We start from the raw sequence: 110,818 nt of genomic DNA, 5'->3' as shown, positions 1-110,818 counted from the left end.
CAGCACGCTGGACGCGCGGGTGCGCGAGCTCGCCACCTGCGTCGCGGCGCGGCACGTGGGCAACCAGTTCGAGTGGCAGATGCATGCGCCGCTGGCGGTCCAGGCCGGCGTGCAGCCCGACGCGATCGAGGCGTTGCGCCAGGGCGCCCGGCCGGTGTCCCTGGCCGAGGACGAAGCGCTGGCGCTGGACTTCTGCCTGGAGCTGCTGCACACCCACGGCACCAGCGATGTCACCTACGAGCGCGTCGTCGCGCGCTTCGGCGAGCAGGCGCTGGTCGAGATGGCGGCGCTGGTGGGCTACTTCGTGATGGTGTCGTGGCTGATGAACGTGGCGCACACGCCGGCGCAGCGGGCGAGCGGCCCGGCGCTCCCGGCCTGGCCCTGGTGACCGTTCAGAGCGGCAGGCGCAGCACGAAGCAGGCGCCGCCGCCCTCGCGGCCTTCGCAGTGCACCGTGCCCTGGTGGCGCTGCGCGATCGACCGCACCAGCGCCAGCCCCAGGCCGACGCCGCCCTCGCGCTCGCTGGCGCCGGGCAGCCGGTAGAACGGCTCGAAGATGCGCTCGCGCTGCGCGGGCGGCACGCCGGGCCCGTGATCGCACACCCGCAGCTCCGCCTGGCCGGCTTCGCGCCGGATCTCCACCTCGATCGCGCCCGTGCTGTAGCGGCGCGCGTTCTCCAGCAGGTTGCGGATCGCGCGGCGCAGCAGCTTGGAAACGCCGTGCACCACCAGCTCGGCGCCGCCCGGGGCCGACAACTCGGCGTCGGCACGCGCGCATTCCTCGGCGGCCAGCCCGGTGAGGTCGACCGGCTCGAAGGTGCCGACGTCGGTCTCGCGCGCATCGAGCCGGCTGGCCAGCAGGATCTCGTCGATCAGCTGGTCGAGCTCGCCGATGTTGCGCAGCATCTCGTCCTTCTGCCGAGGGGTGGGCGGGCCGTCCATCAGTTCCAGGCCCATGCGGATGCGCGCCAGCGGCGAACGCAGCTCGTGCGATGCGTTCGCCAGCAGCGACTTGTGGCTCTGGAGCAGCGACTCGACCCGCTGCGCCGCGTGGTTGAAGCGGCGCGCCAGCGAGGCCACCTCGTCGCCGCCCGACTCGGCCACCCGCACCGACAGGTCTCCCTCGCCCCATCGTTCGACCCCGACACGCAGGTCCTCCAGCCGCTGGGTGAGGCGGCGGATGATCGGGTAGGTGGCCACGGCGACCGCCAGCGCCACGATCGCGAGCATCCACAGGAACGGCGTGGCGCCCCGGCCCCAGGACCGCGGCGGCGGCGGGCCTTCGCCGGGCGCGCGGGAACGCCGCGGCAGCTGCACCACCACCGAGCTGCCGTCGTTCATGGCGACCTGGAACTCGACGCCCTGGCCCGGCACGCGGATCGGCCGGGTGCGGGCCTGGCCCAGCACGTCGCCGGCCTCGTTGCGGATGATCACGTCGCGCTCGGGCGACTGCTCCGCGGTGCGGCTGAGCAGCCAGCCGGACGCCAGCGTGAGCACGGCGACGCCGGCCACCACCGCCAGCCAGATGCGCAGGTAGAGCGGAAAACGCAGGGTCACGGGCCGGGTCAGTCCTGCTGCTTGGCGAACACGTAGCCGACGCCACGTACGGTGAGGATGCGCTTGGGGTTCTTGACGTCGGCCTCGATGGCGGCGCGGATGCGGCCCATGTGGACGTCGATCGAGCGGTCGAAGGCCTCGAGCTCGCGACCGCGCACCGCCTCCATGATCTGGTCGCGCGTGAGCACGCGCCCGGCGCGCTCGGCCAGCGCCACCAGCAGGTCGAACTGGTACGAGGTGAGCTCGCGCAGCTCGCCGCCCACCGTGATGGTGCGCGCGTCGCGGTCGATCTCGAGCGAGCCGAAGCGCATCTGCTTGGCCGGCGCGGGCGTGCCCTCGCCGCGGCGGCGCAGCACCGCGCGGATGCGCGCCAGCAGCTCGCGCGGCTCGAACGGCTTGGGCAGGTAGTCGTCGGCGCCGATCTCCAGGCCGACGATGCGGTCCATCGGATCGCCCTTGGCGGTGAGCATCAGCACCGGCACCCGGCCGCCCTCGCCGGGCATGGCGCGGATGCGGCGGCACACCTCCAGCCCGTCGAGGTCGGGGAGCATCAGGTCCAGCACCACCAGGTCGGGCAGGCGGCCGCCCGGCGGGTCCTGCAACAGCGTGAGACCGGCGCTCGCGTCCACCGCGTGGGTGACGCCGAAGCCGGAGCGCTCGAGGTACTCGCCCACCATCCGGGCCAGTCGCGCGTCGTCTTCGATCATCAGGAGTTGCTGCATGGGCGGATGGTAATCAGGCCCGGGATGGCCCGGGCTGCCAGCATGCGCAGGGGCGCGCAAAGCCGCTTGTCGCGGCGGTAAAGTTAGGTAAATGACGGTGGCGCGGCCCGCGTCTCAGGCCGCCTGCGGCGCGCGAGCCGCGACCGGCTGCACGCGCGAGGCCAGCCACACCAGCAGCAGCACCGGCACGCCCAGGCAGGCGGTGGCGGTGAAGAAGTGGCCATACCCGAACGCGTCGACGTACCTGCCGGAGAAGCCCGCGATCCACTTGGGCAGCAGCAGCATGATCGAGCTGAAGAGGGCGTACTGGGTCGCCGAGTAGTTCACGTTGGTCAGGCTGGACAGGTAGGCGATGAAGGCCGCCGACGCGATCCCGGACGACAGGTTGTCCGCCGCGATCACGAAGATCAGCGAACCCACGTCGTGGCCACGCGTGCCCAGCCACGCGAACAGCAGGTTGCTCACCGCGCTGAGCACCGCGCCCAGCATCAGCACCCGCATCACCCCCAGGCGCAGCGCCAGCACGCCGCCGACGAACGCGCCGGCCAGGGTCATGACGACACCGTACACCTTGGTCACCGCCGCCACTTCGTCCTTGGTGTAGCCCATGTCGACGTAGAACGGGTTGGCCATGATGCCCATCACGACGTCGCTGATGCGGTAGACGGCGATCAGCGCCAGGATCAGGCCGGCCTGCCAGCCGTAGCGGCCGAGGAAATCGGCGAACGGATCGACCAGGGCGCCGCGTAGCCACTCGCCGGCCGATTTCGCCGGCGGCAGTTCACGCCGCGCGGGCTCGGCCGAGAACAGCACCGTGAGCACGCCCACCGCCATCGAGCCGGCCATCGCCAGGTAGGCGGTGCGCCAGGCGCCGTGCTGGTAGGCCACGCCGCCGGGCACCTCGGCGCGCGCGGCGATCCACAGCACGCCGGCGCCGGCCCAGATCATGGCCAGCCGGTACCCGGTCTGGTAGGCCGCCGCCAAGGCGGCCTGGTGCCGCGCATCCGCCGATTCGATGCGGAACGCGTCCAGCGCGATGTCCTGGGTGGCCGAGCCGAAGGCCACCACCAGCGCGCAGACGACCACCGCCTGCAGCGAGGCCTTGGGATCGTGCGTCGCCATGCCGACCAGGCCCGCGATGACCGCCGCCTGCGCCAGCAGCAACCAGCTGCGGCGCCGACCGAGCCAGCGGGTGAGCAGCGGCAGCGGCAGCCGGTCGACCAGCGGCGCCCACGCCCACTTGAAGCCGTAGGCCAGGCCCACCCAGGAGAGGTAGCCGATGGTGGTGCGGTCGACCCCGGCCTCGCGCAGCCAGAAGCTGAGCGTGCCCAGCACCAGCAGCAGCGGCAGCCCGGCCGAGAAGCCGAGCGACAGCATGCGCAGGCTCGCCGGCTCCAGGTAAACCTTGAAGCTGTCGATCCAGCCGGGGGGGCGCTCGGTCTGAGCCTGCGTGGGGTTGTTGTCTGACATCTGCTCGGCTGACTCCTTTTATTATTGCCCCATGTGCCAGCTCTGCTACGCCCGAACCAGCGCCTGGATGCCGCGCCGGGGTTTCCTCGCGCTCGCCGGCGCCGCGGCGGCCACCCCGGCCCTGGCGCAGGTGGACGTCGGCGCGCCCTCGCGCATGCGCGGGCTGGTGCCGGCCGACGAGATCGAGGCCGCGTCCACGCAGCAGTACGCCGAGATGATGGCCGAAGCGCGCAAGCAGGGCGCCCTGGCACCGGAAGGCCACGCGCAGCTGCAGCGGCTGCGAGCCATCGCCAACCGGCTGATTCCGCAGAGCACGCGCTGGAACGACCGCGCCAAGAGCTGGAAGTGGGAAGTCAACCTGGTGGGCAGCAAGCAGGTCAACGCCTTCTGCATGCCCGGCGGCAAGATCGCCTTCTACACCGGCCTGCTCGACCAGCTGCAGCTCGCCGACGACGAAGCCGCGATGGTGATGGGCCACGAGATGGCGCACGCGCTGCGCGAGCACGCGCGTGCCCGCATCGCCAAGACCCAGGGCACCGGCGCGCTGCTGTCCATCGGGGCACAGCTGTTCGGGCTGGGGCAGCTGGGTGACGTGGCTGCCAACGTCGGCACCCAGCTGATCTCGCTGCGGTTCTCGCGCGAGGACGAGATCGAGGCCGACCTGGTCGGCCTGGAGCTCGGCGCACGCGGCGGCTACGTGCCGGACGCTGCGGTCAGCCTGTGGGAGAAGATGGGCAAGGCGTCGGGCGGCAATGCCGGGCCGGCGTTCCTCTCCACCCACCCGACCGGCCCCGACCGGCTGCAGCGGCTGCGCGAGAACGTGCCCAAGGTGCGCGGCCTGTACCAGCAGGCGACCGCACGGCGCTGACGCGCGCCCTCAGGTCCGCACCGGGCGCACCGGCCACAGCACCGACGCGATCGACACCACCATCAGCACCACGGCGAGCTGGTCCTGCCAGTGGACCGCTTCGCCCAGCCACACGGCGCCGGAGAACACGCCCACCACCGGGATGAGCATGACGCTCAGCGTCGAGGCCAGCGGCGGCAGCGCCCGCGCCAGCGAGAACCAGACGGCGTGCGCGAAGCCGAAGATCAGCACCGCGTTGAACAGGATCGCGAACCAGGCGACGGCATTGGGCGCGTGCCAGCGCGAGGCTTCGGTGAAGGCCAGCCCGGTCATCACGACGGCGGTCAGGGCCGTCATCCAGAACGAGATCGTCAGCGTCGGCCGCTCGATGGCGGTGCGGCGCAGCAGCTGCGTGCCCAGCGCCCAGGTGGCGGCGGCCACCAGCGCCAGCAGCACGCCCCCGGGGCGCCCGGCCAGCTGGGTGAGCTCGTGCCACAGCAGCAGCCCGACGCCGAGCGAGGCGGCGCCGACACCCAGCCAGCCGCGGCGGGGCAGGGCGATCGAGAAGACCACGGCGCCGATCACGGCCGAGAAGATCGGCATGGTGTAGCCGAGGATCGCGGCGCGTCCGCTGGACAGCGAGCGCACCGCCAGGATGATGCAGGCGTGCCAGACGAACATGTTGGTGGCGGCCAGCCAGAGCAGCTCGGGCCAGTGCCGGCGCGGCAGCGAGAACGGCACCTTCAGCACCAGCAGCGCCGCCGCCAACACCGGCAGGCCCAGCCAGATCGACAGCGCCCGGAAGGTCAGCGGCGGATAGGCGCCCACGCCCAGCTTGAGCACCGGCCAGTTGATCCCCCACACGAGGGTCAGGAGCACGAGGAGGGTGAGCTGCCGGCGGCTGAGTCGGTGCATGGCGGGCGATTGTGGCCCCTCCCTACAATCGCCCCATGACTTTCCTGGAGATGCTGCAGGACGCGCAGCAGCGCAACGCCTCGATGCTGTGCGTCGGCCTCGACCCGGAGCCCAAGCGCCTTCCCGGCGCCATGCGGGGCGACCCCTCGCGCATCTTCGAGTTCTGCGCCCGCATCGTCGAGGCCACCGCCGACCTGGCGATGGCCTTCAAGCCGCAGATCGCCTACTTCGCCGCCCACCGCGCCGAGGCGCAGCTGGAACAGCTGATGGCCCACATCCGCCGCGTTGCCCCGCACGTGCCGGTGATCCTGGACGCCAAGCGCGGCGACATCGGGTCGACCGCGGAACAGTACGCCGTCGAGGCCTTCGAGCGGTATGGCGCCGATGCGGTGACGCTCTCGCCGTTCATGGGCTTCGATTCGGTGCAGCCGTACCTGCGCTACCAGGGCAAGGGCGCGTTCCTGCTGTGCCGCACCTCCAATCCGGGCGGCGACGACCTGCAGAACCAGCGACTGGCCTCCGTCGAGGGCGCGCCCCTGCTGTACGAGCACGTGGCACGGCTCGCGCAGGGGCCCTGGAACCTGAACGGCCAGCTGGGCCTGGTGGTGGGCGCGACCTACCCGGCCGAGATCGAGCGGGTGCGCGCCATCGCGCCCACGCTGCCGCTGCTGATCCCCGGGGTGGGCGCGCAGGGCGGGGACGCCGCCGCCACGGTGCGCGCCGGCTGGCGGCCGCAGGGGCCGGTGGTGGTGAATTCCTCCCGCGCGATCCTCTATGCCTCGGGCGGCGACGACTATGCGGCCGCCGCGCGTGCCGAGGCCGAGAAGACGCGGGCCCAGTTGCAGGCCGCGCGGCCCTGAGGGCCGGCCGGCGTCAGGCGCCGCCGAGTTCCTTCACGCGGTCCGAGTTGGTGGTGCTGCGCGCGCCCTTGAGGTGCATCTCGACGTCGGCCGCCTTGTTGCCGACCGCGGTCACGGCTTCGCGCAGCTGAGCCTCGGTGGCGTCGAGCTTGCGGGCCCAGTGGGCGCAGGCCTGCGGGTCGTCGATGGCAATGCGGTCGGGGTCGATGCCGGGCTGTTGGGATGCGGTCACGGGATGCTCCTGATGGGACGGTTCCCGCCACCGTAGCGTGGCCGGCGAACGCCCGGTGTAGGCGCGCGCCGCGGTCGACGCTAGAGCAGCTTGCGCAGGTAGTGGCCGGTGTGGCTGGCCGGATTGGCTGCCACGTCCTCGGGCGTGCCGGCCGCGAGCACCGTGCCGCCGCCGGCGCCACCCTCGGGCCCCATGTCGATCACCCAGTCGGCCGTCTTGATGACGTCCAGGTTGTGCTCGATGATCACGATGGTGTTGCCCGCATCGCGCAGCTGGTGCAACACCTTCAGCAGCAGGTCGGTGTCGGCGAAGTGCAGGCCGGTGGTCGGCTCGTCCAGGATGTACAGCGTGCGCCCGGTGTCGCGCTTGGACAGCTCCAGCGCCAGCTTGACCCGCTGCGCCTCGCCGCCCGACAGGGTGGTGGCGGCCTGGCCGAGCTTCACGTACGACAGGCCCACGTCCAGCAGTGTCTGCAGCTTGCGCGCGATCGCCGGCACCGGCTTGAGGAACTCGTGGGCGTCCTCGACCGTCAGGTCCAGGATCTGCGCGATGTTGCGCCCCTTCCACTGGACCTCCAGCGTTTCGCGGTTGTAGCGCTGGCCCCGGCACACGTCGCAGGGCACGTAGACGTCGGGCAGGAAATGCATCTCCACCTTCACCACGCCGTCGCCCTGGCAGGCCTCGCAGCGCCCGCCCGCGACGTTGAAGGAGAAGCGGCCGGGTCCGTACCCGCGCTCCTTGGCCGTCGCCGTCTCGGCCATCAGCTCGCGGATCGGCGTGAACAGGCCGGTGTAGGTGGCCGGGTTGCTGCGCGGCGTGCGGCCGATCGGCGACTGGTCGACGTTGATCACCTTGTCGAAGTGCTCGATGCCCTCGATCTCGTCGTGCGGCGCGGGCTCGTCATGGGCGCGGTACAGCACCTTGGCCACCGCGGCGTAGAGCGTGTCGTTGACCAGCGTCGACTTGCCCGAGCCGGACACGCCGGTCACGCAGGTGAGCAGGCCGACCGGGATGTCGACCGTCACCTCCCGCAGGTTGTTGCCGCGGGCGCCGGTGATGCGCAGGCGCTGCAGCTCGCCCGGCTTGCCGCCCTGCACGGGCAGCCAGGGGTGGCGCGCCTTGGGCACCGCGATCGCCAGCCTTCCCGAGAGATAGCGGCCGGTGAGCGACGCCTCGCTGGCCTGGACGTCGGCCGGCGTGCCCTGGGCCATCACCTGGCCGCCGTGGATGCCGGCGCCCGGGCCCATGTCGACCACGTGGTCGGCGGCGCGGATCATGTCCTCGTCGTGCTCGACCACCAGCACGCTGTTGCCGATGTCGCGCAGGTGCTTCAGGGTGCCGATCAGGCGGTCGTTGTCGCGCTGGTGCAGCCCGATGCTCGGCTCGTCCAGCACGTACATCACGCCGGTCAACCCCGAGCCGATCTGGCTGGCCAGGCGGATGCGCTGCGCCTCCCCGCCCGACAGCGTCTCGGCGCTGCGCTCCAGGCTGAGGTAGTTGAGCCCGACGTCGTTCAGGAACTTCAGCCGCGCCGCGATCTCGCGCACCACCTTGTCGGCGATCTCCGCCTTGGAGCCGGCCAGCTGCAGGGCGCCGAAGTAGGCCAGGCTCTCGCGCAGCGTGGCGCGCCCGATCTCGTGGATGGTGCGCGCCTGCGGCCCTTCGCCCAGCCGCACGTGGCGGGCTTCGGCGCGCAGCCGCGTGCCCCGGCATTCGGGGCAGGGCTGCAGGCTGCGGTAGCGGCCCAGCTCCTCGCGCACGGCGGCCGAGTCGGTCTCGCGGTAGCGCCGCACCATGTTCGGGATGATGCCCTCGAAGGGGTGCTTCTTGGTGAGCTTCTTGCCCGCGAAGTTGCCGGACTCCATCACGTACTGGAAGCGGATCTCCTCCTCGCCCGAGCCGTGCAGGATCACCTGCCGCACGGGGGCCTCGAGCGACTCGAACGGATCGTCGACGCTGAACTTGTAGTGCCTGGCCAGGCTCTCGATCAGGCTGAAGTAGTAGCCGTTGCGGCGGTCCCAGCCCTTGATGGCGCCCGATGCGAGCGACAGCGACGGGAAGCCGACCACCCGCTGCGGGTCGAAGTACTCCATCTGCCCGAGGCCGTCGCAGGTCGGGCAGGCCCCCACCGGCGAGTTGAAGGAGAACAGGCGCGGCTCCAGCTCGCTGATCGCGTAGTGGCAGACCGGGCACGAGAACTTGGCATTGAACAGGTGCTCGCGGCCGCCGTCCATCTCCAGCGCCACCGCACGCCCATCGGCCAGGCGCAGGGCGGCCTCGAAGCTTTCGGCCAGGCGCTGCTGCACGTCGGGGCGCACCTTCAGGCGGTCGATCACCACGTCGACGTCGTGCTTCTCGTTCTTCTTCAGCTTGGGCAGCTGCTCGGCCTCGAACGGCTCGCCGTCGATGCGGAAGCGCACGTAGCCCTGGGCCTGCATCTGCGCGAACAGGTCCTCGAACTCACCCTTGCGGCCGCGCGCCACCGGCGCCAGCACCATCAGCCGGGTGTCGGCCGGCAGCGCCAGCACGGTGTCCACCATCTGCGAGACGGTCTGCGACGTCAGTGCGATGTCGTGCAGCGGGCAGTAGGGCGTGCCGGCACGCGCGAACAGCAGGCGCAGGTAGTCGTGGATCTCGGTGACCGTGCCCACGGTCGAGCGGGGGTTGTGGCTGGTGGCCTTCTGCTCGATCGAGATCGCGGGCGACAGCCCCTCGATCAGGTCGACGTCCGGCTTGTCCATCAGCTGCAGGAACTGCCGGGCATAGGCGGACAGGCTCTCGACGTAGCGCCGCTGGCCTTCGGCATACAACGTGTCGAAGGCCAGCGAGGACTTGCCCGAGCCCGACAGGCCGGTGATCACGACCAGCCGGTTGCGTGGCAGGTCGAGATCGATGTTCTTGAGGTTGTGGGTCCTTGCGCCGCGGATGCTGATGCGCTGGGCCAGGACCTCTTGCAGGGACTTGCCGTGGATGCTGTCGTTCAAGGTGGGCCGGGCGAGCGAAACCCGACATGATAGGGCTGCGGCGGCGCTGCGCGTCCGTGCCCGCGCCCGCCCGCCCGCTGTAAGGGCGTGAGTCAGTTGTATCCCGCGGCCCCGGCCTCCCGGCGCAGGCCGCCGCGCGCTTCCACGACAATCGACGTTTTGCCGGGCGATGCGCCCGACCTGCCGCCGACCGATTCGTGAACCCGTCCCCCGCCCCTGCCGCGACCACCCGCATGACCGCGTTGGAGCGCCGCGCCAGCGCCTCCCTCGCCACCGTCTTCGCCTCCCGCATGCTCGGGCTGTTCCTGGTGCTGCCGGTGTTCGCCATCGAGGCTGCGCGCTACCCCGGCGGCGCCGATGCCGCCCTGGTCGGCCTGGCGATGGGCATCTACGGGCTGACCCAGGGGGTGCTGCAGATCCCGTTCGGGCTGGCCTCGGACCGGTTCGGCCGCAAGCGGGTGATCGTGGCGGGGCTGGCCGTGTTCGCGCTGGGCAGCTTCCTGGCCGCGGCGGCCGCGAGCCTGCCCTGGCTGGTCGCCGGCCGGGCCCTGCAGGGTGCCGGGGCGGTCTCGGCCGCGGTCACCGCCCTGCTGGCCGACCAGACCCGCGACGAGGTGCGGACCAAGGCGATGGCGCTGGTGGGCGCCAGCATCGGCCTGATGTTCGCGCTGTCGCTGGTGGTGGCGCCCGCGGCGGCGGCGGCCATCGGGCTGTCCGGCCTGTTCGCCGTGACCGGCGCGCTGGCGATGGCCTGCATGGGCGTGGTGCTGTGGTGGGCACCGCCGGAGCCGGCCGTCCGCAAGAACGTGCCGCGCGGGCGGCTGGCCGACGTGCTGCGGCATCCCGCCCTGGTCCGGCTGAACGTCGGCGTCTTCATCCTGCATGCGGTGCAGCTGGCGATGTGGGTGGCGCTGCCGGCGCTACTCGTGCAGGCCGGCCTGGCCAAGGACCGGCACTGGACCGTGTACCTGCCGGCGGTGCTGGCGTCGTTCGTCGTGATGGCCTTCACGCTGTTCCCGCTGGAGCGGCGCGGCTACCTGCGGGCGGTGTTCCTGGCGGCGATCGCGCTGATCGCCGTGGTGCAGCTGGTGCTGCTGGGCGTGGCCGGCCGGCCCGGGATCCTGGCGTTGGGGCTGGTGCTGTTCCTGTTCTTCTGCGGCTTCAACATCCTGGAGGCGACCCAGCCCAGCCTGGCCTCGCGCGTGGCGCCTCCCCAGGCACGGGGTGCGGCGCTGGGCGTGTACAACACCCTCCAATCGCTGGGCTTCTTTGCGGGCGGCGCGGTCGGCGGCTGGCTGATCCAGCACGTTGGAGTGCAGGGGCTGTTCGCGGCCTGCGCCGGCCTGATGGTGCTGTGGCTGGTGGTGGCCTGGCCGATGCGGGCGCCGGCCCGCCAGCCCTCGGCCGAAGAAGTGCTGGCCGAAGAAGCCCAGGCGACATAATCCGAACCGACCCTCCCGGAGGAACGAACACCATGGCATCCGTCAACAAAGTCATCATCGTCGGCAATCTCGGCCGCGACCCCGAAATGCGCACCTTCCCGAGCGGCGACCGGGTGGCCAACGTCACCATCGCCACCACCGACCGCTGGAAGGACAAGCAGAGCGGCGAGATGAAGGAGGCCACCGAGTGGCACCGCGTGGTGTTCAACGGCCGCCTGGCCGAGATCGCCGGCGAGTACCTGCGCAAGGGCTCCCAGGTCTATGTCGAGGGCAGCCTGCGCACCCGCAAGTGGACCGACCAGCAGGGCGTCGAGAAATTCACCACCGAGATCCGGGCCGACCAGATGCAGATGCTCGGCTCGCGCCAGGGCATGGGCGGTGGCGGTGGTGGCGGTGGTGGTGGCGGCTCCTCGATGGGCGACGACGACGGCGGCTACGACAGCGCCCCGCGCCGCTCGGCGCCGCCGGCCCGCGCCCCCGCCCCCGCGGCCCAGCGCCCGGCCGCCGGCAAGCCGTCGTCGGGCTTCGACGACATGGACGACGACATTCCGTTCTGAGCCGCGCCCGCGCACACCGGGAGCCACGGGTCCCGGCGCCCGCCAGGGGCCGTGGCCGTGGGACGGCCGTGCGTGCCTGGCGCGCCCGGCCTGAGCTCCCGCAGGGTGCCACCCCATGCTCGCCCTGATCCCCCTCACCATCCGCCGCGCCCGCGAGGAACGCCTGGCGCAGGTGGCCGGCAGCCTGACCTTCACCACGGTGCTGTCGATCGTGCCGCTGCTGGCGGTCAGCTTCGCGCTGTTCGCCCGCTTCCCGGCCATCCGGGGCGTCGGGACGGCGCTGCAGGAGCACCTGCTCAAGGGCCTGCTGCCGGCCGACATTGCCCGCACGGTGCTCAAGCACCTGGGCCAGTTCACCGCCAACACCGGCAGCCTGACGCCGGTCGGCACGCTGTTCCTGGTGGCCACGGCCCTGGCGACGGCGTTCACGGTCGAGAAGGTCCTCAACCGCATCTGGCAGGTCCGCAAGGAGCGCACCGTGCTGCGGCGCCTGGGCCTGTACCTGCTCATGCTGGCGGTCGCACCGACGCTGCTGGGTGCCAGCCTCTGGGCGACCTCGTACCTGCAGGCCGCCTCGAGCGGCCTGCTCAGGACGCTGCCGCCGGCGGCCGCCTTCGTGCTGAACCTCGGCCCGCTGGTGCTGGGCGTGGTCGGCTTCGCCGGGCTGTTCCACGTGGTGCCCAACGCCAAGGTGCGCCGGCGCGAAGCGATCGCCGGCGGCCTGCTGGCGGCTGTCGCGTTCGAACTCGGCAAGCGCGGGTTCGCGCTGTACCTGCTCAAGGTGCCCACCTACCGCACCGTGTACGGGGCGTTCGCTCCGCTGCTGGCTTTCCTGCTGTGGGTGTACTTCTCCTGGCTGGTCACCCTGGCAGCAGCCCTGGTCACCGCCGGCCTGGGGCGCGCCGGCCGGGCGCCGGCGCGGCGGCCGGCGCGGGCCTAGCAGCGCCAGGCGCGGCGCCACGGCGGGCCGCCGTCGTCAAGGGCCGTGCGTCGACGTCGCTCCCGGGCGGTCCAGGCCGCCCCGCGGTGAACCGGACGCAGGGGGACGACAAGTCGCGCGGTGGGCGGTGCCCCGGTCGCTTGGTGGACCAGGCCGCCGGCGTCAGCTGCCCGCCGCCGTCCCGATCACCCCGCCGCCCAGGCACACCTCGCCGTCGTACAGCACGGCCGACTGGCCCGGCGTCACCGCCCATTGCGGGTCGCTGAAATCCAGGTGGAAGGCCCCGTTGGCGCCGCCGGCCAGGGTGCAGGGGGCGTCGGCCTGGCGGTAGCGGGTCTTGGCGCCGTAAGCGCCGGGATCCGGCGGCGTGCCGGCCGTCCAGCTCGCGTCGCCGGCATCGAGCGCCAGCGACTGCAGCCAGGGATGGTCGTGGCCCTGCACCACCCACAGCGTGTTGTGCTCCAGGTCCTTGCGCGCGACGAACCAGGGCGCGTGCTCGCCGCCACCCCGCTGCGCGCCCCTGGCCTTGACCCCGCCGATGCCCAGGCCCTGCCGCTGGCCCAGCGTGTAGAACGACAGGCCCTGGTGCTGGCCGATCACGCGGCCGCGCTCGTCGCGGATCGGGCCGGGCTCCTTCTGGATGTAGCGGTTGAGGAACTCGCGGAACGGCCGCTCGCCGATGAAGCAGATGCCGGTCGAATCCTTCTTCTTCGCGTTGGGCAGGCCGATCTCCGCCGCGATGCGGCGCACCTCGGTCTTGCACAGCTCGCCCACGGGAAACAGCGTGCGGGCCAGCTGGGCCTGCGTCAGCCGGTGCAGGAAGTAGCTCTGATCCTTGGTCTCGTCCAGGCCCTTGAGCAGCTCGACGCGGCCGTCGCGCTCGCGCACGCGGGCGTAGTGGCCGGTGGCGATCTTCTCGGCGCCCAGCCGCATCGCGTGGTCGAGGAAGGCCTTGAACTTGATCTCGGCGTTGCACAGCACGTCGGGGTTGGGCGTGCGGCCGGCCTGGTACTCGCGCAGGAACTCGGCGAAGACCCGGTCGCGGTACTCGGCCGCGAAGTTCACGTGCTCGATCTCGATGCCGATCACGTCGGCCACGCTGGCGGCATCCAGGAAGTCCTGGCGCGACGAGCAGTACGCGTCCTCGTCATCGTCCTCCCAGTTCTTCATGAAGATGCCGACCACGTCGTGGCCCTGCTGCTTGAGCAGCCAGGCGCTGACCGCGGAGTCCACGCCCCCGCTCAGCCCGACCACCACGCGCTTGCTCCCGCTCATGGGCCGGATTATCCCCAGTGGGGCGTTCCCGCTGCAGGGCTGCGGGTTCCGCCCGCCCGGCGTCGCGCCACAAGCGCGCCGCGGCCGGCCCGGGCGCGGTGCGCGAGGCCTGCACGCAGTGCCGGCCATCCCGCGGGCACGGGGTCGGCAAGCCCGGACGGCGGACCCGCTAGAGTCGGCGCCTGCCATGGAACTGCGCCAGCTGCGTTACTTCGTCCGCATCGTCGAGCTCGGCAGCATCAGCCGCGCCGCGCTCGACCTGCAGCTGGTGCAGTCCGCCCTCAGCCAGCAGATGGCGCGGCTGGAAGGCGAACTCGCCACCCGCCTCCTGCAGCGCACCAGCAAGGGCGTGACGCCCACCGAAGCTGGGCTCGCGTTCTTCCGCGAGGCGCAGCTGGCCCTGCGCCACGCCGATCAGGCCACCCGCGCGGCCCACGAGGCCCGGCTGAGCGGCAGCGTCAGCGTGGGGTTGGCGCCGACCACGGCCTCGGTGCTGGGCGTGCCGCTGATGGTGGCGATGCGCGCGCGCTATCCGGACGTCCGGCTGCACATGGTCGAGGGCCTGTCCGGCCACCTGTCCCAGATGCTCAACGCGCGCCAGCTCGACCTGGCCGTGCTGTTCGACACCGATCCGGCCCGCCGCTGGAGCGTCACGCCGCTGCTGCAGGAGAAGCTGTTCCTGATCGGCAGCCGCCGGGGCGACGCGCCGGCCGGGGCGACGCGCATCCGCATGGCCGCCCTGAAGGGCGTGCCGCTGATCCTGCCGACCGGCCCGCACGGGCTGCGCAGCACGGTCGACGCGGCGTTCGCCCGGGTCCGGCTGCGGCCGACGCTGTCCGCCGAGATCGACTCGCTCGCCATGCTGATGGACGCGGTGGACCACGGGCTGGGCAGCACGGTGCAGCCGTGGGCGGCGATCGGCCGCTACCCGGACGGCGCCCAGCGGTTCCAGCTGGCCGAGATCGCCGATCCGCAGGTGCGGCGCATCAACTCGCTGTGCAGCCTGTCGGACGACGAGCTCTCGCCGGCGGCGCTGGCCGCCCGGGTGGTGCTGGCCGATTGCGCCCGCGAGCTGGTCGGCGGCGGCCGCTGGCACGGCGCGCGCCTGAGCCATCACGATCGCTGATACCGCCCTGCGCGGCGATGGCTACCCGCGCGCCGGGTCGGCGACTACAGTGCGGCGATGGTCGACGTGCTCGTGATCGGCGGCGGCAACGCCGCGCTCTGTGCCGCGCTGATGGCGCGCGAGGCGGGCGCCAGCGTGCTCCTGCTGGAGGCCTCGCCGCGCGAATGGCGGGGCGGCAATTCCCAGCACACGCGCAACCTGCGCTGCATGCACGACGCCCCGCAGGACGTCCTGGTCGACGCCTATCCCGAGGAGGAGTTCTGGCAGGACCTGCTCAAGGTCACCGGCGGCGCCACCGACGAGGCGCTGGCCCGGCTGGTGATCCGCGCCTCGGGCACCTGCCGCGACTGGATGCGCCGCCACGGCGTGCGCTTCCAGCCCTCGCTGGCCGGCACGCTGCACCTGTCGCGCACCAACGCGTTCTTCATGGGCGGCGGCAAGGCGCTGGTCAACGCCTACTACCGCAGCGCCGAGCAGCTGGGCGTGCGCATCCGCTACGACGCGCCGGTCGATGCGCTGGAGATCGAGGGCGGCCGCTTCGTCGCCGCCCGCATCGGCGGCGAGCGCATCGCGGCGCGCGCCTGCGTGCTGGCCTGCGGCGGCTTCGAGTCCAACCGCGAATGGCTGCGCGAGGCCTGGGGCCGCAACGAGCGTGGCGAATGGCCTGCCGACAACTTCCTGATCCGCGGCACCCGCTTCAACCAGGGCGTCCTGCTGCGCCACATGATCGGGCAGGGCGCGGACACCGTCGGCGATCCGTCGCAGGGCCATTGCGTGGCGATCGACGCCCGCGCGCCGCTGTATGACGGCGGCATCGTCACGCGCGTCGACTGCGTCTCCCTGGGCGTCATGCTCAATCGCGATGCCGAGCGGTTCTACGACGAGGGCGAGGATTTCTGGCCCAAGCGCTACGCGATCTGGGGCCGCCTGGTCGCGCAGCAGCCCGGGCAGATCGGCTACTGCGTGATCGACAGCAAGGCGATCGGCCGCTTCATGCCGCCGGTCTTCCCCGGCACGCTGGCCGACAGCCTGCCGGCGCTGGCGGCCAGGCTCGGCCTCGATCCCGGCCGCTTCATGCAAACGCTCGACGTCTACAACGCGGCCTGCCGGGAGGGCCGCTTCGACCACACCGTGCTGGACGACTGCCACACCGAAGGGCTGCAGCCGCCCAAGACGCACTGGGCCCGCCGCATCGACACCCCGCCGTTCTATGGATACGCGCTGCGGCCGGGCATCACCTTCACCTACCTGGGCCTGAAGACCGACGCCAGGGCCCGCGTGCACTTCGGCGGCCAGGCGAGCGACAACCTGTTCGTGGCCGGCGAGATGATGGCCGGCAACGTGCTGGGCAAGGGCTACACCGCCGGCGTCGGCATGAGCATCGGCACGGCGTTCGGACGCATCGCCGGTGCACAGGCCGCCGTCGCCGCCCGGGAGGTCGCCGATGCAGTCGCTTGACGCGCTCACCCAGGAGGCGATCCGCCTGGCGACCGGCGACACGCCCGCCGAGGCCGAGGTCGCGCGCCAGCTGCAGATCTGCAATGCCTGCCGCTACTGCGAGAGCTTCTGCGCGGTGTTCCCGGCCATGACGCGCCGGCTGTCGTTCGACAAGGCGGACGTCCACTACCTGGCCAACCTGTGCCACAACTGCGGTGCCTGCCTGCATGCCTGCCAGTACGCGCCCCCGCACGAGTTCGCGGTCGCGGTGCCGCAGGCGATGGCGACGGTGCGGCGGCAGACCTATGCCGAGTACGCCTGGCCCGCGCCGCTGGGGCGGCTGTACGCGCGCAACGGGCTGGTGGTGGCCCTGGCCACCGCCCTGGGCCTGGCCTTGTTCCTGGTGCTCGCGCTGGCCCTGAACGGCACGCTGCGCCAGGGCCCGCTGGCCGGCAACTTCTACGCCGTGTTCCCGCACAACCTGATGGCCGGCCTGTTCGGGGCCGTCTTCCTCTACGTGCTGCTGGCGCTCGCGATGGGCGGCTCGCGCTTCTGGCGCGACGTGCGGCCGGCCTCGGGTGCGCCGGGCGCGGCGGCGGAGGCGACGCACCACGCGATGGCGCTCACCTACCTGGGCGGCGGCCACGGCGACGGCTGCAACGAGCACGACGACCGCTTCACGCTGCTGCGGCGGCGGTTCCACCACGCGACCTTCTACGGCTTCCTGCTGTGCTTTGCGGCGACCTGCGTGGCCACGGTGTACCACTACGCCCTCGGCTGGGCGGCGCCCTATCCGCTGACCAGCCTGCCGGTGGTGCTGGGCACGGTGGGCGGCATCGGGCTGCTGGTCGGCCCGGCCGGGCTCCTGTGGCTGAACCTGCGTCGGCATCCGCTGGCCGGCGACGTGGCGCAGCGCCCGATGGACCGGGGCTTCATCGCGCTGCTGTTCCTCACCAGCGCCACCGGCCTGGCGCTGCTGGCCTGGCGCGACAGCGCCGCGATGGCCACGCTGCTGGCGGTGCACCTGGGCGTGGTGATGGCGCTGTTCCTCACCTTGCCGTACGGCAAGTTCGCGCACGCGGTCTACCGCTGCGCGGCGCTGATGAAGTATTCGATCGAGAAACGCCTGCCCAGCGGCATCGCCGTCGGGGCCGACTGACAAGGAGCGAGCATGCGATCCGGCGTCCTGCAGATCCCCTCGATGAAAGGCCGCTGCTCGCAAGCCGAGTGGGAGGCCCGCGTCGACCTGGCGGCGTGCTACCGGCTGGTGGACCTGTACGGCATGTCCGACATGATGGCCAACCACATCTCGTCGCACGTGCCCGGCGAGCCCGGCGCCTTCCTGATCAACCCGTACGGGATGATGTACGAGGAGGTCACGGCCTCCAGCCTGATCAAGGTCGACCTGGAGGGCCGCATCCTGTCGAAGCCGGATTTCGGCGCGCTCGACTACGGCATCAACAAGGCCGGCTACGTGATTCACAGCGCGATCCACCGCGCCCGCGCCGACGTCGGCTGCATCATCCACACGCACAGCTGGGCGTCGATGGCGGTCTCGGCGCTCGACTGCGGCCTGCTGCCCCTCACGCAGACCGCGATGCGCTTCCTCAAGATCGGCTACCACGAGTACCAGGGCGTGGTGCTCGACACCGCCGAGCAGGCCTCGCTGATCGAGGACCTGGGCCGGGGCGAGGCGCTGATCCTGCGCAACCACGGCGCGGTGGTGGTGGGCCGCACCGTGGGCGAGGCGTTCAACTGGACCCACCGGCTGGAGCTGGCCTGCCGTTCGCAGCTGGCCGCGATGGCCTGCAACAGCCCGCTGCGCAGCGTGCCGGCGCCGGTGCTGGAGGAGACCTGGAACAACTACCAGCCCGGCACCCGCCGGCCCTACGGGCTGATGGAGTGGCCGGCACTGCTGCGCAAGCTGGACCGCACCGACCCCGGCTTTCGCGATTGAAGGGCCGACGGCTTCGCGATCCACGACAACGACAGGAGACAACGCATGCCGATCCACCCCACCGCCCGCCTGCTGCGGGCCGCCAGCGGATGGCTGGCCGGTGCCACCCTGGCCGCGGCCGCCGCCGCCCAGGGCGCGGACTGGCCGACGCGCCCGGTGCGCGTCGTCGTCGCCTTCAGCGCCGGCGGCACCACCGACATCCTGGCCCGCTCGGTGAGCCAGAAGCTGGCCGAACGTTTCAAGCAGAGCTTCGTCGTCGACAACAAGCCCGGCGGCGGCGGCAACATCGGCACCGAGATGGCCGCGCGGGCGGCCCCCGACGGCCACACCCTGATCGTCAACTCGGTCGGCCCGATGGCGGTGAACGCGACGCTGTACCGCAAGCTCAACATCGATCCGCTGACCGACCTGGTGCCGGTGGTGCAGATCGCCGACGTGCCCAACGTGCTGGTCGTCCATCCGTCGGTGCCGGCGGCGACGCTGGAGGAGTTCATCGCGCACGCCAAGGCCAACCCGGGCAGGCTCAACTACGGCTCCACCGGCGTGGGCACCTCGTCGCACCTGTCGGGCTACATGCTCAGCCAGCGGTCGGGGGTGCAGACCACCCACGTGCCGTACCGCGGCGCCGACGCGCTGAACGACCTGCTGGCCGGGCGCGTCCAGTTCATGTTCGCCACCATTCCCTCGGTGATCCAGCACATCCAGGCCGGCAAGCTGCGCGCGCTGGCGGTCAGCAGCGCCCAGCGCTCCCGTTCGCTGCCCGACGTGCCGACCGTGGCCGACCGGGGCTTTCCCGGGTTCGAGGCCGGCTCGTGGTTCGGCTTCTTCGCCCCCAGGGGCACGCCCGAGACGGTGGTCGCGCAGCTCAATCGCGCCGTGAACGACGTGCTGCCGGGGCTGCAGGCGCAGATGGTGCGCGAAGGGGCCGATCCGGTCGGCGGCTCGCCCGAGCAGTTCCGGCAGTTCGTGCGGAAGGAGCACGACAAGTGGAAGGTCATCGTGCGCGAGTCCGGCGCGACGGCCGACTGAGAGCGGACCTGCGGTGCGCATCCGCCTGCTGATGTCGGAGCATGCGCGGGCGCGGCTGGCCGCGCCGGTCGCCGACGCGCTCGGAGGCGTCCCGCACGCGATCGTCACGCCGCAGGATGGTGGCGACGTCGACGCGGCGTTCGTCTCGCGCGACGTCACCGGCCGCTCCACCAAGCACGAGCTGCAGCCGCAGACGCAGCGGTTCTACGACGCCCTGCGCGCCGCGCCCGGCCTGCGCTGGGTGCACACCCATTCGGCCGGCGCCGACCGGCCCATCTTCGGCGAGCTGCAGGCGCGCGGCGTGCGCGTCACGACCTCGTCCGGCGCCAATGCCCGAGTCGTCGCGCAGTCGGCCCTGGCCGGGCTGCTGGCGCTGGCGCGGCGCCTGCCGATGCTGGCGCAGGCACAGCGCGAGCGTCGCTGGGCGCCGTTGTTCGGCGCCGACCTGCCGCCCGACCTGGACGGCCAGACCGCGGTGCTGGTCGGGTGGGGGCCGATCGGCCAGGCACTGGCGCCGCTGCTGCAGGCGCTGGGCTTGCAGGTGGTGGTGGTGCGCCACTCGGCCGCCGACGCCGGCCCGGCACTGCGGACCGTGACGTACGACGGCCTGGGCGAGGTCTTGCCGCGGGCCGACTGGCTGCTGCTGGCCTGCCCGCTCACCGGGCGCACCCGCGGCCTGGTCGGCGCCGGCGAGTTCGCACGGCTCCCCGCCGGCGCGCACCTGGTGAACGTGGCCCGCGGCGAGGTGGTGGACGAAGCCGCGCTCGTCGCGGCGCTGCAGACCGGCCGCCTGGCCGGCGCGTACCTCGACGTCTTCGCGCACGAGCCGCTGCCCGCGGCGTCGCCGCTGTGGGCGCTGCCGAACGTGCTCGTCACCCCGCACACCGCGGGCTTTTCCTCTGGCAACGAGGCCCGCGTCGCGGGCATGTTCCTCACCGAGCTGCGGCGCTGGCATGCGTCGCGGATGACCTGAACCCCAAGAAGGAGACATTCCATGAACAAGCGCCACCTGCTGGCCGTGCTGGCTGCGTTCGCGGCCGGCCTGGCCGGCGCCCAGGACTTCCCGCCCAAGAAGCCGGTCACGCTGCTGGTCGGCTTCGCGCCGGGCGGGGCTGCCGACGGCGCCGCCCGCATGATCGCCAAGCGGCTGGGCGAGAACATCGGCCAGTCGGTGGTGGTGGAGAACAAGGCCGGTGCCGGCGGCAACATCGCCCACCAGCAGGTGGCCCAGGGCCCGGCCGACGGCAGCCTGCTGCTGCTCGGGTCGATCGGCCCGCTGACGATCGCGCCGCACATGATGAAGCTGCCGTACGACGCGCTGAAGGATCTGGCGCCGGTGTCCGGCGGGGTCTACTTCCCGAGTGTGCTGGTGGTCAACGCCGCCACCGGGCCGAAGACGCTGGCCGAGTTCGTCGCGCTGGCCAGGAAGCAGCCGGGCAGCGTGAGCTATGCCTCCACCGGGCCCGGCTCCGCCTCGCACCTGACCGGCGAGCTGTTCGCCCAGCGCATCGGCGCCGACATGGTCCACGTGCCGTACCGCGGCGGATCGCAGGCCATGCCGGACCTGCTGGCCGGGCGCTTCACCGGCTACTTCGCGGCGCCCCCGACCGCGCTGCCGCACATCGAGACCGGCAAGGTGCTGGCGCTGGCCACCACCGGCCCGACGCGTCCGCCACACCTGCCCAACGTGCCCACGGTGGCCGAGTCCGGCTATCCCGGCTTCCAGGCGCTGAACTGGTACGCGTTCGTCGCGCCGGCCAAGGTGCCGGCGCCCGTGCTCGATCGCTGGAACCAGGAGATCGTCAAGGTGCTCAGGGAGCCCGAGATGCGCGAGTACCTCACCAAGCACGGCCTGGCGCCGCATCCGACCACGCGGGCCGAGCTGGGCGAGTTCATCCGCAAGGAGTCCGCGCAGTGGGGCGCGATCGTGCGCGAGCGCAAGATCGTCGGCGAGTGAGGCGCGCATGGATCTCCAGCTGTCGGGCAAGACCGCGCTCGTGACGGGTGCCAGCGTGGGCATCGGCCGCGCGATCGCCGCGGCCCTCGCGGCCGAGGGCGTGCGGGTGGCGGTCGCCGCACGCCGGGTCGAGAAGCTGCAGGAACTGGCCGGCGAGATCACCGCGGCCGGCGGCCCGCCGCCGGTGCTGCTCGCCTGCGACCTGTACGAGGAGGACGCCTGCGCCAGGCTCGCCGGCGCCGCGGTGCAGGCGCTCGGCCGCGTCGACATCCTCGTCAACAACGCCGGCGGCTCGCGCAGCTTCCAGGCGCTGCACGTCAGCGAGGACGCCTGGCAGGAGGCGATGACGCTGAACTTCCACCGGCCGCGGCAGCTGGCCGATGCGCTGGTCGACCAGATGATCGCCAACCGCTGGGGCCGCATCATCAACATCACCGGCAAGAGCGAGCCCGAGCACATCAACGGCGCGTTCTGCGCCAAGGCCGGCATCCACAGCTGGGCCAAGGGCCTCTCGCGCATGGTCGGGCAGCACGGGATCACGGTGAACTGCATCCCGCCGGGGCGCATCCTGTCCGAGCAGATCCTGCGCAACTACACGCCCGAGTACCGGGCCTGGCAGTCCGAGCACGAGATCCCGGTCGGCCGCTACGGCGAGCCGGGCGAGCTGGCCGACCTGGTCGCGTTCCTGGCCTCGCCGCGCGCGAGCTACATCACCGGCGCGGTGATCCCGGTGGATGGGGGTTTGCGCCGGTACCAGTTCTGAACGCACCTGCCTAAGCTCGGGCGAGGAGACATCCCATGACCCTGAGCAACCCCTGGCCCCGGCGCCGCTTCGTCGCCGGCGCCGCCGCGCTGCTGGCGGCGCCGGCCCTGCGCGCGCAGGCCACCTGGCCGTCCAAGCCGATCCGCTTCCTGGTGCCGTTCGCGCCGGGCGGCACCTCGGAGATCGTCGCCCGCTCGGTCGCGGCGGAACTGACCCGGCAGCTGGGGCAGAACGTCTACGTCGAGAACAAGCCGGGCGGGGCCGGCGTGGTGGCGATGGTGGAGGCGGCCAAGGCGCCGCCGGACGGCTCGACGATCATCCTCGGGCACGTCGGCACGCTGGCGGTCAACCCGTACATGCTGGCCAACCAGCCGTACGACGTGAACCGCGACTTCGTGCCCGTCACGCTGCTGGCCAAGGTGCCCAACGTGTTCGTCATCCATCCGGACGTGCCGGCGAAGAACTTCCGCGAGTTCGTCGCGTACGCCAAGGCCAACCCGGGCAAGCTCAGCTACGGCTCGGCCGGCAACGCCAGCGCCGGCCACCTCGCGATGGAGTACCTGAAGCTGGTGACGGGCCTGTTCATGACCCACATCCCGTACCGCGGCACGGGGCCGCAGCTGACCGACCTGCTGGCCGGGCGCACCCAGGCGGCCTCGGCCGGCATGCCGGCGCTGGGCGCGCACATCCGCGGCGGCAAGCTGCGGGCCATCGCGGTCGGCACGCAGGAGCGCATCGCCGCGCTGCCCGAGGTGCCGACCGTGCAGGAGATGGGGCACCGGAACTTCGAGACCTCCCAGTGGTACGGCATCCTGGCGCCGGCGGGCACGCCGCCCGACGTGGTCAAGCGCCTCCAGGAGGAGTCGTACAAGGCGCTGCGGTCCAGCGCCGTGACCGAGCGCTTCGCCACCGACAACGCGGTCGGCGGGGGCGGGCCGGCGTCCGAATTCGCCGCCTTCATCGGCCGCGAGCAGACGATCTGGCGCGACATCGTCCGCCGCGCCCAGATCAAGGCCGATTGATCAGCCGCCGGTGAACACGCTGGGGTCGGTGGTCACGACGGCCAGCGGATGCCGGATGCCGGCCAGGTAGTCCTCCACGCAGCGCAGCAGCAGCGGGCTGCGATGGCGGTCGCGGCTGTCGCGGATCTCCTGCGGGGTCATCCACAGCGTGCGCACGATGCCGGTGTCCAGCGGGCGCCCCGGCTCGCGCTCGCCCAGCACGCCACAGAAGGCCAAGCGCAGGTAGGTGACGTCCTCGCCGGTGGCGGGGCGCTGCGCGCGTGACAGGTAGACGCCGACCAGCGCCGTGGGCTCGAAGCGGTGCGCAGTCTCCTCCAGCGTCTCGCGGGCGCAGCCCTGCGCCGGCGACTCCCCCGGGTCCAGGTGGCCGGCAGGGTTGTTCAGCTTCAGGCCGTCGCTGGTCTCTTCCTCGACCAGCAGGAACCGGCCGTCGCGCTCGATGACGGCGGCGACGGTCACGCTCGGTTTCCAACGGATGCTCATGGCCGCGGATTATGGTGGCGCCGGAACGCGCCGTGGGCCGACGCCGGGCGCCCCGGCGCGGCGGCAGAATCCGCCCACCATGGCCGATGCGGCACGCCTGATCCTCGTGTACGCGGTGTTCCCCGTGTGGGTCGCCGTGGGCCTGGCCGACTGGGCCTGCCACAAGGCGACCTCGATCGCCACCACCAGCGGCCTGCGCGAGAACCTGCTGCACCAGCTGATGTTCGCGCAGGTGGGATGCGCCATCGTGGCGATGGCGCTGCTCGAGATCAACGCGGCGGTGCTGCTCATCGTGGCCAGCGCCTTCGTGCTGCACGAGCTCACGGTCTGGGCCGACCTGCGCTGGTCGCTGCCCCGGCGGCGCGTCACCGCGTTCGAGCAGATGGTGCACAGCTTCCAGGAGATCCTGCCGCTGCTCGCGCTGGCCCTGCTGGCCACGATGCGCTGGGACCAGGCCCTGGCGCTGCTGGGGCTGGGCGACGCACGCCCGGACTGGCGGCTGCGGTGGAAGGAGCAGCCGCTGCCGCCGCCGGTGCTGCTGGCCGGCTTCGCGGCGGCCGCCGTGTTCAATGCACTGCCGCTGGCCGAGGAAACCTGGTCCTGCCTGAAGGCGCGCACGGCGCGCCGGCCCTGATCAGGCGTCGTATTCCTCGGCGCCCTGCACCCAGATGAAGGACTGCACGTCGATCATGTCGCGTGCCCGGAAGCCCGGCCGTCGGTCGAGGTCGCGGCGGATGATGGCGCCAAAGGTCAGCAGGCCCTGGTAGACCGCCCAGGAGGGGTCGGGCTGGTAGCCGAAGTCGAAGCCGTAGGCGCGCGCGGCCTTGCGCGTCACGCGCGGCTTGAGGAACAGGTGGCGGTCGGGGCGGGCGATGAAGCCGAACACCGTGACCACCGGCCACGTGAGCAGCCGTGCCCGCGGCTGCGGCAGGTCGGCGACCGCCTGCACCCAGTCCTCGAACTTGCGTTGCGCCGACCCGCGCCCGTGCAGGAAGGCGTAGAGCTCGTGGGCGAAGAGGCGCGCCCCGGCGGGCGTCCTGAGCGCATCGCGCAGCGCCATCTTCTCGAAGGAGAACAGCAGGTTGGTGCGGGACTCGATCCGGATCGCGATGTCGGCGATCTGCCGGAACTCGCCACGCGCCAGCAGCTTGCGGAACTCGGCCGGCCCGAGTTCGGCCTGCCACTCCAGGTGCGCGCGTTCCTTGTAGGCCCGCTCGGCGATCAGGTAGGTCTCGTCCTGGAAGCCGTCCGGGTAGTAAAGCTCGAACTTGCGTCGCGCACGCGCGGCGCCGAGGTAGCAGACGCCATTGGCGCGGGCGCCCGTGAGGGGAGAGGAGAGAAATGCTGGGCGTGGCATCCGGGCAGTTTTCGATTTGCGCCCAGCTCATCCGCGTGGGACGCGGACCCGCGTCCTTGTAGGACTCCCACCAGCACAGCCTAGGCGGGAACCAGCCTCAACCGTGTGATCTCGGAGGGGGCGCCCAGCCGCTTGGGCGGGCCCCAGTAACCTGTTCCGCGGCTGACGTAGACCCAGAGCCGACCCATCCGGTGCAGCCCGGCCGTGAACGGCTGCTGGAAGCGCACGAAGAACACCCAGGGCAGGAACTGGCCGCCGTGCGTGTGGCCGGAAATCTGCAGGTCGAAGCCCGCCTGCTCCGCCGCTGTCGCGCTGCGCGGCTGGTGGGCCAGCAGCACGCGCGCCCCGGCATCGGGCGGCGCACCGGCGAGGGCCGCCGCGGGGTCGCTCTGGTGCGAGGCGTCGAAGTGGTGGGCGGTGAAATCCGGCACGCCGGCCAGCACCAGGCGGGCGCCCCCCTGCTCGATGACGACATGCTCGTTGAGCAGCACGCGGATGCCCAGCCGCCGCACCTCCGCCAGCCAGGGTCCGGCGCCGGCGTAGTACTCGTGGTTGCCGGTCACGAAGAAGGTGCCGTGGCGCGAGCGCAGGCCCGACAGCGGCGCCACGTGCGGGCCGAGCTCCGACACCGGACCGTCCACGATGTCGCCGGTGATCGCCACGGCATCGGCCTGCAGCTGGTTGACCCGGTCGACGATGCGCTGGATGTAGCGGCCCCGGATGGTCGGCCCGACGTGCAGGTCGGTGATCTGCGCGATGGTGAAGCCATGCAGCGCCTGCGGCAGGTTCGCGATCGGGATGTCGACGCGCTTGACCCGGGCAGTGCGCCGGGTGTTGAGCAGTCCGAGCAGGGTGAGCGCAAGCGCAAGGAGCGGCACGACCCGGGCGCTGAGGGCCGCCAGGGTCGACGGCCCGGTGTGCAGCAGCGCGGCGCCGGCCAGCAGCAGCTCCCGGCCGAGGGTGAGCACGAACAGCGAGGAGAACAGCCCCAGCGAGAACAGGCCGGCGACGGCCAGCCGGTCGGCCGCCGGCTGGCGCGCGAAGCGTCGGGCCATTAGACCCATCGGCACCAGCACGGCCGAGGCGAGCAGCCAGGTGCCCAGCGTCAGGCCCGCAGGCAGCGGCAGAAAGGGGATCAGCCGCAACCCGATGAGCAGGTGCAACACGGCGGACAGGACGAAGAGGCGCACGGAAGAAGGAGAGCGGCGGGCCGGGATCGGTTCCCCCGACATGGGGCCGGAGCACGCGATTTCCATTCGGGATCCGCTGAGTTCATGTAAGCTTCAAGTAACCATTCCAAATCGCGCCCAGCGAGGAGACAGCCCATGCAGATTGGTGTGCCTGCCGAAACCACGGCGGGCGAAACCCGTGTCGCCGTCACGCCCGAGACGGCCAAGAAGCTCACTGCGCAGGGGCACCAGGTGCGCGTCGCCTCGGCCGCGGGGCTGGCCGCCAGCGCCACCGATGCAGCGTATGTCGCGGCCGGCGCCGAGATCACCGACCAGGCCGGCGCGCTCGGGTGCGACCTGGTGCTCAAGGTGCGCGCCCCGCAGGAGAACGAGCTGGCCGCGATGAAGCCGGGGGCCGCGCTCGTGGGCATGCTCAATCCATTCGACACGCCGGGCCTGCAGCGGCTGGCGGCGGCGGGCCTCACGTCCTTCGCGCTCGAAGCCGCCCCGCGCACCACCCGCGCGCAGAGCATGGACGTGCTGTCCTCGCAAGCCAACATCGCGGGCTACAAGGCCGTGATGATCGCGGCCGACCGCTACCAGCGGTTCTTCCCGATGCTGATGACCGCTGCCGGGACCGTGAAGGCGGCCCGCGTCGTCATCCTGGGTGTCGGCGTCGCCGGGCTGCAGGCCATCGCGACGGCCAAGCGCCTGGGGGCCGTCATCGAGGCGTCGGACGTGCGGCCCTCGGTGAAGGAGCAGGTCGAATCGCTGGGCGCGAAGTTCATCGACGTGCCCTACGAGACGCAGGACGAGAAGGACGCGGCCGAGGGCGTCGGCGGCTACGCCCGTCCGATGCCCCAGAGCTGGCTCGACCGCCAGAAGGCCGAGGTCGCCAAGCGCGTCGCCCAGGCCGACATCGTGATCACCACGGCTCTGATCCCCGGCCGTGCGGCGCCGGTCCTGGTCACGCAGGAGATGGTGCAGTCGATGAAGCCGGGCTCGGTCATCGTCGACCTGGCGGCGCCCCAGGGCGGCAACTGCCCGCTGACCGAACCCGGGCGCACGGTGGTGAAGAACGGCGTGACGCTGGTCGGCGAGACCAACCTGCCGGCGCTGGTGGCGGCCGATGCCTCGGCGCTCTACGCGCGCAACGTGCTCGACTTCCTGAAGCTGGTCCTCGGCAAGGAAGGCCCGCTGCAGATCGATCCCGCGGACGACATCGTCGCGGCCTGCCTGATGACCCAGAACGGCGAAGTGAAGCGGAAGGCCTGACATGGAAGTCTCACACACCATCACCAACCTGATCATCTTCGTGCTGGCGATCTACGTCGGCTACCACGTGGTCTGGACCGTCACGCCCGCGCTGCACACGCCGCTGATGGCCGTGACCAATGCCATCTCGGCGATCGTGATCGTCGGCGCGATGCTGGCGGCGGCGCAGACCGAGACCTGGGCCGGCCGTTCGCTGGGCGTGCTGGCGGTGGCGCTGGCCGCGGTGAACATCTTCGGCGGCTTCCTGGTCACGCGCCGGATGCTGGAGATGTTCCGCAAGAAGGAGCGCAAGGCGGCGCCCACCAGGGAGGGCGGGCAATGAGCATGAATCTCGTCACGCTGCTGTACCTGGCGGCGTCGGTCTGCTTCATCCAGGCGCTCAAGGGCCTGTCGCACCCCACCACCTCGATCCGCGGCAACCTGTTCGGCATGGCCGGGATGGGCATCGCGGTGCTCACCACCGCCGCGCTGATCGTGGAGCTGTCGGGCGGCGCCGGCCGTGGCCTGGTGTGGGTCCTGATCGGCCTGGTGGTCGGCGGCGGCTACGGCGCCTACCGCGCCCGCACGGTCGAGATGACCAAGATGCCGGAGCTGGTGGCGTTCTTCCACAGCATGATCGGCCTGGCCGCGGTGTTCATCGCCGTGGCCGCCGTGCTGGAGCCGTCGGCGCTGCTGCAGAACCTGCCCAAGGGCGCCCCCATCCCGACCGGCAACCGGCTGGAGCTGTTCCTCGGGGCGGCCATCGGCGCGATCACCTTCAGCGGCTCGGTCATCGCCTTCGGCAAGCTCTCGGGCACCTACAAGTTCCGGCTGTTCAAGGGAGCGCCAGTGGTGTTCCCGGGCCAGCACCCGCTGAACCTGGTGCTGGGGCTGGTCACCGTTGCCCTGGGCCTGGTGTTCACGTTCACCGAGAACCACGCCGCCTTCTACGCGATGCTGGCCTTGGCCTTCGTCATGGGCGTGCTCATCATCATTCCGATCGGCGGCGCCGACATGCCGGTGGTGGTGTCGATGCTGAACTCGTATTCGGGCTGGGCCGCCGCGGGCATCGGCTTCTCGCTGAACAACAGCATGCTGATCATCGCCGGCTCGCTGGTGGGCAGCTCGGGCGCGATCCTGAGCTACATCATGTGCAAGGCGATGAACCGCTCGTTCTTCAACGTGATCCTGGGCGGCTTCGGCGGCGAGGCGGGCCAGGCCGCGGCCGGCGACTCGGTGCAACGCACCGTCAAGAGCGGCAGCGCCGACGACGCGGCCTTCGTGCTCTCGAACGCCGAGACCGTGGTCATCGTGCCGGGCTACGGCCTGGCCGTGGCGCGTGCCCAGCATGCGGTCAAGGAGCTCGCGCAGAAGCTCACCGAGAAGGGCGTCACGGTCAAGTACGCCATCCACCCGGTCGCCGGCCGCATGCCGGGCCACATGAACGTGCTGCTGGCCGAGGCCGAGGTGCCGTACGACCAGGTGTTCGAGATGGAGGACATCAACGGCGAGTTCGGCCAGGCCGACGTGGCCATCGTGCTGGGTGCCAACGACGTGGTGAACCCGGCGGCGCTGCAGAAGGGCAGCCCGATCTACGGCATGCCGATCCTGGAGGCCTACAAGGCCAAGACGGTGATCGTCAACAAGCGCTCGATGGCCGCCGGCTACGCCGGCCTGGACAACGAGCTGTTCTACATGGACAAGACCATGATGGTCTTCGGCGACGCCAAGAAGGTGGTCGAGGAGATGGTCAAGGCCGTCGAGTGAACCGGCCGCGGGCGCGAGGCCCGCGGCGGCGGCACATGAAGCACAGCGGCCAGCCGGTGGCGACAATCCTGGTGGCCGCACGACATTCGCATCGCAGACAGCACAGCTGACAAGACGAGGAGACCCATGGACATGAGCCAGCCCCCCAACACCGCCCGCCCCTGGCTGAGCGCCTACCCGCCCGGCGTGGCCACCGAGATCGACCCGTCGCAGTATGGCTCCCTGGCGCAGCTGATGGACGAGAGCTTCCGCAAGAACGCCTCGCGCACGGCCTACAGCTTCATGGGCAAGGACATCACCTACGGCCAGACCGACGCGCTGAGCCGGGCCTTCGCGACGTACCTGCAGGGCCTGGGCCTGGCCAAGGGCGAGCGGGTAGCGATCATGATGCCCAACGTGCCGCAGTACCCGGTGGCGGTGGCCGCCATCCTGCGCGCCGGGCTGGTGGTGGTGAACGTGAACCCGCTCTACACGGCCCGCGAGCTGGAGCACCAGCTGAAGGACTCGGGCGCCAAGGCCATCATCATCGTCGAGAACTTCGCCCACACGCTGCAGCAATGCATCGCGGCGACGCCGGTGCAGCACGTGGTGCTGGCCTCGATGGGCGACCAGCTGGGCCTGCTCAAGGGCGCGCTGGTGAACTACGTGGTGCGCAACATCAAGAAGATGGTGCCGCCCTTCCAGCTGCCCGGCGCCGTGCGCTTCAACGACGCCATCGCCAAAGGCGAGCGCGGCACGCTGCGCGCGGTCGACCTGCGGCCCGACGACGTGGCCGTGCTGCAGTACACCGGCGGCACCACCGGCGTGTCCAAGGGCGCCGTGCTGCTGCACCGCAACGTCATCGCCAACGTGCTGCAGTCCGAGACCTGGAACTCGCCGGTCATGGGCAAGGTACCGGCCAACGAGCAGCCCACCGGGGTGTGCGCGCTGCCGCTGTACCACATCTTCGCGTTCACGGTGGGCATGATGCTGAGCCTGCGCACGGGCGGCAAGCTGATCCTGATCCCGAATCCGCGCGACCTGGCCGGCACGCTCAAGGAGCTGTCGCGGCACACCTTCCACAGCTTCCCGGCGGTCAACACGCTGTTCAACGGACTGGCCAACCACCCGGACTTCCACAAGGTGAACTGGAGCAACCTGAAGGTCTCGGTCGGTGGCGGCATGGCGGTGCAGGGCGCCGTCGCCAAGCTGTGGCTGCAGAAGACCGGCTGCCCGATCTGCGAGGGCTATGGCCTGTCGGAGACCTCGCCGTCGGCCAGCTGCAACCCGGTGACCAGCACCGAATTCACCGGCACGATCGGTGTTCCGCTGCCGTCCACCGACATGAAGCTGCTGGACGACGAAGGCCGCGACGTGCCGGTCGGCCAGCCGGGCGAGATCGCCATCAAGGGCCCGCAGGTGATGGCCGGCTACTGGCAGCGGCCGGACGAGACGGCCAAGGTCATGACGCCCGACGGCTTCTTCAAGAGCGGCGACATCGGCGTGATGGACGAACGCGGATTCTTCCGCATCGTCGACCGCAAGAAGGACATGGTGCTGGTCTCCGGCTTCAACGTGTACCCGAACGAGGTCGAGGACGTGGTGGCGCAGCTCGAGGGCGTGCTCGAATGCGCGGTGGTCGGCGTGCCGGACGAGAAGACCGGCGAGGCCGTCAAGCTGGTCATCGTCAGGAAGGACCCGGCGCTCACCGAGGAGAAGGTGCGCGAGTTCTGCCACGACAACCTCACCGGCTACAAGCGGCCGCGGGTGATCGAGTTCCGCACCGACTTGCCCAAGACTCCCGTCGGCAAGATCCTGCGCCGGGAGCTGCGGGACCGCAGGTGAGGCTGCACTCGCGCCAACCTTCGAAAGGCGGCCCGGGCCGCCTTTTTCTCTGGCGCTGCCGCACGGCCGCCCCGGGTGTCGCATGACCCTGGCCATCGTCTCGGCGATGCACGAGGAACTGGCCGCCGTGCTGGCGCTGCTGCCGCACGAGAGCCGCCAGCAGGTGGCCGGCCGCGAGTTCTGGCGCGGCCGCCTCCACGGCCAGGAGGTGGTGGCCGTGCTCTCGCGCATCGGCAAGGTGGCGGCGGCCACGACCGCCACCCTCCTGGTCGAGCGCTTCGCCGCCGACCGCATTGTGTTCACCGGGGTGGCCGGCGGGCTGGGGCCGGGCGTCGAGGTCGGCCACGTGGTGGTGGCCGACGGCTTCCTGCAGCACGATCTGGACGCCTCGCCGCTGTTCCCGCGCCACGAGGTGCCGCTGTACGGCATCAGCCGTTTCCCGACCGATCCGGCGTTGACCGCCCGCCTGGCGGCCGCCGCCGCCCGCGCCCTGCCAGGAACGCCGGTCCACCGCGGCCTGGTGGTCAGCGGCGACCGCTTCGTCGCCACCGGTGCCGAGAGCCGGGCGCTGCAGGCCGCATTGCCCGACGCGCTCGCCGTGGAGATGGAAGGGGCCGCCATCGCCCAGGTCTGCCACGACTGCGGGGTCGCCTTCGCGGCGGTGCGCACCGTCTCCGACCGCGCCGACGATCAGGCGCATGTGGACTTCAGCCGTTTCGTGCGCGAGGTCGCCAGCCGGCATTCGGCCGCCATCGTGCGCGAACTCCTAGCCTGAAGGCCTGGGGCGCCGCGCTGCACTGAAGCCCTTCGACGCGCCGGTGCGGCGGCCGAGCCGTACGCGCTTGTACGCACCCGGAGGGTCAGCCGCAGGTCAGCCGGCCGCCGCGATAAACGGCGCATGAGAGTTCTGGGATTGGCGCTGGCGGCCTGCCTGTGGCTGCCGGCATCGGGCTGGGCGCAGGCCGCGCCGGCAGCGCCGACCGTCACGCTGGCCGAGGCGCTGCAGGCTGCCCGCGACAGCGTGGACGTGTCGCTCGCGCGCCGGACCCTGGCGGCGGCCCGGGCCGATGTCGTCGCAGCCGACCACGCACCCGCGCCGGTGCTCACCACCAAGGCCACGTCGATCGATCTGGAGAACGGCGTCGGCCCCGGCAACGCGCTGCGGGACAAGCGCATCGACAAGTCGGTGGGGCTGGACTGGACCTGGGAGCGCGGCAACAAGCGCGAGCTGCGCACGCGGGTGGCCGAGCGGACCGCCGAGGCGGCCCAGCTCGACGTCGCCGAGGTCGCGGTGCAGCAGCAGGTGCTGGTGGCGTCGGCCTTCTACGAGCTGCTGGCCGCGCAGGAGCGGGTGGGGCAGGTCGCGGCGATCGAGAAGAGCGCCGCCGACCTGACCGCCGCCGCGCAGCGCCGCCAGCGCGCGGGCGACATCTCGCAGCAGGAAAGCCTGCGCACCGAGATCGAGGCACGGCGCGCGCAGGCCGACCTGCGGGCCGCGCAGGCCGAGCGCGTCCGCGCGATGCTGGCGCTCGGGCAGCTGATCGGGCGTCGGGGCGAGTTCGAGGCCGAGGCCGCCTGGCCGCCGCTGACCGCCGAGGTGACCGCGGCGCCGGCGGATGTCGAGCAGCGTGCCGACCTCCAGGCCGCCCAGCAACGGGTGCTGGCCGCGCGCGCCGCCCTGGACCACGCACAGGCGCTGCGCCGCAACGACGTGACCGTCGGCACCTCCCTCGACCACTACCCCGGCACATCCCGCCGGCTGCTCGAACTGCGCCTGCAGGTGCCGCTGGCCGGCGTGTTCGGCACCTATGGGCAGGAAGGCGAGATCGACCGGGCCCGCGCCGCGCTCGAGCAGGCACAGGACCAGCTGGAGAAGACCCGGCGCGCGGCCCTGGCCGATGCCGGCCGGCTCGCCGAGGACCTGCGCGCCGCCGCCGATCGTGCCACCGCGTTCGACCGGGCGATCGTGCCGCGTGCGCGCCAGGTCGCGTCGATGGCCGAGCTGGCCTATTCCCGCGGCGCGCTGCCATTGGTCGACCTGGTGGACGCGCGGCGCACGCTGCGCAGCGTGCTCCTCGACGACATCGCCGCCCGTGCCGAGTACGCGCGCGCCCGCACCGCCTGGCAGCTGCGCCAGGCCCCTGCGACCCCCTGACCTCCTGGACCGACCGTGATCCGCCTTCCACTCTGCCTCCTGGCCGCCACGCTGGCGCTGGCCGCCTGCCGCCCTGCACCCGCCGAATCCGCCGCCGCCCCGGCCGCACCCGCCGCACCCGTGCTCGAAGGCCGTCAGCTGCGCTTCCCGCCCGGGCACCCCCAGCTGGCGCAGCTGCCCACGGTGGCCGCAGCGCCAGCCCGCAGCGTGCCGGTCGAGCTGCCGGCGCGCCTGGTGTGGAACGAGGACCGGACCCAGCGCCTGTTCCCCGCCTTCGCCGGGCGGGTGGTGCGCATCGGCGCCGACGTCGGCCAGCCGGTGCGCCGCGGGGCCGTGCTGGCGGAGCTGGCCTCGCCGGATTTCGGCATCGCCCAGGCCGACACCGCGAAGGCCCAGGTCGATGCGCGGCTGGCGCAGAAGACGCTGGCGCGGCAACGCGAGCTGTTCGAGGCCGGCGTCATCGCGCGCAAGGACCTCGAGCAGGCCGAGGCCGAGGCGGCGCGGTCGCAGGCCGACCTGCAGCGCGCCGAGGCCCGCACGCGCCTGTATGGCGGTGGCGCCGCGGCCGCCGTCGACCAGCGCCTGTCCCTCGTGGCGGGCATCGCCGGCGTGGTGGTGGAGCGCAACCTCACGCCCGGCCAGGAGCTGCGTCCCGAGCAGTCGGGGCCGGGCGTGCCGCCGCTGTTCGTGCTCAGCGACCCGACCTCGCTGTGGGTCCAGATCGACGCGCGCGAAACCGAGGCCGGCGTGCTGCAGCCGGGCGCCGCATTCGAGCTGGTCGTGCCGTCGTTGCCCGGCGAGAAGTTCCAGGGCCAGGTGCTCGCCGCCGCCGACGCCATCGACCCGAACACCCGCACCATCAAGATCCGCGGCCTGGTGGCCAATCCCGGACGCAAGCTGAAGGCCGAGATGCTGGCCACCGCGCGCATCGACCGCCCGGCCGGCGCCGGCGTGGTGGTGCCGGCGCAGGCCGTGACCCTGCGCGGCAGCCAGCACGCGGTCATGGTGCAGGTGCAGCCCGGCGTCTTCGAGCCGCGCGAGGTGGTCCTGGGCTGGCAGGGCCCGACCGAGGTCGTGGTGCGGCAGGGGCTCGCGCCGGGCGAGCAGGTGGTCAGCGACAACCTGCTGCTGCTCACGCGCCAGTACCGCACGTCGCAGGAGGACGTGCGGTCGGCGGCGACCGCCGGCGCCGGCCGTGCGGAGTCCACCGCGGCCGCGGACCGTGCGGCGACCGCCCGATGAAGCGCCTGATCCACTTCGCCCTGCACCAGCCCCTGTTCGTGGTGCTGGGCACGCTGCTGTTCGCGCTGGCGGGCATCGTGGCGTTCAGCAACCTGTCGGTGGAGGCGTTCCCCGACGTGACGGACACCCAGGTGACGGTGATCGCGCTCTATCCCGGGCGTGCCGCCGAGGAGGTCGAGAAACAGGTCACCCTGCCGATCGAGGTGGCGCTGTCGGGCCTGCCCAACGCGATCCGCGTGTTCTCCCACACCCAGTTCGGCCTGTCGTTCACCGTCGTCACCTACGACGACAAGGCCGACGTGATGGCCGTGCGCGCGCAGGTCAACGAGCGGCTGCGCGCGGTCGACCTGCCGCCCGGCGTCGAGGCCAACATCGCTCCCAACGCCACGCCCGTGGGCGAGATCATGCGGTACCGCGTCAGGGGGGATGGCCACGACACGACCGAGCTGCGCACGATCGAGGACTGGGTCGTCGAGCGCGCCCTGCGGCAGGTGCCCGGCGTGGCCGACGTGGTGGCGATGGGCGGCTTCATCAAGCAGTACGAGGTCCAGCCCGACCTGGACAAGCTGCGTGCCACGCGGCTGACCTTCCAGAACCTGCTCGATGCGCTCGGCCGCAGCAACTCGAACGCCGGCGGCAGCTACGTGGCGCAGGGCGCGCAGCAGTACGCGATCCGCGGCATCGGCCTGCTGCGCACGCCCGACGACATCGGCCGCATCGTGGTCGCCAGCCGCAACAGCACACCGATCCTGGTGCGCGACGTCGCCCAGGTGAAGGTCGGCGCCGTGCCGCGCCTGGGCACCGTGGGGCAGGACCTGGACGACGACGTCGTGACCGGCATCGTGGTCATGCGCAAGGGCGAGAACCCCAGCGTGGTGCTCAAGGCGGTGAAGGAGAAGATCGCCCAGCTGAACGAGCGGGCGCTGCCCAGGGGCGTGCAGGTGGTGCCGTACTACGACCGCACCTGGCTGATGGGCAAGACCCTGTCCACCGTGTTCCGCAATCTGGTCGAGGGGGCGCTGCTGGTGTCGCTGGTGCTCTACCTGTTCCTGGGGAACCTGCGCGCGAGCCTCGCGGTGGTGGTCGTGATCCCGCTGGCGCTGCTGGCCACCTTCCTCGGGTTGAAGGTGATGGGCGTGCCGGCCAACCTGCTGTCCCTGGGCGCCATGGACTTCGGCATCATCGTCGACGGCGCCGTGATCGTGATCGAAAACATCATGCACCGGCTGGCGCTGGCCCGGGAGGACATGAGTGAGCACGCGCGGCGCGATGCCATCGTCGAGGCCGCCAACGAGGTCGGGCGCCCGACGCTGTTCTCGATGCTGATCATCATCGCGGCCCACATCCCCATCTTCGCGCTGCAGCGCCACGAGGGCCGGATCTTCCAGCCGATGGCCCTGTCGGTCACGACCGCGCTGGTCGGCTCGCTGCTGTTCTCGCTGACGCTGGTGCCGCTGCTGGCCTACTGGATGCTGCGCCGCAAGCTGCCGCACCACGACAACCGCGTGGTGGCCGCCTGCAAGAGCGTCTACGAACCGCTGCTGGCCTGGGCGCTGGCGCGCCGCCGCACGGTCATCGTGATCGCGCTGGCCACCTTCGCGCTGGCCCTCGTGGCCGCCTCGCGCCTGGGCTCGGAGTTCCTGCCCGAACTGAACGAGGGCACGATCTGGGTCAACCTGCGGCTGCCCTCGAGCATCTCCAACGAGGAAGCCACGCGCGTGCTGCGCAACGTGCGCAAGGCGCTGCTGACCGTGCCGGAGGTGCGCACCGCGGTGTCCAAGGCGGGGCAGCCCGAGGACGGCACCGACCCCAAGACGATCAGCATGGCCGAGGTGTTCGTCGACATCAAGCCGGCCGAGGCCTGGCGGCCGGGGCTCACGCACGAGCAGCTGCTCGACCAGATGGAGCGGGCGGTGTCGGCCGTGCCGGGCATGCAGCCGACGTTGTCGCAGCCGATCCGCGACAACGTGCTGGAGTCGATCTCGCAGATCGACGGCCAGATCGTGATCAAGGTCGCCGGCGACGACCTGGTCGAGTTGCGCCGCGTCACCGAGTCGATCGAGCGCGAGATCCGCCAGGTCCAGGGCGTCTACCGCGCCGAGATCGACCGGCTGGGCGAGCTGCCGCAGCTGGTGATCGACATCGACCGTGACCGCGCGGCGCGGCTCGGCCTGAACGTGCAGGACGTGCAGGACGTGGTCGAGGCGGCGCTGGCCGGCAAGGCGGCCACCCAGATCTGGGAGGGCGAGCGGAAGTTCTCGGTCGCGGTGCGCCTGCCGGAGGACCGCCGGATGCTGGCCGCGCTGCCGCAGACCCTCATTCCCACGCCCGACGGCGGCTACGCCCAGCTGGGCGCGGTGGCTGAGATCCGGCAGATGGCCGGTGCGATGAACATCGCCCGCGAAAGCGGGCGGCGCACCATGGCCATCGGCATCTTCATCAAGGACCGCGATATGGGGTCGGTGGTCCGGGACATGCAGGCCCGGGTGAACGCCAACATCCGGCTGCCCGACAGCTACACCGTCTCGTGGTCGGGCGAGTTCGAGAACCAGGAGCGGGCGATGAAGCGGCTGTCGGTGGTGGTGCCGATCTCGCTCCTGCTGATCTTCGTGCTGCTGTTCGATGCCTTCAAGTCGGTGCAGCTGGCCACCCTGATCCTGGTCAACGTGCCACTGGCGCTGGTCGGCGGCTTCATCGCACTGTGGATCTTCGACATCCCGCTGTCGGTCTCGGCGGCGATCGGCTTCATCGCCTTGTCGGGCCAAGCCGTGCTGAATGGCGTGGTGATGCTGTCGGTGTTCCAGCAACTGCGTGCGCAGGGCGCCGACGTGCTCACCGCGGCCCGCGAGGGCTCGATGCAGCGGCTGCGCACGGTGCTGATGACGGCCATGCTCGCGGCGCTGGGCCTGCTGCCGATGGCGCTGTCGCACGACATCGGCTCGGAGACCCAGCGGCCGCTGGCCATCGTGGTGATCGGCGGGCTGATCACGGCGACGCTGCTGACCCTGGTCGTGCTGCCGGTGCTCTACGTCGCCTGGTTCGGGCGCCAGCGCCAGTCCCGGGCCGTGGCCGGGGCACGGCCGGCCGCCTCAGGCTCCTGACCAGGCCTGCCACAGGGTGGATGCCGCCATCGCCATCAGCAGCAGGCCGACGGCGCGGCCGATCGCCTGCTGGCTGGCCGGCGAGCGCAGCCAGCCGCGCCGGGACCAGTCGGCGCCGGCGGCCACGCTGCCGTAGATGACGCACTGGACTGCGGCGGTGATGGCGCCGAGCGCGAGCGCCCGGAGCGCCAGCGGCACGTCGCCCGGCCCGAGGAACTGCGGGAACACCGCGAACGTGAAGAGATAGGCCTTGGGGTTGAGCAGGCAGGTGGCCAGTGCGCGCAGGAACGTCGCGCGCCACGAACGCGCAGTGTCGCCCGGCGTCGCCGAGAGCACCGCGGGCGTGCGCCACAGCTGCCAGCCGATCCAGCCGACGTACAGAGCGCCGGCGGTGAGCAGCGCGGTGGACGCCGCCGGGAACTGCTGCAGGACGAGGCCCACCCCGACTGTCGCCAGCGCAGCATGGGCCACCCCGCCGGCCATGAGGCCGGCCACCGCGGCGAAGCCGGCACGCCGGCCACCGACCAGGGCGCTGGACAGGACGAACGCCATGTCCATGCCGGGCACGGCGATGATCCCCGCCACCAGCAAGGCGTAGAGCCAGAGCGCTTCCATGCTCAGCTCCCCAGCGACGAACGTGTCGTCGGGGCCAACCGCAGCCGTTGCACCGGCCCGGCGATCCACCGGGAGGGCACCCCGGCCCAGGGATCCGCGCCGGGCGGCGGTGCGGCGTCGAACAGCGCCACGCCCACCAGCACGTGGGTGTCGGCCCGCACCGGCAGCCGGGGAAAGGTGTTGGGGGCCGACTCGCTCACGTACCAGCCGCTGGCGCGCGCGCCAAGGCTGGCCAGATGCCGGCCGGCCGCGTCGCGCACGGCCAGCAGCAGGGCCTCGGGCGCCGGGCCCTGCAGCGGGAACACCGCGATCCGCACCCGGCCCGGTGCCACGCGGCCGGTGTCGACCGCCGCGAGCGGGGCCCGCGGGCCGCCCGGCGGCAGACCGCTGCCGGTCCACGCGGGGCGCAGCAGCAGCACGTCGTCCGAGTCCACCATGGTGGCATTCGCCGCGTCGCGGTGGGCGGCCCAGACCGGGCCGTCGTAGAACGCATGCAGCGCGTCGCGGCGGCCGTCCATGTCGCGGAAGCCGCGCAGCCAGACGAAGCGGTCCGGCGCGTCCTCGTCGCGGAACTGGCCGAGCACCTGCATGCCGGCCGCTTCCTGCGGCTCGACGAATTCGCGCTCGAACAGGGCGATCAGGCGCTCGCGCTGGCCCGGGTGCAGCGTGTACTGGCGCAGCTCGACGACACCCGGCGCGGTGGCTGGGGCTGGGCGGGCGTGGAGCGGGTGGTCGGCTGGCATGGTGGTCTCCTGAAATGGGAGGCCGAGTCTGTGGGGCAATTCCTGACAGGGCATGGCAGGTTTGCGCCGCCCGCTACGACCTCCATCACCACCACCTCCACAACCGTCATGGCACGAGAACTATTGCGCGGCTGCGGCGGCTTCGCCGACGGCCCGGCGGGATCGCGTGGAGGCGGCGGCAACCTCGCCGAGAATGCAGAGCCATTGCCCGTTGGACAGCATGAACACGCCCGAGATCGCTCCCATCCAGACCAAGCAGGCCGGCGCCGGCAACGAGCCGGCCATCGTCACGTTCGCCGTCAATGACCCCGAGGTGCTCCTGGCGTTGTCCGAGTACCCGGAGGGCCCGGCACGCACGAACTTCCTCGTCACCGCGCTGAAGGTGGGCGTGCTGTCCCTGAAGGCCGCGCGCGGCACCCTGGACAGCGACACGGTCCGCCGGGAGAGCGACCGGCTGGTGGAGATGCTGGCCGGCCGCCTCAACGAGTGGGGCGGCAAGTTCCGGGAGAAGGTGGCGGGTTCGCTCTCGCACTACTTCGATCCGCAGCAGGGGGTCTTCGTGGAGCGGGTCGACCGCCTCACCAAGGCCGACGGCGACCTGGCCAGCGTGGTGCGTCTGCAGGTGCGGGACGCCGAGCAGAGCCTGTCCAAGGTGTTCGAGCAGTTCGTGGGCGAGAACAGCCAGTTGCTCAAGGTCCTGGACCCCTCCGGCGACAACCAGCTCGTGGCCACGCTGCAGCGCACGCTCGCCGACGTCGTGCAGGCGCAGAACGCCCAGATCGCCAACCAGTTCTCGCTGGACAACAAGGAGGGCGCGCTGGTGCGCTTCCTGGGGGAGCTGACGGCCAAGCACGGCGACCTGAACAAGGCGCTGTCGCGCGACATGGAGGCGGTGGTCGCCGAGTTCAGCCTCGACAAGCCGGACTCGGCGCTCTCCCGCCTGGTCGGCCGCGTCGAGACCGCCCAGCGCAGCCTCACCAGCGAACTGTCGCTGGACAACGAGAACTCCGCGATCCGCCGCATGTACAAGCTGCTGCAGGAGCACCAGGCGACGATGCTGGAGAACCAGCAGCGGCTGGCCTCGACGCTGGATGCGGCCGTGCAGGCGCTGCAGGCCCGCCGGGACGAAGCGGCCAAGAGCACGCGCCACGGGCTCGCGTTCGAAGCGGCCCTGGGCGATCACCTGCGCAGCCTGGCGATGGCTGCCGGCGACCTGGTGCAGGACACCGGCGCCACGACCGGCCTCATTCCCAACTGCAAGGTCGGCGACCACGTCATCACCATCGGCCCGGAAAAGGTGGCGGCGGGTGCCCGGATCGTCGTGGAGGCCAAGGAAAGCGCCTCCTACGACCTGGGCAAGACCATCGAGGAGGCGGACGTCGCGCGTCGCAACCGCAGCGCCGGCGTGTGCGTCTTCGTCCACTCCACCAAGACGGCCGGGCCCAGCATCCCCGCGTTCGCCCGCTATGGGCACGACATCGTGGTGCGGTGGGACGCCGAGGACGCGACCGGCGACGCCTGGCTCCAGGCCGCGCTGATGGTGGCCACGGCGCTGTCCGTGAAGGCGGTCGTGCACGGCAAGCAGGACGCCGCCAGCTTCGCCAAGGTGGACAAGGCGATCGAGCGGATCCGCAAGCACATCGAGGGCTTCGAGGAGATCAGCACGACGGCCAACACGGTCTGCCGTTCGGCCGAGAAGATCCTCAAGCGCGCCAAGTTGATGGAGGACGGGCTCTCGGAGCAGGTGGTCGCGATCGCCGAGGAGTTCCTCAAGCTCAAGGAGAGTGCGCAGGACGGCGACTGACCCGGCGCGCCACGGACGGCGGTGGCGCAGGGCACCTACACTGCGCCGCATGCGTGCGAGCCGCCTGCTCTCCATCCAGATGCTGCTGCAGACCCGCGGCCGCATGACGGCGCAGGCGCTGTCCGAGGCGCTCGAGGTGTCCGAGCGGACGCTGTACCGCGACATCGACGAACTCACCGCCGCCGGCGTGCCGGTGTACGCCGAGCGCGGCCGCTCCGGCGGCTTCCAGCTGCTGCCCGGATGGAAGACCACGCTGACGGGCCTCACGCCGGCGGAGGCCGAAGCGGTGTTCCTCAGCGGACTGGCCGGGCCGGCGCGCGAGCTGGGCCTGGGTGGCGACGTGGAACGCGCGCAGCTGAAGCTGCTGGCGGCGCTTCCCGAGCAGTGGCGCGAACGCGCACGCCGGCTCAGTTCGCGGCTGCACCTCGACCCGGTCGACTGGTACCGCGAGGCCGACGACCTGCCGCAACTGCAGGCCGTGTCGGCGGCGGTGCTCGAGGAGCGGCCGCTCGAGATGGTGTACGAGAGCTGGACGCGCACCGTGCGCCAGGTCGTGCATCCGCTCGGCCTGGTCCTGAAGTCGGGGACCTGGTACCTGGTGGCCGGCCGCGAGCAGAAGGTGCGCACCTTCCGCGTGGCAGCCATCGTCGAGCCGCGCGTGCTCGAGGGACGCGCGTGGCGGCCGCGCCGCTTCGACCTGGCGGAGCACTGGCGCGACGCGGTCCGCCGCTTCGAGCGCGAACTGCACACCGGGCAGGCCGAGGTCGCCGCCACGGCCCGCGGGCTGGCGGCGCTGCGCGCCCTGGGGGCGGCGCAGGCGCGGGCCCTGCGCGGGACGCCGCTGCCGGCCGAGGACACGCGCGTGCGGGTGCGGGTGCCCACCGAATCACCGGAGCAGGCGGCCGGCCAGCTGCTGCGCCTGGCCGACGAGGTCGAGGTGCTGGGGCCGCCACGACTGCTGGAGGCGATCCGCCAGCGGCTGGCGCGCGCCTGCGCGGTCTACGGAGTGCCGGCCTGACGTTCTCCGGCCCGCGTCCGGGCGGCCTTCGCTGCCTCGGCCGCGGGCGGTAAAGTCGCGCCATGCAAGGGCTGCACCTGATGGCCGATCTGCGCGACTGCCGTTGCGACCCGGTCTGGCTCACCGATGCCGACCGCCTGGGCGCCTGGTGCGAAGAGGCGGTGCTGCGCGTCGGCCTGCATCCGGTCGGGCGGCTGTTCCACGCCTTCCCCGCGACGGGCCAGGGCCCCGGCGGGGTGACGGCCACCGTGCTGCTGGCCGAGTCGCACCTGTGCCTTCACACCTGGCCCGAGCTGCAGGCGGTCACCGCCGACGTCTACGTCTGCAACTTCGGGTCCGACCACTCGGACCAGGCGCGCGCCTTGATGGACGCGATCGTGGCCCTGTTCGCCCCCGAGGCCGTCGCCCTCCATCCGGTGCGGCGCGGCTGACTGCCGCCCCGGTGGCCACGGGTATCATCGCCCGACCCTGCAAGGAGGATCCGCCATGGCCCTGATGGACTTCATCAGAAAGCAATTCATCGACGTCCTGCAATGGACGGAGAGCGACGACGGCACGCTGGCGTGGCGCTTCCCCATGGAGGACATGGAGATCCAGTACGGCGCCTCGCTCACCGTGCGCGAGTCGCAGATGGCGGTGTTCGTCAACGAGGGCAAGGTGGCCGACGTGTTCGGCCCCGGGATGTACAAGCTGACCACGCAGACCATCCCGGTGCTCACGTACCTGCGCAACTGGGACAAGCTGTTCCAGTCGCCGTTCAAGAGCGACCTGTACTTCTTCAGCACCCGCCAGCAGGTCGACCAGCGCTGGGGCACGCCGCAGCCGATCACGATCCGGGACCAGGACTTCGGCGCGGTGCGCCTGCGCGCCTTCGGGAACTACAGCTACCGCGTGGCCGACCCGCGCCTGTTCCACACCGAGATCTCGGGCACGCGCGATGCCTACACGGTGGCCGACCTGGACGGGCAGCTGCGCGGGCTGATCCTGCAGCACATCTCCAACGCCATCGCGGCCAGCGGCAAGCCGTTCCTGGACCTCGCCGCCAGCCAGGTGGCCTTTGCGCAGGCACTGACCACCGAGCTGGCGCCCGCGTTCGCCGCGATCGGGCTGAAGCTGGACCTGATGACGGTGCAGAACGTGTCGCTGCCGGAGGAGCTGCAGAAGATCCTCGACCAGCGCATCGGCATGGGCATGGTGGGCAACGACATGGGCCGCTTCGTGCAGTACCAGACGGGGCAGGCAATCCCCGAGCTCGCCAAGGGCGCCGGCGGCGGCGGCAGCGTTGCCGGCGATGCGATCGGGCTGGGAGCGGGCGTCGCGCTGGGGCAGGTGCTCGCGCAGAACCTGCAGCAGGGGCTGCAGGGCACCGGGAGCGCGCCGCAGCCGCAACCGGCCGCCGGCGTGCGCCCTGACGAGGTGATGGCGACGCTGGAGAAGCTGGGCGAGCTCAAGGCCAAGGGCATCCTCACGCAGGAGGAGTTCGACGCCAAGAAGGCCGAACTGCTCAAGAAGCTCGTCTGAACCAGCTCCCGCGCGGGGCCGGAGGGGGCCCCGTCCTGCATTGGCGACCACCGACAACACTCCGCAACGCAGTTACCGGGCTCCATGCCCCGGATGCGGCGCGCCGGTCGAATTCCGCAGCGCGCAGTCGACCCATGCCGTCTGCTCGTTCTGCCGCAGCACGGTGGTGCGATCGGGCGAGAAGCTGCAGCGCCTGGGCCGCATGGCCGAGGTCTTCGAGGACTACAGCCCGCTGCAGCTCATGGCCGCGGGGCGCCACGAAGGCCGTGGCTTCACCCTGGTCGGGCGGCTGCAGTACCGTGGCAGCAGTGGCGCCTGGACCGAGTGGCAGGCGCTGTTCGAGGGCGGCGACACCGGCACCTTGTCCGAGGACAACGGCTCCTATGTGTTCTCGAGGCCGGCGCGGATGCAGCGCGAGGTCCCGGCGGCCGACCGGTTCCGGCTGGGGGCGACCACCGCGGTCGGCGGCAAGTCGTTCACCGTCGCCACGCAGGACCAGGCGACCCTGGTGTCCGCGCAGGGCGAGCTGCCGCGGCTGCCACCGCTGGGCCAGCCGTTCCCGGTGGTGGAGCTGCGAAGCGCCGACGGCGAGGTGCTGTCGATCGAGTACGGCAGCACGCCTGCGCAAGTGTCGCGCGGGGTGCAGGTGCAGCTCGACGGCCTGCAGCTCACCGGGCTGCGCACGGAAGCGGGCCAGCAGGAGACGGCCCGCCAGTTCGCCTGCCCCCAGTGCGGGGCGCCGGTCGAGCTGCGGCTGCAGGGGACGCGCAGCATCACGTGCGCCAGTTGCCACAGCCTGATCGACGTCTCGCAAGGCATCGGCGGCGAACTGCGGCATGCGATCCAGGACGAGCCGGTGCAGCCGCTGGTGCTGCTCGGAACGGTGGGCCAGCTGCACGGGGCGGCCTGGCAGGTGGTGGGATTCCAGCACCGGATGGGGCGCGAGCCGGGCGACCCGGACGAGCAGTTCGGCTGGAGCGAGTACCTCCTCTACAACGCCCGGCGCGGGTTCCAGTTCCTGGTCGATTCCGAGGACGGCTGGAGCCTGGTCCAGCCGATGACCGGTGCGCCGGCGCTGTCCTCCGACGGCGGCACCGCCACCCACCAGGGCCAGCGGTACCGGCTCAAGGACAGCTACGAGGCCGAGACCACCTACGTGGCCGGCGAGTTCTACTGGCCGGTGGAGCGCGGCCAGAAGACCTTCAACCGGGACTTCACCAGCGGCAGGCAGCTGCTGTCCATGGAGCAGTCGCCGCGCGAGGTGACCTGGTCGGCCGGGCGCATCCTCGCCGGCGCGACGGTGTCCCAGGCCTTCCGACTTGACCAGGGAGGCGGCGATTTCCGCCGCGGCGATGCCGGCCCGACCAGCGGCCAGAGCGGCCTGGGCTGTGGTTGCCTGCTGCTGATCCTCCTGGGCATCCTGGTGCTGGTCCTGCTCGTCATCCTGCTGCGCGACGACGACAATGCCGGCGGCTCGGGCGCCTACCGCAGCGGCGGCGGATCCTACGGCGGCTATTCCAGCGGCGGCGGCCACAAGTGACCCGCGCGCCATCCACTCATTCGCAACGGAGGTGTCCATGGGCATCGAATGGTTGAAACCCGCGGCCGTTTTCGGCTCCATCGTGTACGCGCTGATCGGCGTGCTGCTGTTCTGGGGCAGCTTCCTCGTGATCGACAAGCTCACGCCGTACGACCTGTGGAAGGAACTGGTCGAGGAGCGCAACCTCGCGCTGGCCCTGGTGGTCGCTGCCATGTGCCTGGGCATCTCGATCATCGTCGCCGCAGCGATCCACTGAGCCTGCCGTGAAGGTCCTGCAGGACGGCGCCGCGCGGCCACGCGCGCGCGGCGCCGACGTCGCGCTGCTCGCGTCGGTGTTCGTGGTGGCGGCGTGCGGCCTCGTGTACGAGCTGGCCGCCGGTGCGCTGGCCTCCTACGTGCTGGGCGACTCGGTGCTGCAGTTCTCGACCGTCATCGGCAGCTACCTGTTCGCCATGGGCATCGGCTCGTGGCTGTCCAAGTTCTTCGAGCGGCAGCTGCCCGCCCATTTCCTGCGCATCGAGCTGCTGGTGGCCCTGATCGGGGGCGCCATGCCGGCGGTGCTGTTCCTGGTGCACGGCTGGCTGCCCAGCGCGTTTCGACCGCTGCTCTACGGCCTGGTGCTGGCGGTGGGAACCCTGGTCGGGCTGGAGATCCCGCTGGTCATGCGGATCCTCAAGCGGCATGTGGCGCTCAAGGATCTCGTCTCACAGGTGCTCACGTTCGACTACCTCGGCGCGCTGGCGGTGTCCGTGGCCTTTCCGCTGGTGTTCGTTCCGCAGCTCGGGCTGGTGCGCACCGGCTTCTTCTTCGGCCTGCTCAATGCCGGCGTGGCGGTGTGGGCGCTGTGGCTGTTCCGGCACGAGCTGCGCCGGTTTGCCGGCCACGCGGTGGCCTGCGCGCTCACCGGTGCGGCGCTCGTCGCCGGGCTGGCGGCCGCCGGTGCGATCACGACGCTGGCAGAGGACCGGCTGTACCAGGCGCCGATCCTGGTGGCCGAGAGCTCCGCCTGGCAGCGGATCGTCGTGACGGCCGGGCGCTCCGGCCATCGCCTCTTCCTCAACGGCAACCTGCAGTTCGCCGAGCGCGACGAGTACCGCTACCACGAGGCCCTGGTGCACCCGGTGATGGCCGCGCACGGCGCCCCGCGCAAGGTGGCCATCCTGGGCGGCGGCGACGGCATGGCCGTGCGGGAGGTCCTGCGCTATCCCGGCGTGGAGAGCGTCACGCTGGTGGAGCTCGACCCGCACATGACCCGGCTGTTCACCGACCACCCGGCGCTGGCGCGGCTCAATGGCGGTTCGCTCTCCTCGCCCAAGCTGCGCATCGTCAACGCCGACGCGTTCGGCTGGCTGGAGCGCACCGACGAGACCTTCGACGTCGTGATCGTCGACTTCCCCGATCCGACCAACTTCGCCATCGGCAAGCTCTACACCGACACCTTCTATGCGCTGCTCGACCGCCGCCTGGCGGCCAGCGGCTACGCGGTGGTGCAGACCACCTCGCCACTCGTGGCCCGGCAGAGCTTCTGGACGGTGGCCGCCACCATCGAGGCGGCCGGCCTGCGCGCCACGCCCTACCACGCGCATGTGCCGAGCTTCGGCGAATGGGGCTTCATCGTCGCCAGCCGCCGCCCCTGGCGGCTGCCCGAGGCCCTGCCGGCCGACCTGCGCTTCCTCACGCCCGGCACGCTGCCGTTGCTGTTCGATTTCCCGCGCGACATGCAACGGGTGCCGGCGCAGGTGAACCGGCTGTCGAACCAGACGCTGGTCACGACGTACGAGCGCGAATGGGGACGGGTGGTGCCGTGAGCGGCCTGGACCGGCGCCGATGGCTGGCGGCCGCGGCTGCCTGGCCGCTGTGGGGCTGCGACGCGGCGCCGGGCCTGCAGGGTGCCCTGACCGGCACCCATCCCGAACGCGGGCACCGCCTGCGCGGCGGCGCGGACCTGCGGGCCGCCCAGCCGGTCCCGCGCCGGACCGGCGTGGTGATCGCCGGGGCGGGGATCGCCGGGCTGGCGGCCGCGCGGGCACTGCGCCAGGCCGGCATCGACGATGTCGTCCTGCTGGACCTGGAGGACGAAGCCGGCGGGAACAGCCGCGGCGGCGCGGTGGGCGGGCTGAGCTGCCCGCTCGGGGCGCACTACCTGCCCGTGCCCGGCGACGCCGCGCACCACGTGCAGGATCTGCTGGAGGAGTTCGGGCTGCGCCGCCGCATCGCCGGCCGCTGGACGTATGACGAGCGCCACCTGTGCCACAGCCCGCAGGAGCGGCTGTTCTTCCAGGGCCAGTGGCAGGAGGGGCTGCTGCCGGCGCAAGGCGTGGCGGCCGCCACCCTCGAGGCGTACCGGCGGCTCGCGCGGCGCATCGATGCGCTCGCCCGAGACGCGCGCTACACCGTGCCCACGTCCGCCGGGCCGGTCGCGCCCGCCCACCTCCGGCTCGATGCGACCACCTTTAGCGCCTGGCTGGCAGCCGAGGGCTTCTCCGATGCGCTCCTGCTCTGGTACCTGGACTATTGCTGCCGCGACGAGTACGGCGCCGGCATCGCCACTGTCTCGGCCTGGGCCGGCGTGCACTACTTCGCCAGCCGGCATGGCTTCCATCCGCCGGGCGAGGAGGGTGACCGCGATGCGGTGCTGACCTGGCCGGAAGGCAATGCCTGGCTGGCGCGGCGCCTGGCCGCCCCCCTGGGCGACCGGGTGCGCCCGCGGCGGCTGGTCACGCGCATCGCCACGACCCGCGGCGGCGTCGAGGTGGACGCGACCGATCCGGACAGCGGCGCGGCCGAGCGCTGGCAGGCCGCCCACGCCGTGGTCGCGCTCCCCGCGTTCGTCGCGGCGCGCGTGCTGGCGTCCCCACCAGCCTTCGTGGCCGAGGCGGGCCGGCAGGCGCGCTATGCGCCCTGGATCGTGGCCAATCTCCATCTGCATTCGCCGCTGGCGGACCGCCCGGGCGCCGCGCCGGCCTGGGACAACGTGATCCATGGCAGCCGCGGCCTGGGCTATGTCGACGCGAGGCACCAGGCGCTGGACCCCCGGCCGGGGCCCACGGTGCTCACCTGGTACCTGGCGCCGGGCGAGGAGGCCCGCCGGCAGGTGCTCGAGGCGCCCTGGACGCACTGGCGCGACCGGCTGCTGGCCGACCTGCTGCCCGCGCACCCGGATCTTGGCGCCAGGGCCACGCGCCTGGAGGTCACGCGGTATGGGCATGCGATGCGGATCCCGGTGCCCGGTACGCGCGAGCGCTTGCGCGGGCTGCCGCTGCACGGCACGCGCCTGTCGTTCGCGCACGCCGACTGGGCGGGCTACTCGGTCTTCGAGGAGGCGTTCACGCAGGGGCACCTGGCGGGCGTCGCCGCCGCGCGTGCCCTGGCAGGGTACCGCCCGTCCGGGTCGGCCTAGTCGCGCCAGGCGCTAGCGCAGCCAGCCGCGCTTGCGGAAGTACCACATCGGGCCGAGTGCGCTGAACACCATCAGCGCCAGCGCCCACGGATAGCCCAGGTGCCAGTCCAGCTCGGGCATGAACTTGAAGTTCATGCCGTACAGGCTGGCGATCAGCGTCGGCGGCAGCAGCGCCACGCTGGCCACCGAGAAGATCTTGATGATCTTGTTCTGGTTGATGTTGATGAAGCCGACCGTGGCATCCATCAGGAAGTTGATCTTGTCGAACAGGAATGCCGTGTGGTTGTCGAGCGACTCGATGTCCCGCAGGATCTGGCGCGACTCCTCGAACTGGCTGGCCGACAGCATGCGGCTGCGCATCATGAAGCTGACGGCGCGCCGGGTGTCCATCACGTTGCGGCGGATGCGGCCGTTCAGGTCCTCCTGCCGCGCGATCTCGCCGAGCACCTCGCCGGCCAGGGTGTCGGTCACCTCGCCGGCCAGCACCTGCTTGCTCACCTTCTCCAGCTCGTCGTAGATGCCCTCCAGAGCATCGGCCGAATACTCGGCGTCGGCGTCGAACAGCTTGAGCAGCACGTCCTTCGCATCCTCGATCAGGCCGGGCGCGCGCCGTGCACGCAGCCGCAGCAGCCGGAACACCGGCACGTCCTCGTCGTGGATGGAGAACAGCACGCCCCGGCTGCGCAGGGTGTCGTTCATCTGGTTCAGGATGAAGGCGACCCGCACGTTGCGCGGCTCCTCGTCGTCGGCGATCAGGAAGTCGCTGCGGATGTGCAGTTCGCCGTTGTCTTCCTCGTAGAAGCGCGCGGACTCCTCGATGTCCTCGTCCATCGCGTCTTCCGGGATCGACAGCCCGTAGTACTGCTTGACCCAGCGCTTTTCCTCGAGCGTCGGCGACTCCAGGTCGACCCAGATCGGCTGGAAGCGGGAGAGCTCCTCGAGCGACTCGATTTCCTCCTGGAAGAGCCGCCCGTTCGCGAGCGTGAAGATGTTGAGCATGGAGTCCCTGACGTGTGCGTGGCGCGTTCGGCGTTGGTGGCGAGGAGGCTTTCAACGCCGGTCAGGGGGCGCTGAAAGCTACCGACTGGGGTGGCTTTCCAAGATGGTGCTCACGAGGGTGCTGCAACGGGCTGCGATTATGCCGCGGCGTCTGTGACGAGTGCCAGCAGCTCCTCCTTGCGCGCGAACGCGTCCTGCTCGCCCAGCGTGATCAGCTCGCGCACGAAGCCCGGCTCGAACAGCAGGTAGCTGGCGAGCGGGCCGGCACCGCGCGCCGCGCCCAGGCCGCCCAGCGCCCGGCGCACCGCCCTGGGCAGCGCCTGCGCGTGCGCCTGGGCGATCGCATCCACCGACTGCGACGGCTGCATCGCCACCACCTCCACGCTGCGGTAGGGAAGCAGCGCGCCCACTTCGCGCGGCAGCTGCCGCAACGTGCGCGTGACCCGCTGCGCCTGCTCGACGTCGGCCTGCAGCGTGTCGTGGAAGACGCTCGCCATCGCATGACCGGCGATCGAGCCCAGCGTCGGGGCGCCGGTTCCCGCGGTACCTGCGAACCCGGCCCGCTCGGGTTGCCCGCAGCCGACCACCAGCACGCGGCGGGCCCCCAGGTGCAGCGCCGGCGCGAGCGGCGACACCTGGCGCATGGAGCCGTCGCCGAAGAACTCGCGCCGGCCGTCCACCCACAGCGGCGTGGCCGGAAACAGGAAGGGGATGGCGCTGGACGCCATCAGGTGTTCGATCGTGAGCGGCTGGAACTCGGCGCGGCGGCCCGGGCGCCGCCATGGCTGGTGCCGCCCGTCCTGCGCCGTGTGGCAGAACGTCCAGTGCACGCCGCTGCTGTAGCTGGAGGCGGTGACCGCCAGCGCCTCGATCGCGCCGGCCGACAGGGACGCCTGGATGCCGTCCAGCGCGATGGCCCGGTGCAGCGTGTCCACCAGCGGCATGGTCTCCAGGATCGATCCCTCGCGCCGGGCGCGTCCCCACAGCGTGACGGCGGCGAGCAGGCGCGAGAAGCGCACCCACGGCGACACGCGCAGCGTGTACACGTCGCTGCTGCGCAGCCCGGCCCAGAAGGCGGCGAGCCGGTCGAAGGCGTCCAGGCCCGCGGACGCGGCGCTGGCCAAGTAGGCGGCGTTCAGCGCGCCGGCGGACGTGCCCACCAGCAGCTGGAACGGAAAGGTGGGCGGCCGACCGGGCTGCAGCCGCAGCATCGAGGCCAGCGCGCCCAGCACGCCCACCTGGTAGGCGGTGCGTGCTCCGCCGCCCATGAGCACCAGCGCACAGGCTGGGCGGGCGTCCACGCCGGCGCCGTCGGAATTCGGTCCCAGGCTCATCCTGGGCATGGTAGAGCAGGGCCGACCGGGGCTTGCGGATCAGCCGATTGCCGGCTCGCCTGCGGTGGACGGACGGACGTCGCACTTGAGCACGCTGCCCATGTAGGCCAGCGCGGCGGCCTTGGCCTCCTTGGTTTCCGCCGCGGTGCAGTCGGCGGGCACCCAGACCTTGAACTCGCGCAGGAACGCATCGGCGGCGGTCATCTGCACGCACATGTCGGTGGCCAGTCCGCAGATCACCAGCTCGCGCGCCTCCATCTCGGTCAGCAGCAGCTCGAGGGCCGAGGCGTAGAAGGCCGAATGGCGTGGCTTGAGGATGGTGATGTCGTCCGCCTGCGGGTACAGCACGCGCGCGATCTGCCCGGCTTCGCCTTCCAGGCCCAGGCAGGTGGAGACCAGGCTGTGGAAGTCGGACTGCCAGACGCCGTAGTTGTCGTTGGCGTAGATGGCCGGGACCTGCTCGGCCTGCAGGCGCTGCTTCAGGGCGGCGGTCGCCCGTGCTGCCACCAGCGCAGGCGCCGCGAGCTTTTCGGCGCCCGGGAAGTCCAGCGAGGTGATGAAATCGACGATGAGAAGTACGCGCTGACTCTTGGGGAGGCGGCAAGGGCGCAGGCCGGTGCCACGGGAGGTCTGGGGCATGCCTGGATTGTCACGGCGCCCCGGCGCCGATCGCGCCGTCCGGCCGCTGCCCCATCCGCAGGAGGCGTCCTACAGAGCTGGGCCGACCTGTCCGACAGCGCCGATGAGGTCATCCCCCTACATTGGCTCTTCCCCTCGGAGCGGCTCGCCGCCCCGTTTCCCGCAAGGAGCAGCAACGATGATCCAGCTAGCGAACGACCCGAACGCCAGCCGCATGAGCTGGCGTCGCACCGGCGAAGGCGAGAAGCCTGAAGCGGCCGACCAGCCGCGCCGTCGCGGCAGTCACGCCTGGCCTTTCATCAGCCGGCAAGCGCAGCGGCCGGAGCGTCCGTCCGGCGCGCAGAACCCGAGCAACGACAGCGGCAGCTGAGACCGCACCATTCCTTCAAGGCCCCGCATGTTGACCGAATCCAAGAACCCCAACAAATTCACCGATGCCCCGCGCGAGAAGCCGCAGGGCGACCGCGTCGAGCACGCGAACCTCGAGCGCCCGGGCGCCCAGGCGCATCCGCGGGCCCGCGCCGGCGGCGACTGGAGCCGCTACCTGAAGGCAGCCCCGGCCTGGCGCGTGAGCTGATCGACCTGACCTGAACCGTCCCGGGTAGCCGGCGCATGGCGCGCCGGTCCTTGGCGCCAAAGCGGCCCTGCGGGGCCGCTTTTGCTTTGCATCGGCGCCGGCATGCGCGCTCGCACGGGCGCGAAGCCGCCGCCGGCGACGCCTGCGCTCGGTTCCTCGCCAACGCTGAGCTGCTCGCCCGCCTGCGGCCCGCCGGCGCATCCACCTGCCCGCATGGACCGGTTGTCACGCCTTGCATTTGTGTCGGCTTGCGCCACCGCATTGCGTTCCGGGATGCTGCCGGGCATAGTGGGCCGCAACAGTTCACGCTTTCCCCCTCGCCCGCCGGCCCCGGCGGACTTTCAACCCGAGTGCACCAGGAGGCTCATTCATGAACTTGACGATCAGCGGTCACCATCTCGAAGTCACCCCCGCGCTGCGCAGCTACGTGACCACCAAGCTCGATCGGATCACCCGCCACTTCGACCAGGTGGTGGACATCAAGGTTCTCCTCGTCATTGACAACCTGCGGGAAAAGGAACGACGACAGCGGGCGGAATGCCGCATCCACGTCAAGGGCAACGACATGTTCGCCGAGAGCGCCCACGAGGACCTGTACGCCGCCCTCGACCAGCTGGTGGACAAGCTCGACCGCCAGGTCGGGCGCCACAAGACCCGGCTGCAGGACCACCACCACGCCGCGCCCAAGCGCCTGATGTGAGCTGGCGTTCGCCACTGGAAGGCCCCTTCGCGGGGCCTTTTTGACGCCGGTGCGGCGGGGTTGCCACGGTCGCAGCCCGACGCTGAGTCGGCCGACCCGGCGGGCGGACCGGGGTGCATAATCGCCATCCCCGACCATGAACCGTCTCGCTGCCATCCTGCCAGCCGCTCAGGTCCTCGTGAGCGTCGACGCCACCAGCAAGAAGCGCGCGTTCGAAGAGGCGGGCCTGCTGTTCGAGAACCTGCACGGCCTGTCACGGGCCCTGATCACCGACAGCCTGTTCGCTCGCGAGCGCCTGGGCTCCACCGGCCTGGGCCACGGCGTGGCCATTCCGCACGGACGCATCAAGGGCCTGAAGGCCCCGATGGCGGCCCTGTTCCAGCTCGCCAACCCGATCGGGTTCGATGCGCCGGACGAGCAACCGGTCAACCTGCTCATCTTCCTGCTGGTGCCCGAGGCGGCGACGCAGAAGCACCTGGAAATCCTCTCCGAGATCGCCGAGTTGCTCTCCGACGCGCCGCTGCGTGAAAAGATCAAGGCCAGCGCCGACGCTGCCGAGCTGCACCGGCTGATCGCCACCTGGCAGTCGGCGCAGCCGGCGTGAAACCCACCGTCGTCAGCGCCGACGTCCTCTTCGAGGACCACCGCGCGCAGCTCAAGTGGGAATGGGTCGCCGGGCTGGGCGCTTCGGAACGCCGCTTCGACGAGGTCGCCGTGCGTGCCGCCCGCTCCGGCGCCGACCTGGTCGGCTACCTCAATTACATCCACCCGTACCGGGTCCAGATCCTGGGCGAGCGCGAAGTCGCCTACCTCACCAATGCGACCGCCGACGACTGCGCCCGGCGGATCTCGCGCATCGTGACGCTGGAGCCGCCGGTGCTGGTGCTGACCGACGGCCAGAGCGCCCCCGAGTCCCTGCTGTCGATGTGCGAGCGGGCGCAGATCCCGATGTTCGCCACCGAGGAGCCGTCGGCCTTCGTCATCGACGTGCTGCGCGCCTACCTGTCCAAGCACTTCGCCGAGCGCACCTCGATGCACGGCGTGTTCATGGACATCCTCGGCCTGGGCGTGCTGATCACCGGCGAGTCGGGCCTGGGCAAGAGCGAACTCGGCCTGGAACTGATCACCCGCGGCAACGGCCTGGTGGCCGACGATGCCGTCGACCTGTACCGGGTCAACCAGACCACCATCGAGGGTCGCTGCCCGGAACTGCTGCAGAACCTGCTGGAAGTGCGCGGCATCGGCCTGCTGGACATCCGGGCCATCTTCGGCGAGACCGCCGTGCGCCGGAAGATGCGGCTGCGCCTGATCGTCCACCTGGTGCGGCGCGAGACCCTGGAGCGCGACTACGAGCGCCTGCCCTACGAGCCGCTGGTGCAGGACGTGCTGGGCGTGCCGGTGCGCAAGGCGGTCATCCAGGTGGTGGCGGGCCGCAACATCGCCGTGCTGGTGGAGGCGGCGGTGCGCAACACCATCCTGCAGCTGCGCGGCGTCGACACCTACCAGGAGTTCGTGGAGCGGCATCGCCGCGCCATGGAAAAGGGCGCCTGAGGAGAAGGCGCCGGGGGCTCAGCTACCGCGCCGCTTGGGGCGGTGCGGACAATCGTCCTTGGTGCAGTGCGCGTAGAGCGACAGGGCGTGATCGGCGATGGCGAAGCCCTTGGCCTGCGCCACCGCGTGCTGGCGCTTCTCGATCTCGGCGTCGTAGAACTCCTCGACCCGGCCGCAGTCGAGGCACACCATGTGGTCGTGGTGCGTTCCCTCGTTCAGCTCGTACACCGCCTTGCCGCTCTCGAAGTGGCTGCGCGAGAGGATGCCGGCCTGCTCGAACTGGGTCAGCACGCGGTAGACGGTGGCCAGCCCGATGTCGGAACGCTCCTCGAGCAGCACCCGGAAGACGTCCTCGGCCGTCATGTGGCGCTGCGAACCCTTCTGGAACACGTCCAGGATCTTCAGGCGGGGCAGGGTCGCCTTCAGGCCGGTGTTTTTGAGTTCGTCGATGTTCGCCATGGCGGGTCGGGCGGCAGGGGCCGCGGGGGGCTGCCGCTACAATCGTTCGATCATATCGCCTGCTTCCGCCACCATGCCGTTGTCCCTCCTGCGTTCCCTGCAGCCCGGTCTCGCGCTCGGGCTTTGCGCAGCCGTGGCGGGCTGCGGCACCGTCGACGGCGCCAGCCGGCGGATCGCCGACGCGATCACGCCGTACAAGGTCGAGATCGTCCAGGGCAACTTCATCTCGCGCGAGCAGGTGGAGCTGCTCAAGCCCGGCATGGGCCGCCAGCAGGTGCGCGAGATCCTGGGCACACCACTGGTCACCAGCGTGTTCCACGCCGACCGCTGGGACTACGTGTTCACGCTGCGACGGCAGGGCGTCGAGCCGCAGGCCCGGCGGCTCACCGTGTTCTTCCGCGGCGAGACACTCGACCGCGTCGAGGGCGACACGATGCCCAGCGAGTCCGAGTTCGTCGCCACCATCAACAAGCGCCGCGCCGGCAAGGTGCCGCCGCTGCAGGCGACCGAGGAGCAGCTGCAGCGCAATGCCGGCAAGGCGCCGCAGCCGCAGCCGCCCGCGCCCGCGCCCGCCACCGCGTCCTATCCTCCGCTCGAGCCCTCCGTGGCTCGCTGATCCCGCGATGCCACCGACGACCGCGGCGCCCGCCGCCTTGCACCAGATCGCCGTTGCCGGCGCCACCGGCCGCATGGGCCAGATGCTGATCGAGGCGATCCGCGCCTCCGGCGACTGCCAGCTCGCCGGCGCGATGGACCGGCCCTCCAGCCCCGCCATCGGCAACGACGCCGCGGCGTTCCTGGGCACCGCCAGCGGCGTTCCGGTGGTCGCCGACGTGCGCACGGGGCTCGCGCGCGCCAAGGTCCTGATCGACTTCACCCGGCCGGAGGGCACGATGGCCCACCTGGAGGCCTGCCGCGAGCGCGGCGTGCAGGCCGTGATCGGCACCACCGGCTTCAGCGACGACCAGAAGGCCCGCATCGCCGACTACGCCAGGGACATCGCCATCGTCATGGCACCCAACATGAGCGTCGGCGTGAACGTCACGCTGCGCCTGCTGGAGATGGCGGCCAAGGCCCTGTCGACCGGCTACGACATCGAGATCGTCGAGGCGCACCACCGCCACAAGGTCGACGCGCCCTCGGGCACCGCCCTCAAGATGGGCGAAGTGGTCGCGGCGGCCCTCGGCCGCGACCTGAAGGACTGCGCGGTGTACGGCCGCGAAGGCGTCACCGGCGAGCGCGACCCGTCCACCATCGGCTTCGCCACCATCCGCGGCGGCGACATCGTGGGCGACCACACCGTGCTGTTCGCCGGCACCGGCGAGCGCATCGAGATCACGCACAAGTCGTCCAGCCGCGCCACCTATGCGCAGGGCAGCCTGCGCGCCGTCCGCTTCCTGGCGGACAAGCGCAACGGCCTGTACGACATGTTCGACGTCCTCGGTCTGAGGTAGGCGCGGCGCCGCGCAGGCGCGTTGTGGCGAGGAAGGGAAGACTCACGATGGATGTCCTGCAGCTGTTCGGCCAGGCCGACGCGATCGGCCGCGCGGTGGCGTTGCTGCTGCTGCTCATGTCGGTGGCCAGCTGGGTCGTGATCCTCTGGAAGGCGTGGCTGCTGCGCCGGGCCGGGGCCGACGTCGCCCGTGCCACCGCCGCCTTCTGGCAGGCACCTTCCGTCGTCGATGCCCGCGAGCGGGTGGCCGGCGTCGACCGGGACGCGCTGGTGCTGCCGCTGGTGGACGCCACGCAGGCCCAGCCGGCCGGCTCGCTGGCCGCCGCCGGCGACCGCAGCCAGCAGCTCACGCGCGTGCTGCGCGATGCCCTGCATGCGGTTCTCGACAAGCTGCAGTTCGGCCAGGTGCTGCTGGCCACGGTCGGCTCCACCGCCCCCTTCGTCGGCCTGCTGGGCACCGTCTGGGGCATCTACCACGCGCTGGCGGGCATTGCCACGGCCGGGCAGATCAGCATCGACAAGATCGCCGGCCCCGTCGGTGAGGCCCTGATCATGACGGCGGCCGGGCTGGCGGTGGCCATCCCCGCCGTGCTGGGCTACAACATCTTCGGACGGCGCATCGGCCGCATCGAAGCCGACCTCGAGGGCTTCGCCCGCGACCTGCGCGAGCTGGTGGTGCACCACGCCGATGCGACGGGGTTCGCCGCGCCCGGGTCGCCGGCCGCTGGAGCCGCCTGATGGCGTTCGGCCGGCTCGAGCGCACCGAGGGCGCGCGTCCGATCAGCGACATCAACGTCACGCCGCTGGTGGACGTGATGCTGGTGCTGGTCGTGATCCTCCTCGTCACCGCGCCGCTGATGGCCAGTTCGCTGCGCCTGGATCTCCCGCAGGCCGAAGGCGCCCAGCCGTCGGACACTCCGCGGTTCGTGACCGTCGGCCTCGACGCGGCCGGCCGGACGTTCTTCAACGACCAGCCGGTCACGCCCGAGCAGCTGGCGCAGCGGCTGGCCGAAGCGGCCCGGCAGGGCGCGGACACCGAGGTCCAGCTGCGGGCCGACCAGGCCGTGCCCTATGGCCGCGTCGTCGCCGTGATGGGGGCCGCCCAGAAGGCTGGCCTCAACCGCATCGGCTTCGTGGCCGAGCCCGGCAGCCGCTGACACGCCCGCGGCCGCGCCGCCGGGCCACCCCGGCGGGCGCCGCCTAGAATTCCTGCCATGCAAGACAAGTACAACCACCTCGAGGTCGAGCGGGCCGCGCAGGCGCAGTGGCGCGCCCGGGACGCCTACCGCGTGGTCGAGGACGCACGCAAGAAGAAGTTCTACGCCTGCTCGATGCTGCCGTATCCCAGCGGCAAGCTGCACATGGGCCACGTGCGCAACTACACCATCAACGACATGTTGACCCGGTACCTGCGCATGAACGGCTACAACGTGCTGATGCCCATGGGCTGGGACGCGTTCGGCCTGCCGGCGGAGAACGCGGCGCTCAAGAACGGCGTGCCGCCGGCCAAGTGGACGTACGACAACATCGCCTACATGAAGGGCCAGATGCAGTCGATGGGACTGGCCATCGACTGGTCGCGCGAGGTCGCCACCTGCGATCCCAGCTACTACAAGTGGAACCAGTGGCTGTTCCTGAAGATGCTGGAGAAGGGCATCGCGTACCGCAAGACGCAGGTCGTCAACTGGGACCCGGTCGACCAGACCGTGCTGGCCAACGAGCAGGTGATCGACGGCAAGGGCTGGCGCACCGGCGCGGTGGTGGAAAAGCGCGAGATCCCCGGCTACTACCTGAAGATCACCGACTACGCGGCCGAGCTGCTGGAGCACGTGCAGCACAAGCTGCCCGGCTGGCCGGAGCGGGTGCGGCTGATGCAGGAGAACTGGATCGGCCGCAGCGAAGGCGTGCGCTTCGCGTTCCCGCACGACATCCGCGACGCCACGGGCCAGCTGATCGGCGAGGGGCGGCTGTACGTGTTCACCACCCGTGCCGACACGATCATGGGCGTCACGTTCTGTGCCGTGGCACCGGAGCATCCGCTGGCCACGCACGCGGCCCGCGCCAACCCGAAGCTCGCTGCCTTCATCGAGGACTGCAAGAAGGGCGGCACCACCGAGGCCGAGCTCGCGCTGCGCGAGAAGGAAGGCATGCCGACCGGCCTGGTCGTCACCCATCCGCTGACCGGCGAGCCGGTCGACGTCTGGGTGGGCAACTACGTGCTCATGGGGTACGGTGACGGCGCCGTCATGGGCGTGCCGGGGCACGACGAGCGCGACTTCGCGTTCGCGCTCAAGTACGACCTGCCGATCATGCAGGTCGTGCACGTCGACGGCGAGACCTACGACTACAAGCACTGGCAGGAGTGGTACGCCGACAAGGAGCACGGCGTCACCATCAACTCGGACGTGTACAGCGGCTTCGGCTACCAGGACGCCGTCAACGCGGTCGCCCATGCGCTCGAACAAAAGGGCCTGGGCGAGAAGAAGACCACCTGGCGGCTGCGTGACTGGGGCGTGAGCCGGCAGCGCTACTGGGGCACGCCGATCCCGATCATCCATTGCGAGCAGCACGGCGCCGTGCCGGTGCCCGAGAAGGACCTGCCCGTGGTCCTGCCGCAGGACTGCGTCCCGGACGGCAGCGGCAATCCGCTGAACAAGCGCGAGGACTTCCTGGCATGCAGCTGCCCGGTGTGCGGCAAGCCCGCCCGCCGCGAGACCGACACCATGGACACCTTCGTGGATTCGTCCTGGTACTTCATGCGCTACTGCGACCCGAAGAACGAGCAGCGCATGGTCGGCGACGGAACGCAGTACTGGATGCCGATGGACCAGTACATCGGCGGCATCGAGCACGCCATCCTGCACCTGCTGTACGCGCGCTTCTGGACCAAGGTCATGCGCGATCTGGGCCTGGTCACGATCGACGAACCCTTCACCAAGCTGCTCACACAGGGCATGGTGCTCAACGAGGCGTTCTCGCGCACCACCACTGGCAAGCAGTACTTCTGGACCCACGAGCTGGACATCGTGCGCGACGAGCACGCCAAGGTGCTGTCCGCCACCAGCAAGGCCGACGGCCAGCCGGTCACGTACGAGGGCTGGACGACGATGTCCAAGTCCAAGAACAACGGCGTCGACCCGCAGGACCTGATCGAGAAGTACGGCGCCGACACCGCCCGCCTGTACACGATGTTCACTGCGCCGCCGGAGGCCACGCTGGAGTGGAACGATGCGGCCCTGGAGGGCAGCTACCGCTTCCTGCGCCGGGTCTGGAACTTCGGCCACAAGCTCTCGGCGGCGGCGGCACTGGCCGGTGCGGCGGCCCCCGGCAAGCAGGTGCAGGCGCTGCGCCGCGACATCCACACCGTGCTGCGGCAGGTCGACTACGACTACCAGCGCATGCAGTACAACACCGTGGTGTCCGGCGCGATGAAGATGCTCAACGCGCTGGAGGACTTCAAGGGCGAGGCCGACCCCGGCGCCGACGCCGCGCTGCGGGAAGGCTTCGGCATCCTGCTGCGCGTGCTCTACCCGGTCACGCCGCACATCGCCGACGCGCTCTGGCAGGCGCTGGGTTACGCCGGCGTGCTGGGCGACCTGCTCGATGCGCCCTGGCCCCGGGTCGACGAGGGCGCACTGCAGCTCGACGAGATCGAGCTGGTGCTGCAGGTGAACGGCAAGCACCGCGGATCGGTCGCCGTCCCCGCCACCGCCAGCCGCGAGGAGATCGAGCGGCTGGCACTGGCCAGCGAGGCCTTCACCAAGTTCGCCGCCGGCGCGACCCCGAAGAAGGTCATCGTCGTCCCCGGCCGGCTGGTCAACGTGGTGGTCTGACCGATGTCCGGCCCGCGCACCACGCCCCTTCCGGCCACCGGAGCTCCAGCGGCCTGCCGGCTGCCGCGCCGGGGGCTGCTGCTCGCCGCCAGCGCCGCCGCGCTGCTGGCCGGCTGCGGCTTCGCGCTGCGCAAGGCGCCGGATTTCGCCTTCGACACCATCGCGATCCCGTCCACGGGCCCGATCGGCAACGAGCTGCGCCGGATGCTCAATTCGACGGGCACGGTGCAGGTCATGCCGCTGTCCACGCCGCCCGACAAGACCGAGGTCATCCTGGACATCCTGTCGGAGCCGCGCGAGAAGGTCGTCGTCGGCCTGAACGCCTCGGGCCAGGTGCGCGAGTTCCAGCTTCGGCTGCGGGTGCGCTTCCGGCTGCGCACGCCGCAGGGGCGCGAGCTGATTCCCGACACCGAGCTGCTGCAGCAGCGCGACGTCAGCTTCAACGAATCGGCGGTGCTCGCCAAGGAGGCCGAGGAGGCGCTCCTGTACCGCGACATGCAGAACGATCTGGTCCAGCAGCTGATGCGGCGCCTGGCGGCCGTCAAGTCCCTCTCGGGCTAGCCGGACGGGGTGTCCGCTGACGCGCAGCGCGGCCACTGCTGCGTAGAGTGGCAGCAGGGGTGCGTGCCCCGGGGAGAGCCGCAATGGACAGCCAGCCGAGGCCGGGCAGCCAGCACTTCGTCGCCCTGGAAGAGCGCTACGGCGCGCGCAACTACCTTCCCGTGCCGGTGGTCGTCGAGCGTGCCCGCGACTGCCTGGTCTGGGACGTCGAAGGGCGCGAGTACATCGACATGATGGGTGCGTACTCGGCCGTGAGCCACGGCCACCTGCACCCGCGCCTGGTCGCCGCCGCCACCCGGCAGCTGGAGAAGGTGGCGGTCACCTCCCGCGCCTACCACGGCAGCACCCTGGGGCCGTTCCTGCAGAAGCTGTGCGCGCTCGCCGGCTTCGAACGCGCGCTGCCGATGAACACCGGGGCCGAGGCCGTCGAGACCGCCATCAAGTGCGCGCGCCGCTGGGGCTACCGCGTCAAGGGCATCCCGGACGGCCAGGCCGAGATCCTGGTGGCGCGCGGCAACTTCCACGGGCGCACCTCCACCATCGTCGGCTTTTCCAGCGAGCCGGAGTACCGGGCCGGCTTCGGGCCGTTCGCGCCCGGGTTCCGGCATTTCGACTTCGGCGACCTGGCCAGCATCGAGGCGGCGGCGGGGCCCCACACGTGCGCCGTGCTGATCGAGCCGATCCAGGGCGAGGCCGGCGTGGTGCTGCCCCCGCCCGGGTTCTTCCGCGCGCTGCGGGACTGGTGCACCCGGGAGCGCGTGCTGCTGATCGACGACGAGGTGCAGGCCGGGCTGGGGCGCACGGGCCGCTGGTTCGCGTTCGAGCACGAGGGCATCCGCCCCGATGCACTGATCCTCGGCAAGGCGCTGGGCGGCGGCCTGCTGCCCGTCAGTGCCTTCCTGGCCGATGCCGCCGTGATGGACGTCTTCGAACCGGGCAGCCACGGCTCCACTTTCGGCGGCAATGCGCTGGCGGCGGCCGTCGCGCTGGAAGGACTGTGCGTGCTCGAGGAGGAGCAGCTGGTCGAACGCGCGGCCCGGCATGGTCCCTTGCTGATGGAGCGGCTGCACGAGGTGCGCCGGGCGGCCGCCCCTCTCATCCGGGACGTGCGCGGCCGCGGGCTGTGGGTCGGGGTGGACATCGATCCCGCGCACGGCAGCGCGCGCCGCCTGGTCGAGCGGCTGGCGGCACGTGGCGTGCTGTCCAAGGAGACGCACGAGACGGTGATCCGCTTCGCGCCGCCCCTGACCATCACGCCGGTGCTGATCGAGAAGGCCTGCGCCGTCTTCCGCGAGGTGGCGACGACGCGGGAGGCGGGGCCGCCCGACTAAACTCGCGGCATGCAGCTTGCCGCCGCCCAGCTGACCGCCCACCTGCAGAAGGGCCTGCGTTCGCTCTACACCCTGCACGGCGACGAGCCGTTGCTGGTGCAGGAGGCGGCCGACGCGATCCGCGCCGCTGCGCGTGCCCAGGGCTACACCGAGCGCACGGTCCACACCGTCGCCGGCGCCCATTTCGACTGGAGCGAGGTGCTGGCCGCCGGCGGCTCGCTGAGCCTGTTCGCCGAACGCCAGATCGTGGAGATCCGCATTCCTTCGGGCAAGCCCGGCAAGGAGGGCAGCCCGGCGCTGCAGCAGCTGGCCCAGGCCGCGCAGGGCAATGACTCGACGCTCACGCTGGTGCTGCTGCCGCGGCTGGACAAGATGACCAAGGGCGGCGCCTGGTTCGCGGCCCTGGACGGCCATGGCGTCACGATCCAGATCGACCCGGTGGAGCGGTCCGCGTTGCCGCCATGGATCACCCAGCGGCTGGCGCAGCAGGGCCAGCGGGTCGTCTCGGGCGAGGCGGGGCAGCGCACGCTGCAGTTCTTCGCCGACCGGGTCGAGGGCAATCTGCTGGCCGCCCACCAGGAGATCCAGAAGCTCGCGCTGCTGTACCCGGCCGGGGAGCTGTCGTTCGAGCAGGTCGAGAGCGCCGTGCTGAACGTGGCGCGCTACGACGTCTTCAAGCTGTCCGAGGCCGTGCTGGCCGGCCAGGCGGCGCGCGTGCAGCGGATGCTCGACGGACTGCAGGCCGAAGGCGAGGCCGAGGTGCTGGTGCACTACACCCTGGCCGAGGACATCCGCGCGCTCAAGCGGGTCAAGGACGCGATGGCCGCCGGCCGGCCGCTGCCGATGGCGCTGCGCGAGCAGCGCGTCTGGGGGCTCAAGGAGCGGTTGTTCGAGCGCGTGCTGCCGCGGCTGTCGCCCACCGCCCTGGACAACCTGCTGCATGCCGCCCACGTGGTCGACGGCATCGTCAAGGGCCTGAGGGCCCCCGGCTGGCCCAACGACGGCTGGCAGGCGCTGCACCGGCTGGCGATGCAGCTGTGCCAGGAGTGCGGTGCGCAGCAGGCTTCGGCAGCGCGTGGGAAAATCGCGGCGTGAACGCAAGAACCCTCGCATCCGAGCTGTCTGCCGCGGCGCCGTCCGACCTGCTCGCGAGCCTGCAGGCGATGGGGCAGCGGGCCCGACAGGCCAGCTCGCGCATGTCCGCCGCCACGGCGGCCGAGAAGAATGCTGCCCTGCGGGTGCTGGCCCGCAAGCTGCGGGCCAGCGGGCCGGCACTGGCTGGCGCCAACGCACGCGACATCGAGCGGGCCCAGGCGGCCGGCCTCGCCGCGCCGATGGTCGACCGGCTCAAGCTCACGCCGCAGGTGCTGGCCACCTTGGCCGAAGGCTGCGAGCAGCTCGCCGCGATGGCCGACATCGTCGGCGAGATCTCCGGCATGACCCAGCAGCCCAGCGGCATCCGGGTGGGGCGCATGCGCGTGCCGATCGGCGTCTTCGGGATGGTGTTCGAGAGCCGACCCAACGTCACCATCGAAGCCGCCAGCCTGTCGATCAAGAGCGGCAACGCCTGCATCCTGCGCGGCGGCTCCGAGGCGATCGACTCGAACAAGGCGCTGGCCCTGCTGGTGCGCGAGGCGCTGGCCGAGGCCGGGCTGCCCGATGACGCCGTGCAACTGGTGCAGACCACCGACCGGGAGGCCGTCGGGCACCTGATCGCAATGCCGCAGTTCGTCGACGTGATCATCCCGCGCGGCGGCAAGGGCCTGATCGAGCGCATCAGCCGCGAGGCCAAGGTGCCGGTCATCAAGCACCTGGACGGCAATTGCCACACCTACGTCGACGATCCATGTGACCTCGACATGGCCGTGGCGCTGGTCGAGAACGCGAAGACGCAGAAGTACAGCCCCTGCAATGCCACCGAAGGCCTGCTCGTGGCCCGGGGCGTCGCGGCGCAGTTCCTGCCAAGGATCGGTGCGGTGTTCGCGGCCAAGGGCGTCGAGATGCGTTGCGATCCGGCCGCGCGCGAACTGCTGGCCGCCTTGCCGGGCGCACAGGTCAAGCCGGCCACCGAGCAGGACTGGTACGAGGAGTACCTCGCCCCCGTCATCAGCATCAAGGTGGTCGCCGGACTGGACGAGGCCATCGCCCACATCAACCGGTACGGCAGCCACCACACCGATGCGATCGTCACGCGCGACCACGTGCACGCCCAGCGCTTCCTGCGCGAGGTCGACTCGGCCAGCGTGATGGTCAATGCGAGCACACGCTTCGCCGATGGCTTCGAGTACGGACTGGGTGCCGAGATCGGCATCAGCACCGACAAGTTCCACGCCCGCGGCCCGGTGGGCCTCGAAGGCCTGACGTCCCTGAAGTGGGTGGTGCTGGGCCAGGGCGAGATCCGCCGCTGACCGGGACCGCCATGCCGGACTACTGGCCAGGCTGCGGCTGGCAGCTGCTGCAGCGGTCGCCCGAGGGGCAGCTGGTCGTCACCGACGACTTCCTGCGCAGCCTGCTCGCGCGGCCCGAACTCGCGCCCGTGGCCGAATCGTGCGACGCCGAGCGGGCCCTGCATGCGGCCCTGCTCGAGGCACCCAGGCAGCCGGTCGCGCCGGCGCGCCTGGCTGCCCTGGCGGACGAGGATGCGCGCGCCAACTACGAGGTGTGGCTGCGCTTTCGCGAGCGGCTGCTGGCACGCCCGACCCTGGAAGGCAGCTACCTGCAGCTGTTCCGCGGCAACGTCGACGTGCCGCCGCTGCTGGTGCAGCAGCTCACCCAGGTGCTGCTGCGCCACATCCTGGGCGAGCAGGCCACGCCGTTCCAGGCGCGGGCGGCCGAGATGCTGTTCCGCACCCAGCGCATCGCGATCCAGGACGAAGGCCAGGTCATGGCGGCCGACGAGGAGACGGTGGAGCGCCAGGCGCTGGCCGGCAGCTTCGGCACGCTGGGCGACCTGCTGCGGCAGGCCGGCGCCACGCTGCGGACCGCCGAACTCGACGTGCTGGGCGAGGCCAATGCGCAGGTGTACTGGGAGCGCAACGACGCCCACGACCTGGTCGTCAGCCTGAACCACGGCCAGCCGGCGCTGGCGGCGCTGTGCGAGGTCATCGCCAGGTGGGTTCGGCATTTCCACGGCGTCAACGTGCGGGTGGCGCCGGAGCGCGAGATCGACGAGGACCAGTGGGTCTGGCATGTCGGCCTGGACGCCCAGGCGACCGCGGTGCTCAACGCGCTGTACCGCGGCGAGGAGGTCGACGAGGCCGAGGGCCGGCGCATGCTCTGCCTGTTCCGCCTGGAGTTCGACGATCCGCACGTGATGCGGCCGGAGGTGGCCGGCCGGCCGGTGTACCTGGCCATGGCCATGGACGCGGCCAACCGGCTGCGCCTGAAGCCGCAGAACCTGCTGCTCAACCTGCCCCTGGCACGCCAGAGCTGACCGCGCCGCTCGGAACGGCTGGGCTCACCTTGCAAGCTCCTCGGCCGCCCTCAAATCCCTAGAATCCAGTCAAACAATCGGCAGGCGACGAGGGCTCCATGGTTCCCCATCTCATCACGGCCCTGAACGGCCCCATCAACGAGCTCGAGCAGCGCATCCTGGAATCGATGCCCGCCATCGAGCGCTGGTTCCGCCTGGAATGGATGGAGCACACGCCGCCGTTCTACACCTCGGTGGACGTGCGCAACGCGGGCTTCAAGCTGGCGCCGGTCGACACCAACCTGTTCCCGGGCGGCTGGAACAACCTGACTCCCGAGATGCTGCCGCTGGCCGTGCAGTCGGCGATGGCGGCGATCGAGAAGATCTGTCCGGAAGCGCGCAACCTGCTGGTGATCCCGGAGAACCACACCCGCAACACGTTCTACCTGAGCAACGTGCTGCAACTGCAGCGGATCTTCCACATGGCGGGCCTGAACGTGCGGGTCGGCTCGATCAATCCCGAGATCAAGGAGCCCACCACGATCAACCTGCCCACGGGCGAGTCCGTGGTGCTGGAGCCGGTGGTGCGCAGCAAGCACCGGCTCGGGCTGAAGGATTTCGATCCCTGCACCATCCTTCTCAACAACGACCTGTCCGCCGGCGCCCCGGGCATCCTGGAGGACCTGCACGAGCAGTACCTCCTGCCGCCGCTGCACGCGGGCTGGTCGGTGCGGCGCAAGAGTCGCCACTTCCAGAGCTACGAAGAGGTTGCCAAGCGGTTCGGCAAGATGCTGGGCATCGACCCGTGGCTGATCAACCCCATGTTCAACCGTTGCGGCGAGGTCGACTTCAACGCCGGCACCGGGATGGAGTGCCTCACGTCCAACGTCGATGCACTCCTGACGCGGGTGCGCAAGAAGTACAAGGAATACGGCATCAACGAGAAGCCGTTCGTGATCGTCAAGGCCGACAACGGGACCTATGGCATGGGCATCATGACCGTGCGCGACGTCAAGGACCTCGAGCAGCTCAGCCGCCGCACGCGCAACAAGATGGCCGTGGTCAAGGACGGCCAGGAAGTGCACGACGTCATCATCCAGGAAGGTGTCCAGACCTACGAGCGCATCCATGACGCGGTGGCCGAGCCGGTGGTCTACATGATGGACCGCTACGTCGTCGGCGGCTTCTACCGGGTGCATCCCGAGCGCGGCATCGACGAGAACCTCAATGCGCCGGGCGCGGGCTTCGTGCCGCTGGCCTTCGCCGAGAGCACGCGGCTGCCGCAGCCCGGCCAGAAGCCCGGCGCCAGCGCGCCCAACCGGTTCTACATGTATGGCGTCATCGGGCGCCTGGCGATGCTGGCGGCCAGCTACGAGCTGGAAGCCACCGACCCGGACGCCGAAACCTACGATTGACCGGGCAGTTGCTGCGGTGCAACATGACCACTGCAGGGCTGGATCGACGGCGCACAATAGCGGACCCAAGGAACCGGAACCCCGCTGCCGCTGAGCCGGCCCAGGCGGGACCCCTGTGCAAAGCTCGAAATCCTCGCTCGCGGCGCTGACCCTCGGCGCCATCGGTGTCGTCTACGGCGACATCGGGACCAGCGTCCTGTACGCCGTCAAGGAAGTCTTCGGCTCCGGCCACGTGCCGTTCACGACGGGCAACGTCTACGGCATCCTCTCGATCTTCTTCTGGACGCTGACGGTCATCGTCTCGCTCAAGTACGTCGTGCTGGTGCTGCGGGCCGACAACAACGGCGAGGGCGGGCTGATCGCGATGCTGGCGCTGGCGTCGCAGGCGGTCAAGGACAAGCCGCGGCTGCGCCAGATCCTGCTGGCCGTCGGCATCTTCGGCAGCTGCCTGTTCTATGGCGACGGGGTGATCACGCCGGCCATCTCGGTGCTCTCGGCGGTCGAGGGCCTGGAGGTGGTGTCGCCCCGCTTCAAGGAAGGCGTGATCCCGCTGACGCTGCTCATCCTGTTCGGCCTGTTCGCGGTCCAGAAGCGCGGCACCAGCGGCATCGGCAAGTTCTTCGGCCCGATCACGCTGACCTGGTTCCTGGCGCTCACCGTGCTGGGCGTGGCCAACATCACCAGCCATCCCGAGATCCTGAGCGCGCTCAGTCCGCACCACGCGGTCGGCTTCATGTGGCGGCATCCAGGCACCACGTTCGTCATTCTCGGCGCGGTGGTGCTGTGCGTGACGGGGGCGGAGGCCCTCTATGCCGACCTCGGCCATTTCGGCAAGAAGCCGATCCGGCTGGCCTGGTTCTCGGTGGTGATGCCCGCGCTCACGGTCAACTACTTCGGCCAGGGCGCGCTGCTGCTCGAGCGGCCCGAGGCGGTGAAGAATCCGTTCTTCCTCATGGCCCCCGACTGGGCCCTGGTGCCGTTGGTGGTGCTGGCCACCATGGCGACCGTGATCGCCTCGCAGGCGCTGATCACCGGCGCCTTCAGCGTCACCAAGCAGGTCGTCCAGCTGGGCTACCTGCCGCGGCTGGCGGTGCAGCACACCAGCGTGCGCGAGACCGGGCAGATCTACATTCCGTTCGTCAACTGGGGGCTGTTCGTCGCGATCGTGCTGGCGGTGGTGCTGTTCCGCTCCTCCAGCAGCCTGGCCGCCGCCTACGGGATCGCGGTGACGCTGGACATGCTGATCACCACCATCCTCACGTTCTTCGTGATCCGTTACGGCTGGAAGTACCCGCTGTGGCTGTGCCTGGCCGCTACCGGCTGGTTCTTCGTCGTCGACATCACGTTCTTCGCCTCCAACATGCTCAAGCTGCTGCACGGCGGCTGGTTCCCGCTGGCGATCGGCGGCGCCATCTTCATGCTGATGATGACGTGGAAGAAGGGCCGCTCCATCCTCAACGACAAGCTGCGCCAGGACGCCATCGACCTCAAGAGCTTCCTGGAGTCCGTGTTCGTCAGCCCGCCGACACGCGTCGAGGGCACCGCCGTGTTCCTGACCGGGGAACCGGGCACCGTGCCCAACGCGCTGCTGCACAACCTCAAGCACAACAAGGTGCTGCACGAGCACAACCTGTTCGTCACGGTGCGCAGCCACGAGACGCCCTGGATCGGCCTGAACAAGCGGCTGGAGATCGACGCGCTGGGCCACAGCTGCTGGCAGGTGGTCATCCACTACGGCTTCAAGAACGACTTCGACGTGCCACGCGCGCTGGAGCACATGCGCGGCATGGGCTGCGAGATCCAGCCGATGACCACCAGCTACTTCCTGTCGCGCGACGTCGTCGTGCCCACCATCGGCGGGGGCATGGCCACGTGGCGCGAGAAGCTGTTCGCGCAGATGCACCACAACGCCAGCGCGGCGGCCGATTTCCTCAAGCTGCCCAACAACGCGGTGGTGGAGCTCGGCTCGAAGATCGAGATCTAGGGTCCACCGGGCCGCCCCGCGCGGCGACCCGGGCGCCGCCGCCGCCGGCCTTGGCGGTCGCGGGTGACGGCATTCCTTCGAGCCAGGCACCGCCGCGTGCCAGCAAAAAAGGGCGCCGCGGCGCCCTTTGCGCACGGGCGGGCCGTGCTCAGGTCGCCGGCTTGTCGCTCAGCGCCTTCAGGTTGTCCTTCAGTTCGGGCGCCATCGGCAGGTTCAGGTTGACGTTGTTCGGCGGGATCGGCGAGGTGAACCACTTCGCATACAGTTTCTCGAACTCGCCGCTCTTCATCATGTTGCCGATCACGCGGTCGACCAGTTGCTTGAACTGCGGGTCGTCCTTGCGCAGCATGCAGGCGTAGGGCTCGACCTGCAGCGATTCGCCCACCACGTCCCAGTCGGCCGGGTTCTTGTCGTTGGCCTTGAGCCCGAACAGCAGGATGTCGTCCATGCCGAACGCCACCGCCCGGCCGCCTTCCACCAGCAGCTTGGAGTCGTCGTGGTCCTTGCCGGTGATGATGTTCATGTCCAGGGCCTTGTCCTGGTTGTACTTGCGCAGCACCTGGAAGTTGGTGGTGCCGGCCGTGGTCGCGATCGTCTTGCCCTTCAGGTCGGCATAGCTGCGGATGCCCGAGTTCTTCTTCACCAGCAGGCGGGTGCCGGTGTAGAAGTGGTTGATCGCGAACTGGACGTCCTTGCCGCGGGTGGAGTTGTTGGTGGTCGACCCGCACTCCAGGTCGACCGTGCCGTTGGACAGCAGCGGGATCCGGTTCTGCGACGTCACGGCCTGCCAGGCGATCTCCAGGCCGGGCTTGTTGGTGACCTTCTTGACTTCGGCGGCGATGGCCTCGGAGATCTCGACCATCATCCCCACCGGCTTGCCGGGGCCGGCCAGGTAGCTGAAGGGCACCGAGGCCTCGCGGTAGGCGAGAGTGAGCTTGTTGGTGTCGGCGGCCTTCTTGAGCGTTTCCTGCGCGCAGACGCCAGTGGCGGCGACGGCGAGCACGAGCGGAACCAGGGTCTTGGTTGTCATTGGAGGTGTCCTCGAGAGTGGATGGGCGGCGTGCTCAAGCACGCAACGTGCCTGGAGTGTGGCAGCCGGTGCGGCCCCGCGCCACTGATGAAAACCACGAAGCCGGCCGCCGGATCGCGCTTTGCCCCAGGAACCACGGGCCTTGCCGAAGCTGGTACGGTGCCGCCCATGAACGACCTTTCGAGCTTCCCGATCACCCGCAAGTGGCCCGCCATCCATCCCGAGCGGCTCCAGCTGTATTCACTGCCGACGCCCAATGGCGTGAAGGTGTCGATCCTGCTGGAGGAGACCGGGCTCCCGTACGAGGTGCACCGGGTCGATTTCGAGCAGCACGACCAGACCTCGCCCGAGTTCCTGTCGCTCAACCCGAACAACAAGATCCCGGCCATCCTCGACCCGCAGGGACCGGGCGGGCGTCCGCTGGCGCTGTTCGAGTCGGGCGCGATCCTGCTGTACCTGGCCGAGAAGACCGGCCAGCTGCTGCCCAAGGACCCGGCAGCGCGCTGGCACGCCGTGCAGTGGGTGATGTTCCAGATGGGGGGCGTGGGGCCGATGTTCGGCCAGCTCGGCTTCTTCCACAAGTTCGCCGGCAAGGACTGGCAGGACAAGCGGCCGCGCGACCGCTACGCGACCGAGACCCGGCGCCTGCTCGCCGTGCTGGACGGCCAGCTCGCCACGCGCGAGTGGCTCGCCGGCGACGAGTACACCGTGGCCGACATCGCGACCTTCCCCTGGGTGCGCAACCTGGTGGGGTACTACGGGGCCCGCGACCTGGTCCAGTTCGACGAGTTCCAGCACGTGCAGCGGGCGCTCGACGCGTTCCTGGCCAGGCCCGCGGTGCAGCGTGGCCTGGCGATCCCCAAGGCGCCCTGAGCATCGGCGACCCGTCCCGATTTGTGCAACAGTAGCGCCCCTGCCCGACCTTCGCCCATGAAGCTGCTCTTCGTCGCCGACCCGCTGGAAGACTTCAAGATCTCCAAGGACACCACCTTCTCCATGATGCGGGAGGCCCAGCGCCGGGGCCACCAGGTCGCGGCCTGCGAGCCGCGGCACCTGGTGTGGCGCTCCGGCGGACGGGTCGAGGCGGCGGTTCGCGAGATCCGCCTGACGGGCGACAAGGAGCGCTGGTTCGACGAGACCACGGTGGCGGCGCGCCCGCTGCACGCGTTCGATGCGGTGCTCATGCGCAAGGACCCGCCGTTCGACTCCGAGTACTTCTACGCCACCCATCTGCTGGAGCAGGCCGAGCGGGAGGGCGCCCGCGTCTTCAACAGCCCGCGCGCGCTGCGCGACCATCCCGAGAAGCTGGCGATCATGGAGTTCCCGCAGTTCGTCAGCCCGACGCTGGTGACGCGCGACCCCGAGGCCGTGCGGCGCTTCCACGCGGAGCACCGCGAGATCATCCTCAAGCCGCTGGATGGGATGGGCGGCATGGGCATCTTCCGCGTCGGCCCGGACGGCTTGAACCTCGGGTCGATCACCGAGACGCTGAACGCCAACGGCAGCACCACGCTGATGGTGCAGCGCTTCGTGCCGGAGATCGCGCAGGGAGACAAGCGCGTGCTGGTGATCGGCGGCCGGCCGGTGCCGTTCAGTCTGGCGCGCATTCCGCAGGGCAGCGAGGTCCGCGGCAACCTGGCCGCCGGCGGCAAGGGCGTGGCGCAACCGCTCTCGGCGCGCGACCGCCAGATCGCCGAGGCGCTCGGCCCGGTCCTGGCCGGGCGCGGCCTGCTGCTGGTGGGGCTCGACGTGATCGGCGACGTGCTCACCGAGATCAACGTCACCAGCCCGACCTGCTTCCAGGAAATCACCGACCAGACCGGCTTCGATGTGCCGGCGATGTTCCTCGACGCCCTGGAGGCGGCGCTGGCCCGCCGCTGACCGCGGCCCGGCTAGGCCTCGCCGGCGCCGTCCACGAACACCCGCAGCTCGCCCGGCTGCATCTGGGTCCAGGCCTCGTCGGTGGTGAGCGGGCCGGTGACCACCACCGCCACCCGGTCCTGCGGGGCGGTGTGGCGGGCGAAGTCGATCGACAGGTCCTCGTCCTTCAGGCGCGCGTGCGCGAACGGGTGCTTGCGCTCGACGTACCAGAGGTTGGTGGCGCAGTGGGCCCACAGCGCTTCGCCGCTGGACAGCAGGAAATTGAAGGGGCCGTGCCGCGCGATCTGCGGTGCCAGCTCGCGCAGCGTGAGCGTCAGTTCCCGGACGCTGGGCACGCCGGCATGCGACTTCCACAGCTCCTGCATGATCCAGCAGAAGGCGCGCTCGCTGTCGGTGCTGCCGACCGGGTGGAAGTTGGCGTGCAGACGTGGCCGGAAGTCCTTCAGGTCGCCGTTGTGCGCGAACACCCAGTACCGCCCCCACAGCTCGCGCACGAAGGGGTGGCAGTTCTCCAGGGCGATCTCGCCCTGGGTCGCCTTACGGATGTGGGCGATGACGTTGCGGCTCTTGATCGGATAGCGGCGAATCAGCTCGGCCACCGGCGATTCCGAGGCGGGCTGGTGGTCCACGAAATGGCGCAGGCCGCGGCCTTCGAAGAAGGCGATGCCCCAGCCGTCGGCGTGGTGGTCGGTGCGCCCGCCGCGCTGCGCAAACCCGGTGAAGCTGAACGTAACGTCGGTCGGCGTGTTGCAGTTCATCCCGAGCAGCTGGCACATGGCTCGATTATTGGCCAGTGCCGGCGGCTTCGGGGCGTTCGCGCAGCTGCCAGGACGCGAGCACGGCCAGGGCGCAGATCGCCGCCAGCATCAGGAACGATTCCTCGAACGCGAGCAGCCGGCCGGCGCTCGTCTGCGTCGCCGCCAGCGAATCGCCATGTGCGGCCAGCCGCCACTCGAGCACGATCGCGCACAGGCTCACGCCGGCGGCGCCGCCGAGCATGCGCAGGAAGTTGATGGCGCTCGCGGCCTGTGGGATCAGGTCCTTGGGCAGCGGCCGCATCGCGCCGATGTTCAGCGAGGACAGGATGCAGCCGAGCCCGATGCGGCCGAGGATCGCCCAGGCGACCAGCAGCCACAGCGGCGAGGCGAGCCCGACCGTCGGCATCAGCGCGAACGACGCCGCCAGCAGCACCAGGCCCGTGGACACCAGCACGCGGGTCGGGACGCGGTGCACCAGGCGGCCGGCCACGCCGATGGTGACCGCCAGCACCAGCCCGGCCGGCAGCAGGATGGTGCCGGCGTGCGACGCCGGCAAGTGCAGCGCGTACTGCATGTAGACCGGCAGCAGGTAGGTCGAGCCGAACAGGGCGATGCCGTAGATGAAGGCGACGATGCTGCCCATGGCGTAGGTCCGGTGCGTGAAGAGCGCCAGGTTCATCAGCGGCGTGCGCCCGGTCGCCGGGGCCCGCCGCTGCCACCACAGGAACACTCCCAGTGCGGCCACGGCCGTGCCGAGCAGCCCCGCGGCCTGGACACCGGGGCTGCCATGCAGCGCCACCAATCCGTTGAGCAGGCACAGCGTGCCACCCGCCGCGAGCAGCAGGCCGCGCCAGTCCAGCCGGTGCGCGGCTCGGTCCGCCGCCGCGCCGCCCGGGGCGCTGGTCGGCACGAACGTGTAGGCCAGCGCGATCGACAGCAGGCAGAACGGCACCACCATGAAGAAGATCGAGCGCCAGCCGAACCAGTCGACCAGCAGGCCGCCGATGCTGGGGCCCAGGGCGGGGGCCAGCACCACGCCCATGCCGAAGACGCCACCCGCGCGGCCCTGCTCGCGCGGCTCGAATGCCCGCAGCATGATGATGGCCGGGATCGGCTGCACCACGCCGGCGGCCAGGCCCTCGGCGACGCGTGCGATCAGCACCACCGCGTACTGGGGGGCCAGGCCGCCCGCCACGCCGCCGAGCAGCAGCAGCGCCATCGTGCCGACGTAGGTCGCGCGGTAGCCGAAGCGGCTCAGCAACCAGGGTGTCGTGAGCATCGACACCGTCATCGCCACCATGAAGCCGGAACTCACCCACTGCGCGCGGTCCTGCCCGAGCGCGAAGTGCCGGCTCATGTCGGGAATGGCCACGTTCACGATGGTGGACGACATGGCGGACGCCATCGTGCCCACCATGACCGAGAGCAGCAGGAGCCAGCGGTAGCGCGGCCCCCAGCGTCGGCTCAAGGCAGCGAGGTCGCCGTCAGCCACCGGTCGCGCCGGCACAGCCGGGGCAGATGCAGGCACGTGCGCGTGCCTCCTCGGGCACGCGGGCCAGCAGGTCGGGGGGGAACGATGCCCGGGTGCACCAGCAGGGCGGTTGCGAATGGCCGGTGCGCCGCTGCGATTCCATCGCGCAGCGGTTGTCCGCGCCGCACAGCGGGCAGGCCGTCGCGGGCATGACGGGGGAAGGCGTCGCAGCGGTGGACATGGGCCGAGTCTAGCGGCGGGGTCGCCGCGGCCTTGTCGGCCGGCAGCGCTTCAGGCGGCGATGGCCTGCGGCTGGGCGCGCGACAGTGCGTCGATGGCGTGCTGCACGACTTCGTGCGCCTGCACCGGTCGCAGGTGCCGGTTGACCACCAGCCGGTGCAGGCTGCGGCGGGTCATGGAGTGCGGCTCGCCGCCTTCGCTGACGAACATGAAGAGGGCGCCGTTGGCGCCGCTCCAGACCAGGCGGGCGCGGCGCCAGCGGTCGCCCGACTGCAGGTCGACCCAGCCGCCCTCGCGCAGGGTGCTGATCAGCGACTCGGCCTCGGTGTCGCTGAGTGCATCGTCGGCGCCGGCCTGGTCGGGCTGTGCGGGTGCGCCGGGGCCTTCCTGCAGCGGATGGTCGAGGAAGCCGCAGGCCTGCTGCTCCTCGGGTGCCAGCCAGACCGACTCGGTCGGCGCCGGCTTGCGCGGCGAGGTCGGCTGCAGCCGCTCGTCGCCCTCGCGCTCGGGTTCGGGCAGGGTGAGCGACTGGCGGCGGTGCTTGGCGCGCAGCTTGAGCACCGGCCGGTGCAGCTGCTCCAGGGCGCCGAAGATGCTGCTCTGCTGCGGCGTCTGGCCGATCAGCGCCAGCCCGTCGCGGATGCGCCCGACCAGCAGCGGGATCAGTTCGAAGGCGCGCGCCGGGTCGCGCAGCGTGGCCTCGCGCTTGACGCTCCACAGCAGGTCGGTGACCACGGCGATGTAGCCGTGCGGATCGAGCTCGCCTTCCCGGGCCGACAGCCGCGCGTGGGCAATCACCAGCGACCATTGGTCGTACAGGAATTCCTGCACGATGGCAGGCACGCCTTCCAGGTCGCTGCGGTGGCTGAGCTCCCAGGCGATCTGTTCGGCGGTCGCCTGGCGGCGCTCGGCGAACCGGACCGCGCCCAGCACGTCTTCCTGCTGGGTCGCCTCCAGCTCGTCCTGCTGGGCCCAGTCGGCCTCCAGCTGCGCGAGCACTTCGCCGAAGGCCTTGGCGTCCTCGAAGTCGTCCTGCTGGTTCAGGGCGCGAAAGCCCGCCTGCACCGGCTGGAAGAAGTCGCCGAAAGCCTCGGCGAACTCGTCGTTGTAGCGGAAGCTGCGCTCGGCCACCCGCTCGACCAGACGCCTGGCGGGATGCTGGGCCTGGCCGAAGAACTGCGGGGCATGCAGGGCCAGCCGCGCCAGCGCGGGCTCCAGCGCCACGATCGCCTCGCGCACCGGCGCCAGCAGCCGCGGATCGCGGGCCACCTCGTCGACCAGCTGGTGCACGACTTCCAGACCGACCACCTGCCCGACCTGCCGCGCCTGCTTCTTCAGCCGGGTGCGCACCAGCGAGCGTTGCCGCGGCGCGCCCATGGGGCCCCAGACCGCCATGTTCAACGGGCTGTCGGTGCCGACCTGCCGCATCGGGCGATCGACCGGGGGCAGATGTTCGTGGGCACGCACTGCCGAGGCGTCGAGCGCTTCGCCGTCGGCACCGGCTTCGAGTTCGGCCAGTTCGCGGTCGACGCCGGCGTACCACGAGGCGTCGAGCGGCTGGTGGACGGGCAGCTGGGGCGTTCCCGCTCCGAGGAAATCGTGCAGCAGGGGACCGCGGACCGCCTCCATCACCCGGCCGATCCAGCCGGCGAAGCCGGAGGGCTGCGCACCGGGCCCGCCCGGCGGCTGCAGGGGGGCACGACCGGAGGCCAGGGGCGCGCGGCCCGAGGTCAGCGGCATCGGCTGCGACACCCGCGGCATCTCGGCTGCCCGGGAGGACCGCTCGAGGGGCGCCGGGCCGGTGACCACGCGGTAGCTCGCGGCTTGGACGCCGGCCTGCCGCAACAGGCGGGTGGCCGCGCGGTAGATCTGGATCAGGTCGTGCGAGAGCGGCTCGGCCATGTGCCGGATCCACAGGGCGGGCCAGCCCGGCTCGATCGGCGCCGGCTGGTTCATCAGCCCGCGCAGCGCCGCGGTGAAGATGGCCACGCGCAGCGGATTGCGCTCGGGCTGGACGCCTTCGAGCCGCAGGGCAGCGCTCATCAGCGTGTCGAGCTCCTCCAGCGGCTGCTCGACCAGCGGGGCGAGCTGCTGCTCCAGGCGCGCCGTCTCGATCGACTCCATCAGCTCGGCATCGCCGACCAGCGTGAGCGAGCCGGGGCGGACGGTGACGGGGGTGGACGGGCGCTGTGGCGGCGACTCGAGCGCGGCGCGCAGCGCGGGCGGGAACCGGGTGCACCACGAGTTGCGGGCGGCGGACAGGGCACGGGCGGCGTCCTGCAACTCGCGCCGTTCGCGGCCGCTGGTGCGTTGCAGCGCCTCCTGGTCGAGCGCCTGCACGGCCTCGTCGACGGCCCGCTCCACCATCCGGCGCGAGCGCGCGACGGCCTCGTTGATGCAGGGCAGGACGATGTTGGGCAGGGCAGCCATGGCTGCCGCCCAGTGTAGGGAGCTCGACCGTCCGGCTCTGCCGTTTCCTGCACGGCTTTGCCGACTGATTCAGTTCGTTACGTTTTCAGCGGGCGTGGGCGGCCTTGACCTTGAGCCGCCAGGCGTGCAGGAGGGGCTCGGTGTACCCGGCCGGCTGCTCGCGGCCCTTGAACACCAGGTCCTGCGCCGCCTGGAACGCGAACGAGGTGTCCCAATGGCCGGCCATGGGCTGGTACAGCGGGTCGCCGGCGTTCTGCTTGTCCACCACCGCGGCCATGCGGCGGAAGGTCTCGCGCACCTGCTCCTCGGTCACCACGCCGTGCTGCAGCCAGTTGGCGATGTGCTGGCTGGAGATGCGCAGCGTGGCGCGGTCTTCCATCAGGCCGACGTTGTGGATGTCGGGCACCTTGGAGCAGCCCACGCCCTGGTCGATCCAGCGCACCACGTAGCCCAGGATGCCCTGGACGTTGTTGTCCAGCTCCTGCTGGCGTTCCTGCGCCGTCCAGTTCGCCTCGGCGGCGACCGGCACCGTCAGCAGCCCGTTCAGCAGCGTTTCGCGCTCGGCGTCCGCGTCGGTCCGTTCCAGCTCCTGCTGCACCGCGCCGACGTTGACCTGGTGGTAGTGCAGCGCATGCAGGGTGGCCGCGGTGGGCGACGGCACCCAGGCGGTGTTGGCCCCGGCGCGCGGATGCGCGATCTTCTGCTCCAGCATCGCCGCCATCAGGTCGGGCATCGCCCACATGCCCTTGCCGATCTGGGCCCGGCCCCGCAGGCCGCAGGCCAGTCCGACCAGGACGTTGTTCTTCTCGTAGGCCTGGATCCAGGCGCTGCTCTTCATGTCGCCCTTGCGGATCATCGGACCCGCGTGCATGGCGGTGTGCATCTCGTCGCCGGTGCGATCGAGGAAGCCGGTGTTGATGAAGGCGACGCGCGCCGGCGCGGCGGCGATGCAGGCCTGCAGGTTGACGCTGGTGCGGCGCTCCTCGTCCATGATGCCCAGCTTGACGGTGTTCGGCGCCAGTTGCAGCAGCTGCTCGACGCGCGTGAACAGTTCGTCGGCGAAGGCCACCTCCGCCGGCCCGTGCATCTTGGGCTTGACGATGTACACCGAGCCGGTGCGCGAGTTGCGGATGCCGCCGGCACCGTTGCCTTTCAGGTCGTGGATGGCGATCGCCGTCGTGATCACCGCGTCCATGATCCCCTCCGGGATCTCCTTGCCACCGTCCCACAGGATGGCCGGGTTGGTCATGAGGTGGCCGACGTTGCGCACGAACAGCAGCGAGCGGCCATGCAGCGTCACCTGGCCCCGCCCGTCCGGCGCGGTGTAGACGCGGTCCGGGTTCAGGCCGCGGGTGAAGGTGCGGCCACCCTTGGTGACCTGCTCGGTGAGCGAGCCCTTCAGGATGCCCAGCCAGTTGCCATAGGCGAGCACCTTGTCCTGCGCATCGACCACGGCCACCGAATCCTCGAGGTCCAGGATGGTCGAGAGCGCGGCTTCGACGATGACGTCGGTGACGCCGGCGGCGTCGGTGCTGCCGATCGGCGTGCTGCGGTCGATCACGATGTCGAGGTGAATGCCATGGTGGCGCAGCAGCACCGACGAAGGCGCCGCCGCATCGCCGCGGAAGCCGACGAACTGGGACGGGTCTTTCAGCCCGCTGGCAGCACCGCCGCGCAGCGACACGGCCAGGCGGCCGCCGTCGACCCGGTAGCCGGTGGCATCGCGGTGCGAGCCGGACGCCAGCGGGGCGGCCTGGTCCAGCACCTGGCGGGCGTAGGCGATCACCTTGGCGCCGCGCACCTCGTTGTAGCCGGGGCCGCGGTCGGCGCCGCCGGCCTCGGGAATGGCGTCGGTGCCGTACAGCGCGTCGTACAGCGATCCCCAGCGCGCGTTGGCGGCGTTGAGCGCATAGCGGGCGTTCAGGATCGGCACCACCAGCTGGGGGCCGGCCTGGATGGCGAGCTCGGCGTCGACGTGGGTGGTGGTGGCCTTGGCGCCCCGGGGGTGCGGGACCAGGTAGCCGATCTGTTCCAGAAACCCGCGGTAGGCCTTCATGTCGCGGATCGGGCCGGGATGGGCGCGGTGCCAGCGATCCAGCTCCGTCTGCAGGCGCTCGCGCTCGGCCAGCAGGGCTGCGTTCTTGGGCGCGAGGTCGTGCACGATGGCGTCGAAGCCCTTCCAGAACGCGTCGCTGTCGATGCCGGTGCCGGGTAGCACCTGGTCGTTGATGAAGCGATGCAGCTCGGTGGCGACATCCAGGCGGTGGGTGGAAGTGCGGGCGGTCATGGAACGGTCTCTCCTCGGGGCACGGCAGTCGGGATGAAGGCGAGACTGTATTCCAACCCTGGCTCATGGTTTAGATGCCTGCTGGTGATTAGATTCGCGACAAAAAGAGCATGAATTGGCCTTGTCCAAGCGGCCGGCGCTCGCGCGGGCCTGCGGCACTGGGGGGCAGCCACGCCGCCAGCAGCATCTGCCACGTCACTCAACCGTCAATGAGGGGCCGGGCCGGGCAGATTCCTGACTTCCGTGCGGATAATCCGGACAGCATGGACAAGCTCAAGCAACTGGAGTCCTTCGTCTCCGTGGCGACGCGTGGCAGCCTCACGGCCGCCGCCAAGGCCGAAGGCGTCGCCCCCGCCATCATGGGACGCCGCCTGGATGCGCTCGAGGAGCGGCTGGGCGTCAAGCTGCTGGTGCGCACCACCCGGCGGCTGACCCTGACGCACGAAGGCAGTGCATTCCTGGAGGATTGCCAGCGCCTGCTGGCCGACGTCGCCAACGCCGAGGCGAGCGTCAGCGCCGGTGGCGTCAAGGCCAGCGGCCACTTGCGCGTGACCGCGCCGGCCGGCTTCGGGCGGCGCCACGTCGCGCCGCTGGTGCCACGCTTTCGCGAACTGCACGCCGACGTGACGATTTCGCTGAACCTCAGCGACCGCGTGGTCGATCTCGCCGGCGAAGGCTACGACTGCGCCGTCCGCGTGGGCGACCTGCCCGATTCGTCCCTGGTAAGCGTGCGCATGGCGGACAACCGGCGCCTGTGCGTCGCGACGCCCGACTACCTGCAGCGGCACGGGACGCCGCAGCATCCCAACGACCTGGCGCGCTTCGACTGCATGACGCTCTCGAGCGACGCCTCGCAGGTGCGCGGCTGGGCCTTCCGGGTCCCCAAGGGCGACGGCCACGAGGTCATCCATCTGCGACCGGGCGGGCCGCTGGACTGCACCGACGGCCAGGTGCTGCACGACTGGTGCCTGCAGGGCTATGGCATTGCCTGGCGCAGCACCTGGGAAGTCGAGTCGGAGATCCAGTCCGGCCGTCTGGTCGAGGTGCTGGCCGAGTTCGCGGCTCCGCCCAACGGCATCTACGCGGTGTTCCCGCAGCGCAAGCACATGCCGGTGCGCGTGCGACTGTGGATCGAGTTCCTCAAGCAGCATTTCGGACAACCCGAGTTCTGGCGCGGCACATGACCCTCGAATCGCTTCTCGCCTACGCCCATCTCCTGGCCATCCTCACGCTGGTGGTGTTCATCGCCAGCGAAGCGGCGCTGTGCCGTCCCGAGTGGCTCAACGCCAGCGTCGTCGAGCGGCTGGTGGTCGTCGATCGCGTGTACGGCATCGCCGCCGCGGCCGTGCTCGTGACCGGTCTGGCGCGCGTGTTCCTGGGCGCCAAGGGCCTGGCCTGGTACGGCGGCAACTGGCTCCTGTGGCTCAAGTTCGGGCTGTTCCTGCTGGTCGGGGCGCTGTCGATCCGGCCGACCCTGCGCTTCATCGCCTGGCGCAAGGCGCTGCTGCAGGGCCGCGGGCTGCCGCCGGCCGAGGAGGTCCGCCAGGTGCGTCGCTGGGTGATGCAGCAGGCGCACATCGTGCCGGTCATCCCGCTGGCCGCGACCTTCCTCGCACGCGGCTACGGGGGATGACGAGGCGCTCCGCGGGCGGATCCTTAAAATCCCGCGATGCTCCTCGTGAAACACGAACTGCTGGGCGCGCTCGCGTCCGCACTCGACCAGCTCTCCCCCGGCGCTGGCGCCAAGGCCGTCTTCGAGTCGCCCAAGGCGGCCGCCCACGGCGACCTCGCCTGCACGGCCGCGATGCAGCTGGCCAAGCCGCTCAAGCTCAATCCACGCCAGGTCGCCGAGAACCTCCGGGCCGACCTGCTGAAGACCCCGGCGTTCGAGCGTTGGGTGGATGCGATCGAGATCGCCGGCCCCGGCTTCATCAACATCCGGCTGAAACCGGCCGCCAAGCAGCAGGTCGTGCGCGAGGTGCTGGCCGCCGGCACCGGCTACGGTCACCAGCCCGCCAACGGGCAGCGGGTGCTGGTGGAATTCGTCTCGGCCAACCCCACCGGGCCCCTGCACGTGGGCCACGGACGACAGGCCGCGCTGGGTGACGCCATCTGCAACCTGTACGCGACCCAGGGCTGGGACGTGCACCGCGAGTTCTACTACAACGACGCCGGCGTGCAGATCGCCACCCTGGCGAACTCGACGCAGCTGCGCGCCAAGGGGCTGAAGCCGGGCGATGCCGGCTGGCCCGAGGCAGCCTACAACGGCGACTACATCGCGGACATCGCCGCCGATTTCCTGGCGCGCAAGACGGTCAAGGCCGACGACCGCGAGTTCACCGCCTCCGGCGACGTCGAGGACCTCGACTCGATCCGGCAGTTCGCGGTCGCCTATCTGCGGCATGAGCAGGATCTGGACCTGCAGGCGTTCGCCGTCCGCTTCGACCAGTACTACCTCGAGTCGAGCCTCTACACCAGCGGCAAGGTGGCAGAGGCCGTGCGCAGGCTGCAGGAGGCCGGCAAGACCTACGAGCAGGACGGCGCCCTCTGGCTGCGCTCGACCGACTACGGCGACGACAAGGACCGCGTCATGCGCAAGTCCGACGGCACGTACACCTACTTCGTGCCCGACGTCGCCTACCACATCACCAAATGGGAGCGCGGCTTCCGCAAGGTCGTGAACATCCAGGGCACCGACCACCACGGCACCATCGCGCGGGTGCGCGCCGGGCTGCAGGCGGCCGGCGTCGGCATCCCGGCCGGCTATCCCGACTACGTGCTGCACACCATGGTGCGCGTGATGCGCGGCGGCCAGGAGGTCAAGATCTCCAAGCGCGCCGGCAGCTACGTCACGCTGCGCGACCTGGTCGAGTGGACGAGCAAGGATGCCGTGCGCTTCTTCCTGCTCTCGCGCAAGCCCGACACCGAATACGTCTTCGACGTCGACCTGGCGTTGGCGCAGAACAACGACAACCCGGTCTACTACGTGCAATACGCGCATGCACGCATCTGCTCCGTGCTCGCCGCGTGGGGCGGCGACGTGTCCACGCTGGCGCAGGCCGACCTGTCGGCGCTGGAGAGCGGCGCGGCGTTGTCGCTGATGCTGCAGCTGGCCAAGTACCCCGACATGCTGTCGTCGGCCGCGGCCGACTTCGCCCCGCACGATGTGACGTTCTACCTGCGCGAGCTCGCGGGCGCGTACCACTCCTACTATGATGCCGAGCGCATCCTGGTGGACGACGAGACGGTGAAGAAGGCGCGGCTGGCGCTGGTGGCCGCGACGGCGCAGGTGCTGCGCAACGGGCTGGCCGTGCTGGGCGTGGGCGCACCCGAGAAGATGTGAGCAAGATGAACAGACAGCGTGGCAATGTGCTCGTGGGCATCGTCATCGGCGTGGTGATCGGGCTGGCCGCCGCGTTGGCGGTCGCGGTCTACGTCACCAAGGTGCCGGTGCCCTTCCTGAGCAAGAACCAGGGCCGCACGCCCGAGCAGGACGCGGCCGAGTCCAAGAAGAACAAGGACTGGGATCCGAACGCGCCGCTGTACGGCCGCAATCCGGCCAAACCGCTGCCGCCCGCCCCGGCGGTGGCGCCGCCCGGTCCCGCTGCGGCGCCTGCGGCGCCGCCGGCTGCCCCGCCCGGGGTCGTGGCGCCCGACAAGCCGATCACCCCCGCCAATCCGGCGGCGCCCGCGGCCCGGGCGCCGTCGGCCGACCCGCTCGGCGAGTTCGCGGCCGCCCGCTCGGCTGCCAACGCGCCCGAGCCGTTCCTGTATTTCGTGCAGACCGGCGCCTTCCGCTCGCCGGAGGACGCCGAGGCGCAGCGCGCCAAGCTCTCGCTCATGGGCATCGAGGCCAAGGTGACCGAGCGCGAGCAGTCCGGCCGCCAGGTGTTCCGCGTCCGCGTCGGCCCGTTCGACAAGAAGGACGACGCGGAGCGCAGCAAGGAACGGCTGGATGCCGGCGGCGTGGAAACCGCGCTGGTGCGCGTGCAGCGCTGAGCCGCGGAACCTTCGTCCGCGGTCGCGCTCAGACTGACTCAAGGAGAGATCGAAGATGAACCGTCGCGAGTTTTCCGCCGGGACCGCTTGCCTCGTGGCCGCGGCCGGGCTGGGACTGCCCCACCTGGCGTGGGCGCAGAAGAAGCCCGAGGAGGGGCAGGAGTACAAGGCGCTCGACAAGCGCGTGCCGGTGGAAGCGCCTGCCGGCAAGGTCGAGGTGATCGAGTTCTTCTGGTACAGCTGCCCGCACTGCAACGCGTTCGAGCCGCAGCTGACCGCATGGAGCAAGAAGCTGCCCCAGGACGTCGTGCTGCGCCGGGTGCCGATTGCCTTCCGCGACGACTTCGTGCCGCAGCAGCGCCTGTTCTACACGCTGGAGGCAATGGGCAAGCTCGATGAACTGCATGCCAAGGTGTTCGACGCCATCCACGTGCAGAAGCAGCCGACGGCCAAGGAGGACCAGATCCTCGCTTGGGCCGAGAAGAACGGCCTGAACCGCGCCAAGTTCCAGGAGATCTACAACTCGTTCTCGGTGTCGACCAAGGCCCGCAAGGCCTCCCAGCTGCAGGACGCGTTCAAGGTCGAGGGCGTGCCGGCGCTGGGCATCGCGGGCCGCTGGTACACCGACGGCACGATGGCGGGCAACATGCCCAAGGCGCTGCTGGTCACCGACTACCTGATCGCCGAGGCGCGCAAGAGCCGCTGACGCGACCGACGCTGGATCGTCCGAAGGCCCGCCTCGGCGGGCCTTTTTCGTGGCGGCCTCCACCCGGGCGGCTACAATGGCCAGCAAGATTCATGCCTCTATGAGACCGGTTCTTCCCGCTGCACTGCTCGCTTTCACCCTGGCCTGGTCCGGCGCGGCGCAGGCCGAGCGGGCCGATCGCAACCTGCCGATGAACATCGAGGCCGATGCGCTGCGCTACGACGACCTGCGCCAGACCAGCATCTTCACCGGCCGGGTGGTGCTGACCAAGGGCACGATCATCATCCGCGGAGCGCGTGTCGACGTGCGGCAGGACGCCGAGGGCTTCCAGTACGGCGTGGTCACCGCCGAGCCCGGCAAGCGCGCCTTCTACCGCCAGAAGCGCGAAGGCGTCGACGAGTACATCGAGGGTGAGGGCGAGACCATCGAGTACGACGGCAAGGCCGACCGCGTCAAGTTCATCCGGCGGGCCGAGCTGCGCCGCTTCCGCGGCAGCGCGATGGTCGACGAGATCACCGGCGGCATCATCACCTACGAGAACACCAGCGACGTGTTCACGGTCGACGGCGGCGCCGCGGCGCCCACCCCGGGCGGCCGGGTGCGCGCGATGCTCGGCCCGCGCGACGGCGCCTCGGGGCCGGGCGTCCCGGGCGCGGCGCGCGCACCGGCGGCGCCGGCCGCGCCCCCCGCGCAGTTGCGGTCGAGCCCGGGCCTGGCCGGGGAGCCCAAGTGAGGATCGGTCCCGACGACGCCGTCGGCCACGCCGCCGCGCCGACCGAGGCGCCCAGCCGGCTCGAAGCGCGGCACCTGCAGAAAAGCTACGGCAGCCGCAAGGTGGTCAAGGACGTCTCGCTGGGCGTCGACAAGGGCGACGTGGTGGGACTGCTCGGTCCCAACGGCGCGGGCAAGACCACGTCCTTCTACATGATCGTGGGGCTGGTGCGCGCCGACGCGGGCGAGATCTCCATCGACGGGCAGCCGGTCGAGCACATGCCGATCCATCGCCGCTCGCGGCTGGGGCTGTCGTACCTGCCGCAGGAGGCCTCCATCTTCCGCAAGCTGAACGTGGCCGACAACGTGCGTGCGGTGCTGGAGCTGCAGCACGGCCCGGACGGGCGCCCGCTGTCGCGCGACACCGTCGAGCAGCGGCTCACGGCGCTGCTGGAGGATCTGCGGGTCGACCACCTGCGCGATTCGCCCGCCGTGGCCCTGTCGGGCGGCGAGCGGCGCCGCGTGGAGATCGCGCGCGCGCTCGCCACCCAGCCGCGCTTCATCCTGCTGGACGAGCCGTTCGCCGGCATCGACCCGATCGCGGTGATCGAGATCCAGCGCATCATCGGCTTCCTGAAGTCGCGCGGCATCGGTGTCCTGATCACCGACCACAACGTGCGCGAGACGCTGGGCATCTGCGACCACGCCTACATCATCAGCGACGGCAACGTGCTGGCGCAGGGCACGCCGGCGGAGATCGTGAACAACGCCGACGTGCGCCGCGTGTACCTCGGCGAGCACTTCCGAATGTGACGATGGGCCTGCAGTGTTCCCCATGAAGCAGGGCCTTTCGCTTCGGGTCTCGCAGCACCTGGCGCTCACGCCGCAGCTGCAGCAGTCGATCCGCCTGCTCCAGCTGTCCACCCTGGAGCTGTCGCAGGAAATCGAGCAGATGCTCGGCGACAACCCCTTCCTCGAGTTGAACCAGGACGAAGCCCCGCGCGAGGAGTTCGGGCTGGCGCAGGCCGACGCGCCGGTGTCCGAAGGCGAGCGCGAGGCCGAGTCGGCCGACCTGGGCGGCAGCATCGATTTCGCCGGCAGCGACGGCGACCGTTCGTCCGGGACCGCCGACGGCGAGTCCTCCACCACGGCCACCGACGGCGAGCCGCACGACTGGGAAGGGGACGGCAGCACGGAAGTGGTGCCGGACGACGGCGAATGGGGTGGCGAGGCGCAGGCCCGTCGCAACAACCTGGGCGACGAGGACGACGTGGACGCGGCCGACCTGGCGCGCAGCCACGAGTCGCTGCAGGCCCATCTGCACCGGCAGGCGCTCGCCCTGCGGCTGGCCGAAGAGGACCGCGCGGCGCTGCGGTTCCTGATCGAGTCGCTCAACGACGACGGCTACCTCGAGGACTCGCTCGCATCGCTGGCCGCCGGCCTGGCCCCCGACGACGCCGAGCAGCAGGAGGAGCTGGTCCACCGGTTCACGGTCGCCTTGCGGCTGCTGCACCATCTCGATCCGGCCGGTGTCGGGGCCCGCTCGCTGGCCGAATGCCTGACCCTGCAGTTGCAGGCGCTGCGCGGCGAACGTGATCCGGCCGTGTGCGACGCGGCGCTCGCCATCTGCCGGCAGCCGATCGACCTGCTGGCCCGGCGCGACGTCAAGCGGCTGGCCCAGCTGTGCGGAGAGTCCGAGGGCCGCATCAAGGCGGCGATGGCGATGATCACGCGGCTGGAGCCCAAGCCCGGCCGGCGCTTCGTCGATGTCGAGCGCAACGTGGTGATCCCGGACGTGCTGGTGACCAAGGTCGGCCGCGGCAACCAGTTCCGCTTCCGTGTCCAGCTCAATCCCGACGTCATGCCGAGGCTGCGGGTGCACGATGTGTACGCTGGCGCGCTCAAGGCCCACCGGGGAGAAGGCCACCAGGCGCTGCAGCAGCGGCTGCAGGAGGCGCGCTGGTTCATCAAGAACATCCAGCAGCGCTTCGACACCATCCTGCGCGTGTCCAATGCCATCGTCGAACGCCAGAAGAACTTCTTCGTGCACGGCGAACTCGCCATGCGCCCGCTCGTGCTGCGGGAGATCGCCGACGAACTCGGCCTGCACGAGTCGACCATCTCGCGCGTCACGACGGCCAAGTACATGTCGACCCCGTTCGGCACCTTCGAGCTGAAGTACTTCTTCGGCTCGGCGCTGGGCACCGAAACCGGCGGCAACGCCTCGTCCACGGCCGTGCGCGCCCTGATCCGGCAGTTCGTCGCATCGGAGAGCGCCAAGAAGCCACTGTCGGACAGCCAGATCTCGGACATGCTCAAGGAGCAGGGCATCGAGTGCGCCCGCCGCACCGTCGCCAAGTACCGGGAAGCCCTGCGCATCGCGCCGGCCAACCTGCGCAAGGCGCTCTGACCGCGGCTGCCGCCGCCCATCTGCCATGAGTGACCTGCAACTGTTCCTGCCCTGCGCGGCGGGGGTCGAAGACCTCCTCGCCGACGAGGTGCACCGCCTCACCGGCTTGGCCGGCGACGACCTGCTGGTCGGCCGTGCCGGCGTGCTGGCGCGGGCGCCCTGGCGCGAGGCGCTGCGCCTGAACCTGCACAGCCGGCTGGCGCAGCGGGTGCTGGTGCAGCTGTCGCACACGCCCTACCGCGCCGAGCAGGACCTCTACGACGCGGCGGCGGCGATCGCCTGGGAGATCTGGTTCACCCCGCGCCAGAGCTTCAAGATCGAGGTCACGGCCCAGCACAGCCCGCTCAAGAGCCTGAACTTCGCGGCATTGAAGATCAAGGATGCGGTGGCCGACCGCTTCCGCCAGAGGGCCGGCGGGCGCCCCGATGTCGACACTCAGCGGCCCGACGTGCGCGTCTACGCGCACCTGACCAGCACCCATTGCACGCTCTACATCGACACGTCGGGCGAGCCGCTGTTCAAGCGCGGCTGGCGCGAGGACAAGGGCGAGGCCCCGCTCAAGGAGACGCTGGCGGCCGCGATGCTCGCGGCCAGCGGCTGGGACGGCACCGCCCCGCTCTACGACCCCTGTTGCGGCAGCGGCACCATCGCCATCGAGGCGGCGCAGGTGGCCTGCGGCATCGCGCCGGGGGGGCGCCGCCGCTTCGGCTTCGAGCGCCTGCTGCCGCACCAGGCGCATGTCTGGGCCGGGCTGAAGGAGGAAGCCCGTGCCGGCGAGCGGCCCAGTCGGGCACCGGTGTTCGGCAGCGACGTCGCCTTCCGCATGGTCGACTTCGCCCAGCGCAATGCCGAACGCGCCGGTGTCGCGGCCGCCGTGCAGTTCCGTGGCGGCGACGCGTTGCAGCGGATGCCCCCGAGCGATGTGCCCGGCCTGATGCTGGTCAACCCGCCCTACGGCGAGCGGATCGGCACCGCGGGCGTGGCTGGCCAGACGCAGCGTGGCCGTGAACGGCCCGAGACCGAGGGCGCTGGAGATTTCTTCACCCAGCTGGCCGCGCACTGGAAGAAGCACTACGCCGGCTGGACGGCGTGGGTGCTCACGCCGGACCTGAAGCTGCCCTCGCGCATGCGCCTGAAGGAATCGCGCCGGGTCCCGATGTGGAACGGCCCGATCGAGTGCCGGCTGTTCCGGTTCGACATGGTGGCCGGTTCGGCCCGCGCGCGCGATGCAGCCCCTGGTGCTTGACACGAACGTCGTGCTGGACGTGTTCGTCTTCGACGACGCCGCCGCCCGCCCGCTGCTGCCGGCGCTGCGCGAAGGCCGCTTGCGCTGGCTGGCCACCGCCGCGATGCGCGACGAGCTCGCGCGCGTGCTTGCGTATCCGCAGATCGCCCCGCGCCTGGCGTTTCGTGGACTCACGGCGCACGACGTGCTGGCGGGGTTCGACCGGCATGCGACCGTGGTGGACGAGGCGGCCAAGGCGCCGGTCACCTGCGGCGATCCTGACGACCAGAAATTCATCGACCTGGCGGTCGAACGCGCGGCGCTGCTGCTCAGCAAGGACGGCGAGGTGCTCGCGATGCGCAAGCGCCTGGCCCGGCTGGACGTGCAGGCGTGCCGCCACTACGAAGCCGCCACCTGACCCATGACGACCGACACTCCCGATCCGGCGCCGCTCGGCCCCGACGACTTCGATGCGCTCGACGCCGAACTCGATGCGCTGCGCGAGCACGACGAACTCACACCCGACTGGGAATTCTGCGAAGGCTTCCTGGCGGCACTGGTGTGCACGCGGCGCGTGATCGAGCCCGAGGAGTACTGGCCGGTGCTGTTCGGCGAGGGATTCCGGCCGATGGAGCACATGGAGTTCGTCTGGCGCTGGCGCCGGCGCTGGCAGGAGATCGCGCAGGCGCTGGACGCCCAGGTCGAGACGCTGGAGGACGAGCGTGCCTACCAGCCGGAAGTGCTGGACGTGCGCGGCGCGGTCCTCGCGCTGTCGGAAGCCGAGCGCGGCGATGCCGATGTTGCGCAGCTGCCCTCGTTCGGCGAGGCCTGGGCCGAAGGCTTCCTCCACGTGGTGGGCCATTGGGCCGACGAGTGGGCAGCGCCGCGTGACAAGGAAGCGGCCGAGATGCTGGACGACGCACTCGATGTGATCGGCCACCTGGCCGAGCCGGACACCGGCGTTCCCGCGCTCAACCTGCACACCGAGGACGGCCCGCCCAGCGTCAGCGATGCCCGGCTGAACGATTTTGGCGAGGCGGTCTGGGCGGTGTACGACCTGCGCCAGTTCTGGAAGAGCCTGGGGCCGCGGGTCCAGCAGGTGCGCAAGGCGGCCGAGCCCGGGCGCAACGATCCCTGCCCGTGCGGCAGCGGCAAGAAGTACAAGAAGTGCCACGGCGCGTGAGCCGCGGCCCGGTCCCGGTGCGGCCGCCCTCGGGGCAGGGGCAGGGTGAGCCCGTGACCAGAAGCGCCACGGCCCTGCGGATCCCGGCGCCGCGCCGCCGCGCCGGCCGTGCCTGCCGGGTCAGTCGCGAAAGAACGACCAGAGCGCGTCCGCCGTGTCCTGGGGCAGTTCCTCCGGGATGAAGTGACCACAAGGCAGTGCCTGGCCGCTCACCTCGCCCCGGCACTGCGCCCGCCAGAGCGCGAGCGGATCGAACAGGCGGCCCACGAGGCCGCGTGCGCCCCACAGCACCAGCAGGTCGCAGCCGATCCTGTCGCCCAGCGCCCGGCCTTCGCGGTCGTGCTCAAGATCGATCCCGGCGCTGGCCCGGTAGTCTTCGCACGCGGCATGGATCGCCTCCGGGCGGCAGAAGCAGCGTTCGTACTCGGCCAGCGCCTCGGGCTCGATGTGCGACAGGCCGCCCGCGCCCCAACCGCCCAGCTTGGCATGCAGGTACAGCCGCGGCGCGCCGCCGACCATGGTTTCGGGCAGCGGTGCCGGCTGGATCAGGTGGAACCAGTGCTCGTAGGCCCGCGCGAAGGCCATGTTCGTGGCCTCGTACATGTCGAGCGTCGGCGCGATGTCGAGCACGCAAAGGCGACGCACCCGCTGCGGATGGTCGAGCGCCAGGCGGTGCGCCACCCGGCCGCCGCGGTCGTGACCGCAGAGGTGGAAGCTGCCGACACCCAGGGCCGACATCAGCGCCACCATGTCCGCCGCCATCGCACGCTTGCTGTAGTTGGCATGGTCTGCCTGGCCCGCTGGCATCGACGAGTCGCCATAGCCGCGCAGGTCGGGCATCACCAGGAAAAATAGTCGCCGGCCAGCTGGCGCGCCACCCGGTGCCAGATCGCATGCGTCTGCGGAAAGCCGTGCAACAGCAACAGGGCCGGCTTGCGCCGGTCGCCACCGTGCCGCACGTGCAGCCGCACCCCGTTGACCTCGTGCACTTCACGCGTGAAGCCATCGAACCAGGCCATCGGTCCCCCTTGCTCAGGCCGCGCGCACCAGGGCCAGCAACCGGGTGAGCGCATGCTGCACGGTTGCCTGGCGCACCGCCGCCCGGTCGCCGTCGAAGCGCACCGTTTCGCTGAACAGCCGGCCATCCACCGAAAATCCGAACCAGACCGTGCCGACCGGCTTGTCCGGGCTGCCGCCGCCCGGGCCGGCGATGCCGGTGACCGCCACCGACACCTGGGCGCGCGACTGGCGCGCGGCCCCGAAGGCCATCGAGCGCGCGACCACCTCGCTGACCGCGCCCTGCGCGGCGATCAGCGCCGGATCCACGCCGAGCAGTTCGGCCTTGGCCTGATTGGAATAGCTGACGACGCCGCGCTCGAACCATTGACTGGAGCCCGCCAGGTCGGTGCAGCTGGCCGCGATCAGGCCGCCAGTGCAACTCTCCGCCGTCGCCAGCATCCAGCCCCGGTCGAGCAGCTCGGCGGCGAGATCGCGGCACAGCCCGTGCACGGTGTCGTTCATGCGAAATGCCTCCACAGCGCGATCACGAACAGCGTGCAGAACGCCGCCACCAGGTCGTCGAACACGATCCCCAGGCCGCCGCGCCAGCCGAAGCCGTGGAACAGGTTGTCGGCCCACCCGACTGGGCCGGGCTTGGCCGCATCGAAGAACCGGAACAGCGCGAAGGCGACCAGCTGCGCGATCCAGCCCGCCGGCATCACCAGCCACAGCACCAGCCAGAACGCCATCACCTCGTCGACGACGATGCTCCCAGGGTCCAGCAGCCCCAGGTGGCGCGCGGTCACGGTGGCGGCCCACCAGCCCACCGGCAGGCTGGCCAGGACGACCCAGCCGAGCGCGGCCGGCGCAAGCCAGGCCTGCAGCACCAGCCAGGCGGCCCAGGCCCACAGCGTGCCCACGGTGCCCGGCGCGGCCGGACTGAGGCCAGCGCCGAACCCGAGGGCGATGGCGTGCGCGGGATGGGCGAACAGGAAGCGCGGCGTGGGGCGGACGGCGGCGGCGGGCGGAGCGCCCAGGGGGGGTGTGTCGGTGGGCGTCATGCAGTGCGGGCGGCCGGCGACCGGCGCTGGCCGAACCATTCGGCCCAGTAGTCGATGCAGGCCTTGATCTTGGGGAGCCGGTGGCGCGCGCCGGCGGTCACGGCGTAGACCGGCACCGGCTGCAGGTCCACATGCGCCGGCAACACAGGCACCAGCCGCTGTTGCCGCACCAGCTCGTCGCCGACCAGCGTGGCCAGCCGCCCGATGCCCAGGCCCTCCAGCACCATCGTGGCCGCCATGTTGGTGTCGTTGGTGCGCCAGTGCCCCTCGGCCGCCAGCACCACGCTGCGGCCCTGGATCCGGAACGGCCACTGGTTGAGCATTGGCACGGCGTTGTTGGTGACCAGCTGGTGGTCGCGCAGCGCGTCGGGATGCCGGGGCAGGCCCGCGCGCGCCGCGTACGCCGGCGCGGCGTACAAGGCGCGGCCGAGCGTGCCGATCTGGCGGGCGACCACGGTGTCGGGCAGGTGCGTGCTGGCGCGGATCGCGAGGTCGATGCCCTCGCGGACCATGTCGACGAGGCGATCGCCCACCTCGAGCTCGACCCGCAGCTGGGGATGGCGCTGCGCCAGTCCCACCAGCCCCGGGACCATCTGGTAGTGCGCCACGACCGTGCTGGCCGCCATCCGCACCACGCCGCGCGCCTCACGCGTGGAAGCGGCGAACTCGCCTTCCAGCTCGTCCAGCGTGCCGAGCAGCCGCCGGCCGTAGGCCAGGAAGGTCTCGCCTTCCGCCGTGAGCGACAGGCCATGCGTGGAGCGGTGGACCAGGCGGGCGCCGCACGAGCCTTCAATGCGCGCCAGTGCGCGTGACACCTGGCTGACCGGCGCCTCGCGCTCGCGGGCCACGGCCGACAGGCTGCCCAGCTCGGCCACGCGGGTGAACAGCAGCAGGTCGTCGAAGGCGAGGGTGCGCACGGCACCGATGGTAGCGAAGCCCCTGCCGGCGCGCCGCGCGCGGGCAGCCTGCGCGGCGCAGGGCGGTCCTTGTCGAGGCTCGGGGCGCCGGTGGGTCCCCGACACGCGACATGGCGCGCGCGATCGCGACTGCCCCGGCGTGTGCGGTCTCCGGTGTCCCGTCGTGGTGCTCAACGCTGATCGCGCGGCGGGCAACGCCCGTGCCGCTGGCGGAAGCGGCGCGGCTCCAGCGCATCGTGCTGCGACCACAGCCCGCGCCCGGCCTGCCGCGCATGGGCCTGCAGCCGGTCGTAGGGCCCAGGCTGCCGGCGGTAGCCGGGCGACCAGGCCAGTCCTTGCGACACCATCCAGCCACCGACGTCCTCGCCCGAGAGGTGCAGGCGCGCGACCACGCGGCCGTAGTCGTCCCGCCCGCGTTCGGACACCGTGACGCGCTGACCTTGCAACCGGCGGTGGAGCGCGTCGCGTGCCCGCTGGCCCCAGGCCTGGCAGATCTCCGGCGCGTCGATGCCCTGCACGCGCACCTGGATGCGCTGGCCACCCTGCACGCGGCGCACCCAGACGGTGTCGCCGTCGGTGACATAGGTGACGGTGGCCTGGTAGCTGCGCGCGGGCGCCGCGGCGGCGGCCAGCGGAAGCAGAAGGGCGGCGAGGAGGGGGGCGAGGAGGGCGCGGCAGCGCAGCATGGTGGAACCACAACGGCCGGCCGGGACCGCCCGCCGACCGTCGCGAGCCTCAAGCGAAGTGGTCGAACGAGCGGAACTCGTGCGGGACGGCGCGGCCCTCGGCGTCGAGCAAGCGGATGCCGTGCTGCGCCTCGATGCGGCCGATGCGGGAGACGGACGTCGCCGCGCTGCGGGCAGCCGCCAGCACGGCGTCGCGCCGGGCCTGCGGCGCGGTGAACGCCAGTTCGTAGTCGTCACCGCCGGCCAGCACGCAGCGCCATTGCAGCGACTGCTCGGGCAGGTCGGCGGCGTGCGCCTGGCCGCGCGCCGCGAGCAGTCCGGCCGCGGCTGGCAGCTCGATCGCGGCGCCGAGGCCCGAGGCCGCCAGGACATGGCCCAGATCGCCGAGCAGGCCGTCGCTCACGTCGATCGCTGACGTCGCAATGCCGCGCAGGGCCAGCCCGAGCGCCACCCGCGGCGTGGGCTGCTCCAGCCGCGCACGCGCCGCCTCGAACACCGCGGCGGGCAGTTGCACCGTGCCGCGGAAGGCTTCCAGTGCCAGCCGTGCGTCGCCCAGTGTGCCGCTGACGTACAGATCGTCGCCGGCCTGGGCGCCCGAGCGCAGCAGCGCCTGGCCGGTGGGCACCTCGCCAAAGACGGTGATGCAGATCGCCAGCGGGCCGCGCGTGGTGTCGCCGCCCACCAGCGCGCAGCCGTGCGTCCGCGCCAGCGCCAGCAGTCCCTGCGAGAAGCCCGCCAGCCAGGATTCGTCGGCGCCAGGCAGGGCCAGCGCCAGCGTGAAGGCGAGCGGGCGCGCACCGCAGGCGGCCAGGTCGCTCAGGTTGACGGCAAGCGCCTTGTGCCCCAGCCGGACCGGGTCGACGGTGGACAGGAAATGGCGCCCTTCGAGCAGCAGGTCGGACGACACCGCCAGCTGCATGCCCGGTGCCGGCGCGAGCAGCGCGCAATCGTCGCCGATGCCCAGCGCCACACCCGCCGCCGCAGCGCCTGCGGGGCGCCGGAAGAAACGGTCGATCAGGTCGAATTCACCCATGCGTGCCGGCGAGGATAGCGCGGCACGCGTGGCGGGTGTCAGACCCGGCGCGAGCTCCCGCGCAGCATGCCGTAGATCACCAGCAGGACAATGGCGCCGACGATCGACGCGATCCAGCCCGCGGGCTCGCCTTCGTGGTACCAGCCCATCGCCGTGCCGGCATAGCGGGCAATGAACGCGCCCGCGATGCCCAGCAGCGTGGTCATGATCAGGCCCATGCGGTCGTTGCCCGGCTTCAGTGCGCGGGCGAGCAGGCCGACGATGAAGCCGACGAGGATGGTTCCGAGGGTCGACATCGAAAGTTCTCCAGGTTGATTGCTGCGACCGATTCTGGAAGGGCCTGCGCGGCCCGGCTGTAGGACGGCGGCCGCAGCCGGCATCAGCCGAGCCCGAGCTAGCGCCGACCTTCGAAGCGCTGCGCGCCCTGCCGCACCACCTCCGCCAGCAGGCGCTCCCGCGACTGCTGCTGCCGCAGCCAGCGGGCATCGTTGGTGCCGAGTTCGGCATCCTCGCCGAGCAGCTGGATCGCCGGCCCGGTGCCCAGCCGTCGTGCATGGTCCGACAACTGGCGCAGGGTCTGCAGCAGGTGGTCGCGCAGCGGCATGTGGCGTCCGCTGACCGGATCGACGTAGACCGCCTCCAGCCCGAAGCGGCAGGCCTGGAAGCGGTTGTAGGTGTAGACCATGTAGTCGTCCTCCTGGGGCACGAAGGGCTGGTCGTGCAGGAACCACGCGGCGAGCGTCTGCACCAGGCCGGCCAGGGCCGCGGCCCGCTCCACGGTCAGGGGCGTGTCGAACACCCGGATCTCGATCGTCCCGTACTCGGGCTTGGGCCGGATGTCCCAGTAGAAGTCCTTCATGCTCTTGACCACGCCGGTGCGGGTGGTGCGCGCGAAGAAATCCTCGAAGCCGCGCCAGCTGAGGGTGAACGGCGCGCGGCCGGACATCGGAAACGCCGACACGGAGTTGAGCCGCGCGGAGTCGAACTGCGTGTCCTGTCCCTGCACGAAGGGGGACGAGGCCGACAGCGCGATGAAGTGCGGGATGTAGCGCGACATCCGGTGCAGCATCAGCAGCGCCGCATCGGCGTCGGGGCAGCCCACGTGCACATGCTGGCCGAACACGGTGAACTGCTTGGAGAGGTAGCCGTACAGCTCCGACAGTTCGCGAAAGCGCGGCTTGTCGTAGATGCGTTGCTGGTGCCACTGCTGGAACGGATGGGTGCCGCCGCCGACCACCGCGATGTTGAGGCGGTCGGCGCAGCGCACCAGCGCGTCGCGCAGCTGCGAGAGCTCGCCCAGCACCTGCGCGGCCGACTGGCAGACGCCGGTGGAGATCTCGATCATGCTGGAGGTCATCTCCGGCACCACCGCGCCGGGCAGCTGCAGGCGCCCCATCAGGCGCAGCATCTCGTCCGAGTACGGGGCCAGGTCGTAGTCGTGCGTGTTCACCAGCTGCAGCTCGAGCTCGACGCCGAGCGTGAGCGGCTCGGAGTGGCGGAACGCCTCGAGCGCCGGCGTGGCCGCGGGCGACTCGCCGGCAGGCGTGACGTCCGGCAGGCGCGGCTCAGGCAACCGTCGCTCCGGCCACCGGCACGCTGCGCGAGCTCTCGCGGGCCTGGTGGATCACGTAGGTCGCGATGATGGCGCCCAGCACCTCCATCAGCAGGATCGCGGGCAGTGCGATGCCGGCGATGCGGGGGCCCAGCGTCATCGAGGCCGAGGCGAACTGCGACACCAGCAGCAGCGCCACCGACGACATCGGCGACATCGCCCAGCCCACCATGAGCGCCTGCCGCCAGCTGGTGCCGCTGCCCGGGTTGGCCACCAGCACGCCCAGCACCTTGGCCACGCCGCGGACGCCCACCAGCGCCAGCACCACGCCGGCGACCGCGGGCGCCCAGTCCGCCTGGGCAGCGACCACCGAGACCAGCACGAAGGTGAGCATCACCAGCAGCGAGGCTGCAGTGCCGAGCTGGCGTGGCCAGGCCCACGGCCGCGGGTTCAGCTGCTTGAGCAGCAGGCCGGCGAGCAGGGCCGACAGGGGCGCCGAGCCGCCGAAGTGCGCGGCGATGGTGGTGCCGGCCGCGATGGTCGCGATCAGCAGGATCGAGGTGTTCTCGCTGGTGGGACTCATGAGGCGCAGCGCGATCCGCAGCGCGAGCGCCAGCCCCGCGCCCACCGCGACCGACAGCCCCAGCACCACCGCCACCGGCATCAGCAGGTCGACCAGGTTGGTCTCCTCGCGGTGCAGCACGCCGACCCGTGCCGCCACGAACGTCAGCGCATAGAGCGCGCCAAGGGCCGACAGCACGATCACCCGGTCCGTCACGGGGCCGGTGGCCCGCGTGTCGGCCACCACACGGCTGAGGACCGCGGGCGAGGACACGATGGCAATCAGGGCGAGCGCATCGGCGACCGAGGGCCGCACGTCCAGCCAGCGCATCGCGACGTACACCAGCGCATAGGTGAGGGCAGCTTCCAGCAGGCTTTGCAGCAGCACCATCGGGTTGTGCCGGAACCAGCGCAGCGCGATGCGGCCGCCGGTCTCGAACAGCACGATCGACACGCCGAGCTCCAGCAGGAACAGGCCGATGCCCTGCAGCGGCCAGGGCACGCCGCTGAAGCCGGCCAGGCCGGCCAGCGTGCCGACGGCAGAGTAGCCGACCACCTTGGGCAGGGCCATGTGCCGCTGCACCAGCTGGCCGGCCGCGGCCGCCAGTGCCAGCAGGAGCGACCACTGCACGGTCGGCAGTCCAGCCGAGGGCCTGAGCCACTGGCCCCAGATGGCAGTGATGTCGATCATGCGCTTCCCCCGCGCCGCAATGTACGGGCCGCCGGCTGGCTCAGCATGTAGGACAAGGTGCTGACAGGTGCTATGAAAACAGGAGCGCGACGTGCCGAGCCGGCGCCGTCTGTCCTAGTGCAGCACGCGGCGCGTGCCGTCTTCCAGCAGGAACGGTGCGATCGGCGCTTCGAAGCGCTCGCCGTCCTCGGCGACGCAGAAGTAGCTGCCTTCCATGCTGCCGCCGGGCGTGCGCAGCCGGCAGCCGCTGCTGTACTGGAACGACTGCCCCGGCTGCAGCAAGGGCTGATGGCCGACCACGCCCAGCCCCTTGACCTCTTCCACCCGGCCGGCGGCGTCGGTGATGATCCAGTGGCGCGAGATCAGCTGGGCGGCGACCTCGCCGGTGTTGGTGACCGTGACGGTGTAGGAGAAGCTGAAGACGCCTTGTTCCGGGGCCGACTCATCGGGAAGGAACGCCGGCTGAACCTCGACGTGGAGCTGGTACCTGGCCATCGGCGGATCGTACCCGGCATCGCATTTGCGAGAATCCGCGCCATGAGCACCCTCCATCGCATCGCCCCGTCCATCCTCTCCGCGGACTTCGCCCGGCTGGGCGAGGAACTGAAGAACGTGATCGCGGCGGGGGCCGACTGGATCCATTTCGACGTGATGGACAACCACTACGTCCCGAACCTGACCTTCGGCCCGATGGTCTGTTCGGCGCTCAAGCCGCATGCCCGGCGCGCCGACGGCACGCCGGTGCCGATCGACGTGCACCTCATGGTCGAACCGGTCGATGCGCTGGCGCAGGCGTTCGCCGAGGCCGGTGCCGACTACATCAGCTTCCATCCCGATGCGTCGGCGCATGCGCACCGCAGCGTGCAGGCGATCCGGGCGCGCGGCTGCAAGGCCGGCCTGGTGTTCAATCCGGCCGCGCCGCTGGACGTGCTGGACTGGCTGATCGACGACATCGACCTGATCCTCATCATGAGCGTCAACCCCGGCTTCGGTGGCCAGGGGTTCATCGACTCGGCACTGCGCAAGATCGAGCAGGCCCGCCGCCGCATCGAGGCCAGCGGCAAGGACATCCGGCTGGAGGTGGACGGCGGCATCAAGGCCGACAACATCGCCCGGGTGGCGGCTGCGGGGGCCGACACCTTCGTCGCGGGCAGCGCCATCTTCGGCAAACCAGACTACAAAGCAGTGATCGACAGCATGCGCGCCGCGCTGCGCGGCTGAACGCCGCCGGCGTCAGGGCCTGAACGTCTTCTCGCCGTCGGGCAGGTCCTCGCGCAGCTTGTCGTAAGTGGCGTCCAGTTCGGCGCCCTTGCTGGTGTCGGTGACGCCGTGCTCGGCGTCGGCCTGGCCCGCCTTGGCCACGCGGCGCATCGAGGGCTCCTGCTCCGGCTGGCTGTCGACCGACTCGTCGCGCTCATAGGGCATCCGCGGCACCTCGTGCTGGTTCTCGCCCTGTTCCATCCGGGTGTTGTTGTCCCGGGCCGAGGGCTGCTCGCCGCCCGTGCCCGGCTCCGGCGGGTTGGTCATCCGTTCACGCATCGTCCAATCCTTTCCAGTGCGTCCATCGTCGCGGCGCCCCCGGGGGACGCGGGTAGGACAGCGACGCGCGGCGTTCCTGGCTGGCAGAGCCTTGGCGTGGGAGATGTCCTACAACGGGTGCCAGCCCCGGCGGACAAACGCTCCGGCCCATCGGCTACGGGGCATTGCCCATGAGCTACGTAAGCTGGTCGTCTCGAATCGAGGTCGTCACCGGAAGGGAGCGTTGCCATGGACATGATCACCGCCGTGCCGGACTGGCTGGTCTGGTGCGCCGCCTCGGGGGCCGGAGCGTTCGCCCTGACCGTGGTGGTCAACACCATCGAGGCGGCGCTCGACCTCGAGCCCTGAGCCGAACAAGAACCGGCACGCGCCCGCAGGGCAGCGGCCACCAGGAGCATCCATGCCCCAGTCCAGACCGGACGCCTCGCGCAGACCGAAGGCCGGCGAACCCGCCTCGGCCAAGCAGAAGCAGCTGGAGAGCTTCGGCCAGGGTCCGGACAACGTCCTCACCACCAGCCAGGGCGTGGTGATCCCGGACAACCACAACTCCCTGCGTGCCGGCCTGCGCGGCCCGACGCTGCTGGAGGATTTCATCCTCCTCGAGAAGCTGACCCACTTCGACCACGAGCGGATCCCCGAGCGCGTCGTCCACGCGCGCGGTGCGGGCGCGCACGGGTACTTCGAGCTCTACCGCTCGCTGGGCCAGTACACGAAAGCCGACTTCCTGCAGGAGGACGGCCTCCGTACGCCGGTGTTCGTGCGCTTCTCCACCGTCGCCGGCGAGCGCGGATCGGCCGACACGGTGCGCGACCTGCGCGGCTTCGCGGTCAAGTTCTACACCCGGGAAGGCAACTACGACCTGGTCGGCGCCAGCATGCCCGTGTTCTTCATCCAGGACGCGATGAAGTTCCCCGACCTGATCCACGCATTGAAGCCGGAGCCCCACCACGGCATGCCGCAGGCCTCCAGCGCGCACGACACCTTCTGGGACTTCGTCTCGCTGATGCCCGAGAGCACGCATGCGCTGATGTGGCTGATGTCCGATCGCGCGCTGCCGCGCAGCCTGCGGATGATGGAAGGCTTCGGCGTCCACACCTTCCGGTTCATCAATGCGCACGGCGTGTCGCACTTCGTCAAGTTCCACTGGCGCCCCAAGCTGGGCAAGCACGCGCTGGCCTGGGACGAGGCGCAGAAGTTGGCCGGCAAGGACCCCGACTTCCATCGGCGCGATCTCTGGGAGTCGATCGCCCGCGGCCACTGTCCCGAATGGGAGCTGGGGCTGCAGCTGGTGGAGGAGGGCAAGGCGGCCGCGCTCGGGTTCGACCTCCTGGATCCCACTAAGCTCATCCCCGAGGAGCTGGTGCCGGTGCAGCTGGTCGGCAAGCTCGTGCTCAACCGCAATCCGGACAACTATTTCAGCGAGACCGAGCAGGTTGCCTTTCATCCCGGCCACCTGGTGCCGGGCATCGATTTCAGCGCCGACCCGCTGCTGCAGGGGCGGCTGTTCTCGTACACGGACACGCAGCTGTCGCGGCTGGGCGGGCCCAACTTCCACGAGCTGCCGGTCAACCGCAGCGTGTGCCCCTTCCACAACTACTCGCGTGACGGCATGCACCGCATGATGGTGCCGCGCGGCCAGGTCAGCTACGAGCCCAACTCCCTGGCCAGCGGCTCCGAGTTCCGCGTCGACGGCGCCCAGCAGGGCTTCCAGTCGTACCCCGAGGAGATGGAATCGCCCAAGGTGCGCCGCCGCAGCCCCAGTTTCGACGACCACTTCAGCCAGGCCACCCTGTTCTGGAACAGCCAGAGCGCCGCCGAGAAGGAGCACATCGTGGCGGCCTTCCAGTACGAGCTGTCCCGGGTGGAGACCGCGGCGATCCGCCAGCGGGTGGTGGACACGCTGGCGCACGTCGACCCCAAACTCGCCAGGAAGGTGGCCGAGCCGCTGGCGATCGCGCCGCCCGACCCGCGGGCCGCGGCGGGCCGCGCGGGCTTCCGGGAGGCACGCGCCAAGCTGCCGATCGAGGCCTCGCCGTCGCTCAGCATGGAATGCATGGGCGGCAGCATCGCCACCCGCCGGGTCGCCGTGCTGGTGGCCGCCGGCGTCGAGATCGGCGCCCTCAAGATCATCCAGCAGGCGCTGGCCGATGCCGGAGCCGTCACGCGCATCGTCGCCGCCCACCTGGGCGTCGTCTCCACCTCGTCCGGCCAGCAGCTCGCGGTGGACCACAGCTTCCTGAACACCTCGTCGATCCAGTTCGATGCCGTGCTGGTGCCCGGCGGGGCCACGCACGCGCAGGCGCTGTGCGCCAACGGCGACGCGGTGCACTTCGTGCTGGAGGCCTACCGCCACTGCAAGGCGATCTGCCTGATCGGCGCCGGCGCGGAGCTGCTGCGCGGCGCGGGACTCGACCCGGATGCCGAGCCACCGGCCGGCGTGCTGATCGGCAACGGTGACCCGAGCACGCGCGTCCCGCTGGCGCAGGGCTTCGTTGCCGCCATCGGCAAGCACCGCCACTGGTCGCGTGCCCGGCTCGACGCCGTGCCGGCCTAGCGTCGGCAGCTCCAACGCGACAGCAGCCTGCTCCTACTGCTGTCGGGTCCGAATGCCGACCCGACCGTGCGCGCCCCGGCCGTTCAATCCGGTCGTGGCCGGCACGGTGCCGGTCGCCAATCCCGACAGGAGATCAGACCATGGCATCGAACAAGCAGGGCAAGCAGGGCGCGGGCAACGCGGGCGGCACGTCGCAGCGCGGCTTCGCCTCCATGGATCCCGGGCGCCAGCGCGAGATCGCCAGCCAGGGCGGGAAGGCCGCCCACGAGAAGGGAACGGCGCACGAATTCAACTCGCAAGAGGCCCGCGAAGCCGGCAGCAAGGGGGGCAAGGCCGCCCACGAGAAGGGCACGGCGCACGAGTTCAATTCGCAGGAGGCGCGCGAAGCCGGCCGCAAGGGCGGGCAGGCCAGCGGCGGCGGGCGCTCACCGGGCACGCCTGCGGCCGGGCAGGCGCGCGGCAAGCCGTGAGGCCGCCGGCGCGTCGGCTGGCGGCCGCTCGCGCCGGCTGACGACTCCGGGCGAGCCCGTCGGCATGGCGGGAGGCGGCCGCCGTGCCACTGCCGGCCCGCGCGGGTGTTGCACACTCGCGCGATGACCGTTCCCCCCGATCTCCAGGCTGCGATCGTCGACCTTGACGGAACCCTCGTCGACACGCTGGGCGACTTTTGCGCAGCGCTCGATGCTGTCCATGCCGAGTTGCAGCTGGCGCGCGTGCCGCGCAGTGCCGTCGAGCACATGGTGGGCAAGGGGTCCGAGCACCTGATCCGCTCGGCCCTGCAGCACGTGGGCGCCGACGAGAGGCTGTACGAGCGGGCCTGGGCGGCCTACCAGCGGCACTACCGCGCGATCAATGGCCGCCACGCCGAGGTGTACCCCGGCGTGCGCGAGGGACTGGACCTGCTGCAGGGCGCCGGGCTGCGGCTCGCGTGCGTGACCAACAAGCCGACCGCCTTCGCCCGCGACCTGCTGGCGGCCAAGGCGCTGGCCGGGTATTTCCCGCTGGTGTTCGGCGGTGACGCCTTCGAGCGCAAGAAGCCCCACCCCCAGCCCCTGCTGGAAACCTGCCGGGCGCTGGGCAGCGCGCCGGCACGGACGCTGATGCTGGGCGATTCGAGCAACGACGCGGCGGCCGCGCGGGCGGCCGGTTGCCCGGTGGTGCTGGTGACCTACGGCTACAACCACGGCGAGCCGGTGCGGGCCGTCGACGCCGACGGTTTCGTGGCTTCGCTGGCCGACGTGCTGCTGCCCCGCTAAGCCGCCAGGTCGCCAAGGCGGCCGGCGACTTGGGCCGCTTCAGGCGCCCGCTTTGCCGAGCAGCGCTTCCTTGAGCTTCCAGTCCGCCGGCACGGGGCCGAGCCAGATGCGCATCAGGGCCGTGAAGAACTCGGGCTCCTTGAATGGCTCGCCCTGCTGGACACCCCGCAGGGTGAGGACCGCGCCGACCCCGGGGACCCAGTCGATCGCGAAGCTGTCGCCGGCGTTCAGGCGCTTGTTGTCGCTGAAGATCTGGCTCATGCGCATGACACCGGGGATCAGTTTCATGAACGCGGCCTTGTCCATGTTGTCTTCCATCCCGCGGGTGAACAGCTTGCCCAGCTCGGCGGAGTCGATGTCGCGCAACATGGTGATGCTGATGCGACGCGGCCCGGGCATCGCGAGCACCTCGTCCGGCGTGCCGGCCTTCTTCGGCAGGTACAACCCGGCCGTGTACACCTTGAACACGGCCTTGTAGCGCACCCCCGCGCCGTTGAGCTGCAGCCTGGTTCCGCGGATGTCGTAGGTGTCGTCGTACTTCACACCCGACACCACCACCGGCTCTGCACCCGCGGCCAGCGTGGCGAACGCCGCCGCGCAAGCCATCCATTTCAGTCGTGTTCCCGGCATCCTTTTCTCCTCGCCACAAAAAGAACGAACGTTCGTCAGGGCCCGATGTTACGACTTGCTACAAGCCCGGCATCGGGGTTTTCGCGCCCGGCACCCGCGCAGGTGGGGCGTGCAGGACCGCTGGCCTCGTTTGCTACACTCGTCTCGATGTTCATCCACCGCACCACCATCACAGGTTGCTCGGACCGGGGAGCCTGGCCCTGGCGCAAGCCTGACAACGTGCGTTCCTGATCCGCACGGGGCTGCCCGTGCCCCGCGCCCCGGCTCCCGGGGCACCCCCGATGGATGGCGGCCCCGGCCGCGCGAGCTTGTGGAGGCTCACCCTTGATCACCGAACTCGAATTCAAGAGCCTGGCACTGCAGGGCTTCAACCGCATCCCCTTGATTGCGGAAGCCTTTGCGGACCTGGAAACCCCCCTGTCGCTCTACCTGAAGCTGGCGCACGGCAAGGGCACGGGCCGCCACAGCTTCCTGCTGGAATCCGTGGTCGGCGGCGAACGCTTCGGCCGCTACAGCTTCATCGGCCTGCCGGCGCGCACGCTGCTGCAGGCCAGCGGCTTCGGCGCGGATGCGGTGACGGAAGTGGTCACTGAGGGCGACGTCGTCGAGCGGGTGCGCGGCAATCCGCTGGACTTCATCGAGGCCTACCAGAAGCGCTTCAAGGTGGCACTGCGGCCAGGCCTTCCCCGGTTTTGCGGCGGGCTGGCCGGGTACTTCGGCTATGACGTCGTGCGCCACATCGAGAAGAAGCTGGAGAACAGCTGCCCCCCCGACACCCTGGGCTGCCCCGACATCCTGCTGCTGCAGTGCGAGGAACTCGCGGTCATCGACAACCTGTCGGGCAAGCTGTACCTGATCGTCTATGCCGATCCGGCGCGGCCGGAGGCCTACGCCAGCGGCAAGAAGCGGCTGCGCGAACTGAAGGAGCAGCTGAAATACTCGGTGAGCGCGCCGACGGTGCGCCAGACGCAGACCTTCCCGGCCGAGCGCGAGTTCGCCAAGGCCGACTACCTGCGCGCGGTCGACCAGGCCAAGGAGCTGATCGCGGCGGGCGACTTCATGCAGGTCCAGGTGGGCCAGCGCATCAAGAAGCGCTACACCGAGTCGCCGCTGTCGCTGTACCGCGCGTTGCGGTCGCTCAATCCGAGCCCCTACATGTACTACTACGACTTCGGCGAGTTCCAGGTCGTGGGTGCCTCGCCCGAGATCCTGGTGCGGCAGGAACAGACGCCGGAAGGCCAGAAGGTCACGATCCGTCCCCTGGCCGGCACGCGCCCGCGCGGCGCCACGCCGGAGATCGACAAGGCCGTGGAGCAGGAGCTGGTGAGCGATCCCAAGGAGCGCGCCGAGCACGTGATGCTGATCGACCTGGCCCGCAACGACATCGGCCGCATCGCCAAGACCGGCAGCGTGAAGGTGACCGAGGCGTTCGCGGTCGAGCGCTACAGCCACGTGATGCACATCGTGAGCAACGTCGAGGGCCTGCTGAACGACGGCATGAGCAGCATCGACGTGCTGAAGGCGACATTCCCGGCCGGCACCCTGACCGGTGCGCCGAAGGTGCACGCCATGGAACTGATCGACCGCCTGGAGCCGAGCAAGCGGGGCCTGTACGGCGGCGCCTGCGGGTACCTCAGCTATGCAGGGGACATGGACGTCGCGATCGCCATCCGCACCGGCATCGTCAAGGACCAGATGCTGTACGTCCAGGCGGCTGCCGGGGTCGTGGCCGATTCCGTGCCCGAGCTCGAATGGAAGGAGACCGAGGCCAAGGCGCGCGCCCTGCTGCGCGCGTCGGAACTGGTCGAGGAGGGGCTGGAATGAACACCACTGCCCGGGAACTCGGCGCGCGCCTTGCCTCCGGCCTGCGCGCAGCCGAGCAAGCGACCAGCGAGGGGACGCGATGAAACTGCTGATGGTCGACAACTACGACAGCTTCACCTACAACCTGGTGCAGTACTTCGGCGAGCTCGGGGCGCAGGTCGAGGTGTTCCGCAACGACGAGATCACGGTCGAGGGCATCGCGCAGCGCGCGCCCGACCGGCTGGTGATCTCGCCCGGCCCGTGCTCGCCGGCCGAGGCCGGGATCTCGGTCGAGGCGATCCGCCACTTCGCCGGCAAGCTGCCGATCCTCGGCGTGTGCCTGGGGCACCAGAGCATCGGGGCCGCCTTCGGCGGCCGCATCATCCGGGCGCAGCAATTGATGCACGGAAAGGTCAGCGAGATCTCCACCACGCGGCAGGGCGTGTTCGCCGGCCTGCCCGAGCGGTTCACCGTGAACCGCTACCACTCCCTGGCCATCGAGCGCGACACCTGCCCCGCGCAGCTGCAGCCCACCGCCTGGACCGACGACGGCGAGATCATGGGCGTGCGGCACCGCGAACTGCCGATCCAGGGGGTGCAGTTCCATCCCGAGTCCATCCTCACCGAGCATGGCCACGCCATGCTGAAGAACTTCCTCGACCAGCAGGCCTGACATGGGCACCGTCATCGACCTGCGCAGCGACACCGTCACCCGGCCGACGGCCGCCATGCGCGAGGCGATGCTGGCCGCCCCGCTCGGCGACGACGTCTTCGGCGACGATCCCAGCGTGAACGCGCTGCAGGAGCGGATCGCCGACCTGCTCGGATTCGAGGCCGCCCTGTTCGTGCCGACCGGGACGCAGGGCAACCTGTGCGCCGTGCTCGCCCACTGCCAGCGCGGCGACGAGTACATCGTCGGCCAGCAGCAGCATTGCTACCGCTGGGAAGGCGGCGGCGCCGCGGTGTTCGGCAGCGTGCAGCCGCAGCCGCTGGAGCACCAAGCGGACGGCACGCTCGCGCTGTCTGCGATCGAAGCCGCGATCAAGCCGGACGACCCGCATTTCGCGCGCAGTCGGCTGCTGGCGCTGGAGAACACGCTGGGCGGCAAGCTGATGCCGATGGACTGGCTGGAGCAGGCCACGGCGCTCGCCCGTCGGCACGGCCTGGCCCGGCATCTGGACGGCGCCCGCTTGTTCAACGCGGCCATCGCGCAGGCGCAGGCGAGCGGCGCCGACCCGCGTGCCGAGGCCCGCCGGATCGCCAGCCACTTCGACAGCGTCTCGGTGTGCTTCAGCAAGGGGCTGGGGACGCCGGCGGGCTCGGCCCTGTGCGGCTCGCGCGAGCTGATCGCCCGGGCTCGCCGGATCCGCAAGATGGCCGGCGGCGCGATGCGCCAGGCCGGGCTGCTGGCAGCCGCGGCCAACCATGCGCTCGACCACCACATCGAGCGGCTGGCGCAGGACCATGCCCTGGCGCGTCGCCTGGCGCAGGGCCTCGAGGGCCTCGATGGTCTGCGGGTCGAACCGCCGCAGACCAACATCGTGTTCGTCGATCTCACCGGTCCCGCGCGCGAGCGTTCGGGCGACCTGCTGGACACGCTGCGGGCCGAGGGCATTCTCGCGACCGGCCTGTACCGGCTGCGCTTCGTCACGCACCTGGATGTCGACGACGCGGGCATCGACCGCGCGGTCGCGGCGATCCGCGCGTTCCTGCGCGCCTGAACTCCATGCCCGACCTGCACCACCTGCTGCTGTTCGTCGCCGCCGGCTGGCTGTTGAACCTCACGCCCGGCCCCGACGTCCTGTACATCGTCAACCAGTCGCTGCGCTCGGGCGTTCGCGCCGGCGTCGTGGGCGGCCTGGGCATCACGGCCGGCTGCTGCGTGCACGTGGTCGCCGCCGCGCTCGGGCTGGGCGCGCTGCTCGCGACCTCCGCGCTGGCGTTCGAGGCGCTGCGCTGGCTCGGCGCGGTCTACCTCCTGTGGGTCGGGCTGAAGCTGCTGCTGTCCCGGGCAGCGGCGCCGGGCGCCCTGGACGGGGTCGCCGGGGACGCGCCGCCGGTGGGCCTGGGCAGCGTGTTCCTGGGTGGCTTCTGGACCAACGTCCTGAACCCGAAGGTCGCGATCTTCTTCCTGGCGTTCGTGCCGCAATTCATTCCCGCTGATGCGGCCGACAAGACCCTGTCGTTCGTGCTGCTCGGCGCTCTTTTCAACGTCAACAGCATTCCGGTGAACACGGGCTGGGCGCTCGCGGCGGCGTGGATGGCACGCCGCGACGCCGTGCAGCGCGGCTTGCGCCGGCTGGACCACGTGGCCGGCGCGATGTTCATCGCGTTCGGGCTGCGGCTGGCGCTGTCCGACAATCCGACCCGTTGAGAACCGAGGAGAAGCCCATGCCCATCACCCCGCAGGAGGCGCTCCAGCGCACCATCGAGCACCGCGAGATCTTCCATGACGAGATGCTGAAGATCGTGCGGCTGATCATGAGCGGCGAGCTGTCGCCGGTGATGACGGCCGCGCTGATCACGGGCCTTCGCGTGAAGAAGGAGACCATCGGCGAGATCACCGCGGCGGCCGAGGTGATGCGCGAGTTCTCCACCAAGGTGCACATCGCCGACAAGCGCCACCTGGTCGACATCGTGGGAACCGGCGGGGATGGTTCGCACACCTTCAACATCTCGACCTGCGCGATGTTCGTCGCCGCGGCGGCCGGTGCGAAGGTCAGCAAGCACGGCGGCCGCAGCGTCAGCAGCAAGTCCGGCAGCGCCGACGTGCTCGAGAGCCTGGGCCTGAACCTGAACCTGTCGCCGGAGGCGATCGCCCGGTGCGTGCAGGAGGTGGGCATCGGCTTCATGTTCGCGCCGAACCACCATCCCGCCATGAAGAACGTCGCCCCCGTGCGCAAGGAGCTCGGCGTGCGCACCATCTTCAACATCCTCGGCCCGCTGACGAACCCGGCTGGCGCGCCGAACATCCTGATGGGCGTCTTCCATCCGGACCTGGTGGGCATCCAGGTGCGTGCGCTTCAGCGGCTGGGGGCCGAGCACGCGCTGGTCGTGTACGGGCGCGACGGAATGGACGAGGTCAGCCTCGGCGCGGCCACCCTGGTCGGCGAGCTGAAGGACGGCCATGTGCGGGAGTACGAGATCCACCCCGAGGACTTCGGGCTGCCGATGGCCAGCAACCGCGCGCTCAAGGTCGAGACGGCCGAGCAGTCCAAGGCGATGCTGCTGTCGGTGCTGGACAACCAGCCGGGACCGGCCCGCGACATCGTGGTGCTGAACGCGGCCGCCGCGCTGTACGCCGCGAACGTCGTGGACAGCATCCACTCGGGCATCGAGCGGGCGCGCGACGCTATCGCCTCTGGTGCTGCCAGGGCGCGGCTGGATGGGCTGGTGGCGCTGTCCACCCGGCTGGCGGGCTGAACGATGGCCGACATCCTGGAGAAGATCGTCGCGGTCAAGCGCGAGGAGATCGCCGCCGCGAAGAAGAAGGTGTCGCTCGAGGCGATCCGGTTCGACGCCGAGAGCCGTGTGCTGACGCGCGATTTCGTCGGCGCCTTGCGCGCCAGGATCGCGTCCGGCCGCAGCGCGGTGATTGCCGAGGTCAAGAAGGCCAGTCCCAGCAAGGGCGTGCTGCGGCAGGATTTCATTCCGGCCGACATCGCGCAGAGCTACGCGGAGCATGGCGCCGCATGCCTGTCGGTGCTGACCGACCGGCAGTTCTTCCAGGGGCAGCCCGACTACCTGAAACAGGCGCGGGCCTCGTGCGACCTGCCGGTGCTGCGCAAGGATTTCCTGGTCGATCCCTACCAGGTGTACGAATCGCGCGCGATGGGCGCCGACTGCATCCTGCTGATCGCCGCCTGCCTGGACGACGCCCGGATGGCCGAGCTCGAGGCGATCGCGCGGAGTCTGGACATGGCGGTGCTGGTCGAGGTGCACGACGCGCAGGAACTGCAGCGCGCACTGAAGCTCAGGACGCCGCTGGTGGGCATCAACAACCGCAACCTGCGCACCTTCGAGGTCACGCTGGACACCACCCTGGGCATGCTGCAGGACGTGCCGCCCGACCGCCTGCTGGTCACTGAATCGGGCATCCTGGGTCCGCAGGACGTGCGGCGCATGCGCGATGCCGGGGTGCACGCGTTCCTCGTCGGCGAGGCGTTCATGCGCGCCCCGGACCCCGGCGAGGCACTCGCGGCGCTGTTCGGGAGCTGAGGCGGATGGGCCAGGCCAGCCTGCCGCTGGGCGCCGCTGACCCACCGAAGCTCGCGCGCTGGGACCCTCCCACGGGCGGCCTGGCCGCGGGCTGGCAGCCGGTGGTCGACCGGTTCTTCGCGGCGCCGGCCGGGCAGGCACTGACCGCCTTCCTGCGCGAGCGGCTGGCGCAGGGCGCCGTCATCTATCCGCCACGACCCCTGCGCGCGCTCGAGACCACGCCGCTGGCGGCGGTCCGCGCGGTCATCCTCGGCCAGGATCCGTACCACGGGCCCGGGCAGGCCGAAGGGCTGGCGTTCTCGGTGCCGGCCGGTGTCAGGCTGCCGCCGTCGCTGCGCAACATCTTCAAGGAACTGGGTTGCGGCACGGACCGTCCGCTGCCGCCCAGCGGTTCCCTGCTGCACTGGGCCCAGCAGGGCGTCCTGCTGCTCAACGCCAGCCTCACGGTCGAGGACGGGCAGGCCGGCAGCCATGCGCGCAAGGGCTGGGAGGCGCTGACCGACATGCTGCTGGCCGAAGTGGCGGCCAGGGCGTCCCCTTGCGTCTACCTGCTGTGGGGCGCGCACGCGCAGGCCAAGGCCCGGCTGATCGAGGACACCGCCGCCGCGCAGGGGCGTGAGATCCTCGTGCTGCAGGCCAACCATCCCTCCCCGCTGTCGGCCGCCCGGCCACCCGTGCCATTCCTCGGCTGCGGCCACTTCGCCCAGGCTCGCCAGTGGCTCGCCGGGCGCGGCCACCCAGGTTTCTTCGTCTAACGGCGCCGCCCCAGCAGGCGCGCCAGCCACGGACGCCACAGGCTGCGGTCCGGAGCTGCGCGGGGCACCGCCAGGCGCGCGTCGTCCAGGTCGTCGCTGCGGATGTCGATGGTGCCGCGCTGGCCGAGCGCGTCGGCATGGCGCGCGAGCCATTGGCGGGCAGCGGCCTGGCCCATGCCGAACAGGGCCCGCAGCATGGCCGCGTCGGTCGAGGTGCGGGTGGAGCTCGGATAGGTGCGGATCGCTTCGCCGGCGTCGATGCGGTGCATGCGCACCAGCTTGCAGGTGGTGTCGCGCAGCTCGCCGCGGACGATCAACGCGTTGATGAACTCGATGGTGCGCATCTGCGTGAGCAGGCTGGCGTTGAAGGTGAGCTCGTTGATGCGGTTGAGGATCTCGGCCGAGGTCTTCGGCGTGCCGTCGACCTCCAGCGGATTGATCTGCACCAGCATCAGGTCGGCGCTGCCGCATTGGCGGATGAGGGGGGTGAGGGCCGGATTGGCGCAATAGCCACCGTCCCAGTACGCCTGCCCGTCGATCTCGACCGCCTGGAACAGCATCGGCAGGCAGGCCGAGGCCATCACCGCATCGGCGTGCAGCTGCTGGCCGGTGAAGATCACGGCGCGGCCGGTCGCCACGTGCGTGGCCGAGACGAACACCTTCAAGGGGCCGCGCGCGATCGCCGCGAAGTCCACCTGCTCGTGCAGCAGGTCGCGCAGCGGGTTCAGCCCGAGCGGATTGGCGTGGTACGGCGACACCGCCTGGTGCGCCGCGCGCACCAGCCAGTCGCCACTGGCGAACTCCGGGGCCATGCCGCCCCACAGCAGGCGCGTCCATTGCCGCTGCCAGGCGCCCAGCGCATCCCAGGCGCCGACCTGGTCCCACAGCCGGGCCAGCGCCTCGCGCGCACCCTCGCGCGGGTCGCGCCCCGCAGCGGCAGCCCGGGCGTAGCCGCTGGCCAGGACCACTGCGTTGAGCGCGCCGGCACTGGTGCCGCTCAGGCCTTCCAGCCCGATGCGTCCGTCGTCGAGCAGCGCGTCGAGCACGCCCCAGGTGAAGGCGCCGTGGGAGCCGCCGCCCTGCAGGGCCAGGTTGAGCGTGTGCATGCCGGGCCGGGTTGCAAGTTCCATGCGGGGGGATTCTGCGGGGCCGTCGTGACACGATCCGGTGCGTTCGTGGTGCAAGGACGCGCTAGGGTCGCCAAACGATGGTATATTTCGAGGTTCGCCGGAGGGGTGCCCGAGTGGCTAAAGGGGGCAGACTGTAAATCTGTTGGCTTACGCCTACGCTGGTTCGAATCCAGCCTCCTCCACCAGCCTCCTTGTCGGAGGTCGGCGAATGTGTACGAGACGATTGAGTGGTAGCTGAAGGGAAGCTCGTCGGCCGTGGTGCCGGCGGGTCCGCCAGGGGCTCGTGAATTGCGCCCGATGCGGGTGTAGTTCAATGGTAGAACCTTAGCCTTCCAAGCTAATGACGCGGGTTCGATTCCCGCCACCCGCTCCAGTTGGTCGTCGTTGTGCCGGCGAAAGAATTTCGCCCTTGTGGCTCAGTGGTAGAGCACTCCCTTGGTAAGGGAGAGGTCGCGGGTCCGATTCCCGCCAAGGGCACCAGTACTTGAAGTGATCGTCAGTTCTTTTTTCGGAAGGCGAAAAAATGGCAAAAGGTAAATTCGAGCGCACCAAGCCGCACGTGAACGTGGGCACGATCGGTCACGTGGACCATGGCAAGACCACGCTGACGGCGGCCATCACGACGGTGCTGTCGACCAAGTTCGGCGGCGAAGCCAAGGCCTACGACCAGATCGACGCGGCTCCGGAAGAAAAGGCGCGCGGCATCACGATCAACACCGCGCACGTGGAGTACGAGACGGCCAACCGCCACTACGCCCACGTGGACTGCC

At 70.9% G+C, this 110,818-nt stretch carries 108 protein-coding genes, 3 tRNA genes and 1 pseudogene (1 of these 112 cut by a window edge); 77 read left to right on the top strand and 35 right to left on the bottom strand.

Annotated elements, in window-relative coordinates; translation table 11 throughout:
• On the top strand, positions 1-388 hold the 3' portion of the coding sequence (locus VFE82_RS02495; protein WP_324998655.1) for a carboxymuconolactone decarboxylase family protein. It extends 236 nt beyond the left edge of the window; 388 of the gene's 624 nt are visible here — the last part of the coding sequence; its start codon lies off the left edge, out of view; its stop codon occupies positions 386-388.
• 4 nt (positions 389-392) lie between these two features.
• Here the strand turns inward: VFE82_RS02495 and VFE82_RS02490 are convergent, their stop codons facing one another.
• The 3 genes from VFE82_RS02490 to VFE82_RS02480 form a co-directional block, all read right to left on the bottom strand.
• Complete coding sequence (locus VFE82_RS02490; protein ID WP_324998654.1) at positions 393-1,556, bottom strand: HAMP domain-containing sensor histidine kinase; 1,164 nt, start codon at positions 1,554-1,556, stop codon at positions 393-395.
• A gap of 8 nt (positions 1,557-1,564) precedes the next feature.
• Positions 1,565-2,278, bottom strand: coding sequence for a response regulator transcription factor (locus tag VFE82_RS02485; RefSeq protein ID WP_324998653.1), 714 nt, complete (start codon positions 2,276-2,278; stop codon positions 1,565-1,567).
• 114 nt (positions 2,279-2,392) lie between these two features.
• A complete protein-coding gene (locus VFE82_RS02480; RefSeq protein WP_324998651.1) occupies positions 2,393-3,748 on the bottom strand; it encodes an AmpG family muropeptide MFS transporter in 1,356 nt (451 codons plus the stop codon).
• Positions 3,749-3,779: 31 nt separating this feature from the next.
• Between VFE82_RS02480 and VFE82_RS02475 the strand changes: the two genes are divergently transcribed.
• Positions 3,780-4,616 carry a M48 family metallopeptidase gene (locus VFE82_RS02475; RefSeq protein ID WP_324998650.1) on the top strand — a complete coding sequence of 279 codons (837 nt, stop codon included), beginning with the start codon at positions 3,780-3,782 and terminating at the stop codon, positions 4,614-4,616.
• Between the two features lie 9 nt (positions 4,617-4,625).
• Here VFE82_RS02475 and VFE82_RS02470 read toward each other — a convergent pair whose 3' ends face one another.
• A complete protein-coding gene (locus tag VFE82_RS02470) occupies positions 4,626-5,510 on the bottom strand; it encodes a DMT family transporter (protein WP_324998649.1) in 885 nt (294 codons plus the stop codon).
• Between the two features lie 35 nt (positions 5,511-5,545).
• Between VFE82_RS02470 and pyrF the strand changes: the two genes are divergently transcribed.
• Complete coding sequence (gene pyrF / locus VFE82_RS02465; RefSeq protein WP_324998648.1) at positions 5,546-6,370, top strand: orotidine-5'-phosphate decarboxylase; 825 nt, start codon at positions 5,546-5,548, stop codon at positions 6,368-6,370.
• A gap of 13 nt (positions 6,371-6,383) precedes the next feature.
• On the opposite strand, the gene VFE82_RS02460 is transcribed toward pyrF, so the two are convergent.
• Positions 6,384-6,602, bottom strand: coding sequence for a DUF3606 domain-containing protein (locus tag VFE82_RS02460; RefSeq protein WP_324998647.1), 219 nt, complete (start codon positions 6,600-6,602; stop codon positions 6,384-6,386).
• A gap of 80 nt (positions 6,603-6,682) precedes the next feature.
• The gene (gene uvrA, locus VFE82_RS02455) at positions 6,683-9,586 is read right to left on the bottom strand and encodes an excinuclease ABC subunit UvrA (protein ID WP_324998646.1); all 2,904 of its coding nucleotides are present in this window, start codon (positions 9,584-9,586) and stop codon (positions 6,683-6,685) included.
• A 233-nt stretch (positions 9,587-9,819) separates the two neighbouring features.
• Between uvrA and VFE82_RS02450 the strand changes: the two genes are divergently transcribed.
• The 3 genes from VFE82_RS02450 to VFE82_RS02440 all read left to right on the top strand — a co-directional run bounded on the left by VFE82_RS02450 (position 9,820) and on the right by VFE82_RS02440 (position 12,525).
• Positions 9,820-11,028 (top strand): MFS transporter, encoded by a 1,209-nt coding sequence (locus VFE82_RS02450; protein ID WP_324998645.1) that lies wholly within the window; start codon positions 9,820-9,822, stop codon positions 11,026-11,028.
• Between the two features lie 32 nt (positions 11,029-11,060).
• Positions 11,061-11,585: a single-stranded DNA-binding protein gene (gene ssb, locus VFE82_RS02445; protein ID WP_324998644.1), complete on the top strand. Its 525-nt coding sequence runs from the start codon at positions 11,061-11,063 to the stop codon at positions 11,583-11,585.
• A gap of 115 nt (positions 11,586-11,700) precedes the next feature.
• Entirely contained in the window at positions 11,701-12,525 is an 825-nt protein-coding gene (locus VFE82_RS02440) for a YihY family inner membrane protein (protein WP_324998643.1), read from the top strand.
• A 162-nt stretch (positions 12,526-12,687) separates the two neighbouring features.
• Here VFE82_RS02440 and mnmA read toward each other — a convergent pair whose 3' ends face one another.
• Positions 12,688-13,800: a tRNA 2-thiouridine(34) synthase MnmA gene (gene mnmA, locus VFE82_RS02435; RefSeq protein ID WP_324998642.1), complete on the bottom strand. Its 1,113-nt coding sequence runs from the start codon at positions 13,798-13,800 to the stop codon at positions 12,688-12,690.
• 187 nt (positions 13,801-13,987) lie between these two features.
• Here mnmA and VFE82_RS02430 point away from each other — a divergent pair, with 187 nt between their 5' ends.
• From VFE82_RS02430 to VFE82_RS02390, 9 genes are read left to right on the top strand one after another with little or no spacing between them, the layout of a single operon-like run.
• The gene (locus VFE82_RS02430; protein ID WP_324998641.1) at positions 13,988-14,926 is read left to right on the top strand and encodes a LysR substrate-binding domain-containing protein; all 939 of its coding nucleotides are present in this window, start codon (positions 13,988-13,990) and stop codon (positions 14,924-14,926) included.
• 57 nt (positions 14,927-14,983) lie between these two features.
• A complete protein-coding gene (tcuA, locus tag VFE82_RS02425) occupies positions 14,984-16,384 on the top strand; it encodes an FAD-dependent tricarballylate dehydrogenase TcuA (protein ID WP_324998640.1) in 1,401 nt (466 codons plus the stop codon).
• Positions 16,371-17,522, top strand: coding sequence for a tricarballylate utilization 4Fe-4S protein TcuB (gene tcuB / locus VFE82_RS02420; protein ID WP_324998639.1), 1,152 nt, complete (start codon positions 16,371-16,373; stop codon positions 17,520-17,522). Before tcuA ends, tcuB begins: the two co-directional genes overlap by 14 nt.
• Before the next feature lie 12 nt (positions 17,523-17,534).
• Positions 17,535-18,320 (top strand): class II aldolase/adducin family protein, encoded by a 786-nt coding sequence (locus tag VFE82_RS02415; protein WP_324998638.1) that lies wholly within the window; start codon positions 17,535-17,537, stop codon positions 18,318-18,320.
• 45 nt (positions 18,321-18,365) lie between these two features.
• The gene (locus VFE82_RS02410) at positions 18,366-19,349 is read left to right on the top strand and encodes a tripartite tricarboxylate transporter substrate binding protein (protein ID WP_324998637.1); all 984 of its coding nucleotides are present in this window, start codon (positions 18,366-18,368) and stop codon (positions 19,347-19,349) included.
• A gap of 31 nt (positions 19,350-19,380) precedes the next feature.
• Positions 19,381-20,322, top strand: a complete 942-nt coding sequence (locus VFE82_RS02405) for a D-2-hydroxyacid dehydrogenase (protein WP_414708714.1) — start codon at positions 19,381-19,383, stop codon at positions 20,320-20,322.
• Positions 20,323-20,343: 21 nt separating this feature from the next.
• Positions 20,344-21,306 (top strand): tripartite tricarboxylate transporter substrate binding protein, encoded by a 963-nt coding sequence (locus VFE82_RS02400; protein WP_324998635.1) that lies wholly within the window; start codon positions 20,344-20,346, stop codon positions 21,304-21,306.
• 7 nt (positions 21,307-21,313) lie between these two features.
• Entirely contained in the window at positions 21,314-22,069 is a 756-nt protein-coding gene (locus tag VFE82_RS02395) for an SDR family NAD(P)-dependent oxidoreductase (RefSeq protein WP_324998634.1), read from the top strand.
• 35 nt (positions 22,070-22,104) lie between these two features.
• Positions 22,105-23,091 carry a tripartite tricarboxylate transporter substrate binding protein gene (locus tag VFE82_RS02390; protein WP_324998633.1) on the top strand — a complete coding sequence of 329 codons (987 nt, stop codon included), beginning with the start codon at positions 22,105-22,107 and terminating at the stop codon, positions 23,089-23,091.
• On the opposite strand, the gene VFE82_RS02385 is transcribed toward VFE82_RS02390, so the two are convergent.
• Positions 23,092-23,574: an NUDIX hydrolase gene (locus VFE82_RS02385; protein ID WP_324998632.1), complete on the bottom strand. Its 483-nt coding sequence runs from the start codon at positions 23,572-23,574 to the stop codon at positions 23,092-23,094.
• A 79-nt stretch (positions 23,575-23,653) separates the two neighbouring features.
• Between VFE82_RS02385 and VFE82_RS02380 the strand changes: the two genes are divergently transcribed.
• A complete protein-coding gene (locus VFE82_RS02380; protein WP_324998631.1) occupies positions 23,654-24,208 on the top strand; it encodes a diguanylate cyclase in 555 nt (184 codons plus the stop codon).
• Here the strand turns inward: VFE82_RS02380 and VFE82_RS02375 are convergent, their stop codons facing one another.
• Together VFE82_RS02375 and VFE82_RS02370 are read right to left on the bottom strand one after the other, a co-directional pair.
• Positions 24,209-24,931 carry a hypothetical protein gene (locus tag VFE82_RS02375; RefSeq protein WP_324998630.1) on the bottom strand — a complete coding sequence of 241 codons (723 nt, stop codon included), beginning with the start codon at positions 24,929-24,931 and terminating at the stop codon, positions 24,209-24,211. It lies immediately after the preceding gene.
• An 80-nt stretch (positions 24,932-25,011) separates the two neighbouring features.
• Positions 25,012-26,163 carry a metallophosphoesterase gene (locus VFE82_RS02370; RefSeq protein WP_324998629.1) on the bottom strand — a complete coding sequence of 384 codons (1,152 nt, stop codon included), beginning with the start codon at positions 26,161-26,163 and terminating at the stop codon, positions 25,012-25,014.
• Between the two features lie 93 nt (positions 26,164-26,256).
• Here VFE82_RS02370 and VFE82_RS02365 point away from each other — a divergent pair, with 93 nt between their 5' ends.
• From VFE82_RS02365 to VFE82_RS02330, 8 genes are all read left to right on the top strand, one after another.
• The gene (locus VFE82_RS02365) at positions 26,257-27,375 is read left to right on the top strand and encodes a Re/Si-specific NAD(P)(+) transhydrogenase subunit alpha (protein WP_324998628.1); all 1,119 of its coding nucleotides are present in this window, start codon (positions 26,257-26,259) and stop codon (positions 27,373-27,375) included.
• Position 27,376: 1 nt separating this feature from the next.
• Positions 27,377-27,697: an NAD(P) transhydrogenase subunit alpha gene (locus tag VFE82_RS02360; RefSeq protein ID WP_324998627.1), complete on the top strand. Its 321-nt coding sequence runs from the start codon at positions 27,377-27,379 to the stop codon at positions 27,695-27,697.
• On the top strand, positions 27,694-29,121 hold the full coding sequence (locus tag VFE82_RS02355) for an NAD(P)(+) transhydrogenase (Re/Si-specific) subunit beta (RefSeq protein ID WP_324998626.1): 1,428 nt from the start codon (positions 27,694-27,696) through the stop codon (positions 29,119-29,121). Before VFE82_RS02360 ends, VFE82_RS02355 begins: the two co-directional genes overlap by 4 nt.
• 132 nt (positions 29,122-29,253) lie before the next feature.
• Positions 29,254-30,945 (top strand): long-chain-fatty-acid--CoA ligase, encoded by a 1,692-nt coding sequence (locus tag VFE82_RS02350; protein WP_324998625.1) that lies wholly within the window; start codon positions 29,254-29,256, stop codon positions 30,943-30,945.
• 82 nt (positions 30,946-31,027) lie between these two features.
• Positions 31,028-31,720: a 5'-methylthioadenosine/adenosylhomocysteine nucleosidase gene (locus VFE82_RS02345; RefSeq protein ID WP_324998624.1), complete on the top strand. Its 693-nt coding sequence runs from the start codon at positions 31,028-31,030 to the stop codon at positions 31,718-31,720.
• Positions 31,721-31,843: 123 nt separating this feature from the next.
• The gene (locus VFE82_RS02340; RefSeq protein ID WP_324998623.1) at positions 31,844-33,100 is read left to right on the top strand and encodes a TolC family protein; all 1,257 of its coding nucleotides are present in this window, start codon (positions 31,844-31,846) and stop codon (positions 33,098-33,100) included.
• A gap of 15 nt (positions 33,101-33,115) precedes the next feature.
• Positions 33,116-34,342 carry an efflux RND transporter periplasmic adaptor subunit gene (locus VFE82_RS02335; protein WP_324998622.1) on the top strand — a complete coding sequence of 409 codons (1,227 nt, stop codon included), beginning with the start codon at positions 33,116-33,118 and terminating at the stop codon, positions 34,340-34,342.
• Positions 34,339-37,443, top strand: a complete 3,105-nt coding sequence (locus tag VFE82_RS02330) for a CusA/CzcA family heavy metal efflux RND transporter (RefSeq protein WP_324998621.1) — start codon at positions 34,339-34,341, stop codon at positions 37,441-37,443. Before VFE82_RS02335 ends, VFE82_RS02330 begins: the two co-directional genes overlap by 4 nt.
• On the opposite strand, the gene VFE82_RS02325 is transcribed toward VFE82_RS02330, so the two are convergent.
• Together VFE82_RS02325 and VFE82_RS02320 are read right to left on the bottom strand one after the other, a co-directional pair.
• Entirely contained in the window at positions 37,432-38,058 is a 627-nt protein-coding gene (locus tag VFE82_RS02325; protein ID WP_324998620.1) for a LysE family translocator, read from the bottom strand. The genes VFE82_RS02330 and VFE82_RS02325 overlap by 12 nt on opposite strands.
• 2 nt (positions 38,059-38,060) lie before the next feature.
• Positions 38,061-38,801 carry an NIPSNAP family protein gene (locus VFE82_RS02320; RefSeq protein WP_324998619.1) on the bottom strand — a complete coding sequence of 247 codons (741 nt, stop codon included), beginning with the start codon at positions 38,799-38,801 and terminating at the stop codon, positions 38,061-38,063.
• A 220-nt stretch (positions 38,802-39,021) separates the two neighbouring features.
• On the opposite strand from VFE82_RS02320, the gene VFE82_RS02315 reads away from it, so the two are divergent.
• The 8 genes from VFE82_RS02315 to VFE82_RS02280 all read left to right on the top strand — a co-directional run bounded on the left by VFE82_RS02315 (position 39,022) and on the right by VFE82_RS02280 (position 48,084).
• Complete coding sequence (locus VFE82_RS02315) at positions 39,022-40,605, top strand: hypothetical protein (protein WP_324998618.1); 1,584 nt, start codon at positions 39,022-39,024, stop codon at positions 40,603-40,605.
• A 49-nt stretch (positions 40,606-40,654) separates the two neighbouring features.
• Complete coding sequence (locus VFE82_RS02310) at positions 40,655-41,623, top strand: helix-turn-helix transcriptional regulator (protein ID WP_324998617.1); 969 nt, start codon at positions 40,655-40,657, stop codon at positions 41,621-41,623.
• A 62-nt stretch (positions 41,624-41,685) separates the two neighbouring features.
• Positions 41,686-42,054 carry an S-adenosylmethionine decarboxylase gene (locus tag VFE82_RS02305; RefSeq protein ID WP_324998616.1) on the top strand — a complete coding sequence of 123 codons (369 nt, stop codon included), beginning with the start codon at positions 41,686-41,688 and terminating at the stop codon, positions 42,052-42,054.
• Positions 42,055-42,109: 55 nt separating this feature from the next.
• Complete coding sequence (locus tag VFE82_RS02300; protein WP_324998615.1) at positions 42,110-43,144, top strand: SPFH domain-containing protein; 1,035 nt, start codon at positions 42,110-42,112, stop codon at positions 43,142-43,144.
• 40 nt (positions 43,145-43,184) lie between these two features.
• Positions 43,185-44,684, top strand: coding sequence for a DUF4178 domain-containing protein (locus VFE82_RS02295; protein WP_324998614.1), 1,500 nt, complete (start codon positions 43,185-43,187; stop codon positions 44,682-44,684).
• Positions 44,685-44,721: 37 nt separating this feature from the next.
• A complete protein-coding gene (locus tag VFE82_RS02290) occupies positions 44,722-44,940 on the top strand; it encodes a DUF350 domain-containing protein (protein ID WP_324998613.1) in 219 nt (72 codons plus the stop codon).
• A gap of 7 nt (positions 44,941-44,947) precedes the next feature.
• A complete protein-coding gene (locus tag VFE82_RS02285; RefSeq protein WP_324998612.1) occupies positions 44,948-46,492 on the top strand; it encodes a polyamine aminopropyltransferase in 1,545 nt (514 codons plus the stop codon).
• A 5-nt stretch (positions 46,493-46,497) separates the two neighbouring features.
• Positions 46,498-48,084, top strand: a complete 1,587-nt coding sequence (locus VFE82_RS02280) for an FAD-dependent oxidoreductase (RefSeq protein WP_414708713.1) — start codon at positions 46,498-46,500, stop codon at positions 48,082-48,084.
• A 12-nt stretch (positions 48,085-48,096) separates the two neighbouring features.
• Here the strand turns inward: VFE82_RS02280 and corA are convergent, their stop codons facing one another.
• The 3 genes from corA to VFE82_RS02265 all read right to left on the bottom strand — a co-directional run bounded on the left by corA (position 48,097) and on the right by VFE82_RS02265 (position 51,056).
• On the bottom strand, positions 48,097-49,083 hold the full coding sequence (corA, locus tag VFE82_RS02275) for a magnesium/cobalt transporter CorA (RefSeq protein WP_324998610.1): 987 nt from the start codon (positions 49,081-49,083) through the stop codon (positions 48,097-48,099).
• 137 nt (positions 49,084-49,220) lie between these two features.
• The gene (locus VFE82_RS02270; protein ID WP_324998609.1) at positions 49,221-50,417 is read right to left on the bottom strand and encodes a patatin-like phospholipase family protein; all 1,197 of its coding nucleotides are present in this window, start codon (positions 50,415-50,417) and stop codon (positions 49,221-49,223) included.
• Positions 50,418-50,456: 39 nt separating this feature from the next.
• Positions 50,457-51,056 carry an isochorismatase family cysteine hydrolase gene (locus VFE82_RS02265; RefSeq protein ID WP_324998608.1) on the bottom strand — a complete coding sequence of 200 codons (600 nt, stop codon included), beginning with the start codon at positions 51,054-51,056 and terminating at the stop codon, positions 50,457-50,459.
• Between the two features lie 178 nt (positions 51,057-51,234).
• Between VFE82_RS02265 and VFE82_RS02260 the strand changes: the two genes are divergently transcribed.
• The 5 genes from VFE82_RS02260 (at position 51,235) to hprK (ending at position 53,884) form a co-directional block, all read left to right on the top strand.
• Positions 51,235-51,426: a hypothetical protein gene (locus tag VFE82_RS02260; RefSeq protein ID WP_324998607.1), complete on the top strand. Its 192-nt coding sequence runs from the start codon at positions 51,235-51,237 to the stop codon at positions 51,424-51,426.
• Between the two features lie 27 nt (positions 51,427-51,453).
• The gene (locus VFE82_RS02255; RefSeq protein ID WP_324998606.1) at positions 51,454-51,633 is read left to right on the top strand and encodes a hypothetical protein; all 180 of its coding nucleotides are present in this window, start codon (positions 51,454-51,456) and stop codon (positions 51,631-51,633) included.
• A gap of 370 nt (positions 51,634-52,003) precedes the next feature.
• Entirely contained in the window at positions 52,004-52,333 is a 330-nt protein-coding gene (hpf, locus tag VFE82_RS02250; RefSeq protein ID WP_324998605.1) for a ribosome hibernation-promoting factor, HPF/YfiA family, read from the top strand.
• Between the two features lie 136 nt (positions 52,334-52,469).
• Positions 52,470-52,937 carry a PTS sugar transporter subunit IIA gene (locus tag VFE82_RS02245; protein WP_324998604.1) on the top strand — a complete coding sequence of 156 codons (468 nt, stop codon included), beginning with the start codon at positions 52,470-52,472 and terminating at the stop codon, positions 52,935-52,937.
• The gene (gene hprK / locus VFE82_RS02240; RefSeq protein ID WP_324998603.1) at positions 52,934-53,884 is read left to right on the top strand and encodes an HPr(Ser) kinase/phosphatase; all 951 of its coding nucleotides are present in this window, start codon (positions 52,934-52,936) and stop codon (positions 53,882-53,884) included. The genes VFE82_RS02245 and hprK overlap by 4 nt, the downstream gene beginning before the upstream one ends.
• A gap of 18 nt (positions 53,885-53,902) precedes the next feature.
• On the opposite strand, the gene fur is transcribed toward hprK, so the two are convergent.
• Positions 53,903-54,343 (bottom strand): ferric iron uptake transcriptional regulator, encoded by a 441-nt coding sequence (fur, locus tag VFE82_RS02235; protein WP_324998602.1) that lies wholly within the window; start codon positions 54,341-54,343, stop codon positions 53,903-53,905.
• A 73-nt stretch (positions 54,344-54,416) separates the two neighbouring features.
• Between fur and VFE82_RS02230 the strand changes: the two genes are divergently transcribed.
• The 12 genes from VFE82_RS02230 (at position 54,417) to VFE82_RS02175 (ending at position 68,332) form a co-directional block, all read left to right on the top strand.
• Entirely contained in the window at positions 54,417-54,959 is a 543-nt protein-coding gene (locus VFE82_RS02230; protein WP_324998601.1) for an outer membrane protein assembly factor BamE, read from the top strand.
• A gap of 7 nt (positions 54,960-54,966) precedes the next feature.
• A complete protein-coding gene (dapB, locus tag VFE82_RS02225) occupies positions 54,967-55,797 on the top strand; it encodes a 4-hydroxy-tetrahydrodipicolinate reductase (RefSeq protein WP_324998600.1) in 831 nt (276 codons plus the stop codon).
• Positions 55,798-55,844: 47 nt separating this feature from the next.
• Positions 55,845-56,534, top strand: coding sequence for a MotA/TolQ/ExbB proton channel family protein (locus VFE82_RS02220; RefSeq protein WP_324998599.1), 690 nt, complete (start codon positions 55,845-55,847; stop codon positions 56,532-56,534).
• Positions 56,534-56,953: a biopolymer transporter ExbD gene (locus VFE82_RS02215; RefSeq protein ID WP_324998598.1), complete on the top strand. Its 420-nt coding sequence runs from the start codon at positions 56,534-56,536 to the stop codon at positions 56,951-56,953. Before VFE82_RS02220 ends, VFE82_RS02215 begins: the two co-directional genes overlap by 1 nt.
• A gap of 57 nt (positions 56,954-57,010) precedes the next feature.
• Positions 57,011-59,629 carry a leucine--tRNA ligase gene (leuS, locus tag VFE82_RS02210; RefSeq protein ID WP_324998597.1) on the top strand — a complete coding sequence of 873 codons (2,619 nt, stop codon included), beginning with the start codon at positions 57,011-57,013 and terminating at the stop codon, positions 59,627-59,629.
• A gap of 3 nt (positions 59,630-59,632) precedes the next feature.
• The gene (gene lptE, locus VFE82_RS02205; protein WP_324998596.1) at positions 59,633-60,190 is read left to right on the top strand and encodes an LPS assembly lipoprotein LptE; all 558 of its coding nucleotides are present in this window, start codon (positions 59,633-59,635) and stop codon (positions 60,188-60,190) included.
• Between the two features lie 83 nt (positions 60,191-60,273).
• On the top strand, positions 60,274-61,521 hold the full coding sequence (gene rocD, locus VFE82_RS02200; protein WP_324998595.1) for an ornithine--oxo-acid transaminase: 1,248 nt from the start codon (positions 60,274-60,276) through the stop codon (positions 61,519-61,521).
• A gap of 9 nt (positions 61,522-61,530) precedes the next feature.
• Entirely contained in the window at positions 61,531-62,616 is a 1,086-nt protein-coding gene (gene holA / locus VFE82_RS02195) for a DNA polymerase III subunit delta (RefSeq protein WP_324998594.1), read from the top strand.
• Positions 62,617-62,663: 47 nt separating this feature from the next.
• Complete coding sequence (locus VFE82_RS02190) at positions 62,664-63,929, top strand: glutamate-5-semialdehyde dehydrogenase (protein ID WP_324998775.1); 1,266 nt, start codon at positions 62,664-62,666, stop codon at positions 63,927-63,929.
• Between the two features lie 11 nt (positions 63,930-63,940).
• Entirely contained in the window at positions 63,941-64,954 is a 1,014-nt protein-coding gene (locus tag VFE82_RS02185) for a DUF6352 family protein (protein ID WP_324998593.1), read from the top strand.
• Positions 64,955-65,052: 98 nt separating this feature from the next.
• On the top strand, positions 65,053-66,348 hold the full coding sequence (gshA, locus tag VFE82_RS02180; protein WP_324998592.1) for a glutamate--cysteine ligase: 1,296 nt from the start codon (positions 65,053-65,055) through the stop codon (positions 66,346-66,348).
• Between the two features lie 115 nt (positions 66,349-66,463).
• On the top strand, positions 66,464-68,332 hold the full coding sequence (locus tag VFE82_RS02175; protein WP_324998591.1) for a potassium transporter Kup: 1,869 nt from the start codon (positions 66,464-66,466) through the stop codon (positions 68,330-68,332).
• Between the two features lie 148 nt (positions 68,333-68,480).
• Here VFE82_RS02175 and VFE82_RS02170 read toward each other — a convergent pair whose 3' ends face one another.
• Entirely contained in the window at positions 68,481-69,362 is an 882-nt protein-coding gene (locus tag VFE82_RS02170) for a transporter substrate-binding domain-containing protein (protein WP_324998590.1), read from the bottom strand.
• Positions 69,363-69,530: 168 nt separating this feature from the next.
• Between VFE82_RS02170 and VFE82_RS02165 the strand changes: the two genes are divergently transcribed.
• Together VFE82_RS02165 and gshB are read left to right on the top strand one after the other, a co-directional pair.
• The gene (locus VFE82_RS02165; protein WP_324998589.1) at positions 69,531-70,235 is read left to right on the top strand and encodes a glutathione S-transferase N-terminal domain-containing protein; all 705 of its coding nucleotides are present in this window, start codon (positions 69,531-69,533) and stop codon (positions 70,233-70,235) included.
• Positions 70,236-70,292: 57 nt separating this feature from the next.
• The gene (gene gshB / locus VFE82_RS02160; RefSeq protein WP_324998588.1) at positions 70,293-71,243 is read left to right on the top strand and encodes a glutathione synthase; all 951 of its coding nucleotides are present in this window, start codon (positions 70,293-70,295) and stop codon (positions 71,241-71,243) included.
• A gap of 11 nt (positions 71,244-71,254) precedes the next feature.
• Here gshB and VFE82_RS02155 read toward each other — a convergent pair whose 3' ends face one another.
• The 5 genes from VFE82_RS02155 to VFE82_RS02135 form a co-directional block, all read right to left on the bottom strand.
• Positions 71,255-72,019, bottom strand: a complete 765-nt coding sequence (locus VFE82_RS02155) for a class II glutamine amidotransferase (RefSeq protein WP_324998587.1) — start codon at positions 72,017-72,019, stop codon at positions 71,255-71,257.
• A 7-nt stretch (positions 72,020-72,026) separates the two neighbouring features.
• Positions 72,027-73,469: a DHA2 family efflux MFS transporter permease subunit gene (locus VFE82_RS02150; protein WP_324998586.1), complete on the bottom strand. Its 1,443-nt coding sequence runs from the start codon at positions 73,467-73,469 to the stop codon at positions 72,027-72,029.
• Positions 73,470-73,485: 16 nt separating this feature from the next.
• The gene (locus VFE82_RS02145; protein ID WP_324998585.1) at positions 73,486-73,713 is read right to left on the bottom strand and encodes a cysteine-rich CWC family protein; all 228 of its coding nucleotides are present in this window, start codon (positions 73,711-73,713) and stop codon (positions 73,486-73,488) included.
• 50 nt (positions 73,714-73,763) lie between these two features.
• Positions 73,764-76,142 carry a DUF1631 family protein gene (locus VFE82_RS02140; protein ID WP_324998584.1) on the bottom strand — a complete coding sequence of 793 codons (2,379 nt, stop codon included), beginning with the start codon at positions 76,140-76,142 and terminating at the stop codon, positions 73,764-73,766.
• An 85-nt stretch (positions 76,143-76,227) separates the two neighbouring features.
• Positions 76,228-78,429: a malate synthase G gene (locus tag VFE82_RS02135; RefSeq protein WP_324998583.1), complete on the bottom strand. Its 2,202-nt coding sequence runs from the start codon at positions 78,427-78,429 to the stop codon at positions 76,228-76,230.
• 263 nt (positions 78,430-78,692) lie between these two features.
• Between VFE82_RS02135 and VFE82_RS02130 the strand changes: the two genes are divergently transcribed.
• The 11 genes from VFE82_RS02130 to VFE82_RS02080 all read left to right on the top strand — a co-directional run bounded on the left by VFE82_RS02130 (position 78,693) and on the right by VFE82_RS02080 (position 88,663).
• Positions 78,693-79,613: a LysR family transcriptional regulator gene (locus VFE82_RS02130; RefSeq protein ID WP_324998582.1), complete on the top strand. Its 921-nt coding sequence runs from the start codon at positions 78,693-78,695 to the stop codon at positions 79,611-79,613.
• Positions 79,610-80,062, top strand: coding sequence for a DUF2214 family protein (locus tag VFE82_RS02125; protein WP_324998581.1), 453 nt, complete (start codon positions 79,610-79,612; stop codon positions 80,060-80,062). Before VFE82_RS02130 ends, VFE82_RS02125 begins: the two co-directional genes overlap by 4 nt.
• A 36-nt stretch (positions 80,063-80,098) precedes the next feature.
• Positions 80,099-81,772, top strand: coding sequence for an arginine--tRNA ligase (gene argS, locus VFE82_RS02120; RefSeq protein WP_324998580.1), 1,674 nt, complete (start codon positions 80,099-80,101; stop codon positions 81,770-81,772).
• A gap of 5 nt (positions 81,773-81,777) precedes the next feature.
• Positions 81,778-82,428, top strand: a complete 651-nt coding sequence (locus tag VFE82_RS02115; RefSeq protein ID WP_324998579.1) for an SPOR domain-containing protein — start codon at positions 81,778-81,780, stop codon at positions 82,426-82,428.
• Positions 82,429-82,483: 55 nt separating this feature from the next.
• A complete protein-coding gene (locus tag VFE82_RS02110) occupies positions 82,484-83,134 on the top strand; it encodes a thiol:disulfide interchange protein DsbA/DsbL (RefSeq protein ID WP_324998578.1) in 651 nt (216 codons plus the stop codon).
• Positions 83,135-83,234: 100 nt separating this feature from the next.
• Positions 83,235-83,867 carry a lipopolysaccharide transport periplasmic protein LptA gene (gene lptA / locus VFE82_RS02105; protein ID WP_324998577.1) on the top strand — a complete coding sequence of 211 codons (633 nt, stop codon included), beginning with the start codon at positions 83,235-83,237 and terminating at the stop codon, positions 83,865-83,867.
• Complete coding sequence (lptB, locus tag VFE82_RS02100; protein ID WP_414708711.1) at positions 83,864-84,658, top strand: LPS export ABC transporter ATP-binding protein; 795 nt, start codon at positions 83,864-83,866, stop codon at positions 84,656-84,658. Before lptA ends, lptB begins: the two co-directional genes overlap by 4 nt.
• A 22-nt stretch (positions 84,659-84,680) precedes the next feature.
• Entirely contained in the window at positions 84,681-86,255 is a 1,575-nt protein-coding gene (locus VFE82_RS02095; RefSeq protein WP_324998576.1) for an RNA polymerase factor sigma-54, read from the top strand.
• Positions 86,256-86,280: 25 nt separating this feature from the next.
• A complete protein-coding gene (locus VFE82_RS02090; RefSeq protein WP_324998575.1) occupies positions 86,281-87,501 on the top strand; it encodes a THUMP domain-containing class I SAM-dependent RNA methyltransferase in 1,221 nt (406 codons plus the stop codon).
• Positions 87,482-87,898: a putative toxin-antitoxin system toxin component, PIN family gene (locus VFE82_RS02085; protein WP_324998574.1), complete on the top strand. Its 417-nt coding sequence runs from the start codon at positions 87,482-87,484 to the stop codon at positions 87,896-87,898. Before VFE82_RS02090 ends, VFE82_RS02085 begins: the two co-directional genes overlap by 20 nt.
• Before the next feature lie 3 nt (positions 87,899-87,901).
• Positions 87,902-88,663: a UPF0149 family protein gene (locus tag VFE82_RS02080; protein WP_324998573.1), complete on the top strand. Its 762-nt coding sequence runs from the start codon at positions 87,902-87,904 to the stop codon at positions 88,661-88,663.
• A 120-nt stretch (positions 88,664-88,783) separates the two neighbouring features.
• On the opposite strand, the pseudogene VFE82_RS02075 reads toward VFE82_RS02080, so the two are convergent.
• The 10 genes and pseudogenes from VFE82_RS02075 to apaG form a co-directional block, all read right to left on the bottom strand.
• Positions 88,784-89,682 (bottom strand): annotated as a pseudogene (locus VFE82_RS02075) (alpha/beta fold hydrolase).
• A 13-nt stretch (positions 89,683-89,695) separates the two neighbouring features.
• Entirely contained in the window at positions 89,696-90,184 is a 489-nt protein-coding gene (locus VFE82_RS02070) for a CinA family protein (RefSeq protein ID WP_324998572.1), read from the bottom strand.
• On the bottom strand, positions 90,181-90,723 hold the full coding sequence (locus VFE82_RS02065) for a phosphatidylglycerophosphatase A (protein ID WP_324998571.1): 543 nt from the start codon (positions 90,721-90,723) through the stop codon (positions 90,181-90,183). Before VFE82_RS02065 ends, VFE82_RS02070 begins: the two co-directional genes overlap by 4 nt.
• Positions 90,720-91,640, bottom strand: coding sequence for a LysR family transcriptional regulator (locus VFE82_RS02060; protein ID WP_324998570.1), 921 nt, complete (start codon positions 91,638-91,640; stop codon positions 90,720-90,722). Before VFE82_RS02060 ends, VFE82_RS02065 begins: the two co-directional genes overlap by 4 nt.
• A gap of 170 nt (positions 91,641-91,810) precedes the next feature.
• Positions 91,811-92,326 carry a thermonuclease family protein gene (locus VFE82_RS02055; protein WP_324998569.1) on the bottom strand — a complete coding sequence of 172 codons (516 nt, stop codon included), beginning with the start codon at positions 92,324-92,326 and terminating at the stop codon, positions 91,811-91,813.
• Between the two features lie 49 nt (positions 92,327-92,375).
• Positions 92,376-93,359: a thiamine-phosphate kinase gene (gene thiL, locus VFE82_RS02050; RefSeq protein WP_324998568.1), complete on the bottom strand. Its 984-nt coding sequence runs from the start codon at positions 93,357-93,359 to the stop codon at positions 92,376-92,378.
• Between the two features lie 38 nt (positions 93,360-93,397).
• Positions 93,398-93,655 carry a GlsB/YeaQ/YmgE family stress response membrane protein gene (locus tag VFE82_RS02045; RefSeq protein WP_324998567.1) on the bottom strand — a complete coding sequence of 86 codons (258 nt, stop codon included), beginning with the start codon at positions 93,653-93,655 and terminating at the stop codon, positions 93,398-93,400.
• Between the two features lie 98 nt (positions 93,656-93,753).
• Positions 93,754-94,932 (bottom strand): YbdK family carboxylate-amine ligase, encoded by a 1,179-nt coding sequence (locus tag VFE82_RS02040; protein ID WP_324998566.1) that lies wholly within the window; start codon positions 94,930-94,932, stop codon positions 93,754-93,756.
• Positions 94,925-96,163: a cation:proton antiporter gene (locus tag VFE82_RS02035; RefSeq protein ID WP_324998565.1), complete on the bottom strand. Its 1,239-nt coding sequence runs from the start codon at positions 96,161-96,163 to the stop codon at positions 94,925-94,927. The genes VFE82_RS02040 and VFE82_RS02035 overlap by 8 nt, the downstream gene beginning before the upstream one ends.
• A gap of 114 nt (positions 96,164-96,277) precedes the next feature.
• On the bottom strand, positions 96,278-96,658 hold the full coding sequence (gene apaG / locus VFE82_RS02030; protein WP_324998564.1) for a Co2+/Mg2+ efflux protein ApaG: 381 nt from the start codon (positions 96,656-96,658) through the stop codon (positions 96,278-96,280).
• A gap of 42 nt (positions 96,659-96,700) precedes the next feature.
• Here apaG and rpe point away from each other — a divergent pair, with 42 nt between their 5' ends.
• A complete protein-coding gene (gene rpe, locus VFE82_RS02025; RefSeq protein ID WP_324998563.1) occupies positions 96,701-97,384 on the top strand; it encodes a ribulose-phosphate 3-epimerase in 684 nt (227 codons plus the stop codon).
• Between the two features lie 12 nt (positions 97,385-97,396).
• Here the strand turns inward: rpe and VFE82_RS02020 are convergent, their stop codons facing one another.
• A complete protein-coding gene (locus VFE82_RS02020; RefSeq protein WP_324998562.1) occupies positions 97,397-97,702 on the bottom strand; it encodes a hypothetical protein in 306 nt (101 codons plus the stop codon).
• 400 nt (positions 97,703-98,102) lie between these two features.
• Here VFE82_RS02020 and VFE82_RS02015 point away from each other — a divergent pair, with 400 nt between their 5' ends.
• From VFE82_RS02015 to gph, 3 genes are all read left to right on the top strand, one after another.
• Complete coding sequence (locus VFE82_RS02015; RefSeq protein ID WP_324998561.1) at positions 98,103-100,256, top strand: catalase; 2,154 nt, start codon at positions 98,103-98,105, stop codon at positions 100,254-100,256.
• 140 nt (positions 100,257-100,396) lie between these two features.
• The gene (locus tag VFE82_RS02010; protein WP_324998560.1) at positions 100,397-100,726 is read left to right on the top strand and encodes a KGG domain-containing protein; all 330 of its coding nucleotides are present in this window, start codon (positions 100,397-100,399) and stop codon (positions 100,724-100,726) included.
• Between the two features lie 123 nt (positions 100,727-100,849).
• Positions 100,850-101,512, top strand: coding sequence for a phosphoglycolate phosphatase (gph, locus tag VFE82_RS02005; RefSeq protein WP_324998559.1), 663 nt, complete (start codon positions 100,850-100,852; stop codon positions 101,510-101,512).
• 39 nt (positions 101,513-101,551) lie between these two features.
• Here gph and VFE82_RS02000 read toward each other — a convergent pair whose 3' ends face one another.
• On the bottom strand, positions 101,552-102,142 hold the full coding sequence (locus VFE82_RS02000; protein ID WP_324998558.1) for a chalcone isomerase family protein: 591 nt from the start codon (positions 102,140-102,142) through the stop codon (positions 101,552-101,554).
• Between the two features lie 324 nt (positions 102,143-102,466).
• On the opposite strand from VFE82_RS02000, the gene trpE reads away from it, so the two are divergent.
• The 7 genes from trpE to VFE82_RS01965 all read left to right on the top strand — a co-directional run bounded on the left by trpE (position 102,467) and on the right by VFE82_RS01965 (position 108,918).
• Positions 102,467-103,966 carry an anthranilate synthase component I gene (trpE, locus tag VFE82_RS01995; protein ID WP_324998557.1) on the top strand — a complete coding sequence of 500 codons (1,500 nt, stop codon included), beginning with the start codon at positions 102,467-102,469 and terminating at the stop codon, positions 103,964-103,966.
• 79 nt (positions 103,967-104,045) lie between these two features.
• Positions 104,046-104,618 carry an aminodeoxychorismate/anthranilate synthase component II gene (locus VFE82_RS01990; protein WP_324998556.1) on the top strand — a complete coding sequence of 191 codons (573 nt, stop codon included), beginning with the start codon at positions 104,046-104,048 and terminating at the stop codon, positions 104,616-104,618.
• 1 nt (position 104,619) lies between these two features.
• Positions 104,620-105,666: a low-specificity L-threonine aldolase gene (gene ltaE, locus VFE82_RS01985; protein WP_324998555.1), complete on the top strand. Its 1,047-nt coding sequence runs from the start codon at positions 104,620-104,622 to the stop codon at positions 105,664-105,666.
• A 5-nt stretch (positions 105,667-105,671) separates the two neighbouring features.
• Complete coding sequence (locus VFE82_RS01980) at positions 105,672-106,319, top strand: LysE family translocator (RefSeq protein ID WP_324998554.1); 648 nt, start codon at positions 105,672-105,674, stop codon at positions 106,317-106,319.
• Positions 106,320-106,336: 17 nt separating this feature from the next.
• Complete coding sequence (gene trpD, locus VFE82_RS01975) at positions 106,337-107,368, top strand: anthranilate phosphoribosyltransferase (protein WP_324998553.1); 1,032 nt, start codon at positions 106,337-106,339, stop codon at positions 107,366-107,368.
• A 3-nt stretch (positions 107,369-107,371) separates the two neighbouring features.
• The gene (gene trpC / locus VFE82_RS01970; protein WP_324998552.1) at positions 107,372-108,163 is read left to right on the top strand and encodes an indole-3-glycerol phosphate synthase TrpC; all 792 of its coding nucleotides are present in this window, start codon (positions 107,372-107,374) and stop codon (positions 108,161-108,163) included.
• Positions 108,164-108,168: 5 nt separating this feature from the next.
• Positions 108,169-108,918, top strand: a complete 750-nt coding sequence (locus VFE82_RS01965; protein ID WP_324998551.1) for a uracil-DNA glycosylase — start codon at positions 108,169-108,171, stop codon at positions 108,916-108,918.
• On the opposite strand, the gene VFE82_RS01960 is transcribed toward VFE82_RS01965, so the two are convergent.
• Positions 108,915-110,048, bottom strand: a complete 1,134-nt coding sequence (locus tag VFE82_RS01960; RefSeq protein WP_324998550.1) for a patatin-like phospholipase family protein — start codon at positions 110,046-110,048, stop codon at positions 108,915-108,917. The two genes, VFE82_RS01965 and VFE82_RS01960, sit on opposite strands and share 4 nt — an antisense overlap.
• Positions 110,049-110,147: 99 nt before the next feature.
• On the opposite strand from VFE82_RS01960, the gene VFE82_RS01955 reads away from it, so the two are divergent.
• From VFE82_RS01955 to VFE82_RS01940, 4 genes are all read left to right on the top strand, one after another.
• Positions 110,148-110,233: transfer RNA gene (locus tag VFE82_RS01955), tRNA-Tyr, on the top strand.
• Positions 110,234-110,347: 114 nt separating this feature from the next.
• Positions 110,348-110,421 (top strand) — tRNA-Gly (locus VFE82_RS01950).
• Positions 110,422-110,453: 32 nt separating this feature from the next.
• Positions 110,454-110,528 (top strand) — tRNA-Thr (locus VFE82_RS01945).
• 43 nt (positions 110,529-110,571) lie between these two features.
• Positions 110,572-110,818: GTP-binding protein (locus VFE82_RS01940; protein ID WP_324998336.1), on the top strand; the 247-nt coding region annotated here is incomplete at its 3' end.

This window comes from Ramlibacter sp. (genome assembly GCF_035655895.1).
Classification (GTDB): domain Bacteria; phylum Pseudomonadota; class Gammaproteobacteria; order Burkholderiales; family Burkholderiaceae_C; genus Ramlibacter.
Note: the sequence above shows the minus strand (reverse complement) of the source record. Positions and strands in the feature narration are given on the sequence as shown.

Excerpts from the sequence above, each read along its gene's own strand:
- VFE82_RS02485 (WP_324998653.1), bottom strand. The coding sequence starts at position 2,278 with ATGCAGCAACTCCTGATGATCGAAGACGACGCGCGACTGGCCCGGATG.
- VFE82_RS02480 (WP_324998651.1), bottom strand. The coding sequence starts at position 3,748 with ATGTCAGACAACAACCCCACGCAGGCTCAGACCGAGCGCCCCCCCGGC.
- VFE82_RS02475 (WP_324998650.1), top strand. The coding sequence starts at position 3,780 with ATGTGCCAGCTCTGCTACGCCCGAACCAGCGCCTGGATGCCGCGCCGG.
- VFE82_RS02470 (WP_324998649.1), bottom strand. The coding sequence starts at position 5,510 with ATGCACCGACTCAGCCGCCGGCAGCTCACCCTCCTCGTGCTCCTGACC.
- pyrF (WP_324998648.1), top strand. The coding sequence starts at position 5,546 with ATGACTTTCCTGGAGATGCTGCAGGACGCGCAGCAGCGCAACGCCTCG.
- VFE82_RS02450 (WP_324998645.1), top strand. The coding sequence starts at position 9,820 with ATGACCGCGTTGGAGCGCCGCGCCAGCGCCTCCCTCGCCACCGTCTTC.
- ssb (WP_324998644.1), top strand. The coding sequence starts at position 11,061 with ATGGCATCCGTCAACAAAGTCATCATCGTCGGCAATCTCGGCCGCGAC.
- VFE82_RS02440 (WP_324998643.1), top strand. The coding sequence starts at position 11,701 with ATGCTCGCCCTGATCCCCCTCACCATCCGCCGCGCCCGCGAGGAACGC.
- mnmA (WP_324998642.1), bottom strand. The coding sequence starts at position 13,800 with ATGAGCGGGAGCAAGCGCGTGGTGGTCGGGCTGAGCGGGGGCGTGGAC.
- VFE82_RS02430 (WP_324998641.1), top strand. The coding sequence starts at position 13,988 with ATGGAACTGCGCCAGCTGCGTTACTTCGTCCGCATCGTCGAGCTCGGC.
- tcuA (WP_324998640.1), top strand. The coding sequence starts at position 14,984 with ATGGTCGACGTGCTCGTGATCGGCGGCGGCAACGCCGCGCTCTGTGCC.
- tcuB (WP_324998639.1), top strand. The coding sequence starts at position 16,371 with ATGCAGTCGCTTGACGCGCTCACCCAGGAGGCGATCCGCCTGGCGACC.
- VFE82_RS02415 (WP_324998638.1), top strand. The coding sequence starts at position 17,535 with ATGCGATCCGGCGTCCTGCAGATCCCCTCGATGAAAGGCCGCTGCTCG.
- VFE82_RS02410 (WP_324998637.1), top strand. The coding sequence starts at position 18,366 with ATGCCGATCCACCCCACCGCCCGCCTGCTGCGGGCCGCCAGCGGATGG.
- VFE82_RS02405 (WP_414708714.1), top strand. The coding sequence starts at position 19,381 with ATGTCGGAGCATGCGCGGGCGCGGCTGGCCGCGCCGGTCGCCGACGCG.
- VFE82_RS02400 (WP_324998635.1), top strand. The coding sequence starts at position 20,344 with ATGAACAAGCGCCACCTGCTGGCCGTGCTGGCTGCGTTCGCGGCCGGC.
- VFE82_RS02395 (WP_324998634.1), top strand. The coding sequence starts at position 21,314 with ATGGATCTCCAGCTGTCGGGCAAGACCGCGCTCGTGACGGGTGCCAGC.
- VFE82_RS02390 (WP_324998633.1), top strand. The coding sequence starts at position 22,105 with ATGACCCTGAGCAACCCCTGGCCCCGGCGCCGCTTCGTCGCCGGCGCC.
- VFE82_RS02385 (WP_324998632.1), bottom strand. The coding sequence starts at position 23,574 with ATGAGCATCCGTTGGAAACCGAGCGTGACCGTCGCCGCCGTCATCGAG.
- VFE82_RS02380 (WP_324998631.1), top strand. The coding sequence starts at position 23,654 with ATGGCCGATGCGGCACGCCTGATCCTCGTGTACGCGGTGTTCCCCGTG.
- VFE82_RS02375 (WP_324998630.1), bottom strand. The coding sequence starts at position 24,931 with ATGCCACGCCCAGCATTTCTCTCCTCTCCCCTCACGGGCGCCCGCGCC.
- VFE82_RS02370 (WP_324998629.1), bottom strand. The coding sequence starts at position 26,163 with ATGTCGGGGGAACCGATCCCGGCCCGCCGCTCTCCTTCTTCCGTGCGC.
- VFE82_RS02365 (WP_324998628.1), top strand. The coding sequence starts at position 26,257 with ATGCAGATTGGTGTGCCTGCCGAAACCACGGCGGGCGAAACCCGTGTC.
- VFE82_RS02360 (WP_324998627.1), top strand. The coding sequence starts at position 27,377 with ATGGAAGTCTCACACACCATCACCAACCTGATCATCTTCGTGCTGGCG.
- VFE82_RS02355 (WP_324998626.1), top strand. The coding sequence starts at position 27,694 with ATGAGCATGAATCTCGTCACGCTGCTGTACCTGGCGGCGTCGGTCTGC.
- VFE82_RS02350 (WP_324998625.1), top strand. The coding sequence starts at position 29,254 with ATGAGCCAGCCCCCCAACACCGCCCGCCCCTGGCTGAGCGCCTACCCG.
- VFE82_RS02345 (WP_324998624.1), top strand. The coding sequence starts at position 31,028 with ATGACCCTGGCCATCGTCTCGGCGATGCACGAGGAACTGGCCGCCGTG.
- VFE82_RS02340 (WP_324998623.1), top strand. The coding sequence starts at position 31,844 with ATGAGAGTTCTGGGATTGGCGCTGGCGGCCTGCCTGTGGCTGCCGGCA.
- VFE82_RS02330 (WP_324998621.1), top strand. The coding sequence starts at position 34,339 with ATGAAGCGCCTGATCCACTTCGCCCTGCACCAGCCCCTGTTCGTGGTG.
- VFE82_RS02325 (WP_324998620.1), bottom strand. The coding sequence starts at position 38,058 with ATGGAAGCGCTCTGGCTCTACGCCTTGCTGGTGGCGGGGATCATCGCC.
- VFE82_RS02320 (WP_324998619.1), bottom strand. The coding sequence starts at position 38,801 with ATGCCAGCCGACCACCCGCTCCACGCCCGCCCAGCCCCAGCCACCGCG.
- VFE82_RS02315 (WP_324998618.1), top strand. The coding sequence starts at position 39,022 with ATGAACACGCCCGAGATCGCTCCCATCCAGACCAAGCAGGCCGGCGCC.
- VFE82_RS02310 (WP_324998617.1), top strand. The coding sequence starts at position 40,655 with ATGCGTGCGAGCCGCCTGCTCTCCATCCAGATGCTGCTGCAGACCCGC.
- VFE82_RS02305 (WP_324998616.1), top strand. The coding sequence starts at position 41,686 with ATGCAAGGGCTGCACCTGATGGCCGATCTGCGCGACTGCCGTTGCGAC.
- VFE82_RS02300 (WP_324998615.1), top strand. The coding sequence starts at position 42,110 with ATGGCCCTGATGGACTTCATCAGAAAGCAATTCATCGACGTCCTGCAA.
- VFE82_RS02290 (WP_324998613.1), top strand. The coding sequence starts at position 44,722 with ATGGGCATCGAATGGTTGAAACCCGCGGCCGTTTTCGGCTCCATCGTG.
- corA (WP_324998610.1), bottom strand. The coding sequence starts at position 49,083 with ATGCTCAACATCTTCACGCTCGCGAACGGGCGGCTCTTCCAGGAGGAA.
- VFE82_RS02270 (WP_324998609.1), bottom strand. The coding sequence starts at position 50,417 with ATGAGCCTGGGACCGAATTCCGACGGCGCCGGCGTGGACGCCCGCCCA.
- VFE82_RS02265 (WP_324998608.1), bottom strand. The coding sequence starts at position 51,056 with ATGCCCCAGACCTCCCGTGGCACCGGCCTGCGCCCTTGCCGCCTCCCC.
- VFE82_RS02260 (WP_324998607.1), top strand. The coding sequence starts at position 51,235 with ATGATCCAGCTAGCGAACGACCCGAACGCCAGCCGCATGAGCTGGCGT.
- VFE82_RS02255 (WP_324998606.1), top strand. The coding sequence starts at position 51,454 with ATGTTGACCGAATCCAAGAACCCCAACAAATTCACCGATGCCCCGCGC.
- hpf (WP_324998605.1), top strand. The coding sequence starts at position 52,004 with ATGAACTTGACGATCAGCGGTCACCATCTCGAAGTCACCCCCGCGCTG.
- VFE82_RS02245 (WP_324998604.1), top strand. The coding sequence starts at position 52,470 with ATGAACCGTCTCGCTGCCATCCTGCCAGCCGCTCAGGTCCTCGTGAGC.
- fur (WP_324998602.1), bottom strand. The coding sequence starts at position 54,343 with ATGGCGAACATCGACGAACTCAAAAACACCGGCCTGAAGGCGACCCTG.
- VFE82_RS02230 (WP_324998601.1), top strand. The coding sequence starts at position 54,417 with ATGCCGTTGTCCCTCCTGCGTTCCCTGCAGCCCGGTCTCGCGCTCGGG.
- dapB (WP_324998600.1), top strand. The coding sequence starts at position 54,967 with ATGCCACCGACGACCGCGGCGCCCGCCGCCTTGCACCAGATCGCCGTT.
- VFE82_RS02220 (WP_324998599.1), top strand. The coding sequence starts at position 55,845 with ATGGATGTCCTGCAGCTGTTCGGCCAGGCCGACGCGATCGGCCGCGCG.
- VFE82_RS02215 (WP_324998598.1), top strand. The coding sequence starts at position 56,534 with ATGGCGTTCGGCCGGCTCGAGCGCACCGAGGGCGCGCGTCCGATCAGC.
- leuS (WP_324998597.1), top strand. The coding sequence starts at position 57,011 with ATGCAAGACAAGTACAACCACCTCGAGGTCGAGCGGGCCGCGCAGGCG.
- lptE (WP_324998596.1), top strand. The coding sequence starts at position 59,633 with ATGTCCGGCCCGCGCACCACGCCCCTTCCGGCCACCGGAGCTCCAGCG.
- rocD (WP_324998595.1), top strand. The coding sequence starts at position 60,274 with ATGGACAGCCAGCCGAGGCCGGGCAGCCAGCACTTCGTCGCCCTGGAA.
- holA (WP_324998594.1), top strand. The coding sequence starts at position 61,531 with ATGCAGCTTGCCGCCGCCCAGCTGACCGCCCACCTGCAGAAGGGCCTG.
- VFE82_RS02185 (WP_324998593.1), top strand. The coding sequence starts at position 63,941 with ATGCCGGACTACTGGCCAGGCTGCGGCTGGCAGCTGCTGCAGCGGTCG.
- gshA (WP_324998592.1), top strand. The coding sequence starts at position 65,053 with ATGGTTCCCCATCTCATCACGGCCCTGAACGGCCCCATCAACGAGCTC.
- VFE82_RS02170 (WP_324998590.1), bottom strand. The coding sequence starts at position 69,362 with ATGACAACCAAGACCCTGGTTCCGCTCGTGCTCGCCGTCGCCGCCACT.
- VFE82_RS02165 (WP_324998589.1), top strand. The coding sequence starts at position 69,531 with ATGAACGACCTTTCGAGCTTCCCGATCACCCGCAAGTGGCCCGCCATC.
- gshB (WP_324998588.1), top strand. The coding sequence starts at position 70,293 with ATGAAGCTGCTCTTCGTCGCCGACCCGCTGGAAGACTTCAAGATCTCC.
- VFE82_RS02155 (WP_324998587.1), bottom strand. The coding sequence starts at position 72,019 with ATGTGCCAGCTGCTCGGGATGAACTGCAACACGCCGACCGACGTTACG.
- VFE82_RS02145 (WP_324998585.1), bottom strand. The coding sequence starts at position 73,713 with ATGTCCACCGCTGCGACGCCTTCCCCCGTCATGCCCGCGACGGCCTGC.
- VFE82_RS02140 (WP_324998584.1), bottom strand. The coding sequence starts at position 76,142 with ATGGCTGCCCTGCCCAACATCGTCCTGCCCTGCATCAACGAGGCCGTC.
- VFE82_RS02135 (WP_324998583.1), bottom strand. The coding sequence starts at position 78,429 with ATGACCGCCCGCACTTCCACCCACCGCCTGGATGTCGCCACCGAGCTG.
- VFE82_RS02130 (WP_324998582.1), top strand. The coding sequence starts at position 78,693 with ATGGACAAGCTCAAGCAACTGGAGTCCTTCGTCTCCGTGGCGACGCGT.
- VFE82_RS02125 (WP_324998581.1), top strand. The coding sequence starts at position 79,610 with ATGACCCTCGAATCGCTTCTCGCCTACGCCCATCTCCTGGCCATCCTC.
- argS (WP_324998580.1), top strand. The coding sequence starts at position 80,099 with ATGCTCCTCGTGAAACACGAACTGCTGGGCGCGCTCGCGTCCGCACTC.
- VFE82_RS02115 (WP_324998579.1), top strand. The coding sequence starts at position 81,778 with ATGAACAGACAGCGTGGCAATGTGCTCGTGGGCATCGTCATCGGCGTG.
- VFE82_RS02110 (WP_324998578.1), top strand. The coding sequence starts at position 82,484 with ATGAACCGTCGCGAGTTTTCCGCCGGGACCGCTTGCCTCGTGGCCGCG.
- lptA (WP_324998577.1), top strand. The coding sequence starts at position 83,235 with ATGAGACCGGTTCTTCCCGCTGCACTGCTCGCTTTCACCCTGGCCTGG.
- VFE82_RS02095 (WP_324998576.1), top strand. The coding sequence starts at position 84,681 with ATGAAGCAGGGCCTTTCGCTTCGGGTCTCGCAGCACCTGGCGCTCACG.
- VFE82_RS02090 (WP_324998575.1), top strand. The coding sequence starts at position 86,281 with ATGAGTGACCTGCAACTGTTCCTGCCCTGCGCGGCGGGGGTCGAAGAC.
- VFE82_RS02085 (WP_324998574.1), top strand. The coding sequence starts at position 87,482 with ATGCAGCCCCTGGTGCTTGACACGAACGTCGTGCTGGACGTGTTCGTC.
- VFE82_RS02080 (WP_324998573.1), top strand. The coding sequence starts at position 87,902 with ATGACGACCGACACTCCCGATCCGGCGCCGCTCGGCCCCGACGACTTC.
- VFE82_RS02070 (WP_324998572.1), bottom strand. The coding sequence starts at position 90,184 with ATGAACGACACCGTGCACGGGCTGTGCCGCGATCTCGCCGCCGAGCTG.
- VFE82_RS02065 (WP_324998571.1), bottom strand. The coding sequence starts at position 90,723 with ATGACGCCCACCGACACACCCCCCCTGGGCGCTCCGCCCGCCGCCGCC.
- VFE82_RS02055 (WP_324998569.1), bottom strand. The coding sequence starts at position 92,326 with ATGCTGCGCTGCCGCGCCCTCCTCGCCCCCCTCCTCGCCGCCCTTCTG.
- thiL (WP_324998568.1), bottom strand. The coding sequence starts at position 93,359 with ATGGGTGAATTCGACCTGATCGACCGTTTCTTCCGGCGCCCCGCAGGC.
- VFE82_RS02045 (WP_324998567.1), bottom strand. The coding sequence starts at position 93,655 with ATGTCGACCCTCGGAACCATCCTCGTCGGCTTCATCGTCGGCCTGCTC.
- VFE82_RS02035 (WP_324998565.1), bottom strand. The coding sequence starts at position 96,163 with ATGATCGACATCACTGCCATCTGGGGCCAGTGGCTCAGGCCCTCGGCT.
- apaG (WP_324998564.1), bottom strand. The coding sequence starts at position 96,658 with ATGGCCAGGTACCAGCTCCACGTCGAGGTTCAGCCGGCGTTCCTTCCC.
- rpe (WP_324998563.1), top strand. The coding sequence starts at position 96,701 with ATGAGCACCCTCCATCGCATCGCCCCGTCCATCCTCTCCGCGGACTTC.
- VFE82_RS02020 (WP_324998562.1), bottom strand. The coding sequence starts at position 97,702 with ATGCGTGAACGGATGACCAACCCGCCGGAGCCGGGCACGGGCGGCGAG.
- VFE82_RS02015 (WP_324998561.1), top strand. The coding sequence starts at position 98,103 with ATGCCCCAGTCCAGACCGGACGCCTCGCGCAGACCGAAGGCCGGCGAA.
- VFE82_RS02010 (WP_324998560.1), top strand. The coding sequence starts at position 100,397 with ATGGCATCGAACAAGCAGGGCAAGCAGGGCGCGGGCAACGCGGGCGGC.
- gph (WP_324998559.1), top strand. The coding sequence starts at position 100,850 with ATGACCGTTCCCCCCGATCTCCAGGCTGCGATCGTCGACCTTGACGGA.
- VFE82_RS02000 (WP_324998558.1), bottom strand. The coding sequence starts at position 102,142 with ATGCCGGGAACACGACTGAAATGGATGGCTTGCGCGGCGGCGTTCGCC.
- VFE82_RS01990 (WP_324998556.1), top strand. The coding sequence starts at position 104,046 with ATGAAACTGCTGATGGTCGACAACTACGACAGCTTCACCTACAACCTG.
- ltaE (WP_324998555.1), top strand. The coding sequence starts at position 104,620 with ATGGGCACCGTCATCGACCTGCGCAGCGACACCGTCACCCGGCCGACG.
- VFE82_RS01980 (WP_324998554.1), top strand. The coding sequence starts at position 105,672 with ATGCCCGACCTGCACCACCTGCTGCTGTTCGTCGCCGCCGGCTGGCTG.
- trpD (WP_324998553.1), top strand. The coding sequence starts at position 106,337 with ATGCCCATCACCCCGCAGGAGGCGCTCCAGCGCACCATCGAGCACCGC.
- trpC (WP_324998552.1), top strand. The coding sequence starts at position 107,372 with ATGGCCGACATCCTGGAGAAGATCGTCGCGGTCAAGCGCGAGGAGATC.
- VFE82_RS01965 (WP_324998551.1), top strand. The coding sequence starts at position 108,169 with ATGGGCCAGGCCAGCCTGCCGCTGGGCGCCGCTGACCCACCGAAGCTC.
- VFE82_RS01960 (WP_324998550.1), bottom strand. The coding sequence starts at position 110,048 with ATGGAACTTGCAACCCGGCCCGGCATGCACACGCTCAACCTGGCCCTG.